Origin of the sequence: Mangrovibacter sp. MFB070, assembly GCF_000705335.1 — a bacterium.
Taxonomy (GTDB): domain Bacteria; phylum Pseudomonadota; class Gammaproteobacteria; order Enterobacterales; family Enterobacteriaceae; genus Mangrovibacter; species Mangrovibacter plantisponsor.
On the sequence record NZ_JJMI01000025.1, the window covers coordinates 228,875 to 344,217 of the forward strand.

Annotated in this window: 111 protein-coding genes and 2 pseudogenes (2 of these 113 running past the window's edge); 53 read left to right on the forward strand and 60 right to left on the reverse strand. The window is 50.3% G+C overall.

The genetic code is table 11. The annotated features are described in order from the left end of the window. Positions 1 to 453, reverse strand: partial view of a pyruvate/proton symporter CstA gene (gene cstA / locus DT73_RS13255; protein WP_051691373.1) — the beginning only. Its footprint begins 1,620 nt before the window's first position; only the first 453 of its 2,073 coding nucleotides appear in the window; it begins with the start codon at positions 451 to 453; its stop codon lies beyond the left edge, outside the window. Positions 454 to 748: 295 nt separating this feature from the next. Between cstA and fepB the strand changes: the two genes are divergently transcribed. The 9 genes from fepB to DT73_RS13295 all read left to right on the forward strand — a co-directional run bounded on the left by fepB (position 749) and on the right by DT73_RS13295 (position 10,452). Then, positions 749 to 1,666 carry a Fe2+-enterobactin ABC transporter substrate-binding protein gene (gene fepB, locus DT73_RS13260; RefSeq protein WP_152552528.1) on the forward strand — a complete coding sequence of 306 codons (918 nt, stop codon included), beginning with the start codon at positions 749 to 751 and terminating at the stop codon, positions 1,664 to 1,666. A gap of 337 nt (positions 1,667 to 2,003) precedes the next feature. Continuing rightward, entirely contained in the window at positions 2,004 to 4,217 is a 2,214-nt protein-coding gene (locus DT73_RS13265; RefSeq protein WP_036109634.1) for a TonB-dependent siderophore receptor, read from the forward strand. Between the two features lie 231 nt (positions 4,218 to 4,448). After that, positions 4,449 to 4,619 carry a hypothetical protein gene (locus tag DT73_RS26475; RefSeq protein ID WP_160173970.1) on the forward strand — a complete coding sequence of 57 codons (171 nt, stop codon included), beginning with the start codon at positions 4,449 to 4,451 and terminating at the stop codon, positions 4,617 to 4,619. A 328-nt stretch (positions 4,620 to 4,947) separates the two neighbouring features. Beyond that, on the forward strand, positions 4,948 to 5,214 hold the full coding sequence (locus tag DT73_RS13270; RefSeq protein ID WP_051691374.1) for a hypothetical protein: 267 nt from the start codon (positions 4,948 to 4,950) through the stop codon (positions 5,212 to 5,214). A gap of 135 nt (positions 5,215 to 5,349) precedes the next feature. Continuing rightward, the gene (locus DT73_RS13275; protein ID WP_036109638.1) at positions 5,350 to 7,218 is read left to right on the forward strand and encodes a putative nucleotidyltransferase substrate binding domain-containing protein; all 1,869 of its coding nucleotides are present in this window, start codon (positions 5,350 to 5,352) and stop codon (positions 7,216 to 7,218) included. After that, a complete protein-coding gene (locus tag DT73_RS13280; RefSeq protein ID WP_051691375.1) occupies positions 7,215 to 7,928 on the forward strand; it encodes an exonuclease domain-containing protein in 714 nt (237 codons plus the stop codon). The genes DT73_RS13275 and DT73_RS13280 overlap by 4 nt, the downstream gene beginning before the upstream one ends. A gap of 196 nt (positions 7,929 to 8,124) precedes the next feature. Beyond that, the gene (locus DT73_RS13285) at positions 8,125 to 8,847 is read left to right on the forward strand and encodes a nucleoside recognition domain-containing protein (protein WP_036109641.1); all 723 of its coding nucleotides are present in this window, start codon (positions 8,125 to 8,127) and stop codon (positions 8,845 to 8,847) included. A 1-nt stretch (position 8,848) separates the two neighbouring features. Next, on the forward strand, positions 8,849 to 9,310 hold the full coding sequence (locus tag DT73_RS13290; protein ID WP_036109644.1) for a YjiG family protein: 462 nt from the start codon (positions 8,849 to 8,851) through the stop codon (positions 9,308 to 9,310). A 17-nt stretch (positions 9,311 to 9,327) separates the two neighbouring features. Continuing rightward, positions 9,328 to 10,452 carry a M20 family metallopeptidase gene (locus DT73_RS13295; RefSeq protein ID WP_036109648.1) on the forward strand — a complete coding sequence of 375 codons (1,125 nt, stop codon included), beginning with the start codon at positions 9,328 to 9,330 and terminating at the stop codon, positions 10,450 to 10,452. 331 nt (positions 10,453 to 10,783) lie between these two features. Here DT73_RS13295 and DT73_RS13300 read toward each other — a convergent pair whose 3' ends face one another. The 15 genes from DT73_RS13300 to hycA form a co-directional block, all read right to left on the reverse strand. Beyond that, positions 10,784 to 12,466: a methyl-accepting chemotaxis protein gene (locus DT73_RS13300; protein ID WP_036109651.1), complete on the reverse strand. Its 1,683-nt coding sequence runs from the start codon at positions 12,464 to 12,466 to the stop codon at positions 10,784 to 10,786. Positions 12,467 to 12,617: 151 nt separating this feature from the next. Beyond that, a complete protein-coding gene (locus DT73_RS13305) occupies positions 12,618 to 13,535 on the reverse strand; it encodes a bestrophin family protein (RefSeq protein ID WP_036109655.1) in 918 nt (305 codons plus the stop codon). Between the two features lie 685 nt (positions 13,536 to 14,220). Next, positions 14,221 to 15,246, reverse strand: coding sequence for a HoxN/HupN/NixA family nickel/cobalt transporter (locus DT73_RS13310; RefSeq protein WP_036109657.1), 1,026 nt, complete (start codon positions 15,244 to 15,246; stop codon positions 14,221 to 14,223). 13 nt (positions 15,247 to 15,259) lie between these two features. Then, the gene (hypF, locus tag DT73_RS13315; protein WP_036109660.1) at positions 15,260 to 17,491 is read right to left on the reverse strand and encodes a carbamoyltransferase HypF; all 2,232 of its coding nucleotides are present in this window, start codon (positions 17,489 to 17,491) and stop codon (positions 15,260 to 15,262) included. Between the two features lie 46 nt (positions 17,492 to 17,537). Beyond that, complete coding sequence (gene fdhF, locus DT73_RS13320; protein ID WP_036109663.1) at positions 17,538 to 19,685, reverse strand: formate dehydrogenase subunit alpha; 2,148 nt, start codon at positions 19,683 to 19,685, stop codon at positions 17,538 to 17,540. A 37-nt stretch (positions 19,686 to 19,722) separates the two neighbouring features. Beyond that, a complete protein-coding gene (gene hydN, locus DT73_RS13325) occupies positions 19,723 to 20,268 on the reverse strand; it encodes an electron transport protein HydN (protein WP_036109666.1) in 546 nt (181 codons plus the stop codon). A gap of 161 nt (positions 20,269 to 20,429) precedes the next feature. Further along, positions 20,430 to 20,897 (reverse strand): hydrogenase maturation peptidase HycI, encoded by a 468-nt coding sequence (gene hycI / locus DT73_RS13330; RefSeq protein ID WP_036109669.1) that lies wholly within the window; start codon positions 20,895 to 20,897, stop codon positions 20,430 to 20,432. After that, a complete protein-coding gene (locus DT73_RS13335; protein ID WP_036109672.1) occupies positions 20,890 to 21,300 on the reverse strand; it encodes a formate hydrogenlyase maturation HycH family protein in 411 nt (136 codons plus the stop codon). The genes hycI and DT73_RS13335 overlap by 8 nt, the downstream gene beginning before the upstream one ends. After that, entirely contained in the window at positions 21,300 to 22,064 is a 765-nt protein-coding gene (locus DT73_RS13340) for an NADH-quinone oxidoreductase subunit B family protein (RefSeq protein WP_036109675.1), read from the reverse strand. Before DT73_RS13340 ends, DT73_RS13335 begins: the two co-directional genes overlap by 1 nt. Beyond that, entirely contained in the window at positions 22,064 to 22,606 is a 543-nt protein-coding gene (locus DT73_RS13345; protein ID WP_036109678.1) for a formate hydrogenlyase complex iron-sulfur subunit, read from the reverse strand. Before DT73_RS13345 ends, DT73_RS13340 begins: the two co-directional genes overlap by 1 nt. Positions 22,607 to 22,647: 41 nt before the next feature. Beyond that, complete coding sequence (locus DT73_RS13350; protein WP_036109681.1) at positions 22,648 to 24,357, reverse strand: NADH-quinone oxidoreductase subunit C; 1,710 nt, start codon at positions 24,355 to 24,357, stop codon at positions 22,648 to 22,650. 17 nt (positions 24,358 to 24,374) lie between these two features. Further along, on the reverse strand, positions 24,375 to 25,301 hold the full coding sequence (locus DT73_RS13355) for a respiratory chain complex I subunit 1 family protein (RefSeq protein WP_036109684.1): 927 nt from the start codon (positions 25,299 to 25,301) through the stop codon (positions 24,375 to 24,377). Positions 25,302 to 25,303: 2 nt separating this feature from the next. Further along, positions 25,304 to 27,133 (reverse strand): formate hydrogenlyase subunit 3, encoded by a 1,830-nt coding sequence (gene hycC, locus DT73_RS13360; protein ID WP_036109686.1) that lies wholly within the window; start codon positions 27,131 to 27,133, stop codon positions 25,304 to 25,306. Next, entirely contained in the window at positions 27,130 to 27,738 is a 609-nt protein-coding gene (locus tag DT73_RS13365) for a 4Fe-4S dicluster domain-containing protein (protein WP_036109689.1), read from the reverse strand. Before DT73_RS13365 ends, hycC begins: the two co-directional genes overlap by 4 nt. Before the next feature lie 86 nt (positions 27,739 to 27,824). After that, positions 27,825 to 28,292: a formate hydrogenlyase regulator HycA gene (gene hycA, locus DT73_RS13370; protein ID WP_036109692.1), complete on the reverse strand. Its 468-nt coding sequence runs from the start codon at positions 28,290 to 28,292 to the stop codon at positions 27,825 to 27,827. Positions 28,293 to 28,517: 225 nt separating this feature from the next. Here hycA and hypA point away from each other — a divergent pair, with 225 nt between their 5' ends. The 6 genes from hypA to flhA all read left to right on the forward strand — a co-directional run bounded on the left by hypA (position 28,518) and on the right by flhA (position 34,350). Next, on the forward strand, positions 28,518 to 28,862 hold the full coding sequence (hypA, locus tag DT73_RS13375) for a hydrogenase maturation nickel metallochaperone HypA (protein ID WP_036109693.1): 345 nt from the start codon (positions 28,518 to 28,520) through the stop codon (positions 28,860 to 28,862). A gap of 9 nt (positions 28,863 to 28,871) precedes the next feature. Next, positions 28,872 to 29,756 carry a hydrogenase nickel incorporation protein HypB gene (gene hypB / locus DT73_RS13380; RefSeq protein ID WP_036109696.1) on the forward strand — a complete coding sequence of 295 codons (885 nt, stop codon included), beginning with the start codon at positions 28,872 to 28,874 and terminating at the stop codon, positions 29,754 to 29,756. Next, entirely contained in the window at positions 29,747 to 30,022 is a 276-nt protein-coding gene (locus DT73_RS13385; RefSeq protein WP_036109698.1) for a HypC/HybG/HupF family hydrogenase formation chaperone, read from the forward strand. The genes hypB and DT73_RS13385 overlap by 10 nt, the downstream gene beginning before the upstream one ends. A 1-nt stretch (position 30,023) precedes the next feature. Continuing rightward, positions 30,024 to 31,145: a hydrogenase formation protein HypD gene (gene hypD / locus DT73_RS13390; RefSeq protein ID WP_036109701.1), complete on the forward strand. Its 1,122-nt coding sequence runs from the start codon at positions 30,024 to 30,026 to the stop codon at positions 31,143 to 31,145. Beyond that, positions 31,142 to 32,152, forward strand: a complete 1,011-nt coding sequence (gene hypE, locus DT73_RS13395; RefSeq protein WP_036109704.1) for a hydrogenase expression/formation protein HypE — start codon at positions 31,142 to 31,144, stop codon at positions 32,150 to 32,152. Before hypD ends, hypE begins: the two co-directional genes overlap by 4 nt. Before the next feature lie 110 nt (positions 32,153 to 32,262). Next, the gene (gene flhA / locus DT73_RS13400; RefSeq protein WP_036109707.1) at positions 32,263 to 34,350 is read left to right on the forward strand and encodes a formate hydrogenlyase transcriptional activator FlhA; all 2,088 of its coding nucleotides are present in this window, start codon (positions 32,263 to 32,265) and stop codon (positions 34,348 to 34,350) included. Between the two features lie 69 nt (positions 34,351 to 34,419). Here the strand turns inward: flhA and DT73_RS13405 are convergent, their stop codons facing one another. The 4 genes from DT73_RS13405 to DT73_RS13420 all read right to left on the reverse strand — a co-directional run bounded on the left by DT73_RS13405 (position 34,420) and on the right by DT73_RS13420 (position 39,669). Next, positions 34,420 to 34,899, reverse strand: a complete 480-nt coding sequence (locus DT73_RS13405; RefSeq protein ID WP_036109710.1) for a FidL-like protein — start codon at positions 34,897 to 34,899, stop codon at positions 34,420 to 34,422. After that, positions 34,899 to 35,708: a winged helix-turn-helix domain-containing protein gene (locus tag DT73_RS13410; RefSeq protein ID WP_036109713.1), complete on the reverse strand. Its 810-nt coding sequence runs from the start codon at positions 35,706 to 35,708 to the stop codon at positions 34,899 to 34,901. The genes DT73_RS13405 and DT73_RS13410 overlap by 1 nt, the downstream gene beginning before the upstream one ends. Before the next feature lie 268 nt (positions 35,709 to 35,976). Beyond that, positions 35,977 to 36,642 (reverse strand): response regulator transcription factor, encoded by a 666-nt coding sequence (locus DT73_RS13415; RefSeq protein WP_036109717.1) that lies wholly within the window; start codon positions 36,640 to 36,642, stop codon positions 35,977 to 35,979. Between the two features lie 972 nt (positions 36,643 to 37,614). Continuing rightward, the gene (locus tag DT73_RS13420) at positions 37,615 to 39,669 is read right to left on the reverse strand and encodes a bifunctional diguanylate cyclase/phosphodiesterase (protein ID WP_036109719.1); all 2,055 of its coding nucleotides are present in this window, start codon (positions 39,667 to 39,669) and stop codon (positions 37,615 to 37,617) included. 514 nt (positions 39,670 to 40,183) lie between these two features. Between DT73_RS13420 and DT73_RS13430 the strand changes: the two genes are divergently transcribed. From DT73_RS13430 to DT73_RS25145, 3 genes are all read left to right on the forward strand, one after another. Further along, positions 40,184 to 41,335 (forward strand): mandelate racemase/muconate lactonizing enzyme family protein, encoded by a 1,152-nt coding sequence (locus DT73_RS13430; RefSeq protein WP_036109725.1) that lies wholly within the window; start codon positions 40,184 to 40,186, stop codon positions 41,333 to 41,335. Further along, positions 41,328 to 42,608 (forward strand): MFS transporter, encoded by a 1,281-nt coding sequence (locus tag DT73_RS13435; RefSeq protein WP_036109730.1) that lies wholly within the window; start codon positions 41,328 to 41,330, stop codon positions 42,606 to 42,608. Before DT73_RS13430 ends, DT73_RS13435 begins: the two co-directional genes overlap by 8 nt. An 801-nt stretch (positions 42,609 to 43,409) precedes the next feature. Continuing rightward, positions 43,410 to 44,279, forward strand: coding sequence for a transcriptional regulator (locus tag DT73_RS25145; protein ID WP_051691376.1), 870 nt, complete (start codon positions 43,410 to 43,412; stop codon positions 44,277 to 44,279). 142 nt (positions 44,280 to 44,421) lie between these two features. On the opposite strand, the gene DT73_RS13445 is transcribed toward DT73_RS25145, so the two are convergent. Then, positions 44,422 to 46,020, reverse strand: coding sequence for an APC family permease (locus DT73_RS13445; protein ID WP_036109732.1), 1,599 nt, complete (start codon positions 46,018 to 46,020; stop codon positions 44,422 to 44,424). Positions 46,021 to 46,474: 454 nt separating this feature from the next. Continuing rightward, a complete protein-coding gene (locus tag DT73_RS13450; RefSeq protein WP_036109734.1) occupies positions 46,475 to 47,767 on the reverse strand; it encodes a citrate synthase in 1,293 nt (430 codons plus the stop codon). Between the two features lie 457 nt (positions 47,768 to 48,224). Between DT73_RS13450 and DT73_RS13455 the strand changes: the two genes are divergently transcribed. The 7 genes from DT73_RS13455 (at position 48,225) to DT73_RS25150 (ending at position 54,962) form a co-directional block, all read left to right on the forward strand. Next, positions 48,225 to 48,896 (forward strand): EAL domain-containing protein, encoded by a 672-nt coding sequence (locus DT73_RS13455; protein WP_051691377.1) that lies wholly within the window; start codon positions 48,225 to 48,227, stop codon positions 48,894 to 48,896. A gap of 308 nt (positions 48,897 to 49,204) precedes the next feature. Next, positions 49,205 to 49,690 carry a spore coat protein U domain-containing protein gene (locus tag DT73_RS13460; RefSeq protein ID WP_036109738.1) on the forward strand — a complete coding sequence of 162 codons (486 nt, stop codon included), beginning with the start codon at positions 49,205 to 49,207 and terminating at the stop codon, positions 49,688 to 49,690. Positions 49,691 to 49,693: 3 nt separating this feature from the next. Beyond that, positions 49,694 to 50,461: a molecular chaperone gene (locus tag DT73_RS13465; RefSeq protein ID WP_072006961.1), complete on the forward strand. Its 768-nt coding sequence runs from the start codon at positions 49,694 to 49,696 to the stop codon at positions 50,459 to 50,461. Between the two features lie 10 nt (positions 50,462 to 50,471). Continuing rightward, positions 50,472 to 52,697, forward strand: a complete 2,226-nt coding sequence (locus DT73_RS13470; protein ID WP_036110722.1) for a fimbria/pilus outer membrane usher protein — start codon at positions 50,472 to 50,474, stop codon at positions 52,695 to 52,697. Beyond that, positions 52,688 to 53,659, forward strand: coding sequence for a spore coat U domain-containing protein (locus tag DT73_RS13475; protein ID WP_036109741.1), 972 nt, complete (start codon positions 52,688 to 52,690; stop codon positions 53,657 to 53,659). Before DT73_RS13470 ends, DT73_RS13475 begins: the two co-directional genes overlap by 10 nt. A gap of 35 nt (positions 53,660 to 53,694) precedes the next feature. Beyond that, complete coding sequence (locus DT73_RS13480) at positions 53,695 to 54,474, forward strand: winged helix-turn-helix domain-containing protein (protein ID WP_036109745.1); 780 nt, start codon at positions 53,695 to 53,697, stop codon at positions 54,472 to 54,474. Continuing rightward, positions 54,471 to 54,962 (forward strand): hypothetical protein, encoded by a 492-nt coding sequence (locus DT73_RS25150; RefSeq protein ID WP_051691379.1) that lies wholly within the window; start codon positions 54,471 to 54,473, stop codon positions 54,960 to 54,962. The genes DT73_RS13480 and DT73_RS25150 overlap by 4 nt, the downstream gene beginning before the upstream one ends. On the opposite strand, the gene DT73_RS13490 is transcribed toward DT73_RS25150, so the two are convergent. Then, complete coding sequence (locus tag DT73_RS13490) at positions 54,932 to 55,831, reverse strand: AraC family transcriptional regulator (protein WP_051691380.1); 900 nt, start codon at positions 55,829 to 55,831, stop codon at positions 54,932 to 54,934. The genes DT73_RS25150 and DT73_RS13490 overlap by 31 nt on opposite strands. 133 nt (positions 55,832 to 55,964) lie before the next feature. Between DT73_RS13490 and DT73_RS13495 the strand changes: the two genes are divergently transcribed. From DT73_RS13495 to DT73_RS13515, 5 genes are all read left to right on the forward strand, one after another. Continuing rightward, complete coding sequence (locus DT73_RS13495) at positions 55,965 to 57,302, forward strand: glycoside-pentoside-hexuronide (GPH):cation symporter (RefSeq protein WP_036109749.1); 1,338 nt, start codon at positions 55,965 to 55,967, stop codon at positions 57,300 to 57,302. Between the two features lie 10 nt (positions 57,303 to 57,312). Further along, a complete protein-coding gene (locus DT73_RS13500) occupies positions 57,313 to 58,629 on the forward strand; it encodes a glycoside hydrolase family 30 beta sandwich domain-containing protein (RefSeq protein WP_235234502.1) in 1,317 nt (438 codons plus the stop codon). 93 nt (positions 58,630 to 58,722) lie between these two features. Beyond that, positions 58,723 to 59,514 carry a histidinol-phosphatase gene (hisN, locus tag DT73_RS13505; protein WP_036109755.1) on the forward strand — a complete coding sequence of 264 codons (792 nt, stop codon included), beginning with the start codon at positions 58,723 to 58,725 and terminating at the stop codon, positions 59,512 to 59,514. A gap of 183 nt (positions 59,515 to 59,697) precedes the next feature. Then, complete coding sequence (locus tag DT73_RS13510) at positions 59,698 to 59,907, forward strand: YdgH/BhsA/McbA-like domain containing protein (RefSeq protein WP_036109758.1); 210 nt, start codon at positions 59,698 to 59,700, stop codon at positions 59,905 to 59,907. Between the two features lie 78 nt (positions 59,908 to 59,985). Beyond that, on the forward strand, positions 59,986 to 60,174 hold the full coding sequence (locus DT73_RS13515) for a hypothetical protein (protein ID WP_036109760.1): 189 nt from the start codon (positions 59,986 to 59,988) through the stop codon (positions 60,172 to 60,174). Positions 60,175 to 60,489: 315 nt separating this feature from the next. Here the strand turns inward: DT73_RS13515 and DT73_RS13520 are convergent, their stop codons facing one another. Next, positions 60,490 to 60,681 carry a DUF1127 domain-containing protein gene (locus DT73_RS13520; protein WP_036109762.1) on the reverse strand — a complete coding sequence of 64 codons (192 nt, stop codon included), beginning with the start codon at positions 60,679 to 60,681 and terminating at the stop codon, positions 60,490 to 60,492. 180 nt (positions 60,682 to 60,861) lie between these two features. On the opposite strand from DT73_RS13520, the gene DT73_RS13530 reads away from it, so the two are divergent. Beyond that, entirely contained in the window at positions 60,862 to 62,310 is a 1,449-nt protein-coding gene (locus DT73_RS13530; protein WP_036109767.1) for a PLP-dependent aminotransferase family protein, read from the forward strand. Between the two features lie 52 nt (positions 62,311 to 62,362). Here DT73_RS13530 and DT73_RS13535 read toward each other — a convergent pair whose 3' ends face one another. Continuing rightward, positions 62,363 to 63,112 carry an SDR family oxidoreductase gene (locus tag DT73_RS13535; RefSeq protein ID WP_036109770.1) on the reverse strand — a complete coding sequence of 250 codons (750 nt, stop codon included), beginning with the start codon at positions 63,110 to 63,112 and terminating at the stop codon, positions 62,363 to 62,365. 161 nt (positions 63,113 to 63,273) lie between these two features. Here DT73_RS13535 and DT73_RS13540 point away from each other — a divergent pair, with 161 nt between their 5' ends. Beyond that, positions 63,274 to 64,215, forward strand: coding sequence for a LysR family transcriptional regulator (locus DT73_RS13540; protein WP_051691410.1), 942 nt, complete (start codon positions 63,274 to 63,276; stop codon positions 64,213 to 64,215). An 18-nt stretch (positions 64,216 to 64,233) separates the two neighbouring features. Here DT73_RS13540 and yajD read toward each other — a convergent pair whose 3' ends face one another. From yajD to DT73_RS13585, 9 genes are all read right to left on the reverse strand, one after another. Further along, complete coding sequence (yajD, locus tag DT73_RS13545; RefSeq protein ID WP_036109773.1) at positions 64,234 to 64,581, reverse strand: HNH nuclease YajD; 348 nt, start codon at positions 64,579 to 64,581, stop codon at positions 64,234 to 64,236. 223 nt (positions 64,582 to 64,804) lie between these two features. Beyond that, positions 64,805 to 65,476 carry a DUF1989 domain-containing protein gene (locus DT73_RS13550; protein WP_036109776.1) on the reverse strand — a complete coding sequence of 224 codons (672 nt, stop codon included), beginning with the start codon at positions 65,474 to 65,476 and terminating at the stop codon, positions 64,805 to 64,807. Between the two features lie 13 nt (positions 65,477 to 65,489). Beyond that, positions 65,490 to 66,155 (reverse strand): amino acid ABC transporter permease, encoded by a 666-nt coding sequence (locus DT73_RS13555; protein ID WP_036110732.1) that lies wholly within the window; start codon positions 66,153 to 66,155, stop codon positions 65,490 to 65,492. Continuing rightward, positions 66,155 to 66,805: an amino acid ABC transporter permease gene (locus DT73_RS13560; RefSeq protein WP_036109779.1), complete on the reverse strand. Its 651-nt coding sequence runs from the start codon at positions 66,803 to 66,805 to the stop codon at positions 66,155 to 66,157. The genes DT73_RS13555 and DT73_RS13560 overlap by 1 nt, the downstream gene beginning before the upstream one ends. Positions 66,806 to 66,807: 2 nt before the next feature. Then, positions 66,808 to 67,458: an urea carboxylase-associated family protein gene (locus tag DT73_RS13565; protein WP_036109782.1), complete on the reverse strand. Its 651-nt coding sequence runs from the start codon at positions 67,456 to 67,458 to the stop codon at positions 66,808 to 66,810. Further along, entirely contained in the window at positions 67,442 to 68,074 is a 633-nt protein-coding gene (locus DT73_RS13570; protein WP_036109783.1) for a DUF1989 domain-containing protein, read from the reverse strand. The genes DT73_RS13565 and DT73_RS13570 overlap by 17 nt, the downstream gene beginning before the upstream one ends. Before the next feature lie 2 nt (positions 68,075 to 68,076). Further along, complete coding sequence (locus DT73_RS13575) at positions 68,077 to 68,913, reverse strand: transporter substrate-binding domain-containing protein (RefSeq protein ID WP_036109785.1); 837 nt, start codon at positions 68,911 to 68,913, stop codon at positions 68,077 to 68,079. A gap of 250 nt (positions 68,914 to 69,163) precedes the next feature. After that, positions 69,164 to 70,015, reverse strand: coding sequence for a MurR/RpiR family transcriptional regulator (locus DT73_RS13580; RefSeq protein ID WP_036109787.1), 852 nt, complete (start codon positions 70,013 to 70,015; stop codon positions 69,164 to 69,166). 100 nt (positions 70,016 to 70,115) lie between these two features. After that, a complete protein-coding gene (locus DT73_RS13585) occupies positions 70,116 to 70,784 on the reverse strand; it encodes a class I SAM-dependent methyltransferase (RefSeq protein WP_036109789.1) in 669 nt (222 codons plus the stop codon). Between the two features lie 606 nt (positions 70,785 to 71,390). Between DT73_RS13585 and DT73_RS13590 the strand changes: the two genes are divergently transcribed. Beyond that, positions 71,391 to 71,843, forward strand: coding sequence for a hypothetical protein (locus DT73_RS13590; protein ID WP_036109791.1), 453 nt, complete (start codon positions 71,391 to 71,393; stop codon positions 71,841 to 71,843). 257 nt (positions 71,844 to 72,100) lie between these two features. After that, entirely contained in the window at positions 72,101 to 72,493 is a 393-nt protein-coding gene (locus DT73_RS13595) for a cell envelope integrity TolA C-terminal domain-containing protein (RefSeq protein WP_036110736.1), read from the forward strand. Between the two features lie 111 nt (positions 72,494 to 72,604). On the opposite strand, the gene DT73_RS13600 is transcribed toward DT73_RS13595, so the two are convergent. Further along, complete coding sequence (locus DT73_RS13600; RefSeq protein ID WP_036110739.1) at positions 72,605 to 72,916, reverse strand: hypothetical protein; 312 nt, start codon at positions 72,914 to 72,916, stop codon at positions 72,605 to 72,607. A 237-nt stretch (positions 72,917 to 73,153) separates the two neighbouring features. Here DT73_RS13600 and DT73_RS13605 point away from each other — a divergent pair, with 237 nt between their 5' ends. Further along, positions 73,154 to 74,071, forward strand: coding sequence for an alpha/beta hydrolase (locus DT73_RS13605; protein WP_036109794.1), 918 nt, complete (start codon positions 73,154 to 73,156; stop codon positions 74,069 to 74,071). Between the two features lie 181 nt (positions 74,072 to 74,252). Here DT73_RS13605 and DT73_RS13610 read toward each other — a convergent pair whose 3' ends face one another. Further along, a complete protein-coding gene (locus tag DT73_RS13610; protein ID WP_235234503.1) occupies positions 74,253 to 75,008 on the reverse strand; it encodes an SDR family NAD(P)-dependent oxidoreductase in 756 nt (251 codons plus the stop codon). Between the two features lie 130 nt (positions 75,009 to 75,138). Between DT73_RS13610 and DT73_RS13615 the strand changes: the two genes are divergently transcribed. Further along, a complete protein-coding gene (locus DT73_RS13615) occupies positions 75,139 to 76,035 on the forward strand; it encodes a LysR family transcriptional regulator (RefSeq protein WP_036109797.1) in 897 nt (298 codons plus the stop codon). A gap of 250 nt (positions 76,036 to 76,285) precedes the next feature. Here the strand turns inward: DT73_RS13615 and DT73_RS25590 are convergent, their stop codons facing one another. Both DT73_RS25590 and DT73_RS26775 read right to left on the reverse strand, forming a co-directional pair. Beyond that, positions 76,286 to 76,405 (reverse strand): Hok/Gef family protein, encoded by a 120-nt coding sequence (locus DT73_RS25590; RefSeq protein WP_304413346.1) that lies wholly within the window; start codon positions 76,403 to 76,405, stop codon positions 76,286 to 76,288. Further along, positions 76,353 to 76,502: pseudogene (locus DT73_RS26775) on the reverse strand (DUF5431 family protein); the annotation flags it as partial. The gene DT73_RS25590 and the pseudogene DT73_RS26775, both read right to left, overlap by 53 nt. A gap of 514 nt (positions 76,503 to 77,016) precedes the next feature. Between DT73_RS26775 and DT73_RS13620 the strand changes: the two are divergent. Next, entirely contained in the window at positions 77,017 to 78,132 is a 1,116-nt protein-coding gene (locus tag DT73_RS13620) for a beta-propeller fold lactonase family protein (RefSeq protein WP_036109800.1), read from the forward strand. A 73-nt stretch (positions 78,133 to 78,205) separates the two neighbouring features. Here DT73_RS13620 and DT73_RS13625 read toward each other — a convergent pair whose 3' ends face one another. Continuing rightward, a complete protein-coding gene (locus tag DT73_RS13625) occupies positions 78,206 to 79,111 on the reverse strand; it encodes a LysR family transcriptional regulator (RefSeq protein WP_036109804.1) in 906 nt (301 codons plus the stop codon). An 80-nt stretch (positions 79,112 to 79,191) separates the two neighbouring features. Continuing rightward, the gene (locus tag DT73_RS26575) at positions 79,192 to 79,353 is read right to left on the reverse strand and encodes a hypothetical protein (protein WP_200874790.1); all 162 of its coding nucleotides are present in this window, start codon (positions 79,351 to 79,353) and stop codon (positions 79,192 to 79,194) included. An 81-nt stretch (positions 79,354 to 79,434) separates the two neighbouring features. Between DT73_RS26575 and DT73_RS13630 the strand changes: the two genes are divergently transcribed. From DT73_RS13630 to DT73_RS13645, 4 genes are all read left to right on the forward strand, one after another. Next, complete coding sequence (locus DT73_RS13630) at positions 79,435 to 80,535, forward strand: NAD(P)-dependent alcohol dehydrogenase (RefSeq protein ID WP_051691381.1); 1,101 nt, start codon at positions 79,435 to 79,437, stop codon at positions 80,533 to 80,535. A gap of 223 nt (positions 80,536 to 80,758) precedes the next feature. Beyond that, positions 80,759 to 81,496 carry an SDR family oxidoreductase gene (locus tag DT73_RS13635; protein ID WP_036109810.1) on the forward strand — a complete coding sequence of 246 codons (738 nt, stop codon included), beginning with the start codon at positions 80,759 to 80,761 and terminating at the stop codon, positions 81,494 to 81,496. A gap of 208 nt (positions 81,497 to 81,704) precedes the next feature. Beyond that, a complete protein-coding gene (locus DT73_RS13640; protein ID WP_036109813.1) occupies positions 81,705 to 82,913 on the forward strand; it encodes an arabinose transporter in 1,209 nt (402 codons plus the stop codon). Between the two features lie 272 nt (positions 82,914 to 83,185). Next, a complete protein-coding gene (locus DT73_RS13645; RefSeq protein ID WP_036109815.1) occupies positions 83,186 to 83,614 on the forward strand; it encodes a cyclophilin-like fold protein in 429 nt (142 codons plus the stop codon). 225 nt (positions 83,615 to 83,839) lie between these two features. Here DT73_RS13645 and DT73_RS13655 read toward each other — a convergent pair whose 3' ends face one another. Beyond that, positions 83,840 to 84,817, reverse strand: coding sequence for a nitronate monooxygenase family protein (locus DT73_RS13655; RefSeq protein WP_036109822.1), 978 nt, complete (start codon positions 84,815 to 84,817; stop codon positions 83,840 to 83,842). 233 nt (positions 84,818 to 85,050) lie between these two features. On the opposite strand from DT73_RS13655, the gene DT73_RS13660 reads away from it, so the two are divergent. Further along, the gene (locus DT73_RS13660) at positions 85,051 to 85,947 is read left to right on the forward strand and encodes a LysR family transcriptional regulator (protein ID WP_036109825.1); all 897 of its coding nucleotides are present in this window, start codon (positions 85,051 to 85,053) and stop codon (positions 85,945 to 85,947) included. A 133-nt stretch (positions 85,948 to 86,080) separates the two neighbouring features. Here the strand turns inward: DT73_RS13660 and DT73_RS13665 are convergent, their stop codons facing one another. Further along, positions 86,081 to 87,031: a GlxA family transcriptional regulator gene (locus DT73_RS13665; protein ID WP_051691382.1), complete on the reverse strand. Its 951-nt coding sequence runs from the start codon at positions 87,029 to 87,031 to the stop codon at positions 86,081 to 86,083. Positions 87,032 to 87,117: 86 nt separating this feature from the next. Here DT73_RS13665 and DT73_RS13670 point away from each other — a divergent pair, with 86 nt between their 5' ends. From DT73_RS13670 to DT73_RS26780, 3 genes and pseudogenes are all read left to right on the forward strand, one after another. Beyond that, positions 87,118 to 88,071: an alpha/beta hydrolase fold domain-containing protein gene (locus DT73_RS13670; RefSeq protein WP_051691383.1), complete on the forward strand. Its 954-nt coding sequence runs from the start codon at positions 87,118 to 87,120 to the stop codon at positions 88,069 to 88,071. Positions 88,072 to 88,181: 110 nt separating this feature from the next. Beyond that, entirely contained in the window at positions 88,182 to 88,436 is a 255-nt protein-coding gene (locus DT73_RS13675; protein ID WP_036109829.1) for a YrhK family protein, read from the forward strand. 79 nt (positions 88,437 to 88,515) lie between these two features. Then, a pseudogene (locus DT73_RS26780) lies at positions 88,516 to 88,719 on the forward strand (N-acetyltransferase); the annotation flags it as partial. Between the two features lie 64 nt (positions 88,720 to 88,783). On the opposite strand, the gene DT73_RS13685 reads toward DT73_RS26780, so the two are convergent. Then, the gene (locus tag DT73_RS13685) at positions 88,784 to 89,287 is read right to left on the reverse strand and encodes a DUF1543 domain-containing protein (RefSeq protein WP_036109831.1); all 504 of its coding nucleotides are present in this window, start codon (positions 89,285 to 89,287) and stop codon (positions 88,784 to 88,786) included. Between the two features lie 362 nt (positions 89,288 to 89,649). On the opposite strand from DT73_RS13685, the gene DT73_RS13690 reads away from it, so the two are divergent. The 5 genes from DT73_RS13690 to DT73_RS13710 all read left to right on the forward strand — a co-directional run bounded on the left by DT73_RS13690 (position 89,650) and on the right by DT73_RS13710 (position 94,602). Then, complete coding sequence (locus tag DT73_RS13690; protein WP_200874793.1) at positions 89,650 to 90,738, forward strand: mechanosensitive ion channel family protein; 1,089 nt, start codon at positions 89,650 to 89,652, stop codon at positions 90,736 to 90,738. A gap of 321 nt (positions 90,739 to 91,059) precedes the next feature. Continuing rightward, complete coding sequence (locus tag DT73_RS13695) at positions 91,060 to 91,542, forward strand: type VI secretion system tube protein Hcp (protein ID WP_036109837.1); 483 nt, start codon at positions 91,060 to 91,062, stop codon at positions 91,540 to 91,542. Between the two features lie 20 nt (positions 91,543 to 91,562). Further along, positions 91,563 to 92,501, forward strand: coding sequence for a hypothetical protein (locus DT73_RS13700; protein WP_036109838.1), 939 nt, complete (start codon positions 91,563 to 91,565; stop codon positions 92,499 to 92,501). A 415-nt stretch (positions 92,502 to 92,916) separates the two neighbouring features. Further along, positions 92,917 to 94,119, forward strand: a complete 1,203-nt coding sequence (gene fliB, locus DT73_RS13705; RefSeq protein WP_036109841.1) for a flagellin lysine-N-methylase — start codon at positions 92,917 to 92,919, stop codon at positions 94,117 to 94,119. An 87-nt stretch (positions 94,120 to 94,206) separates the two neighbouring features. Beyond that, entirely contained in the window at positions 94,207 to 94,602 is a 396-nt protein-coding gene (locus DT73_RS13710; RefSeq protein WP_036109843.1) for a VOC family protein, read from the forward strand. Between the two features lie 144 nt (positions 94,603 to 94,746). On the opposite strand, the gene DT73_RS13715 is transcribed toward DT73_RS13710, so the two are convergent. The 14 genes from DT73_RS13715 to DT73_RS13780 form a co-directional block, all read right to left on the reverse strand. Next, positions 94,747 to 96,321 carry a methyl-accepting chemotaxis protein gene (locus DT73_RS13715; protein WP_036109845.1) on the reverse strand — a complete coding sequence of 525 codons (1,575 nt, stop codon included), beginning with the start codon at positions 96,319 to 96,321 and terminating at the stop codon, positions 94,747 to 94,749. Positions 96,322 to 96,775: 454 nt separating this feature from the next. Further along, a complete protein-coding gene (locus DT73_RS13720) occupies positions 96,776 to 97,315 on the reverse strand; it encodes a DUF3828 domain-containing protein (protein ID WP_036109848.1) in 540 nt (179 codons plus the stop codon). Between the two features lie 183 nt (positions 97,316 to 97,498). Then, positions 97,499 to 99,148: a sigma 54-interacting transcriptional regulator gene (locus tag DT73_RS13725; protein WP_235234506.1), complete on the reverse strand. Its 1,650-nt coding sequence runs from the start codon at positions 99,146 to 99,148 to the stop codon at positions 97,499 to 97,501. Positions 99,149 to 99,324: 176 nt separating this feature from the next. Further along, positions 99,325 to 99,954 carry a Fe-only nitrogenase accessory AnfO family protein gene (locus DT73_RS13730; protein ID WP_036109862.1) on the reverse strand — a complete coding sequence of 210 codons (630 nt, stop codon included), beginning with the start codon at positions 99,952 to 99,954 and terminating at the stop codon, positions 99,325 to 99,327. Positions 99,955 to 99,971: 17 nt separating this feature from the next. Next, complete coding sequence (locus DT73_RS13735; RefSeq protein WP_051691384.1) at positions 99,972 to 100,475, reverse strand: pyridoxamine 5'-phosphate oxidase family protein; 504 nt, start codon at positions 100,473 to 100,475, stop codon at positions 99,972 to 99,974. Then, positions 100,472 to 100,906: a hypothetical protein gene (locus tag DT73_RS13740; RefSeq protein WP_036109866.1), complete on the reverse strand. Its 435-nt coding sequence runs from the start codon at positions 100,904 to 100,906 to the stop codon at positions 100,472 to 100,474. Before DT73_RS13740 ends, DT73_RS13735 begins: the two co-directional genes overlap by 4 nt. 76 nt (positions 100,907 to 100,982) lie before the next feature. Continuing rightward, entirely contained in the window at positions 100,983 to 102,371 is a 1,389-nt protein-coding gene (anfK, locus tag DT73_RS13745; protein ID WP_036109868.1) for a Fe-only nitrogenase subunit beta, read from the reverse strand. Between the two features lie 13 nt (positions 102,372 to 102,384). Continuing rightward, positions 102,385 to 102,729 carry a Fe-only nitrogenase subunit delta gene (anfG, locus tag DT73_RS13750; protein WP_036109871.1) on the reverse strand — a complete coding sequence of 115 codons (345 nt, stop codon included), beginning with the start codon at positions 102,727 to 102,729 and terminating at the stop codon, positions 102,385 to 102,387. Continuing rightward, complete coding sequence (gene anfD / locus DT73_RS13755; RefSeq protein WP_036109876.1) at positions 102,726 to 104,297, reverse strand: nitrogenase iron-iron protein, alpha chain; 1,572 nt, start codon at positions 104,295 to 104,297, stop codon at positions 102,726 to 102,728. The genes anfG and anfD overlap by 4 nt, the downstream gene beginning before the upstream one ends. Positions 104,298 to 104,426: 129 nt before the next feature. Next, the gene (gene nifH / locus DT73_RS13760) at positions 104,427 to 105,254 is read right to left on the reverse strand and encodes a nitrogenase iron protein (protein WP_036109879.1); all 828 of its coding nucleotides are present in this window, start codon (positions 105,252 to 105,254) and stop codon (positions 104,427 to 104,429) included. Positions 105,255 to 105,587: 333 nt separating this feature from the next. Beyond that, positions 105,588 to 106,103: a NifB/NifX family molybdenum-iron cluster-binding protein gene (locus tag DT73_RS25155; RefSeq protein WP_160173971.1), complete on the reverse strand. Its 516-nt coding sequence runs from the start codon at positions 106,101 to 106,103 to the stop codon at positions 105,588 to 105,590. A gap of 126 nt (positions 106,104 to 106,229) precedes the next feature. After that, on the reverse strand, positions 106,230 to 106,511 hold the full coding sequence (locus tag DT73_RS13770; protein ID WP_036109882.1) for a DUF134 domain-containing protein: 282 nt from the start codon (positions 106,509 to 106,511) through the stop codon (positions 106,230 to 106,232). A gap of 73 nt (positions 106,512 to 106,584) precedes the next feature. Further along, entirely contained in the window at positions 106,585 to 107,970 is a 1,386-nt protein-coding gene (locus tag DT73_RS13775) for a sigma-54 dependent transcriptional regulator (RefSeq protein ID WP_036109885.1), read from the reverse strand. Next, positions 107,960 to 109,705, reverse strand: coding sequence for an ATP-binding protein (locus DT73_RS13780; protein WP_051691386.1), 1,746 nt, complete (start codon positions 109,703 to 109,705; stop codon positions 107,960 to 107,962). Before DT73_RS13780 ends, DT73_RS13775 begins: the two co-directional genes overlap by 11 nt. A gap of 249 nt (positions 109,706 to 109,954) precedes the next feature. Between DT73_RS13780 and DT73_RS13785 the strand changes: the two genes are divergently transcribed. Then, the gene (locus DT73_RS13785; RefSeq protein ID WP_036109888.1) at positions 109,955 to 110,398 is read left to right on the forward strand and encodes a hypothetical protein; all 444 of its coding nucleotides are present in this window, start codon (positions 109,955 to 109,957) and stop codon (positions 110,396 to 110,398) included. 9 nt (positions 110,399 to 110,407) lie between these two features. On the opposite strand, the gene DT73_RS13790 is transcribed toward DT73_RS13785, so the two are convergent. Continuing rightward, complete coding sequence (locus DT73_RS13790) at positions 110,408 to 111,601, reverse strand: sulfurtransferase (protein ID WP_152552523.1); 1,194 nt, start codon at positions 111,599 to 111,601, stop codon at positions 110,408 to 110,410. A gap of 13 nt (positions 111,602 to 111,614) precedes the next feature. Further along, complete coding sequence (locus DT73_RS13795) at positions 111,615 to 112,565, reverse strand: LysR family transcriptional regulator (RefSeq protein ID WP_051691388.1); 951 nt, start codon at positions 112,563 to 112,565, stop codon at positions 111,615 to 111,617. A 100-nt stretch (positions 112,566 to 112,665) separates the two neighbouring features. On the opposite strand from DT73_RS13795, the gene DT73_RS13800 reads away from it, so the two are divergent. Next, positions 112,666 to 113,733 carry an SDR family oxidoreductase gene (locus tag DT73_RS13800; protein WP_036109891.1) on the forward strand — a complete coding sequence of 356 codons (1,068 nt, stop codon included), beginning with the start codon at positions 112,666 to 112,668 and terminating at the stop codon, positions 113,731 to 113,733. A 60-nt stretch (positions 113,734 to 113,793) separates the two neighbouring features. On the opposite strand, the gene DT73_RS13805 is transcribed toward DT73_RS13800, so the two are convergent. Beyond that, on the reverse strand, positions 113,794 to 114,096 hold the full coding sequence (locus DT73_RS13805; protein ID WP_036109894.1) for a hypothetical protein: 303 nt from the start codon (positions 114,094 to 114,096) through the stop codon (positions 113,794 to 113,796). A 149-nt stretch (positions 114,097 to 114,245) separates the two neighbouring features. On the opposite strand from DT73_RS13805, the gene DT73_RS13810 reads away from it, so the two are divergent. Then, on the forward strand, positions 114,246 to 115,343 hold the 5' portion of the coding sequence (locus DT73_RS13810) for a sensor domain-containing diguanylate cyclase (protein WP_036109897.1). Its footprint extends 558 nt past the window's final position; only the first 1,098 of its 1,656 coding nucleotides appear in the window; the start codon lies at positions 114,246 to 114,248; the stop codon falls past the right edge of the window.

Below are 115,343 nucleotides of genomic sequence, written 5' to 3' on the forward strand. Positions count from 1 at the left end.
GATAACCCCGGCGGTATTGCCCATTTCCGCTTTAACCAGTTCCCCCAGAGAGCGGCCATCACGGCGGGTAGAAACGAACAGCACCCCCGCCAGTAACCACAGCATGCCGGGCAAATACCCCATTTGCGCGGCCAGTACCGGGCCAACCAAAGGCCCCGCTCCGGCAATTGCGGCAAAATGGTGGCCGAACAACACTTTTTTATCCGTCGGGACATAATCCAGCCCGTCGTTATGGCGCACGGCGGGCGTCATGCGGGTGGCATCGACCGACAGGACTTTATTAGCAATAAACAGCCCGTAATAACGGTAAGCAATTAAGTACACACAGGTTGCCGCCACGACAATCCATAATGCATTAATTTGCTCACCCCGATTTAACGCAATGTAGCCCAGAGCAAAGGCACCCAATAGCGCCAGTATGCCCCAAACAAGGTGTTTCCCCGTGTTATTCATAGGGTTTCCTTTTTTATTTTCACAACAGAGGTTTGACAGAGGATATGTGCGCTTATTTGACCTGCTTTGGTGGGTAAAAAACGCTGCCGGGATCATGCTTTAAGTAAAATGTTAAATAAAATGAAAAAGAATGTAATTTCGATGTAAATCACAAAACACTGTTACATCAGGACATAAGTAAAAATGTTTTCGGGGCTTGCGCCGCAAAAAAATAAAAATGAAAATGAGATTAATTTTCATTACATAGAATGGCGATATTGTGAAACAACCTGTCTTGCTTTTCTTCTCTTGCCTGATGGTGCTGCTGTCCTGCTCTGCCCAGGCCAGTGGATGGCCCCGCACATTCACTGACAGCAAAGGAGCTCATACACTGGCAAAAGCCCCGCTGCGCATTGTCTCTACCAGCGTCACGCTCACGGGTTCGTTACTGGCGCTGGATGCACCAGTCATTGCCAGTGGTACAACCAGGCCTGGCAACAAAGTGTCTGATGAACATGGTTTTTTGCGCCAGTGGGGAGACATAGCTGTTCAGCGTAATGTCCAGGCCCTTCCCCCGGGAGAGAGCAACCCGGAACTTATTGCCACCCTGCACCCGGACCTGATTCTGGTGAGTGCGACAGGCCTTGATTCAGCAATGGCTGAGTGGGATAAGCTGTCAAAAATCGCGCCAACCATAGTGATTAACTATGGTGACCAAAGCTGGCAGGAATTACTGAGCGAACTGGGGCAACTGACCGGGCACGAACAGCAAGCAAAAGCGCGTATTGCCCAGTTCAATGCGCACCTTGCAAAGGTAAAATCTGCGATTAAATTGCCGCCTCAGCCCGTAAACGCCATGGTGTGGAATGCCCACGCTTCACTGGCGAATATCTGGACAACGGTGTCCGCCCAGGGGCAGTTGCTTTCCCAGTTGGGGTTCACCCTGAGTGAACCCGGCCAGAGTCAGCGTATGGTCAGCCAGCGAGGCAAACGCCAGGATATTATTCCGTTACAAGGCGAAAACCTGGTAGTCGGGTTATCGGGGCAAACATTTTTGCTATTTGCCGCTAACCAAAAAGATGTGGCCTCGGTAAAAAGTAACCCACTACTGGCCCACCTCCCCGCAGTTGAAGCTAACCGTGTCTATGCCCTGGGTGGGGATAACTTCCGCCTGGACTATTACAGTGCCAGCCACTTACTGGACACCTTAGCGAAGCTGTTCCCCGCCCACTAATCCTTGCTAAACCTTCGGCCCTGCGCCTGCTAAACGTTACGTAAACCGTGGCAGGCAGGGCCACTAATTCCTGCCAGTTATTTGATTCAGAACAATTAACGTTCAATAAAAATACGAAATAGCAAAAATAATGAAAACATTATTGATAATTATTTCTATTTGCAATAGCGTATTGCTCGCTGCTAATTGCAGTGCCTGTAGCACTTATAAAAAATAAGGCGTCTTGCTGGCTGCCGGATTTTGCCAGACAAGCCGCTCTGCGCACTTTCACGCATTTTGCTGCCCGGTTTCCGTGGGACGGAGCCTGTACCGGCAGCGAGACGAGCAGGAACTCAACATGATTAAAAAACGCTATACACTGGCCACGCTGGTGCATCTGGGAATTTATGGTTTTGCGCTTCCGGCTTCGGCAGCCGACAGCACGACACAAGAAGACACCATTGTTGTCAGTGCAGCGGAGCAAAACCTTCAGGCCCCGGGTGTTTCCACCATTACTGCTGAAGAAATCAAAAAACACCCCGCCGCGCGCGATGTGTCAGAAATTATCCGCACCATGCCGGGTGTCAACCTGACGGGTAACTCAACCAGCGGCCAGCGTGGTAACAACCGCCAGATTGATATCCGCGGTATGGGGCCAGAAAACACACTAATTCTAATAGATGGCAAACCGGTAACCAGCCGCAACTCCGTGCGCCTGGGCTGGCGTGGTGAACGCGATACGCGTGGTGATTCTAACTGGGTTCCGGCAGAAATGATTGAGCGCATTGAAGTGATTCGTGGCCCGGCGGCTGCGCGTTACGGCAATGGTGCGGCTGGTGGTGTGGTCAATATCATCACCAAACCCAGTTCCAGTGAATGGCACGGCTCATGGAACACCTATTTCAACGTTCCACAGCATAAAGATGAAGGCGCAACCAAACGAACCAACTTCAGCCTGACCGGACCAGTTGGTGGTGACGTAAGTTTCCGCCTGTGGGGAAACATGGCGAAGACGCAGGCCGATGCCTGGGACATCAACCAGGGCCATGAAGAAAACCGCACTGGCACCTTTGCCGGTACTTACCCCGCCGGGCGTGAAGGTGTCATCGATAAAGACATTAATGGTCAGTTGCGCTGGCAGTTCGCCCCCATGCAGTCACTGACATTTGAATCTGGCTACAGCCGCCAGGGCAACCTGTATGCAGGCGACACCCAGAACACCAATACCAGTGCGCTGGTAAAAGAGAACTACGAAAAAAAAACCAACCGCCTGTACCGCCAGACTTACTCCCTGACCTGGGCAGGAGCCTGGGATAACGGCGTATCCACCAACACCTGGGCGCAGTATGAACACACGCGCAACTCACGCCTGAATGAAGGGCTGGCAGGCGGAACCGAAGGGTTATTCTCCAGTAACAAATTTGTCGATATCGACCTGAGCGATATCCTGCTGCACAGTGAAGTGAACATTCCGCTGAACCTGCTGGTCAACCAGACTCTGACTCTGGGTACCGAATGGAACCAACAGCGGATGAAAGATAATGCGTCGAATACCCAGGCATTGTCAGGTGGCAGCCTTGATGGTGTATCCAGCACCAACCGCAGCCCATATTCCAGTGCGGAGATCTTCTCGCTGTTTGCCGAAGACAACATGGAGCTGACTGACAGCACTATGCTGACCCCGGCGTTACGTTTTGATCATCACACCATTGTGGGGAATAACTGGAGCCCGTCACTGAACCTGTCTCAGGCGCTGAGCGACGACTTTACGCTGAAACTGGGCATTGCCCGCGCGTATAAAGCACCCAGCCTGTACCAGACCAACCCGAACTACATTCTCTACAGTAAAGGCCAGGGTTGTATGGACAGCTCAACAGCCTGCTACCTGCAAGGGAATGCGGACCTGAAAGCCGAAACCAGTATCAACAAAGAAATTGGTTTAGAGTTTAAACATATGGGCTACCAGGCCGGGTTAACCTGGTTCCGTAACGATTACCGTAACAAGATTGAAGCCGGTTATTCCGCCGTTGGCAGCACAGGTTCCACCAATATCTACCAATGGGAAAACGTGCCGAAAGCGGTAGTTGAAGGGTTGGAAGGGACAGTGAATGTACCTGTTACTGATACAGTGGCATGGAACAATAACCTGACCTGGATGCTGCAGAGTAAAAACAAAGAAACTGGCGACCGCCTGTCGATTATTCCGCAGTTCACCCTTAACTCAACACTGAGCTGGCAGGTACGCAGCGATGTTTCTCTGCAAAGCACCTTCACCTGGTACGGGCGCCAGAAACCGAAGATGTATAACTACCAGGGAGAGTCGGTTTCAGGTAGTGAAAAGACCGAAGTCAGCCCCTACAGCATTATTGGCCTGAGTGGCACCTGGGATGTTAATAAAAACCTGAGCTTTACTGCCGGGGTGGATAACCTGTTTGACAAACGCCACTGGCGTTCCGGTAACGCGCAGACCACCGGTAACAGCAACACCAATTCCTATATGTATGGTGCAGGTGCTGCAACCTATAACGAATCTGGCCGTACTTTCTTTATGAGTATGAATACCCAATTCTAAGCCCTCGCGGCGCCTGGTTCTCAGGCGCCGTTTTTATTCTGTTCAATTATCATCCCCGTATTTCTCATACCTCAAGTTCAGATTACTCCCCACTCCTTTTTCAAAAAATCACCGTAAAATAACGCGTTATATGCCGTGCTGCTTGAACGCACTTGATTCCACTCACCGGCCGCACGCCATATACGCTTTGCAGAATCTGCTGTAACGCAGAACACAACAGGATGTATGAACATGAAAAAAATGATGTTAAGCGCCACTGTGTTGGCGATAGCCCTTGGTCTGAGCGGTTGCATCTGGCCTGGCCCACACCACCACCACCCGCACCATTCATCGGGGGATAACCGCGGCCCACAGATGCAGGATTACCACCACGGCAACCAGCAAGACGGCATGCGCCGCTAAACTTCGCTTACCCGGTTTTCCTTCAGGGGGAACCGGGTACACTCATCCCCCATCCCGCTATCCTTTTGATTTACCATTCGTGTGTTTTACGTACCTGCCTGCAATTTATGTGAAAAAACCTGTCTGGCTGGTTCAGCGGCGGTATAATAGTGCTTTCGGGAGTGTCTGTTGCCCGCCTTTATGTGACGGTGGTTATACCCGTTTAAAGGCGAACTTGCGTTAGCGGCATAAACCGTTAAAATTTAAGTAATTAGCAGCGTTACTCTGTACGTATTGTTCAACCCTGGTGCCAGTGCGCTCCCATTAATCACCTCAACAGGTTCTGGCTATGTCAATACCCACACACCGGCAGCTTATCGCCGTGGCTATCCGCTCTCCGGAAGAGGCTCTGCCTTTCCCGTTGGACCAAATCAAACAATCACTACTTGATGGCGTGACGGTGGAAGCACTGATGTCCACGCTTAACCAAAAAGGGATCCGCGCCTGGCGCGAAAGTGAAAGCGACCAGGGCGATGTTACTGCCTTCTGGATCCAGGGCGGTGGTGAGCAGGCGGTTCTTATTTCCTGCCAGTACGGCGATATCCCCATTCACTGAACCGGTGAAAATTCAGAAAAACGTTGCCCAGACCTGGTTATTCACTTTTTCTTTTTGCCTTCCTGCGCGTCCGGACGCAAAATAAAACAGCATTCCATTATGCAATGGATCCGTTCTGCGACAGGAAAGCCGCTTATGTCAGAGATTGTACTGCCCAGTATCAGTGAGTTTATCGCTCAAGTATCCCCCTTGAATTCATTACCCGTCAGTGCGCAGAAAACCATTGCGAGCCACTTGCGTATTCGCTACCTGGCGGCAGGAGAAACCCTGCCTTTCGATGCCAGTGAAGAAGAGCGTTGGCTGTATGTGGTGCGCACCGGGGCGCTGGAACAGCGCTGGCGGGATGGCGTATTGCGGGCACGCCTTGGCCCGGAAGATTTATTTGGCTTTACCTTTCTCGAAGGCATACCAGGCAACCCGGAAGATTGCTATAACGTGACAGCGTTGCAAAACACCCTGCTCTATCAAATTCCGCATTCTTTGTTGAAAAACCTGCTGAACAGCTACCCGGAATACGCCACCCATTTTTCGATTAACGCCCATGAGCGGCTGGGCTCAGCCATGAATGTGGTCTGGTCAAATGACGAAAAAGGGTTGTTTGTTCGCAAAGTTGCGGATGTCGCGAGCGATGTGATATCCGTCGTGCAGTCAGACACCACCATTCAGCAAACTGCCTGGCAAATGCGCGGGGTTGACCGGTGTTCCACGGCGGTGGTAATGGAAGATGACCAGATTGTGGGCATTATTACTGACCGGGATATGTCCCTGCGGGTAGTCGCACAAGGGGTGGATGCCAGCCGCCCGGTCAAAGAGGTCATGACACCTTCCCCGGTCACTATTGGCCCGAACGAACTCATTATGCAGGCTGTCGCATTAATGATGCAGCACGGCATTCGCGGGTTGCCCGTGGTCAACCAGAACCGGCCAGTCGGGCTGTTAACCACCTCGCATCTGGTTCAGCATCACCGGGTACAGGCTATTTTCCTGATTGAAAAGATTAACCACTGCAATACGGTTGACGAACTGGCTGCGCTGGCCGTTGAACGCCAGGCGGTGTTTGAAGCGCTGGTGGAAGGCAACCTGCACAGTGAGAGCACGCATTTAGTAATGACCATGATTATGGATGCCTGCACACGCAAACTGATAAACCTGGCAATTCAGCATCTGGGCACCCCACCGTGCGAATATGCCTGGCTGGTGGCAGGCTCTCACGCCCGTAACGAAGTGCACATGATGTCAGACCAGGACAGTGCGCTGGTGCTGGCCGACACCGCAACAGAAAGCGACATTATTTGGTTCATGCACATGGCGATGTACGTCAGCAACGGGCTGGATATGTGTGGTTACCCACTGTGCACTGGCAACTATATGGCTGCCTCCCGCCGCTGGTGCCAGCCAGTGCATATCTGGCAGGAATATTTCAAAAAATGGGTGCGCAACCCCGAATACAGCCAGTTGCTCAATGCCACAGTATTTCTGGAAACCCGGGCACTGGCAGGCAATGTTGCCTTGTGTGAAACAGTACAGCAAACGCTGCTCGATAGCATTGCAAAGAGCCCGGGCTTTTTACGCGCACTTACCCGTGATGCCGTTCAGACCAGCCCGCCACTGGGGATTTTTAATAATCTGGTGCTGGAAAAAAGTGGTTCAGACACCAAAACCCTGAATATCAAACGTTACGCACTGACGCTGATTATTGACCTGGCCCGTATTTATGCGCTGGCGGCAGGCTGTAGTGAAACTCGCACTGAAGTCCGGTTCATTGCCGCCAGGGATAAAGGCCTGTTATCACCGGACAGCTGTACTAATATTATCGACACTTTCCATTTTCTGACCCGCCAGCGCCTGTTACATCAGTGCCAACAAATTCGCCAGGGCCATCCGGCAGATAACCAGATAAACCCACAAGATTTTGGCAGTTTCGAGCGCAAACACCTCAAAGACGCGTTTCGGATAATTTCAGGTTTGCAGGATGCCGCGAAGTTGAGGTTTGTGAAAGAGTGAAGCTGCAATTACCCTGGTCCGGCACCGCTCTGGGGCTGCGCAAATTACACCAGCAACAGCAGCGCTGGCAACAAATTAGCGGGTTGCCTCCGGCATTACAGCGCCTGGTGAATACCCCCCTGCCTGGCGCAGATACCTTGTTGCACAATTATCCCTGGCTGGCGTTTGATTTTGAAACCTCCGGGATGAACGCCGAACAGGCACATATTTTGAGCATTGGTTTTGTGCCTGTTGTTGCCCGGCAAATAGCGCTGGATCAGGCACAACACCACTATGTCGCCTCTTCAGTTGAAATCAAAGAACAAACCGCCATTCTCACGCATATTACGCCGGAAATGCTGAAAAATGCGGCCGGTATCGATGAAGCAATGGAGCGGTTATTCACCCACCTGGCCGGTCATGTAGCCGTGGTACATGGCAAAATGGTCGAGGCCCGTTTTATCAACCATTACCTGGTGACGCGCTATGGGCTGGATACACTGCCCGTTATCTGGCTGGATACACTTGAAATGGGGCGTCAGCACCAACGCCTGCAACAGGATGGCAGAGAAGACTACCGCCTGGCCTCGTTACGCTCTCGCTGCGGCTTGCCTCCCTACACGGCACACAATGCGTTGAGTGATGCTGTCGCAACAGCCGAACTTGCTATGGCTCAACTGGCCTGCCGTTTTTGCAACACCCCGCCAACTATTGGCGATATTCTTGGTTAGCAACGGGGGTAACCTCAGCTTTTTCGAGGTTACTCATCGAATTACCTTTCACTTCACACCATTAAATTAAAAAAATAAAAATACTTACTTTTCATTACGTTACAAATGAAAATATTCATGACCTGTGTCATTTTGTTTCCTGGTTATCTGCCCACAATAGCGGCTCCACAACATGGAGAAAAGATAAAGGAGCCTTATGTCCGTTTCCCCCACTCAAGATGAACCTGCAGTGACCCCAGGTGCCTGGCTGGCACTGGCCTTTGCCGTGATATTTTTCTCCGGCATTGCCAGCGGTAACAGCTGGTACGGGATTTTTGATTTCACTACGTTAAACGGGGCCTTTGGCCGGGTGGTTTCTGGTGCGCAACTGAATGATGGCACGCTGACCACCAGCACTATAAGCTTTCGCGGTGTTGGCGGGCATGGTGCAATGGACGGTTTCCTGTTTGCTCTTGGTCTGATCCCCGCCGTGATGTTTGCGCTGGGGATGATAAACGTCCTGGAGCACTACGGTGCATTACGCGCTGCCCGCCGTTTACTCACCCCACTGTTACGCCCCTTGCTCGGCTTACCTGGCCATACCGGGCTGGCACTGATTGGCAGCCTGCAAAGTACTGATGTCGGGGCGTCATTAACCCGCAACCTCGCAGAACAGGGCGAAATCAGTGAGGACGAGCGTGATGTCTTCGCGATGTTTCAGTTCTCAGCAGGTGCCATGCTGACCAACTTTTTTGGTTCTGGTGCGGTGTTGTTTGCTCTGGTGGCAGCAGACGGCTCGGTAGTCGTTCCCGCCTCAATTGGTAGCTGTATTGCCGTGATGTTTATCATGAAAATTGTCGGCGCAAATGTAATGCGCCTGTGCCTGCTTACCCGCCGGGGTAAAACCGCAACCCCACCGTTAACCAGCAAGGAGAGCTAAAATGTCGACAACCCCGCGCCCTATGGTGACAGACATTTTTATTGAAGGTGCCCGCAAAGGCTGGACAGTCGCCACTACCAGTACATTACCAAATGTGGTGATGGCGTTTATTCTTATAAAAGCACTGGAAATTACCGGAACCTTGTCTCTGATAGGCAAAGTGTTCGCACCTGTAATGGGGGTGTTCGGTTTGCCTGGTGAAGCCGCTGCGGTTCTGATTGGCGCCTGGATGTCGATGGGCGGTGCCATTGGTGTGCTTATTGGTCTGTTTGAACGCGGTATTCTGGCCGGTGAGCATATTGCGATTCTGGTGCCCGCCATCTATCTGATGGGTTCGCAGGTACAGTATCTCGGCCGTATTCTTGGGGTAATTGGTACCCGCGCGGCGCGCATACCGCTGATGATTGGCATCTCATTACTTAACGCCTTCCTCGCTATGTGGTTAATGCGCATCATTCTCTGACGATAAGGATACTGAATATGGATATGAACCATTACACCAGTCTGCTCAGCCAACTGGTCAATATTGATTGTGGCACCCAGACACCACAAGGTGTCGCAACAGTAGCAGCACGGCTTTGTGCCTGGTGGCAGGAGGCTGGCTGGTTTACCCGCACAATAGAGCTGGATGAAGCCTGTGGGCCTGGGCTGCTGGTCACTAACCGGCATGAACCGGCACACTACGACGTGCTGCTTATTGGCCATATGGACACCGTTTTCCCACCAGGCACCGCGGCTCAGCGCCCAATGAGCGAAGATAACACACGAATCTATGGCCCCGGGGTTTCCGACATGAAAGCCGGGCTGGTCAACATCTTCTTCGCCCTGAATAACCTTTCCAAAGCAGACAACGAACGGTTGTCGATTGCCGTTGCCATGAATCCGGACGAAGAAATCGGTTCTCCCTGGTCTCATCAATGGCTGAGCGAACTGGCAAGCCGCGCCCGTGTTGTGCTGGTGTGCGAAGCAGCCCGGGCAGATGGCTCACTGGTCAAAGCGCGTAAAGGCGTGGCAACCTGGGAAATACAATTCGCCGGTGTCGCGGCGCATGCAGGGAATGAACCAGAAAAAGGGCGCAGCGCAATTACAGCACTGGCACATACAGTACTGGCGGTTAACCAACTGGCTAATTCAGATGCCGGCACAACAGTGAATGTGGGTGTTATCCGTGGAGGGGACGCACCTAATATTGTCGCCGCCAGTGCCACTGCGGCAGTGGATGTCCGTTTCTGGGAAAACAGTGATTATGAAAGGGTGAAAGATGCGCTGCTCACACTGTGCAGCCAGCCGGGGTATAACGGCGTGGCATTGTCTGCCCATTGTCTTGCCCATAAGCCCGCCATGATGCCAGGCGAAGCAACCCAGGCGTTAATGCACCATATTGAACAGGCTGGTGAGCATTGTGGCGTACCCATTACCTGGCAAGCCGTTGGTGGGGGAAGTGATGCTAACTTAACCGCAGCATTGGGGATCCCAACAATAGATGGGCTGGGGCCAGTAGGCGGTGGTTTCCATTCACCCGAGGAATACCTGGAAAAGGCGTCCATTGCACCACGAATCGCGCTCTTAAAGGAAATTATCAGCAGGTTACCTTGCAATGCGTAACAGTAGAAAATACTGCCAATTAATTAATATTATCTATATGTGCTATTTTAATCTAAAAATAATTGTAATGAAAAAGTATTAGTCTACTACCAGTTTAAGTAGCCCTTGGTGACAAGCCACTTAAATCGGTTACAATACCAGCGAATAACATAAAAATTAATCCGTGAAAATTGCCCGGCCATTGGCCGGGATTTTTTTGCCCTGCAGTGGCAGAGAACAAATAAAGTAAAACAACCACAAAATTTTGCGCAAAAATGTCTGTTCAGGCCGGGTGTATATTTAACCGGGGAACGCGCCGTATTACAGCCCCGCTCCCCGGCAATTGGCTATGTTAAAACGACTCCCAGTCCCCACCCGCGCTGACTTCTGTGCGGCTGGATTTCTTCACCGGTGAGCTGAGTGCAGCTTTAGGTGCAGAATGGCTCAGGTTTGCCTGGTGCCCAACGTTGTCTCTCTGGTCTGCAGACAGGCGGAATTTCGCTACAGAGCGCTGTAACCCTTCGGTCTGGCGCTCCAGTTCTGCTGCTGCCGTCGAAATCTCCTGAACCAGTGAGGAGTTTTGCTGGGTGACGCTATCCATCTGGGTAATCGCAATGCCCACCTGAGACACGCCTTTACTCTGCTCTTCAGAAGCATTGGCTATCTGCTTCATTATTTCGGTGACATTAGAGACAGCTTTAACGATATCCCCCATGGTGCTGCCTGCTTCATCTACCTGGCGGGAACCGTTATCCACACGCTGTACCGAATCACTGATCAGCGCTTCAATCTCTTTTGCAGCCCCGGCACTACGTTGCGCCAGGTTGCGTACTTCGCTGGCTACCACAGCAAACCCACGCCCTTGCTCCCCGGCCCGGGCGGCTTCAACCGCTGCGTTCAGTGCCAGAATGTTAGTCTGGAAGGCAATACTGTTAATTACATTGGTGATTTCAGCAATTTTCTTCGAACTTTCGGAAATCCCCTGCATGGTACTGACCACATCCCCTACCAGGCGGCCACCTTTGCTGGCAGTTTCAGAAGCCTGCTGCGCCAGTGCACTGGCATGGTTGGCATTTTCCGCATTGAGTTGTACGGTAGAGGTGATTTGTTCCATACTGGCTGCGGTTTCCACCAGTGCTGCGGCCTGCTGCTCAGTGCGCGAAGAAAGGTCGTTGTTGCCTGAGGCAATTTCCGTCGCCCCCTGCCAAATATTCTCCGTACCCGAACGAATGGCGCTGACGGCAACCCGCAGGCTGTCCTGCATTGCACTGAGTAATGGCACCAGTTTTCCTACACAGTTACGCCCTTCATCCACCAATGGTTGGCTCAAGTCCCCTTCGGCTATAACCCGGAAATGCTCGCGAATGCGGTCCAGCGGTTTAACCAGGAAGCGCACTAAATAGCGGTCAGTAAACAGCAACAACGCCAGGCCAATCAGCACGGCAATAATAATGATGGTTTTGGTGACCGAAGTCAGGTGAGCCACTTCTTTGCGTGTTTCATCAAGCTGAGCACCAGCGGCCTTATTGTAACTGGTTGCCGCAGCGCCAAAGGCACGGCTTAGCGCAGGTGTCACGTTATGCGCATGGTTGCGGTATTGATCCGCAGTACCAGAACGTGCCAGCTCCATTTGCGGCGCAACGCCTGCTTCATACAGTTTTTGCCATGCGTCAATCACCTTATCGGAAGTCTCTTTATCCATAGGCCCTGGCGCGCCTTGTTTAAAGACAGCCAGTTGATGCGCCATGTTATCCAGCGCCTCTTTGACTGGCCCAAAATCGGCTTCTGTCGGCATTTTGCCTTCAGCTTTGTTTTCCATTAAACGGGTCAGGCGGGTAATAAAGCGGAAGTATTGATCATTACCACGGCTCAGCGCATTCATCTGATCCGCCAGTAACTGCCCTGTGGTATTCCCCTCAGTCTGCTGGTCAAGAGAGTAGACGCTGTACGCGCCCACGCCGCACCACAGCAGGCAAAAAAGCCCGAGCACCCATAACATGACGGCTCGTATAGTAAAGTTTTTAAGAAAGCCCATATTTGCACCTTGTTACTGGTTATTGATCAATAACGACTTCATAACATCTGAAGGGGTTATCGGCACCCGGTGCAGAACATGTAACTTATTTTTTTATCGTCACGATGTAATTTGGCGACTGCTCACAAATTACAGCCAAAACATAGGGAAATCAGGTCAGTCGGTGTTGTTTATCCGGATGCATTTTCTCTGGGCAATTGCTGTCCCCGATCATCTGGCACAGCTCAATTTCAATCGTATTGCATATCGCATCCAGGGCGAGATCGTTCGCTTCCGTTCCAAAAGGTTCTTCCAGCTCTTCAGCCAAAGTATCCAGCGAAATAAAGGTATAAGAGATAAAAACGGAAACCAGCGGGGTAAAGACGTGGATCTGGTTGATCAGAGCAAAAGGTAACAACGTACAAAATGCGTAGACAGTGCGGTGCAAAATCAATGAGTAGGCAAACGGCACTGGCGTATTGGCGATGCGTTCGCAGCCGCCCAAAATACCAGAAAGCTGATTCAGGTGCGCATTCAGGTTCTGGTAGAGAATATCGGAAATTTTCCCGGCGCGGCGTGCTTCTGCCACCCGCTCTCCCATGATTAACAACAACCGGTTACAGGGGGTTTGCTGGGCATTCACTAATGTGGCTACCTGCGGTTCAACAAACCGTTGTAACACCTCTTCTACCGGTTTATGGCGCAACTGGTAATTAAGGCAATAACAAAATGCCAGCAAGTCGTTTTTCAGGCTTTGCGGGTAGTGAGTGTCGCCGGGAAATAAAGTTATAACTTCGCGCATTAGTGAACGGCAATTAATCAGCAGGCTGCCCCATAATTGGCGCGCTTCGCAATAACGCGCCCATGACGCACTGTTACGGAACCCAAGAAAAATCGCAATTGCAATGCCCAATAAGCTGAACGGCGCGAGGGTTATTTTAACATGCAGGCTTTCATACCAGCTATATACCCCAAGCAATACCAGGGATAACAACAAGTTTAATAATAACCGTGAGTATATTTTAGACATCACGGAACCGTGCCACGCAAATAACCGCGTGAACCAGTGTTGGTGTGGGCGAACAATCATAATTAGTCAGTCTGTGTCAGTGTACGCGAAGCGTCTGTTTATTATATGCAGGCCTGGTAACGCTAGCACAGGGGCACGTTCAACTCTAGCCAAAAAGCTAAACGACTTATGTCAGCCAGCCACATTAAAAGAGGAAATCATGAGTGGATAAAAGGGGATTATTTGAGTGCTTTTTCCCTGTCTGCCAACCTGCAACATAATAACCAGAGACAATGCCCATACAGCAGATAACAGACCATAAATGGGTAAAAAACCATTTTTTTAACTGACATTGTTATCTTTACGACAATTTCTTAGAGTAATTACGTGGTTTTAACCACAGAAACAGAAACACATAACCAACAGACTGGCAACATCCCCAATACTTCCCGCCACAAAAATAATCCCCTTATTTTTAAACAGGAATATCCTGATTAGGAACCCTGTACTTTGCCAGAAAGAGAATAAAAAAAGCCTGCTAAATAGCAGGCCGAGTCTGATGACAAACTTTATATTCACACAGAACGAAAGAATGCCACCCAATAAAAAACCAGGAAAATCAATTCATTGATTTTCGGCTACTAATTAAAAAGAAGGAAAAACCACGTTTTTTCCTTCTTTTTCATCAATCTGAGCCTGCTAAATAGCAGGCCAGAGGTTGATGTCATGCACGAAGACTACAGAAGACTCACCGCATTACTTTTCTTTAGTGGTGAACGGATAATGCATCGTAACCTTTCCAGCGGTAATTCAGCATCGACACTATCCAGCAGAAAATAAACAAGCCGACCACAACAAACCCGGCATTGCCTAAATTATCATTGAGTAAACTCACGATATTCCAGAAACCGCCCTGTAAATCCAGTTTTTCCATAACCAGGCCCAGTGCTTCCATACCGCCAATAAACAGCGCAACAATTACGGATGTAGCGGTAATCGTCATATTGTAATAGAGCTTACGTTGGGGTTTGTTAAATGCCCAACCATATGCGCCAACCATCACGAAGTTATCCAGCGTATCAATCAATGCCATCCCACTGGCAAATAACGCCGGGAAAACCAGAATTGACCAAATCGAAATACCGTTGGAAGCAGACGCCGCAGAGATACCCAGCACACCAATTTCCGTTGCGGTATCAAAGCCCAGGCCAAACAAGAAACCAACAAGATACATCTGCCAGCTATGGGAAATTAACCGAAATGTCCGTTTAAACAACCAACTCATGATGCCGCCGCCAATCGCATCTTCCATGGCGTTGTTCACAGGCTCGCCGCGTTTCAACCGGCTAAATGCGTGCCATACCCCACGTAAAATCACCAGATTCACCAGGGCCATAGCCAGTAAGAACACGGCAGAAACCGTTGTGCCTATTACACTACCGGTTTCATGAAACCAGTCCATTTTATGCTGAAACGCTGCCGCAGTGGCTGCAATGGCAATCGTGGCAAGAATCACAATGCTGGAGTGCCCCAGCGAAAACCAGGCACCCACACCAAGTGGACGTTTCCCTTGCTGCATCATCTTGCGGGTGACATTGTCGATAGCGGCAATATGGTCAGCATCCACGGCATGGCGTAAACCATAGCACCAGGCCAGCAAACTGGCGGCCATCAGCGCCGGGCTGTGGCTGAAAGAGATAAACGCCCAGCCCCACGCGCCAAGGTTAGCTAATAACAAAGCACTGACCAGTGACACGGCGCGCCCATCCAGATGAGACATTTTCGACAACATAATAGGTTCCTGGTTATCCCTGCAACCGGGCAGCCGCAACCAGCGCCTGCCCCCATGAAAGTGCGCCGTCTCCTGCAGGAAGATCATGGGGAAACAACACACGATAATCGCCAAGCCAGTGCAGAAGGCGCTGGCGAAAAAGCCGATTGTGAAAAACGCCGCCAGCACAGACGACCGTAGAAATACCTTGTGCCCGCGCGTGCAATCGCGCCAGTTGGGCGAAGCCCTGAGCCAGGACATCATGAAACACCCAGGCTTTTTCTGGCACCGTTGCATTCAGCGCCAGAAAAGCGGGCCAGAAAGCAGCAAGCCCCAGCGTATTATTCTCCACGGGTAAGGAAATGGTGTGCCGGAAACCCGAGCACTGCAAAGCCAGTGCTTCAAGGCTACAGGCCGCTTCCCCTTCCCAGGTTTGCTGGTCTGCAACACACCCCAATGCTGCCGCTACTGCATCAAATAGCCGCCCGGCAGAAGATGCCAGCGGGGCATTAATTCCCCGGGTAATGGCTTTTTCCAGCACCGCCCAGGGGTGAGCCAGTAAACTGGCACAGTGCGGGTTGCTCTGCCAGCCGGGAACAAAAGCCAGGCATTGTGCGAGAAAATTACGCCATGGCTGGCGTGCGGCCAGGTCTGCGCCGGGTAATGCAACCGCTGGCAACCCACCCAGGTGGCGGCATTGGCGGTAGTCCACCAGCAAACACTCCCCACCCCACAACGCGCCATCACTGCCCATACCAATACCGTCCAGGCTGAGCCCTATCACCGGTTCGGTTTCCCGTGGCAGACCATGCTCCCCCATACATGCGGCCAGGTGCGCATGGTGGTGCAATACCGTTTGTACCGGCAGGCCCATTTCACAAGCGAGGGAATAAGCACGGTAACCTGTATGCGCATCAGCAACGATATGCCGGGGTGAAAAGCCATAGACTTCGCACATCACGCGCCAGGCCTGCCACCACTGTTTCTCCACCTGAGGGTCGTGCAGGTCACCTAAATGCTGGCTGATAACAGCCTGGTTACCACGCACCAGGCAGAAGGTATTTTTAAGGTCGCCCCCGAGGCTCGCCAGCGGTTCAACAGCGGTGAATCCAGGCGGTAGCAGTAAGGCATCGGGCACAAAGCCCCTGGCCCGGCGCAGCATCGCACCGTCTGCAGCCAGTACTGAATCATCCATCCGTTGCAGGATGTCGCGGTTATGCAGCAGGAAACCATCGGCAATATCAGCCAGGTCGCTACAGGCTTCCTCATTACTCAAAACCGGAGGCTTACCGCTCAGGTTGCCGGATGTCATCACCAGCGGGCGTTTCACACCCTGCATCAATAAATGCTGGATGGGGTTGGCTGGCACCATCACCCCCACTTCGTTCAACCCAGGTGCAATGGCGGAACACAGGTGGTTAACCTGCGTTTTATCCACCAGCACAACGGGTGCCGCCGGGGTTAACAACAGTTCCTGCGCACTGGCGCTCAGTGATGCGGCATCTGGCAGCATCACCGCCAGTGGCTTGCCCGGGCGCTGTTTGCGCTGGCGCAGGCGCATCACTGCCTGCTGGCTGGTTGCGTCACAGGCCAGGTGAAATCCGCCCAGGCCTTTAACTGCCACAATTTCACCACGCAACAAACAGGCAACAGCCTGCTGCAGTGCCTCTTCCCCTGCAAGTGCGGGTTCCCCGCTACGCTGCCAGGAGAGTTGCGGGCCACATTCCGGGCAGGCGACCGGCTGAGCATGGAAACGCCGGTCAGCCGGGTTCTGGTACTCGCTTTCACACACACTGCAGAGCGGAAAAGCGGCCATAACTGTATTTGGCCGGTCATAAGGCATCGCCCGGATAATCGTGAGACGCGGGCCGCAGTGTGTACAGTTGATAAAAGGATAGCGATAACGGCGTTCAAGCGGGTCGTTCATTTCAGCCAGGCAGTCCGGGCAGGTTGCCGCATCCGGGGCTATTTGCGTCACCATTGCGCCCTGTGTTTCGCTCTGGCGAATGGCAAACCCCTGCGGCAGTGCCCCCCAGTGAAAGGGAGACGGCTCAATGCTGTCAATCCGTGCCAGCGGAGGGCAATCGTGATGCAGCCCGTTAACAAACGCCTGGCTGTCGCCATACAGGCGCACCAGCACGCCAGCGCTGTCATTGCAGACATCGCCAGCCAGATTCAAACGTTGCGCCAGTTGCCAGACAAAGGGACGAAACCCCACACCCTGAACTTTGCCGCGAATGCGTAAACAAATACCGTTATCGCTCATCTTCTTATCATGCGCTGCGAGCCAGGCCCGCAGCGCATTGTCAGCCTTATGCGATAGCTTCGCGCAGGCGTGCTTTCATATCGTTGTAAGTGGTTTGTGCATAATTCTCAGCCCAGCGCTGGTCTTCAATCGCCGTCACGTTAACCGCACAATATTTGGTTTCCGGTGTTTTGGAGATAGGATCCAGGTTGTCCTGAGTCAGTTCGTTACATGCGCCAATCCACCACTGGTAGGTCATGTACACGGCCCCCGTATTGATACGCTCGTTGATATTGGCACGGCTGATAACTTTCCCGCGGCGGGAAGCCACCCAGACCAGTTGCTGGTCTTTCACGCCAAGGCGTTGCGCATCTTCCGGGTTAAGTTGTACAAAGCCAGGTTCATCTGCCAGCGTTTGCAGTGCCGCACAGTTACCGGTCATAGAACGGCAAGAGTAGTGGCCCACTTCACGCACGGTACACAATACCAGCGGGTAGTCGTTATCCGGCACTTCAGCCGGTGCGCGCCACTGTGCAGCAAACAATTTACCTTTGCCGCTATCGGTATCGAACTTGTTACCTTTGTACAGGTACTGGGTACCCGGGTGGTCAAGCGTCGGGCAAGGCCACTGAACGTGCCCCATATCACCCATTTTTTCGTAGGTTACGCCATAGAACAGCGGGCACAACTCACGCAACTCATCCCAAATTTGCTGGTTGTTTTCATAGTGCATGGGGTAACCCATTGCTGTCGCAAGCAGGCTGATAATTTCCCAGTCACGTTTCACGTTGTACTGCGGTTCAATGGCTTTTTCGAAACGCTGGAAACCACGGTCAGCACAAGTGAAGACACCACCATGCTCGCCCCAGGAGGTAGCAGGCAGCAGCACATCGGCCACTTCGGCGGTTTTAGTCAGGAAGATATCCTGCACGACAACAAAATCGAGCGCTTCAAACCCTTTACGCACCAGGCCCAGGTCGGCTTCAGTTTGCAGCGGGTCTTCGCCCATGATGTAGTAGGCTTTGATTTTCCCTTCCAGCGCCAGGTGTGGCACTTCGGTAATGCGGGTACCCACTTTGTCATCCATGATTGCCGGGTCAATATTCCAGGCTTTGGCAAACTTGGCACGCACATCGGCATCGGTAACATCCTGGTAGCCCGGGAACTGGTTAGGCAGAACCCCCATATCACAGGCACCCTGTACGTTGTTCTGACCACGAACCGGGCCAACACCAACATTTTCACGACCCAGGTTACCGGTCAGCAGCGCAAGGCTTGCGAGGCCTTTAACCACATCAACAGCCTGGCCAAACTGAGTAACACCCATACCCCACATGATAGTGGCGGAAGGTGCCGCGGCATAAGTACGCATCGCCTGGCGAATTTGCTGCGCGCTAACCCCAGTCAGGTGTTCTACAGCTTCCGGTGCGTAGTCTTTTACCACTTCACGGTAAGCATCCAGACCTTCGGTATATTTCGCAACATACTCTTTGTCGTAGAGGTTTTCTTCCAGCAGGACATAAGCGAAGGCATTCACCAGCGCCATGTTACAACCGTTTTTAATTTGCAAATGCTGGTCAGCAATACGGGCAGTTTCAATGCGACGCGGGTCGCAAACAATAATTTTGGCGCCATTTTCTTTGGCTTTAATCACCCGGCGCGCCACGATTGGGTGTGAATCCGCACAGTTGTAACCAATTACCAGCAGGCAACGTGAATTCTCAATGTCACCAATGGAGTTACTCATTGCCCCATTACCTAATGCTGCCTGCAAACCGGCAACAGACGGGCCATGGCACACACGCGCACAGCAATCGACGTTATTGGTATTGAGCACCGCACGGGCAAACTTCTGCATCACAAAGTTAGTTTCGTTACCCGTACCACGAGAAGAACCGGTGGTCATGATAGAACGCGGGCCATATTTGGCTTTGATATCACTTAAACGTTTTGCGGTGTAGCTGATAGCTTCTTCCCAGGAAACAGGCTGAAGTTTGCCACCTTTTTCATAGCGGATCATTGGCTGCTGGAGGCGTGGTGTCAGCAGTTTGGTATCGTTCAGGAAGTCCCAGCCATAGTAGCCTTTAAGGCACAATTCATTCTGGTTGGTTTTACCATCGGCGGCTTCAGCACGGATGATTTTGTTGTTTTCAACGACAAGTTTCAGTTTGCAGCCTGCTCCGCAATAGGGGCAAACACTGGTAATCTTTTTCATCTATAACAGACCTGTTAAAAGTTGAAAGTCACTGAGATTAAAACATCAGCGATGTGGTGGTATCCAGAGCAGCACGGCGGCGTTTTTCCGCACTCATTGACTCCAGCTTATTTCTGTCGACACAAACAATTGCGTTGGTCGGGCAGGCCTCAACACAGGCAGGGCCATTTTCACGGTGAAAACACAGGTCACATTTGTGCGCTTCTGCTTTTTCAGCCTGAATATTCAGCCCGGCACCGCTGTTACGCACTACCGGTTTCACGACGACATCCATCGCGCCATAGGGGCAGGCAACCACACAGGTTTTACAACCAATGCAGCGTTCTTGCATAACATGAACAAAACCTTTATCGCGGCTGATGGCGCCGTTCGGGCAAACATTGGCACAGGGAGCATCTTCACACTGGCGGCACATGGTTGCCGTCGAAACGTTGACGCCTTTAATAACATGAATGCGTGGTTGAAAAGTCTGTGGCGTCAGCGCAGCGCAATCCTGGTTTTCCTGGTGAGATACCACACATGCCACTTCACATGTGCGACACCCGATACATTTGCTCGCATCAGCAAGGATGAAACGGTTCATCTACTTCTCCAGCAGTAATAGTGGTTTCCGCGCTTATTAAGCACATTTCATGCCAACTATTAATACATTGTTATTTAAAGATTTTATTTTTTATTTTTGCCAAAAAAAATGTCATCGACACAAGTGACGATGACATTTGACAACATGATGACAGCTAAAAATCAGCAGTCTGGCTCCAGTAAGGCAAAGCCGCCCTGCCCTTCCCAACTGGCAAGCCGGGCATAAACTTCATCCACGGCAGCAATCACCGGTGCAGTCATGGGGTAATAAAAACCCACGATATCGGGTTGGATACCGAGGAAAATCACCTCTCCCACATCCTCTTTGATTTGGTCAACCAAATAGTTCAGCGGCATATTATGGGTGGTCATCATAAACATTTCGGCAATATCATCCGGGTTGATAACCCGGATTTCGCCTGGGTTGAGCCCCATTTCTGTGGCATCAACCAGCAGCAGGCGGTCTGGCCGTAATTCACGAATCGCCACAACATCATTTTCCGGGGCGCTGCCGCCATCTATCAGCACCCAGTTACCCTGAGGAGCTGCACGAAAGCGCTCGGCCAGTAACGGACCGGCGCCGTCATCGCCCATCATGCTGTTGCCAACACATAACAATACGTCAGTCATGTTGCCTCCTGACCATCAGGTACACTGCCGGCTCCTGGTGAATAGCCTGCAACATTGCCAGCATTTGCTCGCTCCAGCTTTGTTGCTCCGGCGTTTGCTGGCTGCGGGCGTTATCAAACGCGTAAGCCAGCATGTCGACATGGGTACTGTCGATAACGATTTCCCCATAACGCGGCACGCCTTCCATTTTACGCCGCGCCTGGCTACCCGCTTCGAGTGTTGCCACCCATGCCTGGTAAGCCGGATAAGGGCACGTCAACGCGGCCTTCAGGCAGTCGATCACCCCCAGATGGTGGCCAATCGCCAGGCTGTAATACACCACTTGTTGGGCATCTGCGGGCGTATTGTCGTTTTCATCGACAAATTTGCGGCTCAACTGGCTGAACACCACGGTTTCACTCATCAGACACGCTCCCCGGCCACCAGATTTTGCAGATTGCCAACAATTTCACTCAGGCGCGGATCATTTTCGCTCGACAACCAGCTCCCCACTTTATCTTCACCTTGTGCCAGCATACGCAGGTAATCATTGGCAATCTGGCGGCCATAGCGGTAGCCCGCCAGGCGGCGCGCTTCACGCTCAATACGCACACGCAACGGCTGAACCATATCCGGGTGTAATAACTGTGCAGGCTGGTTATCCACTTCTCCCGGCAAACGGGCATGAATTTTCTGCTCCAGCAACCCTAACGCCATGGCAAAACCATACAGTGTGGCGGCAGGTGTCGGCGGGCAACCTGGAATATAGACATCAACCGGCACTATTTTGTCGGTACCGCCCCAGACGCAATACAGGTCATGGAAGATGCCGCCACTGTTGCCACAGGCCCCGTAAGAAATACAGATTTTCGGATCCGGGGCTGATTCCCAGGCCCGCAACGCCGGCGAGCGCATCGCACGAGTAACCGCGCCAGTAAATAACAGAATGTCGGCATGACGTGGTGATGGCACTACTTTAATCCCGAAGCGTTCAGCGTCGAACAGTGGTGAAATAGTGGCGAAAATCTCAATTTCACAGCCGTTGCAGCCACCGCAGTCCACCCGGTAAACATAGGCAGAGCGTTTGATTTTTTTCAGCAACGACGTTTTCATCTGCGCAATGGATTCATCCACTGTCATGGGAACCGGTATCCCGTTGGCGTCGCGTGGCCCTAACAGGTTGCTCATCAGCTGGCCTCCTTCATCTGGCGGCTGAAATCAATTTTATCTGACGGCGCAAGGCACTGCTGACGCTTGCAGTCCGGGCAGGTTTCAAAACTTTCCCGGCGTGATTCCGCGCGCGGGTCGCCCTCATGGGCTAACAAAGCAATGGCGTAATCAATCTCTTTTTGTACCGCAAAAGGCTTGCCGCATTCCCGGCAATGGCACAGGTCAAAACGCGCCTGCTGGAGGAAATCCTCTTTACGCCATACGGCAAGTTCATACTCCTGGGAGAGCTTAATTGCGGCTGTCGGGCAAACTTCTTCGCACCGGCCACAAAAAATGCAGCGCCCAAGGTTAAACTGCCAGGCTTGCTGGTCAGTTGCCAGGTCAGTTTCCACACTCAGTGCATTAGACGGGCAGGCATTGACGCAGGCTGCGCAACCAATGCACTGCTGGGGGTTATGTTGTGGCTTACCCCGGAAATTTTTATCAACCTCAATCGGGCTGAGCGGGTAGCTTTGTGTTGCCACCCCGGTTTTCAACGCTTTTTTGATAAACGTAAACATCATTGCTCCTCTGCGCCCGCCAAACGCGGGCGCCAAAGACGTTATTTCAGTGGCGAGTTTTTGCGTTCAATGCTGTAACGTTCGAGCTCTTTATATGGCACAACTTTGCTCTTACGTTTACGCACATCCACTACCGTCATACGGTCCGTACAGGAGTAGCACGGGTCAAGACTGCCGATAATCAACGGTGCGTCAGACACGGTATTACCGCGCAACATGTAACGCAGAGTTGGCCAGTTGGCATAAGTCGCGGCACGGCAGCGCCAGCGATACAATTTCTGGTTATCGCCAGTCATACTCCAGTGGATATCATCGCCACGCGGCGCTTCTGCGAAACCTAAAGCGAAGCGGTGGGGAATATACGTGAAGCCTTCCACCATCAGCGGGCCACCCGGCAGGTTATCCAGACCGAAGTCAATCATATTCAGCGCGGTAAACACTTCGTTAATCCGCACTTTGAGGCGGGAAATAACATCGCAGCCCTGCTCGCTGTGGACTTCCATTGGCAGTAATCCATAGCCCACAAACGGGTGATCCGCACGGGTATCACGGGCATGCCCACTGGCACGCACCATTGGGCCCACGTTACTGAAGTCACGGGCTATTTGCGGGTCAAGGCGGCCAATCCCCACGGTACGCTGTTCAATATTTGGCGTACTGAGCAGAATATCGACCAGATCCTGCACGTCACGGCGCATTTGCTGAGCCAGTTTACGTGTCTGAATCATGTCGTCTTTGAGCATGTCGCGGCGAATACCGCCAATCAGGTTCAGGCCATAGGTTTTACGCGCACCGGTCAGGATCTCGGCCATTTTCATGGAATGCTCACGCACCTTGAAGAACTGCATAAAGCCGGAGTCAAAACCCACAAAGTGGCAGGCCAGCCCCAGGTTGAGCAGGTGGCTGTGCAGGCGCTCTACTTCCAGCAAAATTGCGCGGATCATCTGCGCCCTTTCCGGCACCTGAATCCCCATGGCATTTTCCACAGAGGTGGTATAGGCCGTGCTGTGTGCAAAACCGCAAATGCCACACACCCGGTCAGACAGGAATGTCACTTCGTTGTAGCCCATGCGGGTTTCCGCCAGTTTTTCCATACCACGGTGGACATAGAACAACCGGTAGTCGGCATCAATGATGTTCTCGCCATCAACAAACAGGCGGAAATGCCCTGGTTCATCAGAGGTGACATGCAGCGGGCCAATCGGCACCACGTTGTTTTTCTTATCGCCCAGTTCATTAATGAACGGGTAAGTTTCCTGATCGGTGGTCGGTGCCGGACGCTGGCGGTAGTCCATGCTGTCTTTGCGCAGCGGATACAAATCATCCGGCCAGTCATCAGGCAGTACCAGGCGGCGCTCATCGGGCAACCCGACAGGCTGCAGGCCATACATATCGCGCACTTCACGCTCGCCCCACACCGCAGCCGGTACTCGTGGCGTTACCGCCGGGTACTCCAGTTTCACCGGGTCTACTTCAACACGTACCGTAATCCAGCAACGCACGCCCTGCTCCATCGACAGCACATAGTAGACCGCGTAGTTACCACACAACTGGCGTTCGTCATTACCAAACAACACTGACAACCATCCACCTTGTTGGTAGTAGAGATGTTCCACCACCTCAGGCAGCCGGTCGACCTTAACCGTTAATGTTATCTGGTCTTTGGTCTGCCAGGCTTCTTCCAGGATAACGCCCGGGAAAGCCTGATGTAGCGCAGCAATATACTGCTGGCCGATTTTTTCTTCTGACATGGATACACTCTCTTAAATCACGCCACCAACAAGGAGACGAACGCTAAAAAGGCAAAGCCGAACCCGGCCCAGGTAACCCGGGAGGTGGCAAGAAAACGCAAACGCGCCATGCTGTTTTCAAACAGAGCAATCACCAGCACCCCAACCACCAGTTTGACCAGCGCGATAACCACCGCCAGCACCAGGCCAGACCAGGAGAACTGAGTCATTTGCCCCCAGGGGATAAACACCCCAAGAAACATTTGCAGCACCACCAGTTGCTTCAGGCTGATTGCCCATTTCATGACAGCAAACCCGGCACCGCTGTATTCCGATAACGGCCCTTCCTGCAGTTCCTGTTCAGCTTCCGCCAGGTCGAACGGCAGTTTGCCCATTTCAATGAATGTGGCGAAGCCACAGGCAACCAGAGCCAGAACCAATGGAATGCTGTGGGAAACAGGCCAGTGCGCAATAATCAATGCGATATTGCCAACATTAGTGGAACCAGCCACTAACGCTGCCACCCATAAACCCAACAGCAACATGGGTTCAACCAGAACCCCGAGCATTGCCTCACGGCTGGCACCCAGGCCAGTAAACGGGCTGCCGGTATCCAGACCGGCTATGGCGAAGAAAAAGCGCACAATAGCGAACAGGTAGAGAAGCGTTATCAGGTCACCCAGTGGTGCAAGGGGAGAAGCTATTGTCACCACCGGCAACGCGGTGGCAATCGTCAGCAACACACCACACATCACAAAAGGTGTCAGGCGGAACACCCAACCAGATGCCGCAGGCGCCACGCTCTGGCGGCCCAACAGCTTAACTAAATCACGGTATTCCTGGAGCAGGCCCGGCCCACGGCGGTTATGCAGCCGGGCACGGGCAACGCGCGTCACACCAGCAATCAGGGGAGCCAGTGCAAACAGCACCAGCGCCTGAATACAGGCCAGTAACACAGTATTCATCTTCAGACTCCTCGGGTAATGACAACAACCAGCAATACAGCCAGTTCGATTAAGGCCAGGCGACGGAATACCCCCGCCACACATTCACTCTGCCAGCCCGGAAACAGACGCACCGGGTTCAACCAGTTACGCAATTTCAGTACCGGAGCAAACGCCCCTTTCACTGGCATGGCAAAACCGTGAGCCGTAATCACCATTGATTGTTCGTGGTCGTAGCCGCATACCCAGGCCATGCCTTTACTGCGGGCAGCCAGGCGGTCGCCTTTGAGCAACAACATCAACAGGAAAGGCAGGAATGGGCAGGCCACCAGCAGCAGTGTCATCATGGGTTGAGAAACGGTGGTATGTGCGGTAACCAGCGGTAATGGCACAGCCTGTTGCAGTAATGGCAACAGCCAGGGCGCAGCCACACCCGCCACCACGCAGCACAATGCCAGCCCGATGACACTGATGTTCATTAATACCGGTGCACTGCGAGACTGTTCAGCGGCGGCGGTACGCGGCGCGCCAAGGAACGTCACGCCATACACTTTCGCCATACACATCACAGCCAGCGCCCCGGTAATTGCCAGGCCAACAGCCATCAGCGGCCCAAAGAAGCGGCCAATAAACACAGGGGCATTACTCAAATGGAAGAAAGACTGGTAAATCAGCCATTCACCGGCAAAGCCGTTCAGTGGCGGTAATGCGGCCATCGCCATCAGCCCCACCAGCATGGCGAGAGAAATCGCCGGCATGCGTTTACCCATACCACCAAGTTTCTCAATATCGCGGTGGCCGGTGCGGAACCATACAGCCCCGGCACCAAGGAATAAGGTGGTTTTAAACAAGCTGTGGTTAATCAGGTGATATAAACCGCCAGTCAGCCCAAGGGCAATCAGCACGGTGTCATTCAGCGCACAGCCAATCAGCCCAACGCCAAGGCCCAGCAAAATAATGCCGATGTTTTCCAGCGCGTGGTAAGCCAGCAGGCGGTTAATGTTGTGCTCCATCAGCGCATACAGCCCACCGACAAAGGCAGTTAACATGCCCAGCAACAGCACCACAACCCCCCACCAAAGCGGCAACTGGCTACCCAGTAAAGACAAAGTAAGAATGCCGTACAGGCCCACTTTCAACACCACAGCCGAAAACACTGCCGCTGCTGGCGCAGAAGCATTGGCATGGGCTTGTGGCACCCAGCCATGCAAGGGAATAATGCCTGCCAGCAGGCCAAAACCCAGCAAGCCAAGGATCCAGATAGCCGGGGTTAACGGAAACGCACTGACCGCAGGTTGCAGTTCGACAAAATCCAGGGTGCCGTAACGCGCCCGAAGAAGCCATGCACAAACCGCCAGCAGAACAGTACCCAGGCGGCCCAGTAAGAACCACAACTTGCCAGACTGGCTGCACCCGGTAAGAAACACAGCACACAACGCCATGATTTCAGCCATCACAATCAACATGGCGAAATTAGTGGCTGTCACAGCAAGCAGTGCTGCGGCCATCAGTAAATTCAATAAGAAACCATTGCAACGGACATCTTCATGGCGGTGCCAGGCAATATTGAACACACTGACGAACAGTGACGGAATACACAGCGCAATCAGCCAGATACTGCTTAATGCAGTTAGCTGAAACGTCATATGCATAAAGCTGAACGAGCTGACAGCCTGAGGCGCAGCCCCAGTCAGCACGGCACCTGCCGCCAGGATAGCCATCAGGCTACTGGCCGCGCCACACACCCCGGCCAGCAGGCCACTGAGCGTGCGGGAAAAGGCAAAGAAAAGCGCCAGCACTGCGGTAATAATAAAACCGAGCACCGCGCCATCCATCAACGACAACGCATTCATTTAGTTGCCTCCGTCCCGGTATTGAATAAAGACAAATCACCCAAATTCGCATTCACCGTCAGCGCACGTTTACGTTTGCTGGCCAGCGCCAAATCTGCGTTGTCCACAACACGCAGTGCTTTGGTCGGGCAGGTACGTACACAGGCCGGGCCTTGCTCATCGAACTGGCATAAATCACATTTCACAGCCACCGCACGAATACCTGGCACCCAGTCCAGCATGCTGCTGACTTTGGCCGGAGCTGGCGGTGCCGGAGGCGCTTTAGATGTATTGACGTTGGCCGGAATATCCAGCGGGCGGCTGCCGGAGAACTCAATAGCGCCAAATGGGCAGGCAATACCGCACAGCTTGCAGCTCACACACAAACTTTCATTGAGCTGAACAGCGCCATCAACACGTTTAATCGCGTTGACCGGGCACACGGTCGCGCATGGCGCGTCTTCACAGTGGTGGCATAACTGCGGCGCGGATTCATTTTTATTGCGCATGACTTTCAGGCGCGGCAGCGATTGCAGCCCCTGCTGGCGATGCGTTTCAGAACAGGCAGCTTCACAGGTATGGCAACCTATGCACAGCCTGGAGTCGGCGATAACAAAACGATTCACCGGGTATGTCCTCGGGTCGATAGTCATTTTTGACGAAAACATGCCGCAAACTGTCAATTTCGACAGATGTCGACACAGGTTAAGGCTCAGGCCAGTGCGTGGCGGGCCAGTTCTTGTTTAAGCTCACTGACATTCAGCGGCGTATCATCATGTACTGCCTGATACAGGCTGTCGTAGACACTGCCAATCTTGCCAAGGTAGTGGTCGAGCACCTGCTGGCGGTCGCGGATATTCACGGTGTTATCTATCTGTCCGGCATTGCTCAGCTCAGCCGTGCTAATCAGTAGCCGGGTGTTATCATCACGGGTACTTAAGGCATATTCGATGGTGTGGCAGTTAAAGCCTTTAGCAGGCTCAATGTGCACAATAAAGTGGTCAAACAGCACAAAGCAGAGATCCTCGTCGGGGCTGCATCCCACTGCGTGGTACAGGTGTGCTTTTGATAACGTGACGGCCTGAATCAGGGTGTTGCAGTAGGTATGCCACTGATCCTGTAGCTGGCGATGCCGGTCGGCAATGTATTCAGCTTTTTCGCTCAGTTCCCAAATGGTCATGTTGCGTTACTCTTTTGATGGAAGTTCCCTCCATAAGCACATAACGTGCCAATTTTTAATTAATTGTTTTTTAATGATTTATTTTAAAATCAAACCAATGAGCAGTTTTTTGACATGTCATTTTCGTCATCGTCGTCATCGCTGACGACATTTCTTTACCAGGGGAAAATAAAACATGGCACTTTTATTGCATTGGGTGCGCAGGGTGATTCACGAGGAGCAGTTATGCACGAAATTACACTCTGCCAGCGCGCTGTCGAATTAATGGAGCAGCAGGCTCGCCAGAATAACGCACAGCGTATTACCGCAGTCTGGCTCAAGATTGGCGCGTTCTCCTGCGTGGAAACCAGCGCACTGACCTTCTGTTTCGAACTGGTGTGCCGCGGCACGCTGGCAGAAGGTTGTGCCCTGCATATAGAAGAACAACAGGCAGAGTGCTGGTGCCCGCAGTGCCAGCAATATGTCACGTTATTAACCCAGCGCGTGCGCCGTTGCCCGCAGTGCCAGAGCGATAAGCTCCAGATAGTGGCCGACGACGGTATGCAGATAATGCGCCTGGAAATCGAGTAGGAGTGCTGTATGTGTACCACTTGTGGTTGCGGTGAAGGCAACCGTTATATCGAAGGCGATGAGCATAATCCCCACTCACCTTTCCGTAGTGCGCCTTTCGCGGCGTCAGCTTCTGTTGCTCATAAACTGAGTATCACCGGGCTGGCACCGGAAACCACCCACTTCGCGCCAGATGAACTGACAGGCGGCGACCTGCATTATGGGCACGGTGAAGCCGGTAGCCACGCGCCAGGCCAAAGCCAGCGCCGTATGCTGGAAGTTGAAATTGACGTTCTGGACAAAAACAACCAACTGGCTCGCCAGAACCGTACCTGGTTTGCCAAACAACAACAGTTGGTTCTCAACCTGGTCTCAAGCCCGGGTTCAGGTAAAACGACCCTGCTGACTGAAACCCTGAAACGCCTGCAAGGGCGTGTGCCGTGCGCCGTTATCGAAGGTGACCAGCAAACAGTTAACGATGCCGCACGTATCCGTGAAACAGGCACACCGGCAATCCAGGTGAACACCGGTAAAGGCTGCCATCTTGATGCGCAAATGATTCACGATGCCATGCACCGCCTGCCGCTGGACAACCATGGCATTCTGTTTATTGAAAACGTGGGTAATCTGGTGTGCCCGGCAAGTTTTGATTTAGGTGAACGCCATAAAGTAGCTGTGTTGTCTGTTACCGAAGGTGAAGACAAGCCACTGAAATACCCGCACATGTTCGCCGCTGCCTCACTGATGATCCTCAATAAAGTCGATTTACTGCCATACCTGGATTTTGACGTGGAAAAATGCCTCGCTTACGCCCGTGAAGTTAACCCGGGAATTGAAATTATCTCTTTGTCAGCCACCAAAGGCGACGGCATGGAGACCTGGCTTAACTGGCTGGAGGCGCAACAATGTGCATAGGCATTCCCGGGCAAATCAGCGCCCTGCTGGATGACAACCAGGCAAAAGTTGATGTCTGTGGCATCCAGCGTGATGTCGATTTAAGCCTGGTTGGGCAACACGACGAACAGGGCCAGCCGCGCCTGGGGCAATGGGTACTGGTGCATGTTGGGTTTGCCATGAGTGTGATTGATGAGCAGGAAGCCCGGGATACTCTGGATGCCTTACAGAATATGTTTGACGTTGAGCCTGATGTAGGCGCCCTGCTGTACGGCGAGGAGCGTTAATATGCATCTGGTCGATGAGTATCGCGACCCCGAACAGGTACGCAAACTTCTGGCACACCTCGCCCAGCGGGCTCCGCTGCTGGGTGCCACGCCAGAGCATCCACTGCGCATCATGGAAGTGTGTGGCGGGCACACCCACGCCATTTTCAAATTTGGCCTGGACCAGTTGTTACCACCCAATATTGAATTTATTCATGGCCCGGGCTGCCCGGTGTGTGTGCTGCCAATGGGGCGCATTGACACCTGTATTGATATTGCCCGCCGTCCCGGAGTTATTTTTTGTACTTTTGGCGATGCCTTACGCGTACCTGGCCGCCAGGGTTCCCTGCTGGATGCCAAAACGGCTGGTGCGGATATCCGTATTGTCTATTCGCCAATGGATGCCCTGAAACTGGCTCAACAAAACCCGGGCCATAAAGTGGTGTTCTTCGGGCTGGGTTTTGAAACCACGATGCCCGCCACGGCCATCACCCTGCGCCAGGCAAAAGCAAAAAACATCAATAATTTTTATTTTTTCTGCCAGCACATCACCCTGATCCCCACGCTGCAAAAATTACTGGAGCAGCCAGATAACCAGATTGATGCGTTTCTTGCCCCCGGCCATGTCAGTATGGTTATAGGCACCCAGGCTTATAATTTCATTACGCAACAATTTAATCGCCCTTTAGTGGTTGCTGGTTTCGAACCCCTTGATCTACTGCAAGGCGTAACCATGCTGGTTGAGCAGAAAATAGCGAATCACGCATGCGTGGAAAACCAGTACAGCCGCGTGGTACCTGATGAAGGCAACAAACTGGCACAACAGGCCATCGCCGATGTGTTTGTGGTTAATGGCGACAGCGAATGGCGTGGTCTGGGCGTGATTGACGCATCCGGGGTGCATTTAACCCCCGAGTACCAGAGTTTTGACGCCGAACGGCACTTTAACCCGGTGCGCCAGTCAGTCAATGACGACCCACGGGCCAGGTGTGGCGATGTGCTTACCGGCCGTTGTAAACCGCACCAGTGCCCGTTGTTTGGTAAAACCTGCAACCCTCAAAGTGCGTTTGGCGCGCTGATGGTGTCTTCAGAAGGTGCCTGTGCTGCCTGGTATCAATATCGAGCAGAGGAACCAGTGGCATGAAAACCGTTACCCTCGCCCACGGTAGTGGTGGGCAGGCAATGCAACAACTTATCGCCCAGCTGTTTATGCACGCCTTCGACAACCCCTGGCTGGCAACCCAGGAAGATCAGGCGCGCTTACCGCTGGATGTATTAACCAAAAGCGGCGACCATCTGGCATTTTCCACTGACAGCTACGTCATCGACCCACTGTTCTTTCCCGGTGGGGATATTGGCAAACTGGCTATTTGTGGCACCGCCAACGATGTTTCAGTGAGTGGCGCAATTCCACGCTGGATTTCCTGCGGATTCATTCTCGAAGAAGGCCTGGATTATGACACTCTGGAACGGGTGGTCACCAGTATGGCCAAAACAGCCCGGGATGCCGGTATTGCCGTAGTCACCGGGGATACCAAAGTGGTGCCGCGCGGTGCCGCAGATAAGCTGTTTATCAATACCGCCGGTATTGGCGCAGTGCCCCACCACCTGAACTGGGGCGCAAACCAGGTTGCACCGGGCGATGTTATCCTGGTCAGTGGCACACTGGGCGACCATGGCGCCACAATTCTTAACCTGCGTGAATCCCTTGGGCTGGACGGCGAGTTGCGCAGCGATTGTGCCGTGTTAACCCCGCTGATTCAGGCAGTGACTGGCCTGCAAGGCATTAAAGCCATGCGCGATGCCACCCGTGGCGGCGTGAATGCCGTTCTGCATGAATATGCGGCAGTCAGCGCCTGTGGTATGGAAATCAATGAAGCCAGTCTGCCCTTACACCCGGCGGTACGCGGCGTGTGCGAGTTACTGGGGCTGGACGCACTGAATTTTGCCAATGAAGGCAAGCTGGTTATTGTTGTGGCACGCGACAAAGCCGAGGGAGTGCTGGCGCAACTTCGTGCTCACCCCCTTGGCGCTGAAGCGGCCATTATTGGCGAGGTAGTCGAACGCAAAGGTGTGCGGGTGACCGGTTTATACGGTGTAAAACGCACACTGGACCTTCCTCACGCGGAGCCGTTACCGCGCATTTGTTGATGGCATAAGTTTTTGGCGTTTCTTTTTTGCCATTCGATAAGATGTACTAAAGTCACATATCAAAATAATAACAAGGTGCGCCATAAGGCGCGCCTGACTGGATGGGCACTATGTCATATACACCGATGAGCGATCTCGGGCAGCAGGGTCTGTTCGATATCACCCGGACTTTATTGCAACAGGCTGATTTGTGTGCGCTTTCTGAAGCACTCACCCAACTGGTTCGCCAGGCCGGGCTGGCAGACCAGGCGAATATTCTGCTCTGGCAGCCCCATCACCAGCGAGCCAGTTTTTATGGCACCGACGGCAAAGGCTCGCAACTGGAATACGAAGACGAAACTGCACTGGCAAACGGCCCACTGCGCCGGATATTGTCACGCCCGGAAGCACTGCACTGCCAATACGAAGAATTTAAAGACACCTGGCCACAACTGGCACAAATGCCGTTATATCGCTCTTTTGGGCACTATGGGTTGTTACCCCTGGCTGCTGAAGGCCGTATTTTCGGAGCCTGTGAATTTATTCGCCAGAACCCGCAAAACTGGAGCGAGAAAGAGTTTGCCCGCCTGCAAATCTTTACCCAGGTGGCAGGTGTGGCTGCGGAACAAATTCAGCATCGCCTGACTTCCAGTTACGAATACCAGATATTGTGCCGGGAACGGGACGACTTCCGCATACTGGTTGCCATCACCAATGCCGTCTTATCAAAACTGCATCTCGATGAACTGGTCAGTGAAGCAGCAAAAGAGATCCATCACTACTTTAATATTGACTCTATCAGTGTGGTGTTGCGTAACTCGCGCAAGAACAAGGTCAGCATCTGGTCTACTCATTACGTGGACAAAGCGGCTCCGGTACATGATCAGAGTGAAGTGGATGAAGCCGGCACCTTATCTGAACGGGTGTTTAAAAGCCGCGAAATGCTGCTGGTTAACCTGAACCAGCGCGATGAACACGCGCCTTATGAACGCATGTTATTTGAAATGTGGGGCAACCAGATCCAGACACTGTGCCTGTTACCACTGATGTTCGGGCAAAATATTGTTGGTGTACTGAAGCTGGCGCAGTGTGAAGAGAAAGTATTTACCGCCAGTAATATCAAGCTATTACGCCAGATTGCTGAGCGTATTGCTATTGCGGTAGATAATGCGCTGGCTTACCAGGAAATTCACCGGCTGAAAGAAAAACTGGTGGATGAAAACCTGGCGCTGACTGAACAAATTAATAATGTGTCCAGTGAGTTTGGTGAAATTATTGGCCGCAGTGACGTGATGTCATCGGTTATGAAACAGGTGGAAATGGTCGCACAAAGCGACAGTACCGTGCTTATCCTTGGGGAAACCGGTACCGGCAAGGAACTGATTGCCCGCGCCATCCATAACCTGAGTGGGCGCAATAACCGGCGCATGGTAAAAATCAACTGCGCGGCCATGCCCGCTGGTTTACTGGAAAGTGACCTGTTCGGCCATGAACGTGGCGCATTTACCGGTGCCAGCACCCAGCGTATTGGTCGCTTCGAACTGGCAGATAAAAGCTCGCTTTTTTTAGACGAAGTGGGCGATATGCCCCTGGAGTTGCAGCCTAAATTATTGCGCGTGTTGCAAGAAAAAGAGTTTGAACGCCTGGGAAGCAATAAAGTTATCAACGCCGATGTCAGGCTGATAGCCGCCACCAACCGGGATTTGAAACAGATGGTTGATAACCGGGAGTTTCGCAGCGACCTCTACTACCGGCTGAATGTTTTCCCCATCCAGTTACCTCCCCTGCGTGAACGCCGTGAAGATATCCCGTTACTGGTAAAAGCCTTCACCTTCAAGATAGCACGCCGCATGGGCCGCAGTATTGACAGCATTCCGGCGGAAACACTGCGCACCCTGAGCCGTATGGACTGGCCGGGTAATGTCCGTGAACTGGAAAATGTGATTGAACGTGCAGTATTGCTGACCCGCGGCAGTGTGTTGCAACTCTCTTTGCCTGAACAGGTGACGCTGAATGACCGGGCCAGTTTTGAACTGCCGGAAGATACAGATACGCCATTACAGGGTGAAGACGAAAGCCAGCAAATTTTGCGCGTTCTGAAAGAAACTAATGGGGTGGTTGCCGGGCCACGGGGCGCTGCGCAACGCCTGGGTATTAAACGCACCACGTTGCTTTCCCGAATGAAACGGCTGGGGATAACCAAAGAGATGATTGAGTAAAACGCGCGTACTTCACGGCCACCGGGCTCTGTTAGCCGGTGGCATCCAGCCCGTTGCACCAAGTCTGCGTTATTTCGCCTGATGCATGCACAGCGCAATTGGCGATACAACATTGCCAATAATCAGTGTTTGTGAATTCACCGGGTTAATATACAACACCATTGAATTGCCAAGGCTCAGGCGCTTAAAGACCATTGGGAACACATTCTCAGGCAGGTCATCATGCCCCATGCGTTCCATGCTGGTCACTTTCAAACGGTACTGGTTCAGTACAATATTGTCGTAGTCGAACACTGCCATGCGGGACAATGAATACAGCTGATTCTGGTAGCGGACATTACCCGACAACAGAAACTGCCCGGTATTTTTCCCGGAAGCATGAAAGGTAATTGTGCCATCATAAGCAAGCGGCACAGCGGACGATGCGTCTTCATAATGCAGGCTGGCTTCGCAATTCAGTAGCACCGGGTCTGCAGTACTGGTGATTTTGACCACCGCCAGCCCACACATTGCCACCACTAACACACCCGCCAGAATCCGCGACACCATTACGGTTTCCTCCAGTTATATTTATAGGTACTGTCGCAATAAAGCAGGCTGTTCTGCTCTTGTTCCGCTGAGCATGTAGCAACAAAGACTCGCCCTTCCCTGCCCAAATAAACCTGCTTTTGAATCTGGAAATAAACCACAGCAGGTTCACTCAGGCATTTTTCTTTTAACTCCGGAGCCGCCAGATTAAGGATATTCAGCGCACTTTTTTTCATCTCCGGAGATAACTTCTGCCAGGAGTTCAACTGGCATAAGCCCAGTTTCCCTTGAGAATAAACTTTGCTGTACAGTGGTGAGACATGAACTTCCCGATAACTTTTTACTGCCAGGGTACTCACCAGCAAAATAGCCGCAATCAGGATCAAATTAACGGCCATAGGAATAAACGACGAGCGCACAGAACGAAGAGGAGTGGTTACGCCAGGCAGCGCTTCAGGTATGGTATCAGGCTCTTCCTCTGGGGTTTCAACCCAGGGGACAACCGGAATAGCGGAATTAAAGTAGAACCCGACACGCGGCACAGAAACAATAATGTCATCATCATCTACCCATACAGACAGTGTCTTGCGCAAAATACTGATGTACTGATTAAGGGAGCTGTTTGACCCGGTATGCCCCTGAGACTCCCAGACTTTATCGAGAATGTCTTCGCGTTTAAAAACCTCACCCGGGGCAGACAGTAATAAAGCAAGAATACGATTAGCGGTTGGCGTCAGCGTTTTTGCTTCATCCTTATGCGGTGCGTCTTGCACCAGCAGGACGCCATTTTCCGTGTCATAGATGACGGTATTAGCGATAAGATAATTCATATGGGATTAGGTTAAGGCCGCCTTTAGTTTCCGTGTGCTTCCTGTCACCAGGATTGGCAAAGCATAGCATAGTTCTGCCACTATGCTGTTGTACAACTATGCTGTCGTACAACCATGCTGTCGTACAATCATGCGGTTAAACTGCCCTGTATACATACAACGGGTTTACACCGCTACAGATTTACACCACATCGTGGTATTCAAATGTGGTGCCAAAACAACTCAAACCAGGCACAGGTTTAAGCAGACCTTTTCCTTTAGTACACCACTAATGTGCATACTGAAATGCAGCAGCCTCCTGGCCGGAAACCCGTTGCCAGGCAACAGTGGTACGCACTTTGGTTTTCGGTTCGTGCAATTCCAGTTCAACTTTATGCAACATATTAAGAAAATACAACGTGATATAAAAATCGCTGTTCTTTGTGCAATGGATTTTATTCATGATGTTGCGCTTCTTATTTGAAACAGACTTCACATTATTACCAGTAACCCGGGCAATTTGTTTTGCGCGCATGCAAGAAAAATAGTCATTAATAAAAGCCAGTTCACAAGGAGTAAACAGTGGTTTCTGCGGGCTTAGCTCATCTGCCAGATTCAGGCCAATCGTTTCTCTGTGCATATCTTTGAGCTGTACTGCCAAATCATTACGTAACTCAGTAATATTATTATCAACACAAATAAATTTATTTAATTTCTCTGGAGAAAATTCACTAACAATATTATAAAAATAACCTGAACAGAAAATCAGATCCCAGGCTGCAAGATCCAGCTTTTGGAAACGCTGTAATTCCAGAAAAGGAGTGGCATCAACCACGACAACCATTCTGAGGTGACCAATATTTAACTGACTCTTTCTGACAACATCCTCCACCACATTTTTTATAGCCAGTGTAATAAAATAGTTTTCACCATCAATATGAATTTGATTGCTCATAATAGACCCTATTAAGCCTTAGTCTTGTTAATAACACAGACAATAAACGGGCTTCAGTCATGCACACTATTCAGGATTCAGGAACCAGGCTTTGCGCTCTGAAGCGTTTACTTTTACTTTTTCTTCCCACACACCAGCAGAAGAAACACGTGATATCAGTGAGGAATATAAAACCACTCATATGACTCAATGTAAAATTAAACACCTTTAAATTACTATTTTTAATTGTTTAAAACCATTTAATAACAAAAACCAAGAATAAAACGCTAAAAAAACTTAAGGCAAACGAATCAAAAAATAGAAAATCCCGAAAAAAAACGGGCAAAAAAAATCTTAAAAGAACTATTTATGTGATGCATGTAGCATTTTTAATGCATTTTAATGTTTCAATTTAACAAGATAATAACCAAAAACATTAAATACAAAACATTTTGTAAACATTGTGAACATTTGGGATTTTTCACGGTGTTGATACGGCTTATTGCATTTTCGCAATCATCAACAGGAATGTGGGTTGGCAGGCTATTAATTTCTACAATTACCTCAGGAAACCCACTATTTTACCAGGCTATGAATAAAGGCCAGCCTGCAAGGTGCGGCCAGGCCGGCAGAGATAAACAGGAATAACAAAAGTGGCAGAATAGCAAACCAGAAATAGCTATTACACTACCCAGAATTTTGCTCACAGGCATTAATTCATTTTTATTTAATACCCATTGTATGCTGAATAAAACAGACTGGCTAAATTTTATACTCACGGTAAATGGCAGAACGACCACTCTTCACGGGTTTCAGGTATGCCAACAACATGATATCTCCTGTACGATGTTATCTTGCGTATATACAGGGCTTCAGAAATAGCTGCCGAGTGCGTATTAAGCTCCCTGCCTTGCCACCCTAAATACCGGGTGGTTGAGTTCCAGGAACCAGGATACTAACGCCAGAAACCACAGGGTAAGATACCTGGTGTAATTACCGCTCCCGTAACAGAGGCATAACAGACTGAGCAGGCAGCGGTTTCCCTAATAAATACCCCTGCAGTACATCACACCCCAGACCGGTAAAAAAGTCCTTTTGGGCCTTAGTCTCTACGCCTTCTGCCACTACGTTGAGTTTCAGAGAGCGGGCAAGTTCAATTATCAAAGCAACAATTGCCGTGTTTTGCGAGCCGGGATCTGTATCTTTAATGAACGCGCGATCAATTTTCAGCTCACTGGCTGGCAGGGCTTTCAGGTAGAGCAAATTCGCATAGCCAGTCCCGAAATCATCAATGGATATTTTCACGCCACGCGCCTTCAATTGCGCAAGGCGGGAAGCGCTTTCTTGCGGGTTATTTATGGCAGAGGTTTCTGTTATCTCAAGTGTCAGCACATCCGGTGGCAGTTGGTATTTTTCGAGGCAAGTGAGTACTTGCGCTACCAGCTCAGGCTGTGCCAGTTGCAGAGCAGATAAATTCACCGCCACCGACCAGTGAGTGGCACCTTCACTACGCCATTGTGCTAACTGCCGGCAGGCTTCATCCAGCACCCAGTTCCCTACAGCAATAATCAAACCAAACTTCTCTGCGCAAGGCAGAAAACTGTCTGGAGACAGCAAGCCTTTTTCCGGGTGTTGCCAACGAATTAAGGCTTCAAAACCAATAATGGCACCAGTGGGAGCGCAAAATTTAGGCTGGTAATAAAGGCAAAACTCCTGATTTCTGAGTGCCTGATGCAATGCCGAAATCAACTGGTTTTCCTGGATTTGCCGGTCTCCCATCCCGTGCTGGTAAAAATGAAAATTATTGCGCCCATGTTGCTTGGTGTAATACATGGCAGTGTCGGCGTTAAACATTAACTCACGCACATCGCGCCCGTCTTCCGGGTAAAGAGCGATACCCACGCTCAAACTCACCCGGGCAGATTGCTGCGCTAAACTATAAGGAGCCAGCACACTCGCCACCAACTCTTTGGCGAGCGCCGCCGCTTCAATTGCACGTGTCACTGGCATGAATAAAACAAACTCATCGCCACCCAGGCGGGCAAGAATGCCGCGGTCCATCAGCACGCGCTTCATTCGCGCCACTACATCCACCAGCAAGAGATCTCCGGCCTGGTGGCCTAACCGGTCGTTGACCTGTTTAAAATCATCCAGATCAAGGAACATCAGGGCAAAGCGTTGGTTTTCACTACGGGCTTGTGCCAGTGCGACAGCCAGTTGTTGTTCCAGCCAGCCCCGGTTAGGTAGCCCGGTTAACCAGTCGTAATGCGCACGCTCTTCCAGCTCCGCATTCGCACGGGCTAATGAATTCACCAGTTCACTGGTTTTATTGTGCAGGCGCGCATCCAGCACTGAAGTCAGCAGAGCAATCCCCAGAATTGTCAGGCTCACAAGAGTAACCAGCAGAGCCATCCAGTTACTGTTCAGCCCATGGACGCCATGGGCGTGCCCAGGAAAATGGGCAGCCATCATTCCGGTATAGTGCATCCCGGCAATACCAACACCCATAACACAGGCGGCAGCGACCCGATACGCATGAACAGCCCGGCGGCGCAGGCGCAAATGGAAAGTTAAATACAGAGCACAACCTGCCGCGATAAAAGCAACCATAACCGAGGCCGCGACCCAGACCGGGTCCCAAATGATGGCAGGTGAGATCTCAACAGCCATCATGCCGGTATAGTGCATTGCAACAATGCCACTTCCCATCGTGATACTGCCACTGATTAACCGGCGCAACGGCAACACAGCGTGGCACACCAGGTGCAAAGCAAAGAGCGATGCCGCAATGCCCATAAGTAAAGAAAGGAGTGTCAGTGGCAAGTTGTAGGCCAGCTGGACTGGCATAACCATCGCCAGCATGCCAATAAAATGCATGGCCCAGACACCAATCCCCATTGCTGTTCCACCGCTAACCAGCCACCAACGGGTAGCCCGGGTTTTTACTTCCATGACTCTGCCCGCCATATCCAGAGCAGTATAAGAAGCAACAACAGCAACCAGGAAAGAAATAGCCACAAGAACAGGATTATAGTGGGCAACCATCATACAAACATCTCAGATAAACACAGTCCAGGGCTCATATAATCCGGGTAAACACACCAGAGTAAAAACAGCGCACCGCCGGACCGGGAATACGTGCTTGTCTATGGCCAGAAATTAGCACCGCTATTGTGGCGAAAAGCCTCATAGCGAATCAACAAAAATAATGCCTGACAAAACCATATTTATTATCCGGGTTTCATTGCGTTAATTCACACAATTACTCCAACTAACCATAATGCATTAAAAACCCACCAACAGATAAGAAACATCCGATATACAAAATAAACATCAAAACGCCCCCACCAGCCATATGGATATTTTTACCGTCATTTTTCCGGCAATACCCGACATCACTCACCTTCTGTGAGCATGCCCACAGGTTACCAGGCAAATGCCTGAACCCGGCGAAGATAAAAGAAAACATATCAACCAGATGCACAAGACGGTCTGCCAGAACAGGGGCATAGAATAAGTATGTTCTTTATTGCTTCTTTATTTACCCTATTGGGGGACAACGATGAGAATAGAAAAAATAACCCTCTCGCGTATTGCTATTCCTTTTGATTCAGGCCGGGAAAAATATGCGGATGCGCATCAGGACTATAATGCAGCCTCGCCAGCATTAAGTAAGATGGAGTCGTTGCTGGTGTGTATTGAAACCGACGATGGCTTAACTGGCTGGGGAGAAGCCTTCGGGCATTTAATTAATCCTGTCACTTTCTGTGCATTAGAGCAGTCTGTTGGGCCTTTTTTCCTTGGTAAAACACTGGAAGATAAGGCAGGCCTTGACGCACTGATGACTGAAGCAGATTACGCCTTCCATGGTTTTGGTCGGACAGGCCCGGTACGTTATGCGTTATCAGCCATCGATATTGCGCTGTGGGATTTGCTTGCCCGCAAAGCCCAACAACCACTGTGGCGTTATCTTGGCGGCCAGCGCCAGGCAATTCAGGTTTACCCAAGCCTGGTCAGTTATGGCAACGACCCGGCCCGGGTTGCAGAAAAAGCCCGGGAAGTCTGGCAACAAGGCTATAACGCAATCAAACTCCATGAGACATCCTTTCCGGCAATAGCCGCCGCGCGCCAGGCTCTGCCAGATGATGTCGCGTTAATGGTCGATGTTAACTGCCCATGGTCCGTGGAAGAAGCCAGCCAGCAGGCAGACGCGTTGCGCGAACTGAATCTGACCTGGCTTGAAGAGCCGGTCTGGCCACCGGATGACTACGCAGGCCTGGCAGAGGTTCGCCGCCGGGGTGTTCCACTTTCTGCCGGTGAAAATGCTGCAGGTGACGCAGATTTTGAGCGGCTGGTGAGCACCGGCGCCGTTGATATTCTCCAGCCGAGCGTATGCAAAGTGGGCGGGATTAGTGGCATGTTAAGGGTTTTCGCCCTGGCTCAGGAGCACCAGACCACGGTTGTCCCTCACTGCTTTTATTATGGTGCCGGGCTGCTGGCAACAGCGCATCTGATAAGTCTTCTGCCAGACAATGTCCGCCTTGAAGTGCCCTGGGTTCAGTGGACACCATTGCTGTACCCCTTCCTTAATATCCAACCTGAGATGACGTTACCGGGCTCACCCGGACTGGGATTTGAACCAAACCCGGAAGTTCTGGCGAATTACACTATCGCCAGTGCAACCTGCATTTTCAATGGAGGTTCCCATGTTTAAAAACCGTTATCGCGTTGTCATAGCGCTGCTGCTGTTTTTCGCAGGGATGCTCAACTATCTCGACAGAGCCGCATTGTCTGTTATGGCACCATTGATTAAGCACGACCTGAGTATGGACGACGCCCATATGGGTATTCTGTTCAGCTGTTTCTTTGTTGGGTACTGTGTGTTTTGCTTTATAGGTGGTTGGGGCGCTGACCGCCTGGGCCCACGAAAAGTCTATGCATGGGCAGCCGGGATCTGGTCACTGTTTTGTGGTGCCACCGCGCTGGTAAGTGGTTTCTTTCACCTGCTTATAGTCCGGGTACTGTTCGGGATTGGCGAAGGGCCGATGGGCACCACCACCAATAAATCTATTGCGAACTGGTTCCCCAAAGCAGAAGTGGGCCGGGCCGTTGGCTTTACTAACGCAGGCCAGCCTTTAGGTGCAGCGATTGCAGCACCCATTGTGGGTTTTGTTGGCCTGTGGTACGGGTGGCGTATCTCATTTGTAGTTATTGCCTGTCTGGGTTTTGTCTGGCTTGGCGCCTGGTTATTGCTGTTCCGTGATAAACCAGAAATGCACCCTTCGGTCAGTAAAGAAGAAGCACAGTTTATTGCGGAGAACCGCCCGGCAACCAGCGTTCAGAGTAGCAATGATACGCAGCAGCATACCTTCTGGCACTACATCCTTTCCCCATCGGTGCTGGGCGTGGCGGCTGCCTTTTTCTGCTTTAACTATATCCAGTATTTCTTCCTCTCCTGGCTGCCCAGTTATTTAACTGACTTCCAGCATCTGGATATCAAAAGCATGAGTATTATTGGTATCCTGCCCTGGTTAGGCGCCACTCTGGGCTTTATTGGCGGAGGTACAGTGTGCGATGCTATCTTCCGCAAAACCAATAACTTCCTGTTTTCCCGCAAAGCAGTCATCTTTATGGGGCTGGGCATTGCTGCCGTAAGTGTACTGGCTGCCGCCTGGGCACAAAGCCTGTCTGTCGCCGTCAGTTGCATCACACTGGCAACAATTTTCGCTTATATGACACCACAGGCGTGCTGGTCATTACTGCAGGATATCGTGCCAGCGGAACGCATTGGCACCACGGGTGGGTTTGTTCACCTGCTGGCTAACCTGGCCGGGATCATGTCACCCGTTGTCACCGGCTTTTTGATTCAGTACGGTGGGGGTTACCATGCTGCATTTGTGCTGGCAAGTTGCCTTGCGTTAGTGGGTATGGTGGCTCTGTTTGCGTTAGTCAGGAATAAAAATAAGTTAGCTTATTCACTAAACTGATAGCCATTATATAAATACAGGGATTCACACTGGGTGGAGTCAGGCTCATACTGGCCCACCCATTAAACTGGTTATATTTCATCGCATAAGCATTTTACCGTGATGTAACTCTCATTTATCCCTGCAGAAATTACACTTCTCTGGCGTATAAACTGCGGCCCATCACATAAATAAGGCCAAAAATATCATCTAATTTCGCTATTGCCGTCGAACTATAACGGTATACTCTGTCACATAAGGCGTAATTGTACGTCTGGTTATCTTCCTTTTATTTTACATAGCAAGCAGGCTGGCTTATTTGTGCAGGGAAACCTGCCCATGGTATTCGGCATCATACTCATGTAATGCATTGATAAGATGAAATTTGCATTAGAATAAGCCAGCTATTTCTTTCTCTCTGTTTATTTTACCTGCCCGGTTCCTGGCAACACTGCCTCAATCCCCCAACATCAGACAATGTTAAACACTGCTTACTATTTATGGTTATTAGTGTTTGTTAGTTACTCGCTTTATTTCATCAATCACACATTAATTATAAGAATTTTCACGTTATAAATGGCATGACATGGCATTATAAAAAACTACAATAACTGCCGTAATTTCAATGTAATGATTAGTAGAGCAATTAATTTAACATGGCAAAACCGGCAGGCCAGTAGCAACACCTGGCAGAAAAATGCTTCTCCGCATTCATCATTTTCACTCATCAAAATGGAACCTGGCAACCAGTGAGTATGCCGTGATGTGTAAGAGCAAAAGGCAACTGCGATAACTGAATTATTTCATCGAAAAGGATAGCTGATGATTTATCTGATTGACAAAATGCTGTATTTCCGCCCGGATGATGGTGCAATCTGGTGGAGCACCCCCAATGAAAGTAAAACCGTTCTGACTACCACAGCCAGCCGCCTGCTATGGCTTCTGCTCGAACGCCAGGGTGAATTATTAATGCGCGACGACATTATTTACCATGTCTGGGCGCGCCATGGTCTGGAAGGCTCGAACAACAGTCTGAACCAGTATATTTCAACTATTCGCCGGTCACTGAGCGCATTTGGCCTGGAAGGGGAAACCATCAAAACAGTGCCACGCATGGGGTTTATGTTTTCCCGGGAGATTAGTGTCACTCGCCTGCCACCCGCACCACCGCCATCCAGTAAGGACGATTTCCAGGCTTTGATTAAGGCGCAGGAGCCGCTACAGCCCCCGGCACACCCTTCTCAGCAACACGCCACAAAATCACCCGTTGATTCCCACAAAAAGCTTGCGTGGTTTCAACACAAACGTGCAATTTATACCACTGCGCTGCCACTGCTGGTTCTGTTCATCGTAGGGTGCATGGCTACCTTCATCTATTTGACCAATTCCTCTCCTCCTGCCAGTGCCAAACGTATTGGTGTTATTGGCCAGTGCGAACTCTACAGCCTGCCACCACACCCTAATAAGGAACACCCCAATACCATTACCCTCGCAAGCCAGTTGGTTGCATTCAGTGAACTCCCTTGTCGTGAATCCGGTGTATTTTTCTTTCAGGCCGACTCCAGCGTATTTGAGAAATCTACCGGGCGTTTTTACGTTGCCTCCTGCGAAAAAGAGAGAGACACACTGCAGTCCTGCGTAAATTTTATGTCTCATGATGCCAAAAATGTACTGAGCACAACGGTGCAATAAACGCAGGTGTCAGGGCCGCACAATACTTCTGAAGGGCAGATAATTCAGGCCTGAAAGCAATAAAAAACCCGCCAGGGAATTATTCCCCTGGCGGGATAACGAACCGCAGCCTTTGAATGGTTCAGGCTATCAATTTAGTGAATTACTGAGCATAACCTTCCTGGTTAATGTGCTCTGTCACCAGCGTTTCATCTTCTTCTTCAGTAATTTCTGGGACAGCCAGGCTCGCGCCGACACCCCAGTAGTAGCACACCAGGCTGATAACAGCTGACAGGATCATATCCCATGGCGAGCTGATTAACCCGGTGCCGCCAAAAGTGCCAAGCCCGGAAATAACCATCATGGCAATGTAATAGACCAGTAACCACCATGCGCAACCTACATCGCGCTGATGATGCTGCCCTTTCTTCGCAAACAGTGCATACAAAACCCAGGCAACAATCAAAATAGGTAGCAGAATGATGTTAACCGACCAGCCACTCCAGTAAACCAGCATAGTACTGGCGACAAAGGCCAGTGGGCTTAACAGGTTAAACAGCGGCAGGCGGAAAGGACGGTGTAAATGAGGCAAATGGCGGCGGAAAGCCCCGGCAGAAATCGGACCTGGCAGATAAGTAAAGACCGTTGCGGAAGTCACCGCGCCAATCAATCCACCCCAGACCTGGAATTCAGAAGGCAAAGTCCATGCAATAGCCAGCACCAGCGACAACCATAAGGCACCGCGCGGCACACCCGATTTTTCGTCTACTTTGCCAAACACTTTAAATAAGTGGCCATTACGCGCCCAGGCAAATAATACGCGGCTTGCCCCGGCAAGGTAGATATTCCCCGTGCCAGCAGGAGAGATAACTGCATCCACAAGGATGAGGTTAATCAGCCAGGTAATGCCAAGGCTGCGAGCCAGATCGGCATAAGGCGATTGCAGAACCTGTTTCAGCCCATCCCAACCATGTGCACTCAACGCTTCAGATGGCACCGCACCCAGAAACGCATATTGCAGCAGCAAATAAATAACAAAACTTAAGCCAATTGCGATCATGATAGACAGCGGAACATCGCGTTGCGGGTTCTTCGCTTCACTGGCGAAATCCACCGCCTGGCGGAAACCCAGGTATGCAAAAACAATCCCTGCTCCGGTCAGTGAGGAGAAAATGCCGTGTGTACCACCGGGAGGTGGCGGTGGCACATCCAGGTTGGCGCCATGGAAATACATGAACAATGTGACAATTGTCAGCAATGGCACAATAAATTTGAAAGCAGTAACAATGGTATTAACCCGGCCAAAGACTTTCACGCTCCAGTAGTTCAGCAAGAAAAAGACGACCAACAAGCCAATCTGGACTGCAAAACCTGCCGCAGTCGGGCTGCCATCTGTATGACCCAGCGCAGGCCACCAGTAAACGGCATACTGGCGTACCGCTTCAACTTCAACCCCTGCTGTACTGGTATAAGCAAGCAATGAACTCACACCAATGACAAAACCAACCACATTTCCGTGTGAGTAGTTAGGGTAACGAACAAATCCCCCGGCGCGCGGTAATGCTGCTGATAACTCAGCAAAAACCAGGCCGATTAATAATACGATTATGGCCCCCAGGATCCATGCCCAGCCTGTCTGTGCGCCGGCATATCCCGCACTGGTGAGTGCAGCATAGAGCCACCCAGAGCCAATCATTGACCCTATCCCCAGCAGAGTGAGATCGACTAATCCCAGCCCCTTTTTTAGTCCATGTTTCACCATCTGACCTACCCCTTATTTTCAGTTCCGGCACTCACTGGCCCGGCTATCTGCACGCTTTGTTGATGTGATGTGTTGTGTAACAGGGTTAGAACAGCAGGTTGCATGCCAGCCCGGGTATCGAGGGGTAAATAAATGTGTCTTTTTATAATTGAAGTATCTCTGGGTAACAGAACGATGAAATTTGCAAACCAGCGCCGCTAATTCAGCCAGGATAAAACACCAGGAGTCCTGGTTAACAGCAGAATTTTTGCTGGCGGCAGGCAATACGCACCAACAGAGTGCATGCATAAAAACAGTGCAAAGCGGGTTGGAATTAAAGTTGGGGCTGCGTGAGGTAAGCGGAGTTGAGCCTGGTTAATCACAACCTGGTTTACACCTTTAAAGCGGTATCCCCACTTTAAAGGTGCCTTAGATCATGGTGCTTGCTGCCTGTTGCTATGCCCGTTCAGGCAAATTAACGCTGGCGGCGGGAGACGAAATCTCGCTGTGCCGGGCCGGTGTATAACTGGCGCGGGCGGTAAATCTGTAAAGGTTCATCCACGGTTTCGTGCATCTCATTCCAGTGCGCCACCCAACCCAGGGTGCGCCCCACTGCAGTTACAACCGTAAACATGGTTGATGGCAGTCCCATCGCTTTAAGAATCACCGCAGTATAAAAGTCTGCGCTTGGGAACAACTTATTCTTAATAAAGTAGCTGTCATTAAGGGCGATATCTTCCAGGGCCATGGCGACCTGTAACAGACTGTCTTCCATACCCTGCTCTTTAAGCACCTTATGGCAGGTTTCACGTAAAATCGCCGCTCGCGGATCTGAATGCGTATAACGCGAGTTACCAAAACCCAGGCGCCGGAATACCGAAGGTTGCGCCATAGCACGCTGAATAAATGCCGGTATTTCATCGATCTCGCGGATCTCTTCCAGCATGCTCATGCAGGCTTCATTGGCGCCACCATGTTGTGGCCCCCATAAAGAAGCCAGGCCGGCAGCAATACAGGCGAAAGGATTAGCACCAGACGACCCGGCGGTGCGCACAGTCGTGGTAGAAGCACACTGGCCGTGGTCAGCATGGAGGATTAAAATCTGGTTCATTGCCTGCTCAAGCACCGGGTTCACCACATAAGGTTCTGCCTGCACGCCAAACAGCATATGCAAGAAGTTACCGGCATAAGAGAGGGAGTTACGCGGATAATTGGCCGGTTGCTCAATGCTGTACTTGTAGCTCATGGCTGCAAGCGTTGGCATTTTCGAAATCAGGCGCACTTCAGCCAGCCGGCGATGCTCCGGGTTTGAGACATCAACCACTTCATGGTAGAAAGCCGCCAGCGCCCCCACTAATGCACACATTAACGCCATTGGGTGGGAATCACGACGGAAGCCACTGCACATTCTGGCCATTTGTTCGTGTACCAGTGTATGGCGGGTAATGGTATGGCTGAACGCCTGATATTCCTCTTCTGTTGGCGCATCGCCATACAACAGGATGTAGCTCAACTCCAGGAAATCACACTGCATCGCCAACTGGTCAACGGGGTAACCGCGATGCAGCAGTATGCTTTGTTCGGTATCAATATAACTAATCGCAGATTTACACCCGGCAGTATTACTGAAACCGGGGTCGTAGCTACACAGCCCTTGTTGCCCTAACGGGCGCAGATCCACAGCTGACTGCCCAAGGGTACCGGGTAGCACATCCAGCCCCACCGACGAATTATCGTCTGAGAAAAGGGTAAGTTGTTGTGTCATGATGTTTATCTCTTCCTGCCTGTCAAAGTATCAATAATGAGCGATGCGGCCCTGTATCAGCACCTGACCCCACCAGGGCAATATTAAATATCACCTGTATTGGGTTCTTTGATATCAACTCGTCAAACATCACATTGCCCGGTATAGCGCTGCGTCCATTGCTATATCTGCTCAGCGGGTACTGGCGAGAATGCGTCAACACCTGATTAGTCGCACTGTCTGAGCCACACTACCACTTTCAGGTAGCCCTGCGCAAAAGCGATTCCGGGAACCAGATGTGATCCTCGCTGTATTTTATGCGCTATAAGCCTTCAAATAATCAGAGTTAAAAGTTTAATTAAATAAAAAATTTAGATAAAAAAACCAAAAACTTAGTTAATCTATTTATAAATACCATGCAAAACAGAATTTGCTCACAATCTGCTGCTCTTATTTATATCAGCAGGGACAGGCAGCAACGATGCTCACAGGTTACAAGTTCGAATCTATTCGCCGCCTTAACAATCAGGGGATCATTGCCTGGGAGATGCTGTCAACACTGCGCCCTAATATTGATGCAGAAGTGTATTTCTCCTCCCTTCCCCAGGAAAAACGCATATCACTTTTTGCAAACCAGGTAAATTACGCACTTTATACGCCATGTGCTCAGTGTTATTACATTAATGCCGATTCAGAAGTTTTCCTGTCATCAACAATGGCAGAAGTCATCGCTGGTCATAATTTTTGCCAGCCAAAATTCGCACTCGAACTCACAGACCTGTGCAATATAATGCAACTCTCATCAGTGCAAATCAGGAAATTACGCCAGCGCATCACCCAATTACAGGCAATGAATATTCAGGTATGGGCTGATGACATTACGCCCGGTTTGATTCATTTCCTGCTCAAGGAAAAATTCTATTTTTATGGGGTAAAAATAGATAAATATGTATTTTGGGAACTACGCGGGCACCAAAACCACCTCAATGACCTGGTCAGAACATGCCAAAAGCTGTGCGCTAAGGTATTGATTGAAGGCATAGAAAACTATCACGATTTTTTGTCAGCACAACTCAGCGTGGCTGATTATGGCCAGGGTTACATGTGGAAACCAGTTGCGCATTCATTTAACTTGCGAACCCCTGGCGAATAAATTAAGAAAAATACACAACTCGTTGGTTTTTATTCCTACAGAGTCAAGTGCGGCAACCTCACCCGAACCGTTTATGGAACTAAATAAACCGCAGTAATTTTTATTTTCATTTCATTTACAACACCAGGAATACACCATAATTCTTATCTTTTTATATTATTTTCAAAATTCAAATATTATTTTATATACCACTTGAATATTCGCATCCTGAACGGGCGGCGATGGCTCCCCGGTAAGTCCGGCCAGGTTCCAGAAGCACTCACCAGGGATAATCAAAACCAGTTTTGCTTAAATAAGAACATATTGATATGAAGGTTAAAAATATTGCTTACGCCTGTGCACTGGCTGTAATTTCTTTTGCCAGCCAGGCAGATGATAATACCAGCATGCATGTTACGCTGGAAGTAATGAAATCCTGCTCTCTTTCTGCCAGTGATATGGATTTTTCCCGGCACAGCTCTGCTGATACCAGCGAGATAACGGCCAGCAGCGAACTCAATATTACCTGCACCAAAGGCACCCCCTGGAAGCTCACTGCAGATTCTGCAGACCAGGCAAGCGGCACATTCTACCTGCACCCATCAAGTGGTATGACAGATGCCGCGAACATTGCCTACAAACTCTACAGTGACGCCAGTAAGTCAGAACAAATCACCAGTACTGACGGTCTGGAAAGTACCGGCACCGGTACCACACAAAACCAGACGCTGTATGGCGTAATTGAGGCCAACGCACTGACAAGCGCAGTCGCAGGCCAGTACGACGACGATGTAAACCTGTACTTAACCTATTAACCAATGAAAACCAGGACGTTCGTTCTCATTATCTGGCTGTTTCTTATGCTGGCGCTGGCACACTATGCGCTTGCCGCCACCTTACAGGTTGCGCCGGTGAATATTGGCATGACAACTGAACAGCAAGCCACAGCAGTGTGGCTCACCAACACGGGCAGCCAGCAAGAAGGTGCGCAAATTCGCCTGTACCAATGGCATCAGGTGAATGGGAAAGACGTTCTTGAGCCAGCAACAACACTGGTCAGCAGCCCGGCGATAACCTCGCTGGGCGCTGGTCAAAAACAACTTATCCGGTTGATTGCACTTAAGCCTTTTGCCTCAGATCAAGAGCACAGTTTTCGGCTCATTATTGATGAACTGCCCGGTGAACAAGCGAACAGAGATGCCCACCATGCCATCCATTTTTTGCTGCGCTATTCCATCCCGGTGTTTATCGCCAGCCACTCACTGCCCCAAAACGACATCAGTAAAACAGCCACCTGCCAGTGGGATTCTGCCCGCCAGCAACTGGTGTTACACAACCAGGGTATGCGCCATATAAAACTCAGTGACCTGCAAGTCTTAAACCAGCAGGGCCGCTTGCTGCACCATGATGATGGCTTAGTCGGTTATCTGTTACCCGGCTCCTGGCGGGCTCTTTCACTGCCTGCATTGTCATTGAATCAGGCCATCACGTTGAAACTGACACTCAATGAAGTGCCTTATGAATGCCCGCTTAACCATACTGTTGCTACTTTTAACAGGGTTACAGCCGCAACTCACCTGCGCTGAAACAACGCTTGTGGGAAGTCATGTCCAATGGTTGTCCGTCACGATTAATCAGACTCAGTCACCAGGATTATTTACCGTGCAAGTGGCTGGCACGGAAATATGGCTTAAACAGCAGGATTTACACACCCTGGGCATTAGCGCTGTCAGGGGTAAATTACCGCAGGGGGAATGGGTTAAATTAAGTGATATCCCGGGTATTTCAGCCAGGTATGATGCTCTTAACCAGCAATTATCCCTGTCTGCCAGTATGACGGCATTATCCCGGCGCCAGTACCTGGCCTGGCAACCCCAGGTTTCACAGCCTGACACGCCCGCTACAAATACGCTGCTGGGTAACCTGACTTTGGGGTACAGCCTGAATGCCACTCATGCGACTGGCTACCAATATGCCAGTGCGCAAACCAGCCTGGCATCATCGGGGTGGCTTCCCGGTACAATGTCCAGCAGCTTTAACAGCCGCGTGGCCGAAAACCCACAAGATACGCAGGCCAGTACTACCCGGCTTATGACCGCCTGGCAATTTGATGACAGCCAGCACCAAATCTCCCTGGTGCTGGGCGATGCCATTACTTCCGGTGTTACCTGGAGCCGCCAGGTGCGTTTTGGTGGTATTCATCTTGCCCGCAACTTTCAACTGGCCCCCCAACTAAATACGTCACCCCGTGCCGAATACAGCAGTACCGCAGTGCTGCCATCAACCGTGGATTTATATATCGACGGACTGAAACAGAGCAGCCAGCAAGTTGTGCCAGGCCAGTATATTCTCGCCACACAACCCACTTTCACGGGCAATGGCCAGGCCGACATTGTAATTACCGATATCAATGGCCAGCGCAAAGTGGTCTCCCTGGATTTATACGGGGCACCGCAAATGCTGGCCGCAGGGTTGAGCAGTGGTACGCTGGATGTGGGCTGGATGCGGCAAAATTATAGCCTTAACTCTAATGATTATTCTCCGTACCCCATGCTGGATGCCGGCTGGCGCTATGGTGCCAATAACACTCTGACTTTAGCACTGCACACCGAACAACAACGCACAGTCCATAATGCCGGAGTGGGTGCTTACTGGCTGCCATCACCCTGGGTTGGCGTGTTAAGCGCCCATGTTGCTGTCAGCCATTCCTCTGCAGCACCTGGAAAGCAATGGGGTGTTGGCTGGCAATGGAATGGCCAGGGATACGCGTTCTCTGCCAGTACCACACTGCGCGACAATACGTTTGCCGATATTGCCAGCGCCAGTGGTGTTGTGGCTGCCCGGCGCAGTGATGCAGCCTGGGCAAGCACTCAGTTAGGGCCGCTGGGGCAACTCGGCGTGGGCTGGGTACGCCAGTACGCCACAGGAAGCAATGAACAATACCTGAACGCCTCATGGTCCAAAACCTTTGCCCACGGGGTGAATACCAACATAACCTGGACGCGGGATATTGCCGGCAGAGATTCGCAAATCAACCTCACACTGGCGATTCCATTTGGTTTTCATGACCAGCTCTCTGCCCAGAGCACTGGCAGCAGCCAGCAGTGGCGCTATCGCCACCAGGCCGATAATGACCAGGGCGGCTGGTCCTGGGATGCCGGGCAATCCAATGGCAGCCAAAAATATCACTATGCCGATGTTGGCAACCTTAACCGCTACGGTGAATGGCACCTCGGTATCAACAAAACACAGACAGAAACCAGTGGCTGGTTAACAGGCGAAGGCAGCCTGACCTTGCTCCGTGGGCACATCTACCCCATGCGCCAAAGCCACCAGGGGGTTGCGCTGGTGTCCAGTAACAGTATTCCATCGGTTCCTGTCTACCAGGAGAACCGCCTGGTTGGCAAGACAGACGATAAGGGATGGTTATTGCTAACAGAGCTGCCGGGATACCACACCAGCAAGATAACCATCGACCCGCTTAATCTGCCCGCCTCCGTTATGACACCAGTAACTGAACGCTATGTTTCACCTGGAACCGGGCAGGTCGTGCTGGTTGATTTTGATATGAAAGAAGCGCTTTCCGTTATGGCACGCCTGGTGAATACCCACGGCGACCCGTTACCCATGGGAAGCCAGGTTCGGCTCAGGGGTAACAGTACCACCAAAAGTGTGGCTCGCGATGGCATGATTTGGCTCGAGAACCCGACACTCCCTGCAGAACTGGAAGTAACCACTAGCCAACACTTGTGCCATGCCCGCCTGCCCGCCAGGCTTGCCGGGCAGTCTTATCTGCAATTAGGGAATATTCTATGTCAGTGATGGCTCACATACTGAAAGTGGCTTGCCTGTGTGCTTGCCTGATATGCCCGGCAAAAACCATGGCCGCCAGTTGCTGGATAACCCATGGTGCCAGTATTGCTTTTGGCACCATCGCAACAGACAGCGTTAACCAAACGCAAACCAGTGTGGGCTACGCATGCCAGGCAGATTATGGCGCAACCCAGTACTTTGCCGTCTGCCTGTCCAGCCAGGAAGAACCACCGTTCATCATGACCTCTAACGGAGATGAACAGGGCCACACGTATTCATTGCAATTTAATCTGTACAACGCCAGCGACACCTCGCAAATGCTGGCATCTTCAGCAAGTGGTAACCTGATACAGCAGGTGTTTTCAGCCGGAAACAACCAGCAAACAAGCGGTACTTTTCCGTTAACTGCCCGCATGCCATCTGGCCAGAGCCCGGTGCCAGCCAGAAGTTACTTTAACTATGCACTGGGAATAAAAATCACCTGGAACACCAGTACCCAACAAAGCACATTAACGCCTTGCCAGAACGGCATCAGTAGCGGCAGTGCCACTGACAGCTCCAGTAATGCGAATGCCACCATTTCTACTGGCTGCTTTATTGAAAGTGTCAGTACGCTCGACTTCGGTACTGTCAGCGCTGACAGCATCCGTTCCGGTATACGATCCACCGCCACATTACGTACCCACTGCCCCCCGGGAACCCAGTTTTCGATAGGCCTTGATAACGGAACCCATGCCAATAGCGCCACCAGGCAATTGTGCAGCGCCAGCGGCGACTGCCTGGCTTATTCACTCTGGCAAGACAGCGCAGCCACATCCCCCTGGGGAAACAATCGTGGGGAAAATACGCTGGAAACAACCAACAGCAATGGGAACGTCCAGGATTACACCATTTATGGCGTTGTTCCCGCGCAGTCCCCCCCTGCAGCAGCGACTTACACCGATGATGTAGTCGTCACGCTCAGTTATTAAGCGGCATCCATAAAACACAGACACCGAGAAACACCATGACCTGGCTGATTGCCTCCACTGTAATTTACAACCCCGAAGATGGCGTGCTGACACATATCAGTACGCCTGATGAACAGAGTATCACGCTCACCACAACGGCTAACTTATTACTGTCTCTGCTGATTCACCACCAGGGGATTGTGGTGGAGCGCGATACCCTGCTGCATGAAATTTGGGACGAGCGGGGGCTGCGTGGTTCCAGTAGTTCGTTGAACCAGTACATCAGTATCCTGCGGAAAACACTGAGCAGTTTTGGCCTGAACTTCCCCACTATCATCACAGTGCCCAGGGTGGGTTTTATGTTCAACAGCGAGCTGGCTGTCAGCCAGCAATCAGCGTTGTTTCCCACAGAGGACCACTCACATGAACCCTGGGTTCAAAAAATGCCGGTACAAAGCCCCCCGATGCCCATAAAACAGGCACTGTGGTTGCTGCCCTGCATTGTCGCCCTGGCCAGCATACTGTTTGTGGTGTTTACCCCGACCCCCGCCGCCATTCCCACAGCACCGGTGTACCTGTTAACACGGATTAATCAGTGCCCGGTGTACACCTTCACTAAACTGCCCGATGCCTGGCAAAAACCGATGCTGGCGCTGGCCAAAACCGTACAAAGCCTTGAGCACCTGTCCTGCCAGCAAGGCACAGTATTTTATCTGCATGCACAAGATGCGATTGTCTATGGGGAAACCGGGCAACTGGCAATGATTGAATGTTCGCTGGCGCAGCAAAGTGCCGAGGCCTGCCTGACCCACTATTTCCGTGGGTGGTCATCATGAAATTTATGAAATTGCGGCCACGCTGGCTTTACCTGAGCGTATGCACTGTAACCGTTATGCTGTCCGCAACCCTCGCTGGCTGGCATATTCGCCCTGCGCCGCTGGATTTTAGTTGCCACGGAAACCTTGTTTACCATGATACGGTGGAGAGCGCCCCGGTACGTTTTGACGGCGAAATTGTCGCTAACTTCTTACCTGGTGGTGAAGGCAGCCTGAATGTCAGTGGCAGTTTTACATACCACAATCAGCAAGTACCCGTTTCCCGCCAGGCGTTAATTGCGTGGAAGGCGTTACACAATAACCTTTACGATGTGTGGGTAACCCGTGTGGTGTCTTTCAACCCTGAAAGCTTCCCGGCGGGCCTGTTTGACCACACGGTTATTGGCCTGCAAGCGGGTGAGCACCAACAGTTACGCTTCAACCGCCTGCCCGGTGGCGCAACAACTATCAGTAATTTCTACTCCCCTGTTTTGGTTTGCACACAATAGACCGAATTACTCCGCCCCATCGCCGCGGTCTGGCGAATGCGCTCACGAAAACTCGCCGGGGAGTCCTTCATCACATGGCGGAACTTAAGGCAGAAATAAGCGCTGTCTGTAAAACCGCTCTGTTGAGCAATATCAGCAATATTTTTATCGGTTGTGGTCAACAGCCAGACTGCATAATTTATCTTGCGCAGCAAAATGAAGGACTTAAACGACATACTAAAATGCTGCTTAAATAAGCGTGAAAACCACGAAGCAGACCAGTTGCAGGCGGCGGCAACCTCTTCAGTGGTGACTTGATAATTCCGGCTGTGGTCTATCTGATGCAGGCGTTCCAGTAACACATCCGTATGCGCCCGCTTTGGAGCATGGCGAACTGGCGGCAAGCGTTGAAAAATAGCCAGCAGAACGCTTTGCATCAGTGACTGAAATAGTGGGTCATCGTTTCCCGCCAGGGCCATTCGCTCCGTGCACCAGCCAAATAACGAATCAATGCGCTCCGCATCCTGCTCATTCAGCACCAAAACCCGCGCATCACGATACAACTGGCTACCAGCGGTGTGGGAAAGATCATCAAGCCAGACCGACTCAAACTGCAACAAGTAGCGTAAATGATTATCTCCGGCATCCAGTTGCATATCGTGAAGCAGTAAGGCAGGAACAAACACCAGAGTATTATTTTTTATCTGGAATTGTTCATTCCCCAACGTAAAGGTCCCGGAGGAACGGCGGAACCACATAATTTCAAACATCAAATGGAAATGGGTAACCACATCCAGACCGGCAAAGTGCGGTATGTGGTCACAACGCAGTGTGAACAACTCACCCGGGCGTACCGGGATGTTTTCGTAAACGGGACGATCATCACTCATGGGGTTCAGATTTATTATACAGACCGACTTTTTTTATACATATTAATTACAGTGCTGGCAATAACCTGAACAGGTACGGCAATCACATAACGCCGTAAAAAAATAATAATCCCTCTGTTCAAAGGAGACAGTTATGTCTGCCACCCCACTTTCTGTAAAAGAGAAAATAAGTTACGGATTAGGCGACACAGGATGTAACCTTGTCTGGCAAACTGTGATGTTATTTATGGCTTATTTTTATACCGATGTGTTTGGTTTATCACCAGCACATATGGGCACCATGTTTTTAGCCGTAAGGGTAATTGATGCTGTAACGGATGTATTTATGGGCGCGATTGCTGACCGCACCCGAACCAAAATGGGTCAATTCAGACCTTATTTATTATGGTGCGCCATTCCATTTGGCGTACTGTGCACACTAACATTTTATACTCCGGACCTGGGCTATACCGGAAAATTAGTATACGCCTACGTTTCTTACACTTTGTTGTCACTCGTCTATACAGCCATTAACGTGCCGTATTGCGCCATGATAAACAACCTCTCTGGCGATTCCCGCGAGCGCGTGTCTCTTCAGTCCTGGCGCTTCGCTCTGAGCACTGCTGGCGGGCTGATAGTTTCACTGACAGCCTTGCCACTGGTTGCCTGGCTTGGCAAAGGGAATATCCAGAACGGGTATTTCTATACCATGATGGTAATGGGTGGGCTGAGTATTATTCTCTTTTTCATATGCTTTGGTTTGACTCAGGAAAAAATTCAGCCGCCTGCAACTGATGCCGCTCACAAAAACGCCGTTTTAAGTGACCTGAAAATACTGTACAGAAATAAAGACTGGCGAATCATGTTTATCTTAAATGTGGTTAACCTGGTAGCAGTATTATTTAAAGGTGGCACCACACTCTATTATGTTAATTATATTATTAAACGCCCTGAATTGGGCAGTGCATTACTGACCACCACACTTGCTGCTGGTGTGGTTGGCGCCATGCTGTCGTCCACTTTATTCAAAAACATGGACAAAATAAAAGGATTTAAACTTGCCATGGCGGCAGAGGGATTACTGTTAATAATGCTGTACTTCATTCCTTCCAGCCAGATTGCCGCCATATTTATTATGGTTGTCGTCATTAATGTCATTCAACTCGCTGCAACCCCACTTCAGTGGAGCATGTTATCAGACGTTACTGATGCGGAAGAACAACGCAGTGGTCGCCGGTTAAGTGGCATTGTGTTTTCCACCAATCTGTTCGCTATCAAGTTAGGTATAGCCATTGGTGGCGCTTGTGTTGGGTGGTTGTTGTCACTTAGCAATTACACGGGCAACAGCCCGGTGCAGCCTGGCAGCGCACTCACCATGATTCACCTGCTCTTCACCGTCTTCCCCGGTTTACTGGTGCTCAGCTTAATCCTGATTATGCGGCGCTACTCCCTCAGCGACCAGCAACTGCTTACGCTTTCCAAAACACATTAAGGACATGAATATGATAAATCTGTACTCATCCAGCGATAAATACGTCTGGCAAAACCTGCCTTACGCTGAAGACAGCACAGAGGCACCAGGACTGATACTTAGCGAAGCGCGTGAACGCAGCATTGACGGGTTTGGCGGTTGCTTTAACGAACTGGGAATGAAAGCACTGAATACGCTGGAAGAGCCACAACGTGCTGCATTACTCGATGACCTGTTTTCCCCAACAGGTGAGTGCCAGCTTACTCTGGGACGGGTTCCAGTAGGTGCCAGTGATTACGCACTTTCATGGTACAGCCTGAACGAGCATGAAGATGACTACGCAATGGAGCACTTTTCCATTGAGCGGGATAAACGCTACCTGCTGCCGTATGTGAAAGAGGCACTGAAACGCCAGCCTGGCATGAAATTATTTGCCTCGCCATGGAGCCCGCCAACCTGGCTTAAAACCCATCAGGCTTATAATTTTGGACGCCTGCGCGGCGACAGTAAAACTCAGGCCGCCTATGCGCTCTACTTTCAGAAATTTGTTGAAGCCTGGCGGTCAGAAGGTGCCACCATTCACCAGGTGCATATTCAAAATGAAGTGGCAGCAGATCAGAAATTCCCGTCCTGTGTCTGGGACGGTGAACAGTTGCGGGTATTTATTCGTGATTATCTGGGGCCACAATTTGCTGCAAACCAAATTCCTTGCGAAATCTGGCTGGGGACTATCAACGCCCCGGCTTTTATGCAGGAGCCTGGGGAAGATTATGATGACTATGCCGGGTGGGTGCTGCGTGACCCCAAAGCGGCACAGTTTATTAAAGGCGTGGGTTACCAGTGGGCCGGGAAAAATGCATTGCAGCGCACTGTAATGAGTTACCCGTCATTACGCTACTACCAAACGGAGAATGAATGTGGCGATGGCGGGAATACCTGGCAATACGCTCATTATGTTTTTGGGCTGTTTCGCCACTATTTAATTAACGGTGCCAATGGCTATTTTTACTGGAATATGGTGCTGGAAAGCGGTGGAGAAAGCACCTGGGGCTGGCGCCAAAACTGCATGATATCCATAGACCCGGCCCAGAAAAAAGTGACTTACAACCCGGAATACCACGTGATGCGCCATTTTTCTGGCCTGATAAAACCCGGCGCCCGCCATGTACCACTTAGCGGGGCGCTGAGTGGTAATGCTGTGGCATTCGCCAACCCTGATGGCAGTATTGTCGTCAATATCAGTAACCCATACCCCCAGGAAACCCGCCTGTCACTGGCGGCCTGTGGCAGGCAGTTGACCACATGGCTACCGGGTAACTCAATTACCAGTGTGGTTGTGGGCAACTAACCCGGTACAGATCAAACAATCTGCCTGAGGTGTCAGCCAGCTTTCATATTGCCGATATATACTGGGAGCCCATTTTGATTACAGGAGGCAATCATGGCACATGCGTTACCGGACATCGCGTTCTTTCACCAACTGGCAGATGCCGCTGCACAGCAGACTCTTCCGCGTTTTCGTTCAGCCCAGGAATTGCATGTTGGCAGCAAGCCCAAGGAGGGGTTCCGGTTTGACCCCGTCACCGATGCCGACCGGGAAGCAGAACGGGTAATACGCCAGATTATTACGGAACATTACCCGGAACACAGCATTCTCGGTGAGGAATTTGGAGCAACAGGGAGTGGCCCGTTGCAATGGGTGTTGGATCCTGTGGACGGCACCCGCCCTTTCCTGTGTGGTTTACCTGTTTGGGGAACACTGATTGGGTTGTATGAACATGGCCGTGCGCGCATGGGGATGATGAGCCAGCCCTTCACCCAGGAACGGTTCTGGGCTGATGGTAATGCAGCCTGGTGGCGCAGCCCCTGTGGTGAACAGCGCCTCACTTCCCGTACCGGTATTTCACTTTCTCAGGCGATTCTACACACCACCTCACCTGAGCCCATTCCCCGCTTCCCGGCAATCCGTTTTACTGACCTGGCCGAACGTGTACTGATGACCCGTTACGGTGGTGAGTGCTACGCCATCGCCATGGTTGCCGCAGGCCATATTGATATTTGTGTCGAATATGGCCTTCAACCCTACGATATCGCCGCACTGGTTCCCCTGATTGAGCAGGCTGGCGGTGCCATTACCACTCTGGATGGCGGCAGGCCAGAACAAGGTGGCGATATCGTTGCCACCGGTTGCCCGGCACTGCACCAGACGGTGCTGGACTGCCTGAACGGATAACACCTGCGTTGCCAGCCCCGGGCTGGCAATTCTCTCCACTCGAATACCGCCCCGCCTAAAACATCAATTATTTTGAATGATATCCGCAAATTGTTTTAATTTTAATCACGCCGTGGTCACCTTACCATTATCACATCAAGGCGAAACGCCTTATACAGACCAACTAACTTAAGGAATACGACCATGAAATCTATCAAAACTTTCGTTGCAATTGCTGCTCTTTCTATGATGTCTTTCGGGACTTTCGCTCAGACCGTCAGTGCAACTGCTTCCACACTGGATGGCGCTGAAGCACAAATCGCAGCGCAGGCAAAACAAGCTGGTGCATCTTACAACATCACTGAAGCACACGTTGGCAACCAGGTACATATGACTGCCGACCTGAGCAAATAAGCCGTGCGCCCTCGGCCATTACCGCCTGTCTTACCCTGCTGGCGGCAATGGCAGCTTAACGAACAGAAGGAATACAAAATGAAAAAGACAAATCTTGTTACCGCTCTGCTGCTGGTTGCTACATTCTCTTCAGGTGCCATGGCTGCAGGCAACACGTTTTCTCGCCCGGAAGCCGGGTCAAATATCGACAACACGGTGCACCAGAACCATATTGAAGCCAGCCACGCGTTCGACAGCGAAAATCTGACTGCCGGTAATATGCTGTAATTCAGTAAATGCCGGGGCTCCGGGCAGGGTTCCACCTGCCCCGCCCTCTAGCGTTGGTTATTCGCATCAACTTCCTGCTCCGCTTTTCAACAAACTCGCTGTGCTGAACAGTACTTTCTCCTGAAATGGTACTGAACACCTGCCCGATTTTTTTCTCTGTGCACGGAATACTTTCTCTGCCCGCAAAATAAATCAGTGACATATCTTTCACTAACACGAACAGCGATTGTCACTTGCAGAACTGCGCTAAACCGGCTGCTATTCACTGGCGCAGGCATACATACTGCCCTGCGCCAGTTTGATCTTTCTCTGGTGTTAACGCGGCCAGGTTTTGTCTAACGGGTCGGCAACGTCGCTGCGCGACAACCCAATATCTTTTAACTGTTCATTACTTAAGTGCTGCAACACCCGCTGCGTCTTGCGCCGTGCCCGCCAGTGTTTCCATGCATGCCAAATCAGTACAAAGCCTTTAAATGGTGCCCTGGAACGGTTTTCATAAAACTCCATGCTCTGCCTCCCCCATCTCGATGCCGTGGCTTTATCATCGCCGGGAATGCCTGCTGCAATACAGATTCAAAAATTACTTTTCTTTACCATACAGATAGCGCAATACTGGATCTGCATGGTGTTTTTTGCCGCTATCTGTACTGGTTTTCTCTTCTGTATGGCATTAACCAAGGATACAGCATGACTCGTTACCAACATCTGGCGACACTGCTTGCTCAGCGTATTGAACAGGGGCTCTGGAAAAGTGGGGAAAAATTACCGTCGGTGCGCCAGCTAAGCACCGAGCACGGTGTCAGCATCAGTACAGTTCAGCAGGCCTACCAGGTACTGGAAAACCTGCAACTGATCATTCCCCAGCCCCGTTCGGGTTATTTTGTTGCGCCACGTAAAGCACAACCACCCGTCCCCGCCATGAGCCACCCGGTGCAACGGCCAGTAGATGTCACACAGTGGGATGAAATTACTACGCTACTGGATAACAACCAGGACAAAAGCATTGTGGCGCTGAGCAGTGGCTCACCCGACCTGAGCCAGCCTACCCTCAAACCGTTATGGCGAGAGCTAAGCCGCCTGGTGCAACACAACCTTGATACAGTGCTGGGTTATGATGGCATGGCTGGCAAAGTTGAATTACGTGAGCAAATCGCCCGCCTGATGGTAGACAGCGGTACACAGGCCAGTGCCGATGACATCGTCATTACCAGCGGCTGCCAGGGAGCGCTTAGTGCCGCCCTGCTGGCGGTGTGCCAGCCCGGTGATATTGTGGCGGTTGAGTCGCCTTCGTTTTACGGCACCATGCAAATGTTACGCGGATATGGCATTAAAGCCATTGAAATCCCAACAGATTCCAGTCTTGGAATAAGTATTGAAGCCCTGGAACTGGCGCTGGAACAGTGGCCCATCAAAGGTATTATTCTGGTCCCCAACTGCAATAATCCCCTGGGTTTTATCATGCCGGATGACCGTAAGCGCGCCATTGTTTCTCTGGCGCAACGCCATGATATTGTGATTTTTGAAGACGATATTTATGGTGAACTGGCCAACGACTACCCGCGCCCACGCACCATAAAATCGTTTGATATAGACGGACGCGTGTTGCTGTGCAGTTCATTTTCCAAGACCCTGGCACCGGGTTTGCGGGTGGGCTGGATTGTGCCAGGCCGCTATCTCAACCGGGTACTGCACGCCAAATATGCCGCCATGGGCACCAATGTGCCGGCCACACAGTTGGCGGTCGCCGCGTTTATTCGCGACGGGCACTACACCCGCCATGTGCGCCGTATGCGCCGGGTTTACCAGCAAAATATGGAAAACTGGACCTGCTGGGTTCGCCAGTATTTCCCGGATGGTATCTGTGTTACCCGCCCTGAAGGTAGCTTCCTGTTATGGGTTGAGCTCCCTGAACAGGTGGATATGGTGTGTGTTTCTCGCCGCCTGGCAAAACTCAAAATTCAGGTGGCTCCGGGCTCGCTGTTCTCGGCATCGGGTAAATACCGGAACTGCCTGCGCATCAATTGTGCCCAGCCGTTAACCGAAACCAACCGGGAAGCCCTGCGCCAGATTGGTAATGTGGTGTATGACGCGCTGGAGGAAGCTAACGCGCTCACACCACCAAAAGCACCGGCCTGACACGCCAGGCAGTTGCACAAGGATGTGCGCAACAGCCCGGCGTTTCACTCACTTAAATTTGCGCCATGCCGCCATCAACAAACAGTTCAATGCCATTCACAAAGCTTGCTGCATCGGAGGCAAGAAAGGCCACGGCCTTGCCAATTTCTGATGCTTCACCCAGTCGGCCCAGCGGCACCTGAGCTGCCAGCGTGTCGTATAACCCCTGGCGGTATTCGTCAGGCACCAGGCCGCCAAGACCCGGTGTACGGATTGGGCCCGGGCTGACCACGTTCACGCGGATATTGCGCACTTTCAAATCCAGCACCCAGGAGCGGGCAAAATTACGCACAGCGGCTTTGCTGGCACTGTACACGCTAAAGCTGGCTGTCCCTTGCACTGAGGTGGTTGAACCGGTGAGGATGACGGACGCGCCATCCGTCAACAACGGCAGTGCTTTTTGCACGGTGAACAACACGCCACGCACGTTGGTGCCAAAGATATCGTCAAAATGCTCTTCGGTGATTTCGCCCAAAGGCAGCATGTCGCCACCGCCTGCATTAGCGAAGAGAATATCCAGTTTCCCGGCTGTTTTCGCGATTTGCGCGTAAACCTTATCGAGGTCTGCCAGTACCGATGCATCGGCTCGAATTCCGGTAACACTGCCACCGATATCCGCGATGGCGGAGTCAAGCACTTGCTGGCGGCGGCCAGTGATAAATACCCGGGCACCTTGTGCCACCAGCTCTTTTGCTGTTGCCAGGCCAATACCGCTGGTGCCACCGGTAACTAATGCAATTTTACCGTTCAGTTGTTTGCTCATTTTCATTTCCTCTATTCAGCAGTTTTATTTAGCAACCCGCCCGATGTGTGCGGTGTATGGCGCTACAGTACCGCTGGCATATTTATTGAAAAATAGCGAAAAATTAAAATGACTATTCACATGTGTGTATAATCAGGAAAAACTGATACGTGGAGGTGAAAATGGACCAACTGGTAGCCATGCGGGTATTTGCCCGGGTTGTGGAGTCAGGTAATTTCACCCGGGCGGCAGATTCACTGAATATGCCTAACGCCACGGTCAGTAAATTGGTTCAGGAACTGGAAGCGCACCTTGGCGTTCGTTTACTGCAACGCACCACCCGCCGCGTAACAGTCACGCCAGAGGGCCATGAGTATTATGAAAAGAGCACGCGAATATTGCGCGACCTGGAAGATATCGACAGCGCATTCAGTACCGCACGCAGCAAACCACGTGGAGCGTTACGTGTTGATATCGGTAGTTCCACTGCCTGCGATGTGTTAATTCCCGCTCTGCCGGATTTTCTGGCCCGTTACCCCGATATTCGCCTTGATTTAGGCGTTTCAGACCGCTCAGTGGACCTGGTTAGTGATAACGTGGACTGCGTGATTCGCGGTGGCGCACTGGAAAGCTCGTCGCTGGTTGCCCGCTATATTGGCTCCGCCACTTTCGTTACCTGCGCCACTCCATTTTACCTCAAATGCTACGGGACACCGGCTACCCCAGAGGAACTGAAAAACGGGCACCGGCTGGTGAGCTATGTATCGCCACAAAATGGTAAGGCCACACCGTTTCGCTTCGAACGCCAGGGAGAGAAAAAAGAAATTAAGATTGACCACCGTATTGGTGTTAACGAAAGCAATGCACACCTGGCGGCAGCCCTGGCCGGGATAGGGATTGTACAGACATTCCGTTATTGTGCCGGAAAGGCAATCGAAGCCGGTGTGCTGACAGAAATTCTGCAGGAGTGGCGCCCGGCACCCTATCCTTTCCATGTGGTTTACCCACAAAACCGCCACGTCACACACCGGTTACGTGTGTTTATTGAATGGCTGCTGGAAATCTTTCCGCAACGGGTGGCGGGTGGGCATCATCAACCTGGCAATCATCAACCAGGTAAGTAGTGGCAGGCATAGCTGGCACTACTTCTTCTTGTTAAGCATCGATTTTAAATCGGCAAACGGGTTATAAGTGGCAGCACCAACGTCTTTTTGCGCATCTTCCCCTGCCACAACGCTTGTGCCGTACTGTTCCGCTTCCGTGTACTTTGAGTGTTCGTGATCATGGCAATACAGACACAATAATTCCCAGTTACTGCCATCTTCCGGGTTATTGGTATGGTCGTGATCGATATGGTGAACCGTTAATTCACGCAGGTTGGAGTACACAAACTCGCGTGAACAGCGCCCGCACACCCACGGGTAGATTTTCAGTGCTTTTTCACGGTAGCCACTTTCCAGCCGCGCGTAGTTTTTAGGGATCAGAGCCATTGCCGTATTACCTGCAGAGTAGAAATAATTTCACACTATATCCCATAACGGGAAAAAGCAGAATAATGGATACTATTCTGCTGATTTTATTATTATTTTTTAATAACGTTTTAACTTAATGAATCTTATAGCTTACGGATATGAAAACCGGTTTATCAGGGATTTCCCCGTGCGTGAGTTAATTTTTTGCCGCGGAGTGGGAATATCCCCGTTGTTTACAAACTTATGCAGGAACCCAGGAACCTTGCAAAGACACCTGAGGGAACCCGCCAGTCAGAATGCGTAATTCAGCATCGCGTGGTGTGTTATCGCCCTGCCCCTGAATACTGACAATATCTTGTGGGCAGGCGGAGAACGCGACATAGCAGTCCATCTCGGCACGCAACACAATATAATCGCCGGGTTTGGTTACCACTGGCAGCGTTTTCAGGGTAATGCCATCTGGCTGTACCTGGATATTCATGAAGATATTAAATGAAGCCAGGTTGCCGTGTGGCAATTCCACCCCCAGTTCGCGCATACCTTCAAAGAGATTATCGTGGCAGTTGCGGTGCGGCGCGGTGCAGCCTAACAGTTCATAACGGCGGGCATCGCAGGCGGCCATAAACGTATCGTGTACACCGGGCGAGGTATCTGCCACCAGGGTTAATATCGGGTGGCGCTGGTTAGTTATAAAGCTGTCGCCCACTTTTGGGTTCAGGCGCTGGTTCCATACCCGGGTGGCTTCCATACACATATACTCACTGACATCCTGTTCGTTGTAGGCCCAGCAATCTACAACTTGTGTCCCGTGAGAATTAATAACCTGCACTGCTTCGCCTTTTTTCAGGCTCACAGCCTTTCCGTAACGGGCCGGAATAGTAAGGGTTTTACGATGCTGAAATTCAGCGGACATAATTTTCTCCTGGTTAGCTCGTCATACCGCGTCTGTAGCGGGTCAGACGTAATTCAATCTTCATGGCCAGTTGGTCAATCATGCTATTGAGCAGCCAATAGCAAAGTGCCACTGTCAGGTAAATCTCCAGTGGGGCATAGGTGTCAGATATGGCCTGTTTAGCGGCATACATAAATTCCTGTACGGAAATAATGGACAGCAACGCAGAATCTTTAATCAGGCCAATCATCAGCCCAACCAGTGGCGATAACATCTGTGGAAAAGTTTGCGGTAACACCACATCCCGCAAGGTTTCAAAACGGCTCAGCCCCAGTACCCGGCAGGCTTCCCACTGACCTTTTGGCAGGGACTCAATGGCTGCGCGAACCACCTGAGCAATATAAGGCGCGTAGTACAGAGTCAGCGCTAATATCCCCACTACCGGGGAAGACAGCGTGATGTCATATTCGGGTAAAACAAAATAGAGCAGGTAAATCACCACCAATAACGGCAGGCCAAGCGTCAGACCGCTATACAGGTGAAGCAAACGCAACCAGAACGGCGAAGCCCTGAGCAACAGCACCGCCATCGCCGTTCCCCACAACAAAGCACAGAGCGCTGCGACCAGGCTCAATTGCAGAGTAACGACCAGCCCATCGCCCAGTGAAGGTAACGAGGTAATAATTGCCTGCCAGTCCATCATGCAACCCTCCGTTTACTTTCCAGGCGCCGTGCCGCGGTAATTAACGGCATGGCTATCAGCAAGTACCCGAGAGAAACCAGCAGCAACACCTGAGTGGCATCGTAAGTTCGGGCTATCACAATTTGCCCGGCATAAGTCAGTTCAGTCAGCGCAACAACCGACGCCAGTGGGGTTGTTTTCAGCAAAATGGTGAATTCATTCACCAGCATCGGTAAGCTCGCGCGCATCACCTGTGGGGTAACAACATACCACCACGTCATAAAGCGGCTCAGGCCCAGAGTCCGGGCGGATTCCAGTTGCCCGCGGGTAACCAGGTTGCGGTTCACTCGCAAGATTTCAGCAACATAAGCACCACTGTTGCAGCCAATCGCCAGCACGGCGGCAAGCAGTGGCTGCCCTCCCAGGCCAAGCTTCGGTAAGGTAAAAAACACCACAAAGAGCTGGACAATCGCTGGTGTGCCGCGCATCAGGCTGACATACAGCCGCCCAATAAAACACCATAGCCAAAAATGGCGCAGTCGCATAAAACAAATAACCTGCCCCATAACCACGCTGACTAAGCAAGCCAGCAGCGTCAGCACCAGCGTCATCAGCAGGCCGTGTCCGAGTTCTGGCAGCGCGGCCACTACCTGTTGATCCAGCCCCATGCTTACTCCTCGCTAAAGTCGTGTAGGTTCTCAGCCACTGAAAGCATCAACGGTGCGGGTTTATCATTCCCCTCAATCCCCGTATTGGTTGCAGCAACAATGAATTGTGTATCCATCACCACCCGGCAGGTAATGCTGTCGCCAGCACGGGTCTGGTTTTCTTCAGGGATAATATCCCCTTCACGGGTTAGCCTGGCGTGCAGGAACAAGTTTATTGGGTCGGGTAATTTGGGTACGGTTTTCCCCAGACGGGCAAGTTCATGTTGCACGGCTTCCACACAACCTTCCCCCTGGTACCCCCGTTCTGCGAGAAAGGCGCGGGTTGATGCCGGTAACAATAAATCGTGGCGTTTCACGCTGTCTTTTCCCAGAACCATCATGGGGCGGCGGCGGTTAGTCACCATGCGCATTCCCGAGCCCAACAAATAACTGTTACTGAATACACGGGTGTGGTGCACCGAAAGCCAAACCGCAGGATCCTGGAGGCTGAAACCAAACAGCGATGCTACAGCGCCATCTCCCAGCGCGGTGATACGCAGCAACTGCCCACGCAACACGCGAATTGAACCCACACTGCCCGCCTCAACTTTTACCGGCTGCGCGGTGCTGCGCTCTGCAGTTTCTTCCTGGTACTCATTACGCATTAACAGCATGGGTAGCCTCCTGTTCGTTCGCGTGATCACTGACAACAACATCAATAGGCGTCACTTCAAGGCCATTACCTGGAATAATGTCCTGCGGGCAAGAAGAAACCGCACAGACGAGGTCGCACAACGCTTCAAACTTAATGTAATCCCCAGGCTTACTGTGTGGGTCAGTCACTTCCATCCGCCCGTCTGCTGTTACCGGGCCGTTCTGGAACAAGTTAAAAGGCTCCGGCAGAGTGAAATAAGTCACGCCGTGTGCTTTCATGCCTTCCAGTAAGTTATCAACGCAGTTGCGATGGCCTTCCACACCAAAATCGATGTCAAAACGTGTGCGATCACAGGCCGGAACGTTGGCATCGTGTACACCAATAGTATCGGCAACAATACGCAGCATTGGGCGGTTTTCACTTGACCACAGCGCATCACCCGGCTTGAAAAACAGTGAACGCAAATGCTGACGGGTATGAACTGGCGACAATTTCTCGTTCAGGTTGTCTGCATTGACGGCGACAAAATCAGCAGCTTGCTGGCCGGCACTGTCAATAACGGTAATAAACTGCCCTTTGCGGACAACAAAAGTTCTACCGTGCCCTGCGGGCACGGTTTGGCAGGTCTGGCACATAATTACTCCTGGGGAATAAACTGACTGGCGGGTACTGTGAAGGTGGTGCCCAAATAGGTTTTCTGCAGTTTGGCGAGTTCACCGTCTTTCTGCATGGCAAGGATGTGTTCGCTTAGCGCTTTGTTCAGGCTGGTGTCGTCTTTACGTGTTGCCCAACCCATCCACTGAGCTGGCCCGACTTCGCCCACCTGGGCCACTTTTTCCGGGTATTTTTTTACCACCGGCGCCAATACGGAGATATCGTCAAACACGAAATCCGCACGTTTGGTCATCAATGTACTGACGGTTTGATCCAGGGAATCAACATTGATGATGGTGATGGCTTTTTTGCCCTCTTTTGCTAATTGCTGGTTAAAACTTTTTAGCAATTGCTCCGGGACACTGGCGGTTTTAACCGCACCACGCATGCCCGACAGGCTTTCGGGGCTCAGGGTTTTACCACTGAATTTTCCGGCTTCGCTTTTACGCACCAGAACGCCATTCACTGTTTTGCTGTAAGGCACTGTGAACAACACTTTCTTTGCACGCTCTGCCGTAATGTTCAGCGAAGAGCCTTCTGCATCAAATGCTCCGGAAATCAGCCCCGGAAGAATTCCGCTGAAGGCAGTTTTCTGAAACTCCAGTTTCACGCCCAGGTTTTTAGCAAAAGACTGCATGATGGCAACGCTGTAACCCGTAATTTGCCCCTGGTCGTTGGTGTATTCATATGGCGGGAAAGTCGGGTCGATACCGACAGTGATTTTGCCGCTACTTTTGATATCTGACAGTGTGTCCGCATGGGCCTGTAACTGAACACTCGTGCAGATAAGTGCGGTCATAAGCAGTATTGTTTTTTTCATAGTGAAGTACCCTGGTGTTGGTGAAATACCTTTTTCACCAGAGCATTTTCTGTGCCATGTTTTTTAATAACAGAATAATAAGTAGCCAGTAATTTTATTTTTAATATTAAAAACAATGAGAAACAAATGTTTCTTTACATAACTTATAAATTTCACGTGTTTCATATTCGTGCGAATAGAAATTATTCATACCGAACAGACTGCACTATTTTAGTGAAAAACCTGGCGCAGAATGCGCCAGCGTGGGGCATTACTCTAGTTCATCAAGAGACTGGTGCAGGGCTTCTATGCGGGCAAGGTAATCGTTCGCGGTTTTCCCCAGATGCCGGGCCACCAGGGAGCAGAGTAAGTTAACCACGCCCGATAATGCGGTAGTGCTGTCGAACATCAGGCTACTGTCGGTATGGCAACGTATAACCCAGGAAGCATGGCGCGCGGGCTTGCCAGATAACGCATCGGCAATGTACAGCACAGGAACTTTTCGCTCTGCCAGCACTTCCATCGCCGTTTCCAGTACCGGCATCCTGCGGCGCAGGCCAACACAAATAGCGACATCCTGTTCACCCAGCGAGGCAAGATGTTCTGCCAGTGAATCCCCCGGACGGGGCAGTAAACGAACATCAGGGTGGATATGAACCAGATCACGGTAGATTAGTTGCGCAATGGTCTGGCTGTGCCGCCACCCCATCACCACAACACGGCGCGAATGCGCAATAGCGCAAACCGCTTCATGGAGTTGCTGGTTATCCAGCGTGCGATAACTGTTCACCAGGTTAGCAATTTCTTTTTCCAGATGCTGTTGCATGATGCTGCCAAGCGGAGATGCATTTGGCACAGACTGCAAATACAAAGGTGAACCGCTGCTTTGCATTTCACGCGCCTGGCGGCGGGCGGCTTCATAACTTTCATAGCCAATATGGTGAAAAAAGCGGGTTGTGGTGGCTTTCGAAACCCCGGCACTTTGCGCCAGCTCTGTTGCCGTATTCATGGCTAACTGGCCAGGTGCAGCCAACAACACATCTGCCAGCCGTTGTTCGTGGCTGGAAAGTTGATCCCAATACTGGCGAATTCGGCTTTCTAATGTTGCCGCTTTGGCACTCATGGTGATTCCCTGAAAACAAAAGAACTATCCTGCACAGAGCGTGCCGGATTGTCATCCGGAATTTTTGGGCGGTGGCAGGAGCAGCCAACTGTACAGGCGCTTAATCAGGCTGGCAGACAATGGTTGCGTGGTCCCACCAGGAATTCTTGTTTACCTGAGTGGCAAGCACCGTAAATTTCGCGCCCTGCACTTCATCAATTAACGCCTGAAAGGGCTTCAGTGTTCGCCAGGGTTGCCCATCTCTGAGTAAATGGTAATGCTCAGGATCATAATGCGCGATATCTTCAGGGTTGCGAGGGCTGCCACACATAGAGCTAATAACAAACCGGCCTGCTGGTTTCAGTAACCTTCTCACTTCTGAAAAACAGCGTTGCCGCGCCTCATTGACCAGGCAATGAAGACAACTGCCATCAATAATCAACTCAAACATGGAGTTCTGTAACTGAGGAAGGTGGCACACATCCCCCACTAGAAACTGAGCGGCCAATTTTTCTTGTTGAAAAAGTGCACTGGCCCATTCGATTGCCGTTTCTGAGAAATCAACACCCCATACAGAGTAGCCTCGCTCAGCAAGTGATTGCGCAGCCATGGCACCATTCCCACACCCCAGTTCCAGGGCACTGGCTCCAGGAAGTGGCAAATAATGATTTAACTGCAGCCATGCAAAGACCTGTTCCTGCTGCTTTTTAGCACGAACATAACCCTCTCCCGCCCAGGCTTTCGCCCCCTGGGTTCTCAGTGCACGGTACTGTTCTTCAAAGAGATTCACGCAGGTCTGCTTCCTGTTTTTGTTAACTCAACTGAATGAATGCTAATAAGCAACATACCACAATGCCAGGTGGTGTATTCGCCCGGGGTCAGCTGGTTAGCAAACCCGTTTAAAACCGTGCTCAATTAGCGGGTTTACTCTTGCTGGCTACTTCTGCCAGCCGCCAGCACACCGTCTGAACAGGAAAAGAGCAATTAAGGTTTTATCTCAAGCACGGCGAATAATATGTGGTTGTGCTGAACAACCAGCTTTATACAGACACCTGCTACTTTTATTTTATTTTCATTGTGTTACTTGTGAATTTGAGAGCAAGGCCGCAGCCCTTTTCTTGCCTGTACGCTGGCAAAACGGTATCTTTGCCCGGCATTTGCAAAATCAAGTGCCGGGATTAGCCTCCTGACTCACCTCACTGACGATACATGGCATCATCGTGCTTTTTGTATCGCGCGTTCGGCTACACATTTTTCAATGGTGGGCCGGGCGGGGGCATCGTAAGATGCGCCGGTGTCAGTGAGACCGGTAAGGCTAACCCTGTCCGGTTCCACCACCAGCGAGATTAGCCTCTCCAGTGGTGGGTGCAATTTGTCTCTCACTGAGGATGCCCCTATGGCGCCCCCCCTTAACTACACTCACCCGTTATTAGCTGTTACGGTTAATAATCACACTGATTTTATTACACTTGCCACACATTGCGAAAAACTGGCAGATACCCTGCTGGAATGTAATCACATACAACTTCAACAGGCGTTAAGTGAGCGGCTCACAACCTGTTTACAGATACTCCGCCCCACCCTGCTTGACCCGGTTCCCGATAACCTGATTTCTGCGCTGACAGTGGATCAACCGCCACAACAACAGCCGGAGTTTGCGCCGGGCAGTGAACAACTGTGTGACTACGCACTGGTGCTTTCACAGCTCATCACACATCAGGCGTTAACGCCTGAGATGCTCCCCTCACTCAGAGGCCTGCTCGCAGACCTGGTTCAGCTATTTTCCGGGCAACTTACAGCTCCACGCTGGGTAAACACCGAAAACGGCGTGCAGTTTATTGAAGAATAAACAGGCAGTACCCTACACCCAACCGCTTTCCGTGTCCTGGGAAGGCGGTTGGGTGGCCAGATAAACTGATGCCGGGAGTCGTTGCCAGAAGAATTTATTTTTATTCGATAAATAGCAGGTTAAAGATTCCAGATAACTGCATCGTGACCAGAAAGAATATTTTAATCATCCAATTGAAAAAAATAACAAACTGCCTGAAGATTTATCTCGCTTACAGATGTAAGAACATGAGAATTCAGGGAGTTGAAGTGCCTAAAATGGTAAAGAAAATCTTAATGCTGGCAGTTGTGACCAGTATGGCAATTGGCTGTGCCCCGTTACATCCTTCCGGATGCCACAAAACTACCGCAACTGGCAATTGCAGTTCTGGGCGTTGGAATGATCAGGATGAGTGGGGTGCACAAGCTCGGGCAATCAGGGCGGCAATTAATACGGAACTTGTTAATCCTAAAAGCTGGAAGGGAAAAAGTTGCAGGTTACATATAGAATTTGCTATGGATGGCACGGCTTCGAACATATCAACCAGCAACGGCAATAAAGCATATTGTGCAGCGGTAAAATCAGCAGCTCAGAGAGCCAAATTCCCGGCCTTTACTAATGCAGAAGTATATCGGGATTTTCAAAAATCCGGCTTTGATATGCGCGGTTAGTAGCTGCATGGCTATGGGATGTTGGTTTTTTTCTTGAGGCAGCCAGGTTTTATTTGGCTGCTTAGATCCAGGGATGGACATTGCCGTTATAAATTCATTCGGAAAATGAAGCTATAGCGGTAAAACGTTTTCCACAACATGCTGGAAAACGTAGGGGTCAGAAATCAATTCAAACTCTTCATCGTCCGGGTAAGTAACCGCCACATGGTAGTTCTCTCCGGCAAAAGCTTTCACCGATTCTATACTCTGCCAGTAAGTCGCCAAAAAGAAATGCTCCCAGCCGCCCTGGTTTTCCCTGCGTACGAAAGCGCCTTTATTCCCTTGTATGCTCCTTGAATGATCTACGCCAGTCTTTTCAAGGTGTTTCGCAAAGCCTTCCGCATGTTTCAACGGGACACATCCATGCCAGGTTCGGACAATCATTAGCTTTTCCTCTTTTAGTCGCAAGACGTTAACCATACCACCGGAAGACACTCTGTGGCGTATTTTCTGAAGCGTATGCCTGTTAATCAAAAAACATTAATATCTGTCTAATCACGCATGGCGAAATTTTTGTTGGTTCCGAGATAAATTCACACACTGTTTATGTAAAGTGATATTTAAAAATTTACGAAAGGAGTATTTTAATTCTTTCCACACAATTACCTTTATGTAGTTCTTATGCTGAAAGCCACCTATGAAACCTGCGTGGAAGCACCAGGACCGCAGGGCCCCCTTAAAGGCACATTGCTCAGCCCGTGTCCAAATCCTAAAAATGTTGTTCTGATTATTCCCGGCTCTGGCCCTACTGACCAGAACGGTAATAACCCACTTGGTGTTAATGCCTCAACCTATCGGTTGCTTGCAGAAGAGCTGGTGCTAAAAGGCATTGCAACATTGCGAGTTGATAAGCGAGGAATGTTCGCCAGTTCAGCTGCGGTAGCGGATCCAAACGCGGTGACAATAAATGATTATGTGGAAGATATTCACTCCTGGATAACTGTTTTGAAACATCACTTGGAAACCTCACATATTTGGCTTCTCGGGCATAGTGAAGGGGGGATTGTAGCCCTGGCCTCAGCTCAGGAAAGCAATGTGTCCGGTTTAATTTTAGTGGCGACACCATCACGCCCTCTGGGTGACGTGTTAAAGACCCAGCTCAAAGCCAACCCTGCAAATGCAACTTTGCTGGATGACGCTTTTTTCATTATTAATGAGCTGGAGCAGAACAGGCCTGTCAATATTCAGAACTTCCCCTACGAACTACAAAGATTATTCCACCCGGCAATCCAGGGATTCCTTATTGACGTTTTCTCCTTTAACCCAGCCCACCTAATAGCCAGCATTAATAAACCCGTTCTTGTTTTACAGGGACAACGCGATCTCCAGGTAACGGAAAGCGATGCCCGACAACTAAAATTAGCAAACCCGAAATCAACTCTTGCCATTTTCCCTGATGTAAATCACGTTCTTAAAAATGTTTACTCAGACAACTGGAGTGAGAATAATGCAGCTTATACAAACACATCACTTCCCCTGGCTTCTGGTGTAGTTAGTGCAATTACTCAGTTCCTGGCTCATCACTCTTTTCAACCGTAATTTATTTAAAACTGCCTCATGGAGCACGGGCACTAACAGGCAGAATAATCTTTCACTTTTTAGCTAATGGCAGCCCTTCACCGGGCCATTTGCCAGATATAAAAGTGAAGATGGATTTAGCCAGATGCTGGCATACCTGGCGTAAACCCGTTCTGATTACGGTTGCCACAGGTGTGGTCGCTCAGAATTGAACGCCTTTAGTAAGCCCGCCATCCACAGTCAGATTCGTTCCCGTGGTGAAACTGGCAACAGGGCTTGCCAGGAACATTACCGCATTTGCCACCTCTTCAGGCGTTGCCATTCTGCCCATGGGGTTCATGGCAAGGCACTGAGCAAATAGTTCTGGTGTTTCTCGCTCTATTTTTCCCCATACGCCGTCGGTAAAATACACGTTACCGGGCGATACGGTGTTGACCCGAATGTTTTCATGGGCCAGTTTCGCTGACAGCGTTTTACCATAGTGGATCAGCGCCGCCTTGAGTACCCCATAAGGTTCTGCAAACATATCCACTTCACGGCCCGATACGCTTGAAATCAACACCACCGCGCCAGCAGAGGAATTACGTAACCAGGGAAGCGCAGCATTCACCAGCGAAGCAGAACCTAACAGATCAGTTTCAAACGCAAGCCGCCATACTTCAGGGGCAGAGCCACCAGCAAGCGCACTCACATTAGGAACAACGATATCAATGCCCCCCATGTGCGCCGCAGCCTCTCCAACCCACGTATTTACGGCGCTGGCATCGGTGACATCGACCTGGCTGCCAAACGCATGGTCACCCAGTGTAACTTCCGTCGACTTTACGTCATCCAGGTTACGTGCACAGAAAGCAACACTTGCCCCTTCATGCAGGAAGGCCCTGGCTATAGCGCGGCCAATACCACGGGTACCACCACTCAGAATGACACGCTTATTTTTCAGCCCTAAATCCATCATCTACTCCCCATGTTGTGAATACAGGTAAACTTCATCTGATAATCTGTAACTGACTGGAAATATAGGTGTTGACCATCATTCTGAAAAATGAAATTAATAGAATAAACCGTTCACTAAATAAGAATGCCCAATGCAACTCTCACATCTGCGTGCCTTCTGTGCTGTAGCACAGACCGGATCTGTTGCCGCTGCTGCAAAAGTACTCAATCGAGTGCCTTCCGGTATTACCGTGCGTATCCAGCAACTGGAGCAAGATTTAGGCTGCGAACTTTTCCTGCGGGACAGCAAGGGCATGTCGCTTTCGCCAAACGGGCGTCTTTTATTGGAGCATGCCCAGCATATACTTGATCTTACAGACAGCACCCGGCTGCTGATGCGAGAAGAAGACCTGGGCGGCAGGTTAGTTATAGGCGCTCTGGATGTGGTGCTTGTTGATTTTATGCCAGCGCTTATCGGTACATTTCGGAAACGATATCAGGGCGTGGGGCTTGATATACGCCACGAGGCATCGGAAGTTTTAGTGCAACATGTTGCAGACGGGAGCCTGGATATTGCCCTCACCGATGGCCCCGTGCACTCCAAATCCCTTGAAAGTAAACTCGCTTTTGTTGACGAGATGCTACTTATCACCGAACGAAACCACCCGCCCGTCAAATCTCCCGCAGACCTCCAGTGCTCTGAACTCTACGGTTTTCGCCATGACTGTTCATTTCGCTTTCGCATGGATCGTTGGCTGGCTGAAGCTGGTATCAGCCACCTGCCCGTTACCGAGATCGAGTCATACCACACCATGCTGGCTTGCGTAACGGCAGGTATGGGGGCAGCCTGGGTGCTTCGCTCGGTACTGCAAACGCTGCCGGGCCACCAGCAGGTTCAGAGCCATACCCTTGGCCCGGTGGGATACACCGAAATTCATTATCTCTGGCGGAGCGGCCAGTTATCCCCTAATGCCCGGAAACTGATTGAAACGGGTGAAGGACTGGGAGAAAGGCGAAAGACCCGGACATGGAGCACTATAGGGGATTAACGCCCCGTCAGAGTAACTAATTACCAGGACAGTATTTATGAACGAATAGATAAATAAAAAATAGTGGAATTGAAAATACAATACAAAAGAACCGCCTGGTAATCTGTTCGTATTTTATTTAAGCCAGAATGCCTCTGCCGAAAATAAGGAAAAGGGGCTGCCAGCAAACTGGCTACCCCTTCATAAGGCACTTGTGGCAGCACAAAACAACACGCCCTGAAAAGGCGGGTCTCCCCCGCCTGACAGGTGACTACTTACCAGGTTCGTAAGCCAGCACGGCAGCGACCTCTCTGTTTCCGACCTTCACCCGGATTTCACATAAGCGAGCCCGGGTCAGGCATGTGAATATTAACAACGTGATACACACGATTAATACGCACCAGATAAGAGTATTTCGCGGCAGTTTCATGGGTTACGCCTCCTTGCATAATGCACGGTAAGAAGCCATACTGATGTTGTCTAGGCATACAGTGGGCCTCGGGTTAATTGAAAAATTACTCGGGGCTTTCTGCTTTCTGCCTCACAACGCGGCACAAACCACCTGAAACGCCATAAGGCAAAAAGCCTCAAGCGCCACCGCCTTTATAACGCCCTTTCCTTTCACCCAGAGAAACCAACCCCATATTTTAGGCGCCCGTTCCATTTTTTATCTTTTACAACTTATTACGCATGCAGGCTACGAGCCGTATATTGTTTGCAATACCGGAAACCGCAATATGCCACCTGCCAAATACTGTTCGGGTTTATCTGCATTTCCTTACCTGTCAGGTGAGCCAACGCACAAACCTGAACAAAACTTTACATTCGAACGCGCGCTAATTCCCTGAATTAACTTACTCACTGTAAGAATGCCCTGGTGTTGTCAGGCAATCACACATAACTGTTACCGCCTGCGCGGCGGTATATCTATGCCCGGCTATTTGTGATTGATAACTGGCGCTTTTGCGCCAACAGACCGCGCTGATAACAGAGGAAAACTGAATGATAAAAAAACTGCGCGCCATAACGCTGCTGGCGGCGATGACAATGAGTGCCCCACTACTGGCACAGACCTTTGTTTATGTATCCGAAGCCGACGATGGCACCATTGCCCGCTATTCGTTAAACGACCAGACCGGTGCGCTGCAACTGCTCGGGCACACCAGTGCTGGCGGCAAAGTGATGCCGATGGCGCTGAGTGCCGACCACAAAATGCTGTATGCCGCGATTCGCAGCAAACCGCTACAACTGGTGAGCTGGCAGATTGACCCGCAAAACGGCGAACTGAATAAGGCCAGGGCAGTACCGGCAGCGGACAGTTACCCCTACATCAGCACAGACCAGCAAGGGCGTTTTCTGTTAGGCGCATCTTATGGCGGGGATGTGGTACACGTTTATCGCCTTGATACGCACGGGGCCATCAGCACACCACCTGTTGGCAGTTATAAAACCGGTCATGCGGCACATTCGGTGATTGTTGATGCCAGTGGGCACAACGCTTACGTTGGTAACCTTGGCACTGACCGGGTGCTGCAACTGCAGTTGAGCGCAGATGGTAAGCTGAGTGCGCTGGGTACTGGCTATGTTAAAACCGCAGCAGACAACGGCCCGCGCCACTCCGTGCTGTCGCCAGATAATCGCTATTTGTATAACATCGGCGAAATGGGCGGCATCATTACGCAATTCAGGCGTGAAACTAACGGAGAGTTAGTGGATGTATCACAAACACCTAATGCGGTGGCGGCACAGTATCACCTGCAACATGGCCGCGAACGTGGGGCCGACTATAACGACAGCACTCCGCGCATCTGGTCAGCAGACATTCGTATGACACCAAACGGGCACTTTTTATATGCCAGCGAGCGCACCAGCAGCACCGTTAGCGGTTACCGGGTTAGCCCACAGGATGGCAAACTCACACTAATTGGCTCCTGGCCTGTAGAGAAACAACCGCGCGGCATGGCAATCAGTGCCGATGGGCGCTGGTTAGTAGTCAGCGGCGAAAAAAGTGCCGTCACCGGTAGCTATGCGATTGATTCACAAAGTGGTGCCCTAAAACGGGTAAGTGAAGCACCGGCCGGGCACGATGCAAACTGGGTGACCATTGTCAGCTATTAAGAATTAAACCAGGCGCAGGGATTGCGCCTTAAGCCACAAGCACCACTGTTATTATTACAACCACAACACGCCATCAAGATTTTTTCGGGTTCGAGTAACGTAGCGCATCAACCAGCAAAGCAAACGCAGGTGTCGGCTGGCGTTGGCTGGGGTAATATAAATGATACCCAGAAAAAGGTTCACACCACTCGTTAAGCACGCGCACCAGTTTTCCCGACGCTATATAAGATTCAAGTTGCCCTTCAGGTAAGTATGCCAGACCACGCCCAGCCAGTGCCGCCTTCAGTATCAGGTTGCCTGTATTGAAAACCAGTTGACCCTCAACGTGCACATTAACTTCCTTCCCCTCTTTTTCAAACTCCCACGCATAAAGCCCCCCATGGCCAGAAAGACGGAGATTTATGCAAATATGCTCTATTAATTCCTGAGGTGTGGAGGGAATTGACCGGTGGCTGAAGTACTCAGGAGAACCGGCCACAGCCATGCGCATATCAGGTGCGATGCGAACAGCGACCATATCTTTGGCAATAGTTCCTCCGGGCCGCACACCAGCATCGAAGCGATCCCGCACTATATCGGTCAGTCCATAATCTATCAGGATCTCAACTTTAATATCCGGATAGCCTGTTACCAACCGTTCTACTGCTGGCCAAAGAATTGACTCCGCCGCATATTCAGTCGCCGTGAGACGTATCGTACCCGCGGGTTTATCACGCAGTTCACTGAGAACCATTAGCTGATACTTAATGTCTTCAATTTGTGGCCCAACAGAGGCAAGCAAGTGTTCCCCGGCTTCGGTGGGCACAACCCGTCGTGTAGTACGGTTGAGTAACCTCAGGCCAAGCTGCGCCTCAAGAGATCTTACCGTCTGGCTAAGTGCAGATTGGGAAACACCAAGGCGTTTTGCCGCTCGGGTAAAATTTTGCTCTTTTGCGACCACCAGAAAAGCGGCCAGATCATTAAGATTTTCACCAGGCATTAAGAAGCTCTCCTTATTATTTCAATCTCATATTAACCTCTAATCACTCAATAAGTCCTCCGGTATACTTCTGGTGTTCATTAAATAATCAACGTGTCAGGCAGATAGTTTTCTGCAACCTGTTGTTTAACTGCTTGTTTAAATGTCTGCAATAAACGGATTTGCATATTACTAAGTGGGCCAGGCGCAACGATAATTAAAGAGGATTTATGATGTGCGGGAACTGTAACGATAATCAACATCCTGATAAACCAGCTTCTCTGGCTCGCAGAAAAGTACTCCTGGCTGGAGCCGGTCTCGCTGCGGCTCCATCGCTGGCTTTAATGTCAACAGGCGCACAGGCACAGAACTCGCCTTATACTGCAGGTAACGGACCGTGGCGTGTTCGCGCTTACGGTAACCGTAGCCCTGAAGGCGTTTTTGAACCTCTGGATATTCCACGGCGAGCATTACGCCCAAACGATGTTTTAATCGACATTATGTACTGCGCTATATGTCATTCAGATATTCATATAGCCAGACAAGAATGGGGAGCGCCTTATCCGGCTACGAATTATCCGTGTGTCCCGGGGCATGAAATCATTGGTCGGGTAGCCGCTGTAGGAAGTAAGGTAACCAAATTTCGCCCAGGCGATATTGCCGGTGCAGGTGCGATGATCGATTCCTGTGGTGAATGCGAAAACTGCCTGAATGACCTGGAGCAATATTGCCTTAAAGGCTGGACACTAAATTTCAACTCCCCGGATAAAATTTCCGGTGGGTATAACTACGGTGGTTTCTCACACCGTGTAGTGATCCCTGAACGTTTCACTGTTCGTATTCCGCCGGGAATGAACCTTGCCGCGGCTGCGCCACTGATGTGTGCCGGTATCACTACCTTTTCACCAATGCAGCACTGGTCGGTTGGTGCCGGGCAACGCGTTGGTGTGGTTGGTATGGGAGGTTTGGGGCATCTGGCCATCAAGCTGGCTGTAGCCCGTAAAGCAGATGTCACGGTATTTACAACCTCGCCGGGGAAAATCGCAGACGCAAAGAGAATGGGCGCAAATGACGCTATCGTCTGGACAACTCCCGGTGCACTGGAGCCTTATACAAGCCAGTTTGATTTCATCATTTCAACAGTGCCAACCAATGTGCCCACACATCCAATTACTAACATGCTCCGGCTGGATGGTACCTACGTAATCGTTGGGGCTCGCGAGCCAATAGAAGATGTCCGTGGTTCAGGCCTGTGGCTACAGCGTCGACAAGTCTCAGCTTCACTGATGGGTAGCATCGCTGAAACTCAGGCATTCATCGACTTCTGTGCTCGTCGCAATATTGTTGCCGATATCGAGCTGATAAAACCAGATCAAATTGACCATGCTTTTGAGCGGATCAAAACAAAAGATGTTCGCTACCGTTTTGTCATCGATTTAACGTAACCACCCATTTTGTTTTGGCAAAAATGTACATGGTGCGACATCAACATCCTCCATAAGCCATGGTGTAAAAGGCAGATGGCAGAAATCGGGACTGACAGAAGTCAGTGACAAACGAACAGTACCAACAAGCAGTGGAAGACAGGATTCAGTATTTAAAACTGTCTTTAAACAAAGTAAACCGATATAGCAACAGGCCATAAACCCCTCGTTGCGGGAGTTAAATATGTCTCAGGGTATTGAAAATAAAATCATTGTTATCACAGGTGCCAGTAGCGGCCTGGGTGCAGAAACAGCTCGCCATTTATCAAAGCTTGGTGCAACAGTTGTTCTGGGTGCCCGCCGTTTAGACAGGCTGGAACTTCTTGCCAGCGAATTAGGGCTCGACCCCCGGGCTATCCTGCGTACCGATGTCACTGACCGCGACCAGGTTCAGGCGCTGGTCAACCGGGCAATTGAATTGTATGGCCGCATTGATGTCATCATTAACAATGCCGGCTTAATGCCCAGTTCTATGCTCGACAAATTGCATGTAGACGAATGGGACCGCATGATTGATGTCAACATCAAGGGAGTGCTGTATGGTATTGCTGCCGCACTGCCATGTATGAAAAAGCAAAAATCGGGGCAAATTATTAATGTGTCATCTGTTGCCGGGCACAAAGTCGGCCCGGGCGGAGCTGTTTATGCTGGTACAAAATGGGCCGTCCGTGCAATTTCAGAAGGATTACGCCAGGAAGTGAAACCCTGGAATATCCGTACGACCATAGTTTCTCCTGGTGCAGTAGATACTGAACTGACCACTACCATTACTGATAAAGATATCGCCCAGGGGATGGCAAAGACCTATGAAAATGCTATCCCGGCAAATACTTTTGCACGCGTCGTAGCCTTTGCTATTAGTCAACCTGACGAAGTGGACGTCAATGAAATACTTTTCCGGCCAACCGTGCAAGTTTATTAATACACCAACAGTTGTGTAATTAATATTACGCTTATTCATGGAATGGCGATGGCTATTTCCAGAATGTAAAGAGCTATATTGATCAACAACCGTTCTGATTACTCTGATTACAGGTAATTCCAACCAGAATAACCTGAAGGCAAACTGTGCCTGGTAACACAACTCACACACATTTGTTTATTCATTTGAAGTTAAGGGGCTGGTTTATATGCCTGCTAAATATTCCCACAGTGTATCTGGTGGTGCAGTAATTATCACGCTGATGCCGGTTATGGCGGCAGTGCTGGTCGGGTTTATTATTATTGGTGTGGCACTTCCCGTACTGCCACTGCATGTTAAAAATGGCCTGGGGTTCGGGACGTTTATTGTGGGGGTGGTTGCTGGTGCACAATTTGCTGCATCGCTTATTTCCCGAGTGTTGTCGGGAAGTTATTCCGACAGAAAAGGGGCAAAAAAAGGTGTGGTAGCCGGGCTGACGGCTGCAGCGATATCCGGGGTGTTATACCTGGTATCGCTCTGGCTGGTAAGCATACCAGTGCTGTCTGTTACCATTCTGATTGCAGGGCGTGCCATTCTTGGTGGGGCAGAAAGTTTTATTATTACCGGAGCCATTGCCTGGGGGCTGGCTCTGGTGGACAAAGCGCATGCCGGAAAAGTTATCGCCTGGGTTGGTACTGCGATGTTCGCTGCCATGGCTCTGGGCGGCCCGGTAGGTACATTACTGTTTAACCAATTTGGCTTCAAGGCTATAGCGCTGTTAACTCTGCTGCTTCCTTTGCTGGTGCTGGCCTGCCTTGCGCGCATGCCTGCGGTAGAGCCTCACGCAAAGGCAGCTCGCGCTTCATTTGGTTCTGTCATGCAGGCGGTCTGGTTACCAGGCCTCGGGGCGGCTCTTGCCAGCACAGGTTACTGCACCATTCTGGCCTTCAGCTCTCTTTATTACAGTGCCATGCACTGGCAACCAGTATGGGTGGCATTTACCGCTTTTGGCGTTGCATTAATTGTCGCCAGAACTGTTACCGGTCATCTGCCTGACCGCTTTGGAGGCGCACGTATTGCGTTAATTTTTGTGGTTGTTCAGTCTGCGGGGCTGTTCGTGATGTGGCTTGCTGGCTCATCATTGGTTGCATCTGCTGGCGCTGCACTTGCCGGTTTCGGCTACTCACTGGTCTACCCAGGACTTGGTATCGAAGCTATCAGCAGTTCAACACCGCAAAACAGAGGCATGGTGATGGGAATTTACACAGCATTTCTTGATGTTGCGATGGCTATTGGCAGCCCGGCTCTTGGCTGGATAGGCGCACATATGGGGCTGAACGCAATTTTCCTGAGTGGCTCGTTGGTTGTGCTCTCAACCGCAATTGTGGCATGCAGCCTTCTCAAACGATCTGCATCCGCCAAACGAGAAATGGCCTGAATAGCGCCACTATTTGGCATAATTATGTTCTGGGAACATCAATACTATCTGTATTAACACCCCAGGTTAAGTCAGGAGGTAAAACCGTGTTCTGCATGTCGCCTGGCGGCCTGGATTTGAATTCCGTCTTAACCGTCGCTGCTGATTTCTGTTTCAAAGCACAGGTAGCGCTAATAAAAAATAATCTGAAGGTACATAAATAACCTGTTTTTAAAGCAGTACTGAAAATGGTGCTATTTAATGTATATATATTAAATATTATGGAGAATGCTATGTTCAAACCGGCTCTGCTTGCTCTGGCTTCCCTGGCTGCTGTGCCATTCTGGTCAATATCTGCAGATACTGGTGGTATTAAAGTGAAAATAACCACCGGTAACCAGGTAATGACGGCAACGTTTTATAACAATGCAACTACCCGTGAGTTGATCTCTCGATTCCCGCTAACCTTGCCGATGGAAGATTTATACAATCGAGAAATGTGTTACCGCTTTCCAGAGGCTTTGCCGGCAAACGAACTACAAACCAGTGGTTATGAAGTGGGCGATATCGTCTACTGGGCTCCACGCCATAGTTTTGTCATCATGTATGAGCAAAACGGTGAGCGTATCAGCAACCTGCAAAAAATAGGGCGCATTCATTCTGGTGTCGGCGTTTTCAGGCATACAGGCAATGCTGATGTTACATTTGAAGTTGCTAATTAAATTCTCATTGTTGAATATCAGAAAAACTAACCCTTGTGTTAATTGCTCTGAATGGCAGTTAGATAAACGTATCTTAATTATATTTTCAGGTACAACTCTCTCGCCAGGCCTGGAGAAATTTTTATTACCAGTGCTGGCAGGCCATTCAATGGATGCACAAAACACTGGTAACATAATAGTGCGCTTGAATAAATAATGATTCCCGCCGTATAAGGCGGGAATCAGTCACAACGTTAATTCATCTACCACCTGAGCCACGCTGTGAACACCATGAATACTACCAATCCCTGTCCCCAGGGAAATATAACCTTCGTCGGTATTGCCTTCCAGCATACCCAGGCGCAAACCGCGTAATCCCCCCATCACCTTTGCCACTTCGTCTTTACTGGCTCCGGCTTTATCCATTTGCGCCAGTTTACCCACCAGCTTGCCAGGTAATGAACGGTAGTAATCAGGGAGAGTTCGGAAGAGCACCATGTCCAGCCCATTGGCTGCGATGATTTTTTCTTTTACTGACTGGGGAACCCGGCTCTCCTGGGTACTGATAAAGACAGAACCCGCAAATACACCACTGGCACCCAGCGCGTGAGCCGCTCTGGCAGTTCGCTTGTCGGTTATTCCTCCTGCGGCAAGCACCGGCACATTAACCACAGAATCGGCAATCAGTGGCACAATGGAAAATGTTCCTAACGCCTTTCCGGGCAACGTTCCCCCTTCATCAAACCCTGTTGCCACAATGATGTCGGCACCGGCGGCTTCGGCAATACGGGTATTTTCCGGCGTTGGGTTGATGTCACGGTAGATAATAGTAATGCCCGCAGCTTTCAATTCATTAAATAAAGCCGGGATCACCGCCCCGTCACCATAACCGGTATAGACCACGACTTTCACACCTTCTTCTTTAATTACACGCACAATTGGCGGGGTCCACTGGTCGTTTTCCGGAGTCGGGATCAGGTTAACGCCGAATGGCTTTTCAGTAAGCTGTTTGGTTTTGCGAATTTCTTCACGCATTTTTTCAGCCGTTTCATGTGGCGTAGATACAGCGGTTTGCGCCGTTAAACCTGCATTTGGCCCCAGAACACCCAACCCGCCAGCATTACTGACAGCGGCAACTAAACGTGCATCAGTAAGCCAGGATAACGGGCCCTGTATAACCGGTTTTTCTATACCAAGAATCTGGCAAATACGTGAATTATTCATAGCGTGATGTCCTTAAATAAAAGAGTGCCCTTCTTGCTCATCAGGTAATTCAACATGTCGTAACCAGTCAAATCAGCCCTGGTGAGGGTTCAGTCAGGGAATACGTAGAGTGTAGGGAGTGAAATTATTCAGAAAAATAGCTAAAAAATGACAACACTATTATTAAAATCGTAATAATATCTTTTAACTCAGCTCAATGAGCTGTATTACTCCGCCTGGTAAAGCACACAAACATGCAAATTAATCTCTTTGAATGTATTAAGATTTTCATAGAAATTGTTGAATCTGGCAGCTTTACCCAGGCAGCAGATAACCTGCAAATCCATCGCCCCGCAGTAACCAAAGCAGTGCAACAACTGGAACAGCATTGTGGTGCGCGTTTAATGCAGCGAACCACGCGGCGAATTAACCTGACTTCGGAAGGCGAAGAGTTTTATCGCCGCAGCAAGCCGTTGCTGTCTCAGGCAGATGACTTACTGGATGCGTTTTCCCCGGAACGGGCATTACACGGGCAAATACGCGTGGATATGCCCGTCGCGTTTGCTGCGTCAGTGGTGGTGCCAAACCTGGCCGATTTTTATCTTCAGCACCCTGATATTGAAATTATTCTGAGTAGTTCTGATCTTCGCCGGGATATGCTGCACGATGGTCTGGACTGCGCCTTACGTATGGGTGAGCTGGAAGATGGTGAGTATGTTGCCCGCAAAATAAGTAATCTTGAGATGCTTACCTGTGCCAGCCCCGCTTACCTTGCTGCGCATGGCACACCGGAAACCATTGAGGATTTGCAGCAACACCAAGCCATTAACTGGGTAAACAGTAGCAGCAGGCAAATTTTCCCCTGGTTTTTTAAGACGGCGACAGGGGCCGCAGAAGTGTACATTCCGGGTAAACTGGTACTCGATAACTCCGGGACCTATGTAGCCGCAGGGCTGGCAGGATTGGGGTTGCTTCAGGGAATGGCATTTTTATTCAAACCCTGGATTGAAAAGGGCCTTCTGGTGGAAGTCTTGCCCGGTAACCCTTGCCCGCCACGCAAGTTGTCGCTGATTTATCCTCACCGCCACCTCTCACGTAAGGTACGCGTTTTTTCCGACTGGCTGCAAAACTTATTGTCGCAGCAGCATTGATGCGTTTTCCAAAAAGCCGCCCATGGCATGTGCTATATCGCTACCAGCATGGCAGGTTGGCTTACCAACAATTCTGAGACGACAAACATTCCGCCTTCCCTCTGCACTGCAGGCGCAAAATTACCAGCCAGAGCTACAACACGCTGATGCCAGTGCCCCGGCGTAAATTACGTGGTGAGATATTGAACCTGCGCATGAACGCTTTACGCATAATCGCCGTATTCGTAAAGCCGCTCTGTGCTGCAATGGTTGCCAACGGAGTACCCGTATTTTCGATACGGGCACGCGCAAACTCCGCCCGTATATTCTCCACAACACGGGCCGGCGAAAGACCGGTATGAGCCAGAAACTCCCGTGACAACTGGCGTGGACTAAGAAAAGCGCGTTCAGCGAGCACAGACACACTCAAATCGGCCTGCGGGTTCTGGCTAATGTAATCCAGCAACTTTTGTATTCTGGGTGGTGGTGGTGCAATGGACTGTAGATTCATATACTGCAACTGCCCGCGAGTACGACGTTGGGGGATCAGCAATGTGCGGGTAATTGCATGGGTTATCGTTTTTCCGTGGTCTGTTTCAACCAAAGCAAGCGCGATATCCATGCCTGCTGTCGCACCCGCGGATGTCCAGATATTCCCGTCTTCAATCACTATCTCATCAGCTTCCAGTTGAATATTCGGCCGTAATCGTTTTAATTCCGGCGCTCTTGCCCAGTGTGTGGTTGCTTTTTTGCCATCCAGCATGCCTGCTGATGCGAGAATAAATGCGCCAGTACAAACCGAAACATAACGTGATGCAGTTCGGTCATGTAAAAGAGACTGTATTTTCGGGTCGCCACAAGCAGCATCAACCCCTGAGCCACCAACAACAACCAGAGTACCGAACGTTTTTCCCTGTACGCTGTTTGCCTGCATAACTGCACCACCAGAGCTTTTAACCAGCCCTTCGCGCACACTACAAATATCCAGCGTATAGCGGTTTTCCGGGTCCAGCAAGCTGTTGGCTGTTTCAAAAACGCCCAGTGGCCCACTTAAATCCAGCAGGTTAAATTCAGGAAAGATCAAAAATCCAACGGAAGTCAGCATGTCCTAAAAGAACCTTTTTATGTCATTTGAGACAAAAGCATAATTCAGCATACTCACAAGTGTAAACCCACTAATGAGGAAATCTGATGAGCTACAAAATTGATAACCAACTCGCAGAACAAATTACGCGACTCCAGCCAGCTCTGGCGTCACTCCCCGATTTTACACCCGGGAATCCCCTGGAGTGGCGTAACCGCGCGAATGCGCTGTACCGGTTAATCAACCAACAATTTCCTGAGTATGAAGGAATTCGCACGCAGGATATTCACTTGCCACTCCCGGATAAACAGCTTATGGCACGGCGTTATTCGCCGGAAAACCGTTTAACACGCGGTATCGTTTTGTATATCCACGGCGGTGGCGGTGTTGCCGGGAGTGTCAGTCTGTACGACAAAATTGTGGGTAACTACGTAAGCCAGAGCAGGGTTGAATTCCTGTCACTTGAATATGGCCTGTCTCCGGAAACATCCGGGTTAGCTCAGACAGAACAAGTAATAGCAGCACTCCACTGGCTGCGGGAAAACAGCGCCCAACTGGATATCGACCCTTCACGCATTGTGCTGATGGGAGACAGTGGCGGTGGCGGTATTGTTGCTTCCGCAGCACTCCTGGCGTTAACCCACTCAATAACACTGGCCGGGCTGGTAATGGTTTACCCCATGCTTAATCATCAGGTTGCAGAAATAACGCCAGAGCTGGCCTCTTTACTTTCCATTTCCACAGACGAAATTGAAACGGCCTGGCGCGCACGCCTGGGGAATGATGTCGATAAAACTGCGCTTCCTTTTGTCAGCCCGTCGGCAGCAACATCCCTCGCAGGGCTTCCCCCTACATTTATTGATGTTGGTGAGCTGGATTTATTCTGCCAGGCGTGTTTTGACTGGGCCAGCCGCTCCGTGGCGGCGGGAATACCAACCGAATTTCATCTTTACTCTGGCGTGAACCATGGGTTTGAGCTTCTGGCTCCGTTATCAGAAAAAGCACGTATGGCATTTGAACTGCGCAGCCAGGCAATACAACGTATGGCTGGCCAGGCGTAGCTTCTGTTGGCGCAGCACATCACACATCCTGTTACAGCCGAAGCCAGAAATAGCCGCAATCCCAGTGTAATTTGATTGAAACAGTTAAACCGATAAACCACGGGGGATGGATGCGCAAGCGAGAAGCAGAAATAGATTTCGGTGCCGACCACATCATCATTAAACGCCGTTACCGGGCACTGGGGGCGTTAAACGATTTACTGATAGCGTTATGGTTTCTGATTGGCAGTATTTTCTTCTTCTATGACGCCCTGATGACTGACGGAACATGGTTATTTGTGGTTGGCAGCATGCAGTTAATGCTGAGGCCTGTAATCACCCTGGCTGAACTTATTCATGTGAAGAAGGTTTATGTAAGAGGCTAAATATCTCATACAGATTATGCACTATTCTTAAACCTCTGTTAACCATCAGGGATAAGTATGAAAGTATTTGAAAGTGGTCAAAACGGGTAGCCCTGATTCCTGTGCTGAAAACTGGATTAATATAGTATTAGGCGATGCAGTTACGGTGGGCAGCGGAGCAACAATTCTGACCACAGAGATTTGCAGTGGTGCGGTTATTGGCGCTGGTAGCGTAGTAACTAAACCTGTACTGGTTAAAGGTATTTATGCCGGGAACCCCGCAAAACTATTGCGATTACTTTAAGTGTTATCTACACCAACAGTTGGCTGGGAATTGGCTAAAGGCAGGCCTGGAGGCCTGCCCAAAATCAGGCACCTATCGGCTGATATCCCTGCCATTCTGGCCGATACTGTTGCCCAGTAGTACAAGGGGTGAGATGAATAAATAGCTCGCCAACCTTTTCAAGTAACAGGCAATCATCAACATCCTTCAGGTTATCTTTGTGTTGCTGTTCAGCACCGCACAACAATGTCTGTAACGCTTTCTTCCTGGCATCCGGAGCATTCCGGGCAACAAATAAGTCAAACTCATGCAGTTCTGCCAGTGTATCCGCCCTGTATCCCCCGACGTTTACGAAGAATAACTTCTCCGCAGATTGAGGCGGCTCAGTACTCAGAGTAACCGCATATCCGTCAACCCAGGTAATACGAGCATAGCCATCAATATGAATTTTATTACGGTCGCCAAACCAGGCCTTTCTCAGTGCTGGCCAGGCGTCTTTGGGGTCATTAGCCACGGCAAATTGAATGTCATGTACTTCAATATTAGATTTACCGGCGTTACCACCAACATAAAACATAAACAGATTCATTGCGTTCCTCGTTTAACATCACCATCGTTATGTATTTGACTATATAACGATTAATACTGCAATTGCTGGTGAACATTTGCTACCGGGTAATGTGTTCAGCGCTGTGGAACGCTGGCGATTCAGTTTTAAGAATCATACTCAAAAATGAAATAATTTCATAAAATTCAAACAATTAAAAAATTAGCACAATGAAGTTCAGCTTCTGAACAAGTGATTTATCTGAGTAATAAGCCAGTTGATTAAATTTTTCATAAACTTATCTGCAATGATTATGTCATCCACAGATAAGTGAGAAGGCAACGGTTACTGATTTTGCAGCTCAGCTGGCAACGATTGTCGTTAGCGGAACATAAGGGAAAATGATGCAATTGATATTTAGTGAGTTATCTGACGCGCCATCATGGGTACCGGCTTTATTGCTGGTCACGCTCTCATTCGCAGTCGGTTTTCTGGCACGGTTTATACTGCTCCGGTTCATTCGCTACTGGCAAAACCGTGACAGAAAGCTCTTCAAATCACTGGAGAAGCACCTGCGTGGCTCCATGCTTTTGTTTATCCCCTTATTGTTAATCAATGTTGGGATTCGCTATATCAATATCCCCGCAACTGCTCTTAATTTGATAACATCAACCGCCAATATATTTATTATATTGTCATTTTGTTCCGTGTTAATTCGCCTGACGAATGTCGTCCAGGATATGTTGTTCATTCGCTATGACATTAATCTTTCAAACAATCTTCGTGCCCGTAAAATCCGCACGCAAATAATATATGTTAAGAAAGTTGCTATCGTACTGCTGGTGTTATTTTGCCTGTCGCTGATTTTACTCAGTTTTCCGGGAGTCAGGAAATTTGGCACGACCATTCTGGCAGGTGCCGGGGTTGCAGGGATTATCATCGGTTTTGCCCTGCAGAAATCATTGGTCAACCTGTTTGCTGGCATTCAGATAGCCTTTACCCAACCGATAAAAATTGACGATGCGGTGGTGGTTGAAAATGAATGGGGCTGGATTGAAGAAATAAACCTGACCTATGTTGTAGTGCGCATTTGGGATCTGCGCCGCCTGGTATTACCTATTACCTACTTTACCGAGAACGCCTTTCAGAACTGGACGCGTAATAACGCACAAATATTAGGTTCTGTATTTCTTTACGTTGATTACTCGATGCCATTAGAGCCCCTGCGTAAGCATTTTGAAAAAGTGCTCAGTGAAACAAAGCTCTGGGATCAACAGACTCAGGTACTTCAGGTTACTGACACCACAGATAAAACCATGACAATCAGGTTACTGATGACCGCCCAGAACTCCCCGACGGCCTGGGATTTACGTTGTTATGTGCGGGAAAAAATGATTGAATTTATTCAGCAAAATTACCCCCATAGCCTTCCGCATGTAAGAGCAACACTGAGCAACACTACAGAGTCAGTAACACAACAAAACCACAGTTAATGGCTGGGTAAATACACAGAAAAGACGGATATATCTTTTCCCAGGCATATAGCATAACCCCCAAAGCCTCTGATTTTTCCCTTGCCACTCAGAGGTTTTCAACAATTCGATTGTGCCCTGAGAAAGGGTAAAAGTTTCAAAACGTAAATATCCCTGTGTTTCACAAAAATTTATACTCCAGACAGATGCTTAGCACACTAATCGAGTGAGATTAATCCCAGTTTTCGTTATGTCATGATTAATTCATTTAAATCACCGAAATTTACTCTAGAGTTAATGGCTAACCACCCATTAATAAAACTTGTAATATAGGAATTTTATATGGCTATTGATATGTATTTAAAGGTTGATGGTGTAACTGGCGAATCTAAAGATTCAAATCACTCCGGCTGGATTGATGTACTGTCATTTAACTGGGCAGCGGAACAGCCCGGTAATATGAGTGTAGGTGGTGGTGGTGGCGCGGGGAAAGTTAATTTTCAGGACCTTTCAGTACAGGCATTAATAGATAAAGCAACGCCGACTATTCTCAAGTTCTGTGCCAATGGCAAGCATGTCAGTAAAGTTGAGTTATCTGTTTGCAAAGCAGGTGGTTCGCAAATTGAATATTCGCGTATTGTTCTTGAAGATGTTCTGGTTACCAAAACCAGTTTCAGTGGCGTAGGCCATACCGATACAATAATGGTGAATTACTTGTTTCAGGCTTCTAAAGTCAATCTGCATTACTGGGAACAATCTACTCAGGGCACCAAAGGTGCAGAAACCTCATCTGGCTGGGATATCAAACAGAATAAAGAACTTTAATCAACGCCGGAGATACCGCTATGGCAGATATAACATCTGAAATAAATACTGTAGTCTCTGATACTTCGCGGTTTAAGACACAACAAATGCATATTATCATCGCATTCGTTAATGAGCTGGATAATGACACATTACATCAGTTCGAAAACGGCTCAGAACGTTCCATTATGAACAGCTATACGCAGTTACTTTCTGCCTGCAGAACACCAGGCAGAAGGCAATATGATGAAGAGTATGAGCTGGAATCACTGACGGGTGTTGACCGCCGCAATATCACTATGCGGAGTAATCCTGAGTTTTTTGAGCGTTTCAGAACCTCGCCGGCTCATATGTATGGCTATGGCGGCAATATCTACCGGGATCAAACAAAAAGTTATTATGATATTGCGGGGAAAATACTGGCAGGTATTGGCGGTCTGGCAAGCTTCGGTGCAGGCACCGCCGTTATTGCAGCTTCGCAAGCAGGCTCTTCTCTTTCCGTTCTTGCGGCCCGTTATGCGTTATCTTCTTTAGGGGCAACCGGGCTGGCATCCGGAGCGATGGCTTTATTGCGCAATAACTTCTCAGATGTACAAATCGCGACTAATAAAGACTTTCTTGAAACCATAAAGTCAGTTGCCAAACTGAGAAATAAACTGAATGACTTTTTTCAGGGGCTGTATAGCAAGGTATTAAAAGATAGCGAGAAAGCAGCAAAAGCGCTGGACGAGGAAATGGGTTCCCACCCGTTACGTTATTCAGCTGGTTCAGAGAACCAACTGGTGCGCACCAACCTTACCCCAATACAAAGCTTAATCACGCAAGATTTTGCCAGCGCAAATTACGATATCAGTGCCAAAATTCTGCCACAGGGCGAACATGCAGACTGGCATATCTCTGTCGCTTCTATGCGGGGTGGTGAACGGCTCCTGGACAGAACCAATATGCTGGTTCTGCAACAGGTGGTTAACCGGCTGTAACCCCATTCAGCCAGGCATTGTAAATTGTGGTTGTAAAATAGCCACTACCAGTATGACTGACAGTGGCTATTACTTATTATGCTGCAAAGTTACTTTGCTCACAGTCTTGCCTGTTCATCAAGTAATTCAATCAGATCTCCGGGATACGCACAGAGGTAACTGCAATCAAAATTTTTTAGAAAATGGCTGAATGAAACAGGTATCAGAACTAACCAAAACAAGGTATTAACTTCAGAATGCAACGTATTGATAAAAAAAACCAACAGATTGATAAAACCCCCAACAGAGTTAAGCCGTCAGCAAAACTATTCAGGTTAAAACAGGCATGATTTGATTTGTGTTATGGCTATTGACGGCTGTTATTTTTGTTATCTTCGAATAACTTTTTTGTCTTCTCCTGAAGAGAACTAAATTTATGGAAGATATCGTTATTGTTGAACCAGCATTTTTCAGCCAGTTTCGTTGTGTCGGGAGCGACTGCATCGATCACTGTTGTAAAGGCTGGGATATCGAAATCGACAAGTCGACAGTACAGCGTTACATGCAGAGTGACGAGCTAAAAATTCGTCAAATTGCAGTGAAAGATATCACCATAACAGAAAAAAAACCTGACAGCTGGGGGCGGATTAATTTAACCAGCAGCGGTAATTGTGCTTTTCTTGATGAAGAGCGTTTGTGCAAAGTACACAAACACCTTGGTGAGAAAGCGCTAAGTACAACTTGTGCTCTTTACCCACGCATTTACTCTATCTATAAATATGAAATCCGCAGTAATCTGACTTTATCCTGTCCTGAAGCAACCAAAAGACTATTACTGACACCGCAGGCCATGCTCTACAGCGAGAAAGTAAAGCAAAGCCCTCAGGTTATGGAAGGGCCAGATATCCTTCAGGAAGACCGCCTGCTCAATCTGATGAGTACCAATATTATGAGTAGTTGCGGTATGAATATAGAAGAGGGTTTCTACGGAATTATAATGCTGTTGCTTTTTCGTGATGAACAGGATGAAAGTGACCTTCAGTATGAAAATCTTTTAACCTATTTCGAAGAAGTTCAGACCAGTATCGGGAATGGACAGATAAGAAAAAATATTGATGCGTTACACAGCGATTACCAGTTGCAGTCTTCGCTGCTTATGCAATTGCAACAATATTTGAGTACCAAAAATGAAGGCCGGGGCAGTTCTGTTTTACGCCACTATTCCCAGGCGTTAATTGACCTAAAAAGTAGTATTTCAGTAGAGAATGAATACATCAGCCCGGTACAACAGCTAAATAAGATATGGCAAGAGAAAGCGCTACCCTGGTTACAGCAGCGCCCCTACCTGTTAAGTAATTTTATTCAGTACAAGATGTATGAAGAGTTTTTCCCGGTGAAAAATGGCACTGATCCATTCACCAGTACTTATGCATTGGTATCCGAATGGTTGCTCTTGAAATGGTTAATTGCCATATCTTTTGAGACAAATAATAACTTCAATGAAGATGACATTATTAATATCATCTATAGCTATCACAGTATCACTAAGCATGATAAACATGCAGCTGATATGTTTTTATCAGAAATACAGAAAATAATACTTCGCAATAACTCGTCGTTACTTTATTTTTTGAAATAGAAATTTTTAATACGTACTTTCACGGATTTTGGTGCATTAGTATGGTAACTTCTGGTGAACGGTTTCCCAAAACGCAGGAGTTAATTTTTGAGAACGCAAAAAAGATGCATGGGCTATGTGGCAATCGTTGTCGACGATTATGACCGCGCGATTGAATACTACACCAACAAACTCGGTTTTACCCTGGTTGAAGATACACCTCAACCCGGGAAACGCTGGGTCGTTGTGACACCCAATGTGGAAAGTGACTGTAACCTGCTCCTGGCCCGCGCTTCAAATAGCAGGCAGGAAACGTTTATCGGTAACCAGTGTGGTGGGCGGGTATTCCTTTTCCTCCAGACAGACAATTTTTGGCGGGATTATGAGGCCATGAAAGCGGCGGGGGTTACCTTCTGTGAGGAACCGCGCGAGGAAGAGTACGGAACGGTCGTTGTGTTTGAAGACCTCTACGGCAACCGTTGGGACTTGTACCAGAATAACTAACTACCCGGATCGTTGTTAACAACCCCGGCCTGTTGCAGTAAACCTGGCGGCAGCCCCTGCGGTTTTTTACTTGCCTGCATATTTTGTATTTACCTGCATAGTAGTGCGATGACGGTGGAGAATATTCACCACCGTCAAATAGCCTTACACTGCGCTCAGTGCCAAATATTGGCCGGTTTTAAATACACTTATTGATTGAGTCAGGCGTTCAGCCTGGTCCTGCAACGCCTGGGAAGCTGCAGACGCTTCCTGCACCAGTGCGGCGTTCTGCTGGGTTACCGCTTCCATCTGCGTAATCGCCTGGTTGATTTCGCTGATGCCGCTACTCTGCTCGCTGCTGGCAATGGTAATTTCGTTCATTATACTCGCCACGCTACTCACACTATTCACCACTTCAGTAATGGTTGAGCCAGCGTGGGATACCAGGCGGCTACCTTCATCAACTTGCGCCACGGAATCTTCAATCAGCACTTTGATCTCTTTCGCTGCCGAGGCAGAGCGCTGGGCAAGGTTACGCACCTCGCTGGCAACAACTGCAAAGCCGCGCCCCTGTTCACCGGCGCGCGCAGCCTCTACTGCTGCGTTGAGTGACAGAATATTGGTCTGGAAGGCTATTGAGTCGATCACGCTAATGATATCGCCGATTTTCTTCGATGAACGCGTAATTGCCTCCATTTTATCAATCACCTGCTCCATCACTGCGCCACCTTCTTTTGCTACGTCAGAGGTATTGGCGACCAGCTTGTTTGCTTCGTGGGCATTTTCAGCATTCTGTTTCACCGTAGATGTCATTTGCTCCATAGCCGAGGCCGTTTCTTCCAGCGAACTGGCCTGCTGTTCAGTACGGGAGGAGAGGTCAATGTTGCCACTGGAGATCTGGTTGGAGGCCACGGCAATGGTGTCAGAACCAGCACGCACATCAGAAACAATGGTCAGCAGGTTATCGTTCATGCTTTTCAACGCCTGCATCAGCACACCCGTTTCATCTTTGCTCTTCACCTCGATGTGAGTGCTGAGATCGCCAGCAGCCACTTTACCTGCAATGCTCACCGCTTTATTCAACGGTTGAACGATTGAACGCGTCAGCAAAAAGCCGAGAATAATCGAGGCGACAATAGCAATAGCTGAGAACACCAGCGTGACCATAATCGCGGTTGAACCGTCTGCAATGATGCCAGTGCCTTCATTTTGCAACTGTACAGATTGCGAATTAGCAAAAGCAACAGCCCCTTCGAGAAAAGCATTCTGTGTACCGGTTATCGTCTTCAGGACATAGGTACTGGCCTCATCCTGTTTCCCGGCGCGAACCAGGTCCAGCAGTTCATTTTTCTGTTGTTCAAACTTATGGCTGGCTTCGACTAAACCGGCAATTTTCTTCTTACCGACAGCCGTTACCTGAATCGCTTCGATTTTCTTCAGTGCAACATTGGTGCGTTCAGTGGCTTGCGCCAGTTGCTTCAGGCGGTTTTCATTGTTCTGCGGGCGGGTGGTATCAATAACGATACCGCGCAGGTATTTGATTTGGTCATTAACACCATCACGCACGTCAAAAGCCAGGCGCACTTTGACGTACCGGTCTTCAACAATTGAAGATATTCCGCTTTTAATGTTGTTAATCTTGCTGATGGAGGTGACCCCCACCACGACCAGTAATGCCACCACCAGGCCAAATGAGATGCCCAGCCGGATGCCGACCTTCAGGTTCTTAAAGTTAAACATAGGTTCTCCCGGTAATATAACGAGTTGATTTAAAAGTAAAAACGCAGATCAGAGATATGAATTATGTTGATGTTTTCTTTATATATTTACTTCCTTCGGCGGAGCAAACCTGACACCGCACGAGAAAGCACTGTTGTTATCGGATGTTAAGATTTTTACTTTAATTTTTTAGAGGTTTGTCACAGAAATGAAACTGCGGGATAACGGGATCAGTAGTGCCGAAAGATTTTCCATTCGCGGAAAGTAGGATGTTTTCGCGCAGAACGCGTTATCTGCAGGGAAATATGTGAACAATGGCGCAGTAGCCCAAAACAGCAGAGACTTTACTCAATTACATTTGTAGTAACATTTCAGTATCAACCAAAAACTAATAATGCGAGTATTGGCAGGTTGAGCACCTGAACACATCAATGAAAGCGCACATTCCCCGGATAACTGAATGATTTACTTCTCATCATGGTCTGGCTTTATTCTTCAATCCTTCAGTTAACAACTCATTCTCGCTTCGCATCTGCTGGCGAGCGGAGGATTCATCATAAATAATGTCATCCACCACCCAATGAGATTGCTCGTAAATCATTTTAAATGAAATCACACTATGGCCATTTTGCTCTGTTTTTTGAGATGGGAAAAGATTGAACGATACAGTAACCACGTTGTTTGGTGCTTCATTAAGCGTAAAATGTGAGTTTTCTATTGTCAGATTATCATCATGGTCCTGAGCATTAAGATAAACGTCAGCGTCGGTTCCCCAGCCACAAACCTCATCACGATAGGGTTCGCATAATTTTTCATTACGGCGCAGTAATTCATTAAAAGACTTCGAATACGTAAGCTCAGGCTGTGTTTTTTTACCTTCACCGTGAAGATATAAAAAATATTTCTGGTAGAAATCAAAAATGATTTTTTTGGGAGAATCAGGAGCATCCGTAGCAAAAGAAGCTACAGAAAAAAAGAACAGTAATACAGATAATATCCACTTTCTGTTATGCATTGCATCTCCATGTCATTTAATTGTGCCATGACAAAGCGGCATTTGATATTGAAGCTTAATAAATAACCTACAGCGCAGCAATCTACCATAACCCTGTTCACCAACTCCACCAATGGATGTTCGGGGAAGACCCCCACGGCAGTTACGTGTTGCCATTCACACCAATGGCAACGTTAATAAAACCTACCGCAAGCCCACTTCACGGTAATCTTTATAGTTAAGCTGGTAGCGTGACAGGCGTAACCCCAGCGCCCGCCGGGTCATCCCGAGGAAATCCGCAGCGCGGGATACATTCCCCTGGTATTTCGTCAGTGCTTCCACAATCAAATCGTACTCCACCCGCGCAAGCCGGGCTTCCAGCCCTTCATTTTGAATCACAATAGTGTTCATTGGTTGCAGATTGATAGGTAGATGATAACTGTGGATCATGCCTTCATCTGCCAGCAGCACCGCGCGCTCCATCACGTTTTCCAGCTCACGCACATTGCCGGGCCACTGATAGTTGAGTAATAAATTCAGTGCCGGGGTGGCAATGGTGGGCACATCCACGCCCTGCTCGCCGGCAAAGTGGTTAGTAAAATAATCAGCCAGGATCAGAATATCGCTGCCACGTTCACGCAATGGTGGAATATCAATAGGGAAAACATTAAGCCGGTAAAACAAATCTTCACGAAAAGCGCCCTGAGCGACCATTTCGGATAAGTTACGGTGAGTGGCGGCCAGGATGCGTACATTTACTTTCAGGGTTTCATTACTGCCCACTCGCTCAAAACTGCGCTCCTGCAGAACGCGCAGTAATTTCGCCTGAGCAGAAGGAGATAACTCGCCGACTTCATCAAGAAAAATGGTGCCGCCATCTGCATCTTCAAAGCGCCCGGCACGCCGGGAAATGGCACCAGTAAAGGCCCCTTTTTCATGGCCGAACAACTCACTCTCGATCACGCTTTCTGGCAAAGATGCACAGTTAAACTTCACAAACGGCCCATTGGCACAATAGCTATTATGGTGGATGGCGCTGGCAATCCGCTCTTTCCCCACCCCACTTTCCCCCAGGATCAATACCGTAGTGCGCGCACGGCTGACTTTCTCCAGCAAACGGTAAACTGCCATCATTGGCCGGGAACGCCCAATGATATCGCCGGTATCAAACAGGTTACTCCCCGAATGGTGCAACGCAGGCTGAGTGCGCAAAATACGCTGATGCGCCCGTTCCAGCAGGTGCAGTTCAACAGCCTGGGCAATAATCGCGGCAATCACTCTCAGGACTTCCAGGTCCAGGTAACGTAATTGTTCATTGTTGTACACCCGTTCAATACCGAGCGTGCCCATCACTTTTACACCACGGATAATCGGTACACAGATAAACGATAACTGGCTGTCGCGCGCTTTATTCCAGCTCCCTGTTCGGTTCAGGAACATTGGGTCATCAGCAATATTGGGCACAATAATCGGCTGGCGGGTTTCAATTACCCGCCCGGTGATACCTTCGCCCGGGGCGTACACCCCTTTTTCCACTTCTTCGGCAGATAAGCCGTAACTTTCATGAATAAAGATTTGATCACAACTGGCGTCATACAGCGTGATCATCGCGCGGATCACCTGCAAATGTTTCTGTAACAGTTCCAGCACCAGTTTGAGCGTTTGCGACAAGCTGCCGCCACTACTGACTACTTTGCTGACTTCCGAGAGTAAAGGCATCAACTCAGAACGGCATTCACCTAAACGGCAACTGAATGATAATGGCGCAAGACCGGGCGTCTCATTCTCGCTCAGGGTGAAGACCCGTTTATTTCCGTTAAGCATTTTCATTTCCCCCCGCAACACAATAGCCATAATTCTCCTTGCCTTGGCTGTTATTCGGCTTACAGAGGTCAGTGCAAAATAAACGCCAGGTTGTCGCTGGCGTAAAAATATTTAATGCACTGATTTATAATAATTTATTTATTATCCGAATAGGTGTAATTTAAAAAAATGTTCCAGTCCGAACATTTTTGCCTGCCAGGTGTACATTACGGTACATTTTGTGAACGGCTGGCTGCTTTGCTTACAACCACCCGCAAGGTTCCGTCACTTTGCGTGGTGACATCCCAGGGGTAAGCAAGCTTTTCCAGCGTGCGGGAAAACCAGCGAGGCAGGTGGTCACAGGTTATTTCCAGCCGGGTAAACTGCCCTTTAAACAGAAAAGGAATCAGGATACGCCTTGAAGCATGGCCCTCCGTTTCATAGAGAGCGGCTATCAAATCTGCCTGGAATTCCCCTTGCTTTTCACCTGGCTGAATAAAGGATTTCGGTAACGAGACAACTGTTGGCGCACGTTGCATCACCTGGTTATTCAGCCGCTCAAGGAAGCCTTCCGGGCGCCCGGCGCATTGCCACATGGTAAACCCCATGCCATCCAGCCAGGCTTTCACGGCTCCGGTGATTTCACTGGCAACAATATGGCGGCAACCGGGTAATGCGCGTGCGGCAGCCATTACCTGGTGGCGCACATCTTCTGGCAGCATGTCCCGGTTCACTGATAACGGCACCTGCACTATCGCCTGCCAGCCAGTATTCCGGGGTGCAAACAACCCGAGCGTTGCCGCCTGCCAAATACCGCAGGTAACCCCTTGTTTGTCGAGAAATACGGCAATATTCACTCTGCCTCCCGTGTGGGTTAAAACCCATGCTGTTTACCTTTCATACTGGTGATATCAATTCGTATAACCTGTGTTGCTTTCAGGTTGGCTTCCGGGAAAGTGAATTTTTTATCTGTAAAGCGCCCCATCAGTTGGTGCAGCATGGCCAGTTTTTCGGCGTCGTCATCAACAAAACAGGCATTCCCCAGGCCAATAACCGTGCGGTGGCGAGCTTCAAAATCGCAGGCGATATCATCTTCAATAACACCTTCATACTGGGAAACAGCAAAACAGACCGCGCTGTTTTCTTTGAGAATACGAATTTTGGTGCCACTACGGGCCGAATGAAAATAAAGCGCAGTACCATTCCAGACATAAAAAACCGGCACCATAAAAGGCACATTCTGCTGGCTGAGTGCGATGTACATCACCCGCCCGCCACGCAGCAGTGCGTCTATTTGTTGTGGGTCGGTAATTTCGCGTTCATCACGGCGCATCTCGCCGTGGGGATGGCCTGCCATTGGGTTTGCCACACTGTTCATGCGTGCTGCCCTCCGGGTGGGTTAACCAGTTTGCGTTGTTCTTCACGAATTACCCCGTCAAGAGCGGCGCAGACGGCAACAATGCGCCGGGCATCGTCATCGCCAGGAACACCGTGGTAATAATCATCAATGGAACACAAACCAAACAGGTCATCCAGAGCCAGAATACGGCGCTTAAGTTCCTCGCCCAGGACGACTTTTTCTTCGGCACTCATTACCAGGCTGCGGTAGTTATGGTTGAAAGGCAAAATGCCGTGCAACCCGCACAGTGCAATGAGGTAGCACTCCACCGCAACAGCGGCGACATTAAATATCAGGCTGGCCGAACGCCCCTGCTCTGCCAGGCACCGGGCGCGGAAATGGTAACCCTGAGCGTGTTCATAGCTGCGCATAAAACGTTGCGCATCGCTTTCAAACAACAGTGATTTCATCGCGGGATCCTGTAGTGAGGGCAACCAGGGCAAGCCTGGTTGCCAGGTGGATTAACGCAGTTAATAGCCAGTGCGATTACCAGACATTAAGCAGCCACTCTTTGTTTTTCTTGTATTCCATATCGGTAAACAGCGCGTTAGCCATTTGTTCAGCCAGCCAGATGGCACCGGCATAGCCCACCACCGGGTGGCGCCACAGCCCGGCACGGTCGTAGGTTGGGAAGCCAACCCGCACCATGGGGATTTGGTTATCAATGGCGGTAAAGCGCCCTTTGGAATGACCGAGGATCAAATCCAGTTTTAATCCATCCTGGGTGATGCGTTTTTCCATTTCCCACAAGTCTGCGTTGGTGATGATCTCCATGTCATGCACCACATTCTGGCGCAGGGCATCGATACGCGGGTCTTTTTCATACCCTGCGTTGTCGTCACCTAACAGCAGCAATACTGGCTTCATTTCCAGATCCAGGCAGAATTCTGCCAGGCCGATAACCAGATCCGGGCTGCCATAGATCGCTACTTTTTTGTCGGCAAGGAACATGTGCACCAGGTCGGTTAATGCATCCAGCGCCACACCACGTTCGCGCACCAGCGATTCAGGAATCGCTTTGCCGGTCAGGTTTTTGACATTCTGCAAAAATGTATCGGTGTTACGAATGCCAATGGGAGACGGGCCAATAATGGTGGGGATTTCGAATTTTTCCTCCAGGTAACGGGCCGCCTTGCCGCCTTCATAGCGGTTAAGGGCCAGCGTACCGCAGGCATTCGCCGTGCCAGTCAGGTCTTCGATAGTGGTGTTGCCATGAGACACGGTGTTGCCGTATGGCATTAAGGGGGAGTCAAAATCCTCAATTTCAAACAGTACCGTGGCATCGACTTCCATTTCAGCCAGCAGGTGTTTGAGTGCGGTGACATCGCCCGGGTTTGCCCAGCCGGTTATCAGGTTCAGCTTGCCATTGGGTTCGCTTTTGGTGGCAAAATATTTCACGAAATCGCGCACTGTTACGTCGTAGCCGCTAATCATGCTGCCCACAAAGCTTGGTGTATGAATCGGGATCAGGTGTACCTCACGCCCGGCATATTTTTCTTTCAATAAGCCTTCGTTAAGTTTGCGCACCACGCCGTCAACATCATCGCCAATAACCTCGGTTGAGCATGTGGTAATGATCGGGATTACTTTGACATGGGGATAACGCATCAGCAGCACGTCAACCGCTTGTTCAACCCTGTCCAGCGCACCGAAAACCGCACCATCTTCATGTACTGAGGAAGAGGCAATTTCAAAGCTCTCTTTCAGGTGCTGGGAAATAAGCAGGCGCACAAACATGACACAGCCCTGGCCACCGTGGACAATGCCAATGCAGTCTTTCACACCGATGCTGACATACTGCGCACCTGCCGGCTGGCAAGTGAAAATGGGATTGATAACCCCGGTTCTGTCTTTCGCTTTCAATTCACAGGACATTTCAACCCCTCCTTTAGTAACGCTGGTCAGTCAGTTCAGCGTTCAGCGAACCGGTGATAGTCAGATAATCCATGCGCTGGTGCAGTGCCGTCATAAGCTCAGCGATGGCGGTTTTAGTCATTTCACGCAGCCAGGCGAAACGTGACCGGTATGCATCGGCCAGTACCACGGCATCCACCCAATAGCAGCGGTCAGCGGGTGTTTCCAGCACGACGGGTTCGTCGCACAGCAACTGGCGTGTTTTTTCCAGAATGCCTGCATTCTGTTTTTCCCGGTCCCAACTGCGTGAATGGAACTGCCACAGGCAGTTTTTCATGATGTAGTCCACCAGAAGTTCAACTTGCTGTTGCTGGTTCATACCGCCTCCTGGCGCGGAGCCTGGTCGTTGGCGAAATCCGGAAGTTCCCGTTCGCGCAGTGGAGTAACACTGTCGAAATTACCGCTGTATTCACGTGTATCCGGTGCATTACGCACCGCTTCATCCAGCGTGGCATCGGACAGCATTCTGGCGGTGGCAAAACCCTGATCAGTCGGGATTTCGTCTTTGCTGATATCGCGCATGGCCAGTTGGTGAATGGGTGAATAGATGGCGTTGTATATATCACGGGCAAAACGCACCCAGCCTTCAAAGCCTTTGTAAGGGCCGTTGTGGTAGGCATGGGCATTCAGGTAAGGCACCCGGATTTTTTTCGCCACTTCACCCGGGCGTTTGCCGGTAAAAATAACATCCGGTTTCAGTTTGTACATGGCTTCCAGCGATTCGAGCTCGTTAGGGTCATCAATCGCCAGAGCGCCCACTTCACAACGGGCAATGCCTTTTTCCATATCGCCCTGGTGGCCGAATTTGGTGTAAACCGACACCACTTCAACCCCCATTTCTTCATGGATAACATGCGCCCAGTGCCACAGTTTGGAGCCGCCAGGCCACAGGCACACTTTTTTGCCTTTAAGGCGCTCTCTGTACCAGTCCAGTTCAGGTTTCCAGCGGGCTACTTCAGCATCAATAATGGCCTGAGCCCGGTCTTCGATACCAAAAAACAGGCCAATTTTGCGTAATGAATCCGACAGCGGGCCAAAGCCAAAACCATCGATATCCAGGCGTGGAATGCCGTAACGCACACGCAGTTCGTTACAGATATATTCTGCAGAGCGTGCACATTCCAGCACGTTCAAGTGTGCGCGGTGCATGGCACGCAGGTCGTCATAAGAACCATTACCGGTGAAGGTGGACAGTACCTGGATGCCCATGCGGTGAAAGTAATCCGTCATCACCTCCTGGTCGCCCTGAATGTTGTACTCGCCCACATAGTTGATAACGTAATCACTGGTGATTGTGGGCTCTACTGTGCCAACCTTTTGGTTGATCCAGGCAATATTAATTTTGTGGTGCCCGCCAGACTGGCTCGGGCCGGCAAAACCCGGGGAGTTACAAACAAAGATGTCGACATCCGGCCGTTCATCCATCACTTCCTGAGCGATAGCGGCAATGTCATCACCAATCAGTGCAGAAGCACAGGTTTGGTAAATGGTCATGCGTTTAATATTGGGGTGGGCATCAAAAGCTTCATTGATATTGTTCTTCAGCACCTTTTCGGCACCAAACACAATATTCTTTTCTTTCATGTCGGTGGCAAAGGTATATTTCAGCTGGAAGTTATCGTTATCGCTGATATAACGCTTGGTTTGCCAGGTATCGTACGTACAACCAACTGGCCCGTGGCTGATGTGAATCACATCTTTCATGGGCGTGCCAATAACATGCTTCGCCCCACAGTAGGCGCAGCCGCGTTCGGAAATAGTACCTGGAATAGTATTCAGGTAACCCAGTGGCAGTGCCGAGGTCAGGTCTTCACCTTCCCCTTTTTGCACGGCATGTTGTTTACGCTCGGGTATGCATTTGCTGCAATCAAACTCATGGTACGGCATGGTTATTCCCCTGTATGAAATAGTGGAATCAGGCAAGCGCGAGGCAAAAAAGGTCTGTTGCAGGGCACAGCAACCTCACAGGAAATTGCCCTGCAACACCAATAACAACGCGCTAAGGTAAAAAGATAATTAATCGCTCAAGCCATATTTCACGACCATTTGTTCTAACTGGTCCATGGAAAGTGGTTGGGGAATAACCAGGTCTTCGTTTTCGATAATTTTCCGGCCAAGTTCACGGTACTCTTGAGCCTGGTTTGCATTCGGGTCGAATTCGGTGACAGTTTTTTTATTAAATTCCGCTTTCTGGACAATATTGTCGCGCGGAACAAAATGAATCATTTTCGTGCCAATTGCGGCAGTAAACTCTTCAAGGAATTCTTTTTCACCATCCACATTACGGCTATTACAAATAATCCCACCCAGGCGAACACCACTTTGCTTGGCATATTTCACCAGGCCTTTGCAAATATTATTTGCTGCGTAAATCGCCATCATTTCCCCGGAAGCAACAATATAAACTTCTTGTGCTTTACCATCACGAATTGGCATGGCGAACCCACCACATACCACGTCGCCCAGAACATCAAAGAAGATAAAATCCAGGTCATCGGTATAGGCTTTGTTGTCTTCCATCAGGTCAATTGCCGTGATAACACCACGCCCGGCGCAGCCTACACCCGGTTCCGGGCCACCGGATTCAACGCAGCGAATATCAAAGACACCTTTCTTCACCACCATTTCATTAGTGATTTTTTCTGCCCCCTGGTCGCGCAGAACATCCATTAATGTTTCCTGCGGTTTACCACCCAGTATTAAACGGGTTGAGTCAGCTTTTGGGTCGCACCCATGAATAAATATTTTCTTTCCGTGGAAATACGCCAGTGCAGCAGCTGTATTTTGTGTGGTGGTGGATTTGCCAATCCCCCCTTTACCATAAATAGCCAGTTTGCGTGTCATCAGTATCGCCTCCAAATAAAATGTGTTCTGCAATTTATTTATTACAGAGCCAGATTTAAACAACGTTACCTGATGGATATAGCAATACAGAGGCCAGCTTCACGCACTAAATTTCAGCCTGATGATTTTATTGGGTTTTATTTTTTAACGTGACGTTAATCCCAGAAAATATCCGAATAAAAGCAAGAAACCGGGAAATAAAACGTTCAGGAAAGTACAGAATTAACCGGGAATAGTTCCAAAAGGTAACGCTGAGATTATTGGGTAAAAAAAACCCCGTAACACGGGGTTAAGCAAACCAATAGCAGATATTACGAGGCTCAGGCAGTTCCCTTAATCATGATGATGGTGCCCGCCACAACAACCTTTGTGAGCAATACCCGTGATATTGATTGGCGTATGTGTGGTTTGCACGGGTTTGCCATGGCAACAGGCATGGCCTTCGCCATGGTGACCCTGTGCATGTTCACACTGGCCGTGGTGTTCCCCATGGTGCAGTGATGGCCGGCCTTGTTCAGCGGTTGTCAGTTGCACCATTTCTGCGTTATCCGTTGCCAACAGAGCCAGTGTTGCCGGGATATCGCGCGTGGCGGCCTGCAATACGCGCATGCCTGCATCCAGTAATTTTCCCAGCATATGCTGGCCTATATTACGGACAACAATGCAGGTCACCTGTTTATCCTGCAATGTGCTGAACAATGCGCGTTTTGCTTCACAAGTGCACTCTGCAAAGGCCGGATTGGTAAATTCACCCAGCTTTTCGCCCTGGTCTGTGTAAAGCGCAAATGAGTCTGCTTTGGTGAAGTGGGGAGATAACTGCCCTTTCAGGCGGGGAATAGCAATTGTCATGGTGGAGTCCTCAGTAAGCGCGCAGGCCTGGCCATACGCCATTAATAGCATATGCCATATATAGCACTATTAATAGCATATGCCAATTACTGAAAGCTCGGTTAAACGGAGAACGCTGCCACTGAGTCAGTCGCGCTCTGCAAGATCCAGCGCCTTGCCATTTACCAGGCAGTCTGCCACTTTGGCGCGCGCACGTTTCACCAGGTTTGCCAAAGTTTGCCGTGACACCTGCATTACTGCTGCGGCTTCCAGTTGCTGCATGCCGTTAAGGTCAACCAGGCGCATTGCTTCAAATTCATCGGCACCCATTGCCACCCGTTCCAGGTTGTTCATCGGGATACCGTTAGGCTTAAAGCAACTGTTTGCCGGGCGCCCGCAGATATTACGGGGTATTTTCGGTCGGGCCATGGTTCTCTCGCAGAAACAGGTTAGTAATGGCCTGGTACTATACCGGTCCAGAGTGAGCAGATAAACAGCATGCTTATGCTGATGAAGAGCCCGGCCCGCTTTCCCCTGCACTACGGGAAATTTTCTGGTGCAGGGTTTTGCGGGTAATCCCCAGCCGACGAGCCGCCTCACTTTTATTGCCCCCGGTCACTTCCAGCATACGGGCTATCGCCGCCTGCTCTATCTCTTCAAGGGACATGTCATCAAATACCAGTGGCGAAGATTCCTGGCCATCACCCGGATTGAGTGTGGGTGGCAGTACCTGTAAACCCACATAGTCGCCTATTGCCAGTACCACTGCCCGCTCTACCGCATTTTCCAGTTCACGAATATTGCCCGGCCAGCGGTATTTCAGCATGCGGTCCATCGCCTGCGGAGTAAATCCTTTGAGTTGCTTGCCGTTACGTTTGGCAAACCGGGTAAGAAAGGCATCGGCTAATAACGGGATATCTTCCACGCGCTCGCACAGTGGCGGTAGGGTAATCGACACCACATTCAGGCGGTACCACAAGTCCTGGCGAAACTCCCCGGCAGCCACCCGCTCTTGTAAATCACGGTTGGTTGCCGCTAATAACCGCACATCAATCTTCTGCGGCTGGTCTTCGCCAAGGCGCTGTACTTCACGCTCCTGAATCACCCGCAGTAATTTGACCTGCATCGGCAATGGCATTTCGCCAATTTCATCCAGAAATAATGTGCCTTTGTTAGCCGCGGCAAAACGGCCCGGACGCGCTTTTTCTGCCCCGGTAAAAGCACCTTTCGCGTGACCGAACAGCTCAGATTCCAGCAGGCTTTCACTCAGTGCGCCGCAGTTAATGGCGATAAACGGCCCGTTACGCCGGGGGCTGTTGTCATGAATCAGCCGGGCAATGCGTTCTTTTCCGGTTCCTGATTCGCCGCCAATCAGCACGGTAGCTTCACTGGGGGCCACGGCCTGTACCAGGTTCATTACCTGGCGCATGGCATCACTGCGCGCCACCATGCCTTCCTGTAACTGAAGCTGGGTTGCCAGCTCATTGCGCAGTTGCTGGTTTTCGCTACTGAGCGCCACATGGTCCAGTGCCCGCTCAATGGTCATTTTCAGTTCATCAAAATCGAGCGGTTTGGTGAGGTAGTCCCAGGCACCTGCTTTCATTGCTGAAACGGCTGTTTCGGTATTAGCCCAGGCGGTCATGATGAGCACGATAATTGCCGGGTTCCAGGCTTTGATTTGCGTTAAGGCTTCAATGCCATTGAGCCCGGCCATACGGATATCCATCAGTACCAGGTCGAATGGGGTTTCATGGCACAGACGAATAGCGGTGGCGCCATCTTCCGCGCCCTGAACCTGGTAGCCCCACTCACTGAGTAAGGTAATCAACATGATGCGGTGCCCCGGGTCGTCATCCACCACCAGCAATGTTTCAGGGTTATTTTTCATGGTGTTCGCTCCGGTAAATCGGTAACCAAAGGGTGAAAACACTGCCTGTGCCAGGCTCGCTTTCTACAGTGATTTCACCCCGGTGTTTTTCAATAATTTGGTGAACAATGGCCAGCCCCAGCCCGGTTCCACTGGGTTTGGTTGTGAAGTAGGGTGTGAAAATTTCACTTAAATGCTGTTTGTCGATACCGCTACCGTTATCCGCGACCGAAACGGCCAGTTTGGTGCCAGCACTGGCCACCCGTACCGCCACTGAAATGGTGCCACCTTCTGGTGTCGCCTGGATGGCGTTAATAACCAGGTTCAACAGGCACTGAGCCAGGCGGTCAGCGTTATGTTCCACTGCCGGTAATGGCCCACAAGGTAAAAAGACCAGGGAGAGGTGTTTATTAGTGGCATCGCTTTGCACCAGGCGAAGTGCCCGCTCAATAACGGGAGTGATGTCGCCCGGTTGTAGCGAGAATTCACCTGGCCTTGCAAAATCCAGCAACTCCGAAACTACGCGGTTCAGCCTGTCCACCTCTTCGGATAAAGTGCGCGCAGCCAGGTGCTCGGGGGCATCAGGGGAAAATTTACCGCCCAGATAGGTTGCCAGGCCTTTAATCGAGCTAAGTGGGTTGCGAATTTCATGGGCTACACCGGCCGCCATTTCGCCCAGTGCGCTCAGGCGGGCCTGGCGTTCAACCTGCGCCTGCAGTTGCTTCATTTCTGTCATGTCGCGCAACACAAATACCGTGCCGGTAATTTGCCCGCTACCGCCACGCACTGGCGAAGCACTGATACTGACCGGGATTTTATTCCCCCCGGCGCTGTTGAGCTGATATTCCCGCTCCAGTAAGCGCCCACTATCTGCCATGGCGGTGCGTATCGCGGCCCAGTCCAGCCCTTCCACCTGTGCCAGCGGGTGTTTCTCCCAGGGCGCGGGTAAGTGCAATAAGTCAATAGCCTGGCGATTAGCGGAAATAATACGCTGCCGGGTATCGCAGGTGAGCAAAGCCAAAGGCAGGCTGGCAATCACTTCATCGGCCATCGCCCTGGTGTCGCGCAGGAGTAACTGCGAACGCCGGTAATTATGGGCCCAGAACAGGGAGATAAACCCCGCCATACCGAGCAAAATCACCAGTACAGCCAGCAGGTAATTGTTACGCCGGGTTTGTGCAAAGGTGGTTTCAAAACTGGCCGGGTCGATACCCACGGCAACCCATTGTGGCAAGGCGTTGTCTGCCCCATCACCGTAGCCGCGCATCATGCGCATCATCCCGTTGCCGCCGCCCATCATGCCGCGCCCGCGCAAGGGGTTAAACCGCTGCCAGACCTGGAAAACCTGCCTGCCATCACTCAGTTTTATATGCCTGCGCCAGCTATCAGGCTGTTGAGGCAAGGGGCGTTGGTCTGCTGGCAATTGCTGCCCTACCAGGCTGGCATCGCTGTGCGCCAGGATATTGCCGTTATCATCGGTCATCATCAGAAAGATTACGCCAGGCTGGTGAGCCGTTTGTTCAACCAGGGTTTGCAGGCGGTTGTCCTGGCTGCCACTCATGCTCATTCGCGCCCCGGTTTCCAGCGCCCAGACAATGGCATCTGCCCGGTTATTGAGGTTTTGTTGCAGGTACACCCGCTCCTGTTGCGTACTGCGCAGGGATAACCCCAGCACGGCAAGCCCGAGCACAAGTGATAACCCCACCATCAGCCAGGGAGACAGGCCAAAAAAGCTGCGTCTGGAATCACTCCACATTGTTATCCCCCTGGCGGTGACGTAGTGAGTATTAACCCGGTCGAAGCAGTGTAACTTTTTTACCCACTCTTTTTATGATCTGGGTAAATAATTCACACGCAAATATCAGAATTTATTTTTTATTCAATAAAAACAGTAAATTAAATATTGGCACAGGGTATGCAATATGAAAATCAGAACCGAAACAAAACAGATATTGCCAGGCTGCATGTTGAGCACCCAGGCCTGTTGACTACCAGGAGATAAATTATGAAACGTACAACATTACGCAAACTGCAGGCGGCGATGGTCATCGCCACACTGGTTGGCGGTTTTTCACTGGCCAATGCGGCAACCGAAACGCCTCAGACCGGTAATGCCGTAATTACCGATGCTCAGGCACAACAGCATTTCCAGACCATGAATACCCTGCGCCAGAAAGTTTTTGATACCCAGCAGGCACTGGATAACGAGTACAACCAGGCGAAACCTGATCAGGCAAAAATTGCCTCGCTCACCCAACAACTTGGTCAGTTAAATGCCCAGTGGTATGCCAGCCGCAGTGCATGGCATACGCAAATGATGAATGCGGGTTACGCCCGTGGCCCACGTGCCGGGAATGATGGCGACCGGGGTTACGGAATGGGTTATGGCATGGGGTATGGCATGCGTAATGGCGGTGGTTGCGGGGGTTATGGTATGCGTGGCTGGTAAACACCAGGTTTATATGCTGTGTGTGGTTTGGCGGCTCCATTCATACCAGCCGCCATCATACAGCGCGATATCCTGCCAGCCCATGGCCCTGGCATAAAATAATGCGGCACTGGCCCGCCAGCCGGTACCGCAATAAAACACCACTTTTTGGCGCGGGAAAATACCTTCGCCAGCCCACAAAGCAGCCAGCGCATCTGCCCGTATCATAGTGCCATCGGGGTTAAGAAAATCCTGTACGGAGCCATTATGTTCACCAGCATGCCCCCAGTGCGCGCCCGGGATATCCCCTGCGGCTTCAATATATGTATAACCGCTGGTTTTCCCCCGGTGTTCCGCCAGGCTGCGTACACTGACAAGGGTGACAGCCGACTGGCTCCGCCATGCACTCACCTGGCTTTGGTCAACAAACAGCGCAGTATCTGGCGTAAAGGCTGGCATAGTCTGAAGTGGCGCTGGCTTGTTTCTGGTGCCAGTTTCTACAGGCAGCCCGGCCTGTTGCCAGCTATGCCAGCCACCATCAAGCAGGCGCACATCTTTTACTCCGGCATACAGCAAAATCACTGCAACTCTTGCCGCCGCACAATCACCCCGGCTGTAGAGAATAACGGTGGTGTCGGGCTCAATACCTTGCTGGCGTAGCATTTCCATGAGTTGTGCATCAGGTAATTTATTCCACAGTGGGCCACCTTCCACTTCACGGGTATCAAGAAAAGTAGCTCCCGGGATATGGCCTTTGGCATACTCACTGGCCGTATCAAAGCCCGCTTCCAGTAACACCCAGTTAGTCTGAGGAGCTGCAAATAATTCCGGCGATCCATGCTGTAATGCCACCAGCCAATGGGGGTAAACCAGGCTGGGAAATTTCGCCAGGGTGTGTAACCGTTCAGGAACCTGGAATGCATCATTCAGGTAATACAGGTTGTTGATGCCACACTGTTTCAGGCGCAATGCCACTTGCTCATTGCCCGGTTGAGTTCCACAGAGTGCGACAGGCGTGTCGGGCCTGATATTCTGGCTACCCAGCCAGTAGCAAAGCTGGTTATTGCCCATTACTGCAAGCCAGCTGACATTGAGGTTAACCGCACCCGGCTCATGGCCTTGTGTTCCCCCGGCTTCCTGTGGCCAGCCGTTATAGAAGGCGCTCTGGCGGGTATCAATCATCACTCCGCTATGGGCGCTGACAGAGGTAAATGGGCAATACACGGTTATCCCCTTTTCACTCTTTACCAGATTCACGTTGACCAGCTATTTCAGCCAGTACCGATGCACCGATATCAAGATTATTCAGTGCCGCCAACAATGCATCCACTTTAGGGAGCAGTTGTTTACGCCGCGGCCAGACCAGGTTTAGCGCCAGGCCGTCTGGCTGAATACCGGGTAATATTACACATAGCTCACCGGATTTAAGTTGCTGGCGTATCAACCAGGTAGGCATCTGGCCTATTCCCAGGCCAGCACACACCGCCTGAACCTGTGCGTCGACATCCCCCAGAGCCATACGGCAAGGTGCCTCACACCAGTCTGCATGGCCGTCTTCCGTGGTCAGTAACCAGGGTTTGGCGCTGCCATCCACACGCTCATATAAAATCGCTTTATGTTGCAGCAGCTCAGCCCGGTTAGTGGGTTGCCCGTATTGCGCCAGATAACCGGGAGATGCACAAAATACCATTTTTTCCCGCCCCAGCAGGCGGCTGCCCACAGAAGCTGGTAAATCAGCCGCGTGACCGATACGCACCGCCACATCGATACCTTCTTCAAATAAATCTACAAAACGGTCTGAGAACGCCATGCTGATTTCCAGTTCAGGGTGGCGCTGGCAAAAAGGCAACAGAACAGGCATCACTCCCAGCCGCCCATAGGTTGTTGGTGCAGCAAGGCGCAACCGCCCGGCGGGGATGGTGCGCTGTGCAGCCAGCACCGCTTCGGCTTCCAGTAACTCTTCCATGATACGTGTGCAGGTCTGGTAATAGGCCTGCCCGGCATCGGTCAGTGCCAGGCTGCGTGTCGTTCGTTCCAGTAGTTGTGAACCCAGGCGGCGTTCCAGGCGGGAGACACTCTTACTGATTGCAGACCCTGTTACGTGCAGGCGCTCTGCCGCTGCGGCAAAACTGCCGCACTCTACGCTGGCAACAAAGGGAACAATATCTTTCAGGCGCTGATCATGCATGTAATTCGTTCCTAAATTTCACGAATAACATGAATTAATACCAGAGATAAGAAATTAATTCTCCATTAGTCTGAACAGAGAACAATAGAGGAGAGTTTCCATGGCAAAAACCGCATTGATTGTTGGCGTGAGTGGCGTAATTGGCAGCGCCCTTGCCCAAAAACTGATACAGGATGGCTGGCAGGTGTACGGGCTGTCCCGTGGGCGCAGTACTATTCCGGCAGGGTGCACCAGCCTGACAGCAGACCTGACCAATGCCAGTTCAGTGAAAGAAGCCCTGGCTGAAACCATACCAGATGCCGTTTTTTTCAGTGTCTGGGCGCGCCAGGCAACTGAGAAGGAAAATATCCGGGTAAATGGAGCAATGGTGAGTAATGTCATCAGTGCTCTTGGTGAGCGCCTGAGGGGAAAACATGTTGCACTGGTCACCGGGTTAAAACATTACCTGGGCCCGTTTGAAGCCTATGGTAAAGGCGAGGTGCCGGTCACTCCGTTTCGTGAAGAACAGGGCCGCCAGCCAGTGGAAAACTTTTATTATGCCCAGGAAGATGCCGTATTTGACGGTGCGAAAACCTTTGGCTACCGCTGGAGTGTTCACCGCCCGCATACCATTATTGGTTTTGCACTCGGCAATGCGATGAATATGGGCCAGACACTGGCGGTCTACGCCACGTTGTGTAAAGAGAAAGGCTGGCCGTTTATTTTTCCGGGTTCAAAAGCACAGTGGAATGGTATATCCGATATGACAGATGCCAGCTTGCTGGCAGAACAACTGGAATGGGCGGCACAAAGCCCGGCCGCAGCTAATGAGGATTTCAATGCCGTTAATGGTGATGTTTTCCGCTGGAGTTGGATGTGGCCGCGTATTGCCAGTTATTTTGATATTGAAGCTGCTCCGTACCCGGCACAGATGATGCCCCTTGAAGGGCGCATGCAGGAAGCGGCTGTGGCATGGCAGGAGCTGGCCCAACGCCATCACTTAGCTGAACATGATATTTCCCGCCTGGCATCCTGGTGGCACACAGATGCCGACCTTGGCCGCCCGATGGAGGTATTCACCGATATGAGCAAAAGCCGCAAAGCTGGTTTCACAGGTTACCGCTGTACTCTCGATTCCTTTGTTCAGCTGTTTGATACCCTGAAGCAACACAATATCATTCCGCAATAACAGGAAACCGGCACCTTGCTGCATGCACCTGGTGCCGGTTAGGTTATATGTGCCGCCTGGTTAACCCTGGTGGTGGCGTTCCCGCCAGTCTTTAATCATGTCCTGTGTCACTTCTTTCTTGTAGCAAATAGGGGAATAACCACCAGGTTTACTCCATGCGCTACGCCTGCCGCACGAGCTTCCGTTGCGTGCGCTGTTGTACGGGCACGCACAGACACCCGGGTAATCAGCAATAGATTCATCAATAATTGCCTGCTTTACCTGGTCATCAGAAACGCTACTTTTCGCTGTAGCTGGCAGGCAAACAAAGCCCAGTGCCAGCAATGTGGCAACAGCAGATACCCTTGCAAAAGTGATCATCATTCCGGCCTTTTTAAGAATATTCTTAAAATAATTGCATATCTGCACCTGGAAGCAACTGAAATCACTTTTTAGCCACAGCGCTACAGATTTGCTTTACGGTGCCGATAAGTTATTTCACTTAGGGAAACCTTGAGCCTGGTGGGTGGAAGATGAGTACTGATATTCACGGTGAGTTGTTTGCACAATCAGCCATGCCAATGGCGCTTCTGGATTTACGTGGTGTTTTCGTGCAGGTTAACCCCGCTTTCAGTGCTGTTCTTGAACGTGAAACACACCAATTAATAGGCCACTCCTTTCGTGAGTTCACTGATGTGCATGACCTGTCGCTCCATGCATCATCATTTAACCGCCTGCTTACGGGCGAAAAGAAAAGTGTCACTTATGAGCACCATTTTGTACGCAATGATGGTGAATCTTTAGTTGCTCAGGTAGATATTGGCGTGCTGACCAAACAGGGGCAACTGGTTAATTTTTATGTTTATGCCCGGGATATTTCGTCCTTCAAGAAAAAAGAAGAAAAGCTGTATGCACGCAACCAGTTTCTTGAAGCCAACCTGCAACAGCAGGAAGATTATTTCAGTATTTTCATTAACAACAGTAAAGATGCATTTATTGAGTTCAACGAATCTGAACGTGTAACCCGCATTAATACTGCGGCTAAAACGTTATTTTCTTTGGATGACTCGGTTATTAATAAGACATTGTGTGAAAAGATTTTCCTGCAAAAGCATACCAGCCCGGCAGGTTGTGCATTTCATGATGTTTTTTATACCGATGCCGGAGAAGCGCTGAGCACCCGCAAGCGGCTGTATGGGCGAAATCATAATGGGCGCACCTTCCCGGTTGAGTTGGCTATCAGCTCCTACCGGCTGGATGAGCAAGTCTTTTACTCCGTCTTTGTGCATGATATTAGTGAAAAAATAGACACACTGAAAAAGCTGATTGAAAGCAAACTGCGGCTGAATGAAATCACTGACAACATTCCGGTATTGATTGCTCACGTAGATAAACATATCAATTTTACTTTTCTCAACAAGATGTATGAAAAGTACTTCCCCTGCAAAATTGAGCAATTGCTGAACACATCAGTATTTAATTTATATGACCGCAAGTTCTTTGCCCCACAAGACTTTAAGATTAAGAAAATTTACGAAAAAATGACCTATTCATTTGAGAAAGAAATGAATATTAATGGCAAAACGGTTGTTTTTAATAACACGGTGGTTCCTGCCAGAAAGCTCAATGAT

Excerpts from the sequence above, each read along its gene's own strand:
- DT73_RS13700 (WP_036109838.1), top strand. The coding sequence starts at position 91,563 with ATGGCAGATATAACATCTGAAATAAATACTGTAGTCTCTGATACTTCG.
- nifH (WP_036109879.1), bottom strand. The coding sequence starts at position 105,254 with ATGACACGCAAACTGGCTATTTATGGTAAAGGGGGGATTGGCAAATCC.
- DT73_RS13660 (WP_036109825.1), top strand. The coding sequence starts at position 85,051 with ATGCAAATTAATCTCTTTGAATGTATTAAGATTTTCATAGAAATTGTT.
- DT73_RS13540 (WP_051691410.1), top strand. The coding sequence starts at position 63,274 with ATGGACCAACTGGTAGCCATGCGGGTATTTGCCCGGGTTGTGGAGTCA.
- hypD (WP_036109701.1), top strand. The coding sequence starts at position 30,024 with ATGCATCTGGTCGATGAGTATCGCGACCCCGAACAGGTACGCAAACTT.
- DT73_RS13665 (WP_051691382.1), bottom strand. The coding sequence starts at position 87,031 with ATGCTGACTTCCGTTGGATTTTTGATCTTTCCTGAATTTAACCTGCTG.
- DT73_RS13495 (WP_036109749.1), top strand. The coding sequence starts at position 55,965 with ATGTCTGCCACCCCACTTTCTGTAAAAGAGAAAATAAGTTACGGATTA.
- DT73_RS13510 (WP_036109758.1), top strand. The coding sequence starts at position 59,698 with ATGAAATCTATCAAAACTTTCGTTGCAATTGCTGCTCTTTCTATGATG.
- DT73_RS13595 (WP_036110736.1), top strand. The coding sequence starts at position 72,101 with ATGGTAAAGAAAATCTTAATGCTGGCAGTTGTGACCAGTATGGCAATT.
- DT73_RS13535 (WP_036109770.1), bottom strand. The coding sequence starts at position 63,112 with ATGAGCAAACAACTGAACGGTAAAATTGCATTAGTTACCGGTGGCACC.
- DT73_RS13785 (WP_036109888.1), top strand. The coding sequence starts at position 109,955 with ATGAAACGTACAACATTACGCAAACTGCAGGCGGCGATGGTCATCGCC.
- DT73_RS13465 (WP_072006961.1), top strand. The coding sequence starts at position 49,694 with ATGAAAACCAGGACGTTCGTTCTCATTATCTGGCTGTTTCTTATGCTG.
- DT73_RS13560 (WP_036109779.1), bottom strand. The coding sequence starts at position 66,805 with ATGGGGCTGGATCAACAGGTAGTGGCCGCGCTGCCAGAACTCGGACAC.
- hypB (WP_036109696.1), top strand. The coding sequence starts at position 28,872 with ATGTGTACCACTTGTGGTTGCGGTGAAGGCAACCGTTATATCGAAGGC.
- DT73_RS13740 (WP_036109866.1), bottom strand. The coding sequence starts at position 100,906 with ATGAAATCACTGTTGTTTGAAAGCGATGCGCAACGTTTTATGCGCAGC.
- DT73_RS13775 (WP_036109885.1), bottom strand. The coding sequence starts at position 107,970 with ATGAAAAATAACCCTGAAACATTGCTGGTGGTGGATGACGACCCGGGG.
- DT73_RS13290 (WP_036109644.1), top strand. The coding sequence starts at position 8,849 with ATGTCGACAACCCCGCGCCCTATGGTGACAGACATTTTTATTGAAGGT.
- DT73_RS13410 (WP_036109713.1), bottom strand. The coding sequence starts at position 35,708 with ATGAATTATCTTATCGCTAATACCGTCATCTATGACACGGAAAATGGC.
- DT73_RS13635 (WP_036109810.1), top strand. The coding sequence starts at position 80,759 with ATGTCTCAGGGTATTGAAAATAAAATCATTGTTATCACAGGTGCCAGT.
- DT73_RS13575 (WP_036109785.1), bottom strand. The coding sequence starts at position 68,913 with ATGAAAAAAACAATACTGCTTATGACCGCACTTATCTGCACGAGTGTT.
- DT73_RS13670 (WP_051691383.1), top strand. The coding sequence starts at position 87,118 with ATGAGCTACAAAATTGATAACCAACTCGCAGAACAAATTACGCGACTC.
- DT73_RS13695 (WP_036109837.1), top strand. The coding sequence starts at position 91,060 with ATGGCTATTGATATGTATTTAAAGGTTGATGGTGTAACTGGCGAATCT.
- DT73_RS13435 (WP_036109730.1), top strand. The coding sequence starts at position 41,328 with ATGTTTAAAAACCGTTATCGCGTTGTCATAGCGCTGCTGCTGTTTTTC.
- yajD (WP_036109773.1), bottom strand. The coding sequence starts at position 64,581 with ATGGCTCTGATCCCTAAAAACTACGCGCGGCTGGAAAGTGGCTACCGT.
- DT73_RS13310 (WP_036109657.1), bottom strand. The coding sequence starts at position 15,246 with ATGTTGTCGAAAATGTCTCATCTGGATGGGCGCGCCGTGTCACTGGTC.
- DT73_RS26475 (WP_160173970.1), top strand. The coding sequence starts at position 4,449 with ATGAAAAAAATGATGTTAAGCGCCACTGTGTTGGCGATAGCCCTTGGT.
- DT73_RS13335 (WP_036109672.1), bottom strand. The coding sequence starts at position 21,300 with ATGAGTGAAACCGTGGTGTTCAGCCAGTTGAGCCGCAAATTTGTCGAT.
- DT73_RS13605 (WP_036109794.1), top strand. The coding sequence starts at position 73,154 with ATGCTGAAAGCCACCTATGAAACCTGCGTGGAAGCACCAGGACCGCAG.
- DT73_RS13570 (WP_036109783.1), bottom strand. The coding sequence starts at position 68,074 with ATGTGCCAGACCTGCCAAACCGTGCCCGCAGGGCACGGTAGAACTTTT.
- fepB (WP_152552528.1), top strand. The coding sequence starts at position 749 with ATGGTGCTGCTGTCCTGCTCTGCCCAGGCCAGTGGATGGCCCCGCACA.
- DT73_RS26575 (WP_200874790.1), bottom strand. The coding sequence starts at position 79,353 with ATGTTGATTATCGTTACAGTTCCCGCACATCATAAATCCTCTTTAATT.
- DT73_RS13475 (WP_036109741.1), top strand. The coding sequence starts at position 52,688 with ATGTCAGTGATGGCTCACATACTGAAAGTGGCTTGCCTGTGTGCTTGC.
- DT73_RS13490 (WP_051691380.1), bottom strand. The coding sequence starts at position 55,831 with ATGAGTGATGATCGTCCCGTTTACGAAAACATCCCGGTACGCCCGGGT.
- DT73_RS13445 (WP_036109732.1), bottom strand. The coding sequence starts at position 46,020 with ATGGTGAAACATGGACTAAAAAAGGGGCTGGGATTAGTCGATCTCACT.
- DT73_RS13340 (WP_036109675.1), bottom strand. The coding sequence starts at position 22,064 with ATGAGCAACCTGTTAGGGCCACGCGACGCCAACGGGATACCGGTTCCC.
- DT73_RS13520 (WP_036109762.1), bottom strand. The coding sequence starts at position 60,681 with ATGGAGTTTTATGAAAACCGTTCCAGGGCACCATTTAAAGGCTTTGTA.
- DT73_RS13645 (WP_036109815.1), top strand. The coding sequence starts at position 83,186 with ATGTTCAAACCGGCTCTGCTTGCTCTGGCTTCCCTGGCTGCTGTGCCA.
- DT73_RS13600 (WP_036110739.1), bottom strand. The coding sequence starts at position 72,916 with ATGATTGTCCGAACCTGGCATGGATGTGTCCCGTTGAAACATGCGGAA.
- DT73_RS13415 (WP_036109717.1), bottom strand. The coding sequence starts at position 36,642 with ATGAGCAATCAAATTCATATTGATGGTGAAAACTATTTTATTACACTG.
- DT73_RS13550 (WP_036109776.1), bottom strand. The coding sequence starts at position 65,476 with ATGTCCGCTGAATTTCAGCATCGTAAAACCCTTACTATTCCGGCCCGT.
- DT73_RS13350 (WP_036109681.1), bottom strand. The coding sequence starts at position 24,357 with ATGTCAGAAGAAAAAATCGGCCAGCAGTATATTGCTGCGCTACATCAG.
- DT73_RS25155 (WP_160173971.1), bottom strand. The coding sequence starts at position 106,103 with ATGACAATTGCTATTCCCCGCCTGAAAGGGCAGTTATCTCCCCACTTC.
- DT73_RS13770 (WP_036109882.1), bottom strand. The coding sequence starts at position 106,511 with ATGGCCCGACCGAAAATACCCCGTAATATCTGCGGGCGCCCGGCAAAC.
- DT73_RS13345 (WP_036109678.1), bottom strand. The coding sequence starts at position 22,606 with ATGTTTACGTTTATCAAAAAAGCGTTGAAAACCGGGGTGGCAACACAA.
- anfD (WP_036109876.1), bottom strand. The coding sequence starts at position 104,297 with ATGCCGTACCATGAGTTTGATTGCAGCAAATGCATACCCGAGCGTAAA.
- DT73_RS13640 (WP_036109813.1), top strand. The coding sequence starts at position 81,705 with ATGCCTGCTAAATATTCCCACAGTGTATCTGGTGGTGCAGTAATTATC.
- DT73_RS13530 (WP_036109767.1), top strand. The coding sequence starts at position 60,862 with ATGACTCGTTACCAACATCTGGCGACACTGCTTGCTCAGCGTATTGAA.
- DT73_RS13385 (WP_036109698.1), top strand. The coding sequence starts at position 29,747 with ATGTGCATAGGCATTCCCGGGCAAATCAGCGCCCTGCTGGATGACAAC.
- DT73_RS13720 (WP_036109848.1), bottom strand. The coding sequence starts at position 97,315 with ATGCATAACAGAAAGTGGATATTATCTGTATTACTGTTCTTTTTTTCT.
- DT73_RS13795 (WP_051691388.1), bottom strand. The coding sequence starts at position 112,565 with ATGCATGATCAGCGCCTGAAAGATATTGTTCCCTTTGTTGCCAGCGTA.
- hisN (WP_036109755.1), top strand. The coding sequence starts at position 58,723 with ATGGCACATGCGTTACCGGACATCGCGTTCTTTCACCAACTGGCAGAT.
- DT73_RS13780 (WP_051691386.1), bottom strand. The coding sequence starts at position 109,705 with ATGTGGAGTGATTCCAGACGCAGCTTTTTTGGCCTGTCTCCCTGGCTG.
- DT73_RS13620 (WP_036109800.1), top strand. The coding sequence starts at position 77,017 with ATGATAAAAAAACTGCGCGCCATAACGCTGCTGGCGGCGATGACAATG.
- DT73_RS13615 (WP_036109797.1), top strand. The coding sequence starts at position 75,139 with ATGCAACTCTCACATCTGCGTGCCTTCTGTGCTGTAGCACAGACCGGA.
- DT73_RS13420 (WP_036109719.1), bottom strand. The coding sequence starts at position 39,669 with ATGATGGTTGCCCACTATAATCCTGTTCTTGTGGCTATTTCTTTCCTG.
- DT73_RS13590 (WP_036109791.1), top strand. The coding sequence starts at position 71,391 with ATGGCGCCCCCCCTTAACTACACTCACCCGTTATTAGCTGTTACGGTT.
- anfG (WP_036109871.1), bottom strand. The coding sequence starts at position 102,729 with ATGAACCAGCAACAGCAAGTTGAACTTCTGGTGGACTACATCATGAAA.
- DT73_RS13800 (WP_036109891.1), top strand. The coding sequence starts at position 112,666 with ATGGCAAAAACCGCATTGATTGTTGGCGTGAGTGGCGTAATTGGCAGC.
- DT73_RS13625 (WP_036109804.1), bottom strand. The coding sequence starts at position 79,111 with ATGCCTGGTGAAAATCTTAATGATCTGGCCGCTTTTCTGGTGGTCGCA.
- DT73_RS13805 (WP_036109894.1), bottom strand. The coding sequence starts at position 114,096 with ATGATGATCACTTTTGCAAGGGTATCTGCTGTTGCCACATTGCTGGCA.
- DT73_RS13300 (WP_036109651.1), bottom strand. The coding sequence starts at position 12,466 with ATGGGCTTTCTTAAAAACTTTACTATACGAGCCGTCATGTTATGGGTG.
- hypF (WP_036109660.1), bottom strand. The coding sequence starts at position 17,491 with ATGAGCGATAACGGTATTTGTTTACGCATTCGCGGCAAAGTTCAGGGT.
- hypA (WP_036109693.1), top strand. The coding sequence starts at position 28,518 with ATGCACGAAATTACACTCTGCCAGCGCGCTGTCGAATTAATGGAGCAG.
- DT73_RS13675 (WP_036109829.1), top strand. The coding sequence starts at position 88,182 with ATGCGCAAGCGAGAAGCAGAAATAGATTTCGGTGCCGACCACATCATC.
- DT73_RS13725 (WP_235234506.1), bottom strand. The coding sequence starts at position 99,148 with ATGGCTATTGTGTTGCGGGGGGAAATGAAAATGCTTAACGGAAATAAA.
- DT73_RS25145 (WP_051691376.1), top strand. The coding sequence starts at position 43,410 with ATGATTTATCTGATTGACAAAATGCTGTATTTCCGCCCGGATGATGGT.
- DT73_RS13295 (WP_036109648.1), top strand. The coding sequence starts at position 9,328 with ATGGATATGAACCATTACACCAGTCTGCTCAGCCAACTGGTCAATATT.
- DT73_RS13715 (WP_036109845.1), bottom strand. The coding sequence starts at position 96,321 with ATGTTTAACTTTAAGAACCTGAAGGTCGGCATCCGGCTGGGCATCTCA.
- DT73_RS13580 (WP_036109787.1), bottom strand. The coding sequence starts at position 70,015 with ATGAGTGCCAAAGCGGCAACATTAGAAAGCCGAATTCGCCAGTATTGG.
- DT73_RS13355 (WP_036109684.1), bottom strand. The coding sequence starts at position 25,301 with ATGAATACTGTGTTACTGGCCTGTATTCAGGCGCTGGTGCTGTTTGCA.
- DT73_RS25150 (WP_051691379.1), top strand. The coding sequence starts at position 54,471 with ATGAAATTTATGAAATTGCGGCCACGCTGGCTTTACCTGAGCGTATGC.
- DT73_RS13265 (WP_036109634.1), top strand. The coding sequence starts at position 2,004 with ATGATTAAAAAACGCTATACACTGGCCACGCTGGTGCATCTGGGAATT.
- hydN (WP_036109666.1), bottom strand. The coding sequence starts at position 20,268 with ATGAACCGTTTCATCCTTGCTGATGCGAGCAAATGTATCGGGTGTCGC.
- DT73_RS13430 (WP_036109725.1), top strand. The coding sequence starts at position 40,184 with ATGAGAATAGAAAAAATAACCCTCTCGCGTATTGCTATTCCTTTTGAT.
- DT73_RS13565 (WP_036109782.1), bottom strand. The coding sequence starts at position 67,458 with ATGCTGTTAATGCGTAATGAGTACCAGGAAGAAACTGCAGAGCGCAGC.
- DT73_RS13270 (WP_051691374.1), top strand. The coding sequence starts at position 4,948 with ATGTCAATACCCACACACCGGCAGCTTATCGCCGTGGCTATCCGCTCT.
- fliB (WP_036109841.1), top strand. The coding sequence starts at position 92,917 with ATGGAAGATATCGTTATTGTTGAACCAGCATTTTTCAGCCAGTTTCGT.
- DT73_RS13655 (WP_036109822.1), bottom strand. The coding sequence starts at position 84,817 with ATGAATAATTCACGTATTTGCCAGATTCTTGGTATAGAAAAACCGGTT.
- flhA (WP_036109707.1), top strand. The coding sequence starts at position 32,263 with ATGTCATATACACCGATGAGCGATCTCGGGCAGCAGGGTCTGTTCGAT.
- DT73_RS13480 (WP_036109745.1), top strand. The coding sequence starts at position 53,695 with ATGACCTGGCTGATTGCCTCCACTGTAATTTACAACCCCGAAGATGGC.
- DT73_RS13610 (WP_235234503.1), bottom strand. The coding sequence starts at position 75,008 with ATGATGGATTTAGGGCTGAAAAATAAGCGTGTCATTCTGAGTGGTGGT.
- hycI (WP_036109669.1), bottom strand. The coding sequence starts at position 20,897 with ATGACTGACGTATTGTTATGTGTTGGCAACAGCATGATGGGCGATGAC.
- hycA (WP_036109692.1), bottom strand. The coding sequence starts at position 28,292 with ATGACCATTTGGGAACTGAGCGAAAAAGCTGAATACATTGCCGACCGG.
- DT73_RS13460 (WP_036109738.1), top strand. The coding sequence starts at position 49,205 with ATGAAGGTTAAAAATATTGCTTACGCCTGTGCACTGGCTGTAATTTCT.
- DT73_RS13500 (WP_235234502.1), top strand. The coding sequence starts at position 57,313 with ATGATAAATCTGTACTCATCCAGCGATAAATACGTCTGGCAAAACCTG.
- DT73_RS13555 (WP_036110732.1), bottom strand. The coding sequence starts at position 66,155 with ATGGACTGGCAGGCAATTATTACCTCGTTACCTTCACTGGGCGATGGG.
- DT73_RS13275 (WP_036109638.1), top strand. The coding sequence starts at position 5,350 with ATGTCAGAGATTGTACTGCCCAGTATCAGTGAGTTTATCGCTCAAGTA.
- DT73_RS13735 (WP_051691384.1), bottom strand. The coding sequence starts at position 100,475 with ATGAACAGTGTGGCAAACCCAATGGCAGGCCATCCCCACGGCGAGATG.
- DT73_RS13690 (WP_200874793.1), top strand. The coding sequence starts at position 89,650 with ATGCAATTGATATTTAGTGAGTTATCTGACGCGCCATCATGGGTACCG.
- DT73_RS13405 (WP_036109710.1), bottom strand. The coding sequence starts at position 34,899 with ATGGTGTCGCGGATTCTGGCGGGTGTGTTAGTGGTGGCAATGTGTGGG.
- DT73_RS13515 (WP_036109760.1), top strand. The coding sequence starts at position 59,986 with ATGAAAAAGACAAATCTTGTTACCGCTCTGCTGCTGGTTGCTACATTC.
- DT73_RS13285 (WP_036109641.1), top strand. The coding sequence starts at position 8,125 with ATGTCCGTTTCCCCCACTCAAGATGAACCTGCAGTGACCCCAGGTGCC.
- hycC (WP_036109686.1), bottom strand. The coding sequence starts at position 27,133 with ATGAATGCGTTGTCGTTGATGGATGGCGCGGTGCTCGGTTTTATTATT.
- anfK (WP_036109868.1), bottom strand. The coding sequence starts at position 102,371 with ATGTCCTGTGAATTGAAAGCGAAAGACAGAACCGGGGTTATCAATCCC.
- DT73_RS13455 (WP_051691377.1), top strand. The coding sequence starts at position 48,225 with ATGCTCACAGGTTACAAGTTCGAATCTATTCGCCGCCTTAACAATCAG.
- DT73_RS13685 (WP_036109831.1), bottom strand. The coding sequence starts at position 89,287 with ATGAATCTGTTTATGTTTTATGTTGGTGGTAACGCCGGTAAATCTAAT.
- hypE (WP_036109704.1), top strand. The coding sequence starts at position 31,142 with ATGAAAACCGTTACCCTCGCCCACGGTAGTGGTGGGCAGGCAATGCAA.
- fdhF (WP_036109663.1), bottom strand. The coding sequence starts at position 19,685 with ATGAAAAAGATTACCAGTGTTTGCCCCTATTGCGGAGCAGGCTGCAAA.
- DT73_RS13305 (WP_036109655.1), bottom strand. The coding sequence starts at position 13,535 with ATGATTGTTCGCCCACACCAACACTGGTTCACGCGGTTATTTGCGTGG.
- DT73_RS13630 (WP_051691381.1), top strand. The coding sequence starts at position 79,435 with ATGTCAACAGGCGCACAGGCACAGAACTCGCCTTATACTGCAGGTAAC.